A 115,343-nucleotide genomic window follows, 5' to 3' on the forward strand; every position below is an offset into this window, starting at 1 on the left:
TCCCTCCAAGTTGCGCCTTTTGGGGCTTGTATGCGAATACCATTAAATGGAGGAATCAGAATTTCTTTTCCGACGGGTACTGTTTTTTGTTTCAGAATCGGATTAAGTCGTAATAAGGTTTCAGGTAAAAGATTGTATTGTTGCGCGATACTTTGTACTGTTTCACCCGCTATAATTTTGTGTCGTTTGAGACGAGAAAGAACAGGAGATGGACAAAGAGGTCTATTTGGTTTTATTTGAGGCTGAGGAAAGCCCGACTGTGCTAAACCTGATTGAGCTATACTCATTAAGAACAGCCCGACTAGACATCCGCGTCGCAATACTTTTAAACCCTTCATCATGCGTTCTTAAAGCACTCTCAAAATACTGGGAATACTATGAATCGCCTCTAAACTTTTAATTTCCATGAGGGCTTGACGGAAATTGCCTTCTTTAACATTATGGGTCACCACGACAATTTCAGCTAAATTATCTTGAAAACCAACTTGTACAACCGATTCTAGACTAACATGATGTTTCCCGAAACTCGTGCCTAAATGTCCAATTACCCCAGGAACATCTTGACACAAGAAACGAGCATAAAAACGGGTCTGAAGTGCTTCAATAGGGGTCAATTTACAATAATGTTGATGGGTACAGGTCAAAAGCGGATCTAAAATTTTACCATTGCCACCACTTTCGAGGATTGCCGCAATATTCATAATATCAGAAACCACAGCACTTGCCGTCGGGCCTTCACCTGCCCCACGACCAAAAAACATGACTTGTCCAAGGGGTTCGCCTTCTACTAAAATCGCATTATACACCCCGTTAATACTGGCTAATGGGTGTGTTTTTGGCACGAATGTCGGATGTACTCTCAATTCTAGGGTATCTGATGCGTCACCTTGAGAACCTCTGGCAATAGCAAGTAACTTAATATTAAAGCCTAAGCGATCGGCATAGTTAATATCAACTGCACTTACTGAAGAGATGCCTTCACAGTAAACATCTTCGCGCTTAACACGTCCACCAAATCCCAATGACGCGAGAATAGCAATTTTATCTGCTGCATCGAGTCCATCTACATCCGCAGTCGGATCAGCTTCAGCATAACCTAATTGTTGCGCTTCGGCTAAAACCTCGTCAAAATTCGCCGAATTTTGAGTCATTTGGGTCAGAATATAGTTAGTTGTTCCGTTGACGATGCCGATAATACTATTAATGCGGTTTGCGCCAAGGGACTGTTTTAGGGGTTTAATCACGGGAATACCGCCACCCACTGCTCCTTCCAATAACACATAAACACCCGCTTCATTGGCTGCCGTATAAATTTCTTCACCATAACGTGCTATAACGGCTTTATTGGCGGTAACGATGTGTTTTCCGTTCTGAATGGCTTTTAAAATTAGGGTTCGTGATGGTTCCAATCCACCGAGTAATTCTACAACAATATCAATCTCTGGATCGGTGACAATTTCTTCTAGAGTAGTGGTGAATAAGTCAGATGATAAAGGAACGTCACGGGTTTTAGCAAGCGATTTAACTCCTACCCGATGAATGTTAATCTCTTTAACAAGTGGATTTCGGCCCACTGGATCGAGTAAAATCTTAGCGACTCCAGTTCCGACGGTTCCTAAACCCAGTAATCCAATCTTAAACGCCACAATTGTTAACCTTTATTGATTCCCTTATCTAGATTAGCAGGTCAGTTCTTGTTTAAGGAATTCTTTGAATGACCTTAACATTATCCGCTTTATTTTTGGGATAACCGCAGCGTGTCGGGTTCCATTGCGTATCAGTAATGACAAAACCCTCTGGAGTCGGCGCATCGGCACACACTTCTATCGTCTTGCCTGGAGAAACATCCACATACTTAACCAAACTCCAAACATTGTAACTGAGTGTCGTCGGATTTCCGCAACGATTCGGACTCTATTCATCATTCATTTTCAGATAACCTTCTGGTACGGGCGTACCTGCACAAATGGAAATCATCGCAGGTGTGGCGGAAGCAGAATTAGTTGATACTGTTTCTTGTCTTTTGTTACAATCATAAGCCCTAGCACTCGCTGATCCTGTTCTACCGTAACCCCCTCCGTCTATACATCCCAGACAATATGAGTAGCACCTAATTTCGCCGCATCCCCTCTAGCATCTTTTTTAGCAGAATTCCGACCATGTTCAGCAAATAAACCGCCTCCCCAAAAAGAACCCCCCTCGACACTGCCTAAAAAAGCGCAACCCGCTACTATTGTAGGATCAGCATCTTGTACTTGTTCTTCGTTAGCTAGTACAGGGGTCATCACATCTAACGCCAAACAGATGAAAATGCTTGGCAAAAGCCATAAATGTCTAACTACTTTTTCCTTCATCGTTTTTTTTAGTAAAGTGTATTGTGGTGTTAAAGTTAGGGAAATTATTTGAGACATTCTCAAAAGTTTTTATAATTGTATACTTTAGTTGATGATGTTGTCACAAAATTTAAGGAGAAAAGTTTGCTACGTTTTGAATTTGATAAATCTAACTTTAGCAGAAAACAGATTTTAATCTTAGTCGGTATTTGGATGATTATTGGCTTCATCATTCGATTTACGCAACTAACCGCAAAACCTCCTTGGACAGACGAATTTGCTACGATGGTTTTCAGTTTAGGCAATGATTTTAAATCGGTTCCTATCAATCAACTCTTTTCAGTTGAAACTCTTTTACAACCTCTGAAAATCAATTCAAACGCTACGATTAATGATGTTATTTCTTTGATTGTTAAAGAAGATAATCATCCGCCTTTATATTTTATCTTATGTCATTGGTGGGTAAAATTGTTTCCGACAGATGGGGAATATGTTTCTTTATTTGCTATGCGGTCGCTTCCTGCTTTGTTTGGAGTTTTAGCTATTCCTTTGAGTTATTTATTGGGTAAAATTGCCTTTCGTTCAGCACTAGCAGGTCAATTTTCAGCAGCAATGATGACTGTATCACCTTATGGAATTTATCTAGCACAAGAAGCCCGACATTATACACTAGGTGTTTTATTTGTTATTGCTACTCTTTGTTGTTTAATCAGTGCAATATGGCATTTATACGAGCGAAGATTAATAGCTATTGGTTTAGTAATGGGCTGGATTATTATTAATAGTTTAGGTTTAGCTACACATTACTTTTTTAGTATTACATTAGGTGCTATCTTATTAACCCTATTTGGTTTTTTAGTTTATCAAATTAAAAGCAAAAATTTTTATTTCAATAATTGGCTACGAGTTGGAATTGTTGGCTTAGGTACACTCTCGACGGCCGCGGTTTGGTTTTTGACAGTTGTTCCTAGAGATTATGGTAAAGGTATGATTTATTGGTTAGTTCATTATGTAACTGATTTTTTAAGTTTTATTAGTCCAATTGTTCAATTAATTGTCGGTTGGATTGTTATGATTTCACTTTTGCCAATTGAAGCGAATTCTTTAGTAATTGTTATTCTATCTGCTTTGGGAATGCTCATATTTTTTATTTGGGCAATTCCGCTTTTTATTCAAATTTTTAAAAAAGCATGGCAGACTGATTATAGATTGGGTTTAGTGGGTTTGGGTGGATTTTTTATTAGTGCTAATTTTCTATTTTTATTTATTACCTATGTTCTCACTCTTGATATTACTAAAGCCGCCCGCTATAATTTTACTTATTTTCCTGCGGTCATAGCTTTAATGGGTGTTATTTTAGCCATCTTATGGAAAAAAAATATAATTAAAAAGAATTTTTTACAGATTAAAACAGGAAGACAGGCGGTTATTATTATTTTAATAATGGGTTTTTTAAGCTCATTAACAGTTAGTTACAATTTAGGATACCGTAAATATTATCTACCTAATCAATTTGTTGAAGTTATGCAGCAAAATTCTTCAGAACCGATTTTAATTGCAACTCCTTATAGAAGTTTAGTACAAGTTGGTGAAATGATGGGTATTGCTAGAGAATTAGAAAAAGCTTCGATGACTGAAAAAATTTCTTTTTATTTAATGCCTGATGATTCTTTAAATAAAGTACAATCTAATCTACAAAATTTATTGAGTAAAATTAATTTTTCTGTGGACGTTTGGGCGATTAACTGTACTGATAAATTTAGAGATAACTTTGAAGGAAAATTACAGTTACAAGGCTGTGAAGAAAACTTAGAGAACAAAAAGTATATCAACGGTTATGGTTATCAACATTTTCAATGTTATAAACCCCTACCGATTAAATCATAAACGTTAATGAGTTCTAAACAATTACTTTATTTACTTCAGTTAACTAGCCCTACTTTACCAGTTGGAGCATATAGTTATTCAGAAGGACTAGAAACGCTAGTCACTCAACAAATCATTATTCATAAAGAAACCTTACAAAACTGGCTTATTCAGTCATTAAAATATGGGTCAATCAGAGTAGAATCAGCCGTAATGCTACGCGCATATGACTATTTTATAAACAATGAGCTAGAGAGTTTAATAAAATGGAATCAATGGCTATCAGCGACTAGAGAAACTCAAGAATTAAGAAATCAAAGTTGGCAGATGGGTCAATCTTTACTCAAATTATTTAATGAATTGCAACCCGAAATTAAACCCATTTCAATAAAACTTTATCCTAACTGTAATTATGCTGTTGTTTTTGGAATTGCGGGAGCAATCTGGAACATTTCGCGTCAAGAATTATTATTAGGGTACTTACAAAGTTGGTCAAGTAATTTAGTAAATGCAGGACTCCGTTTAATTCCTTTAGGACAGACTGATGGACAGAAAATCTTAATATATATACAAGACACTTTAATTCAAGTTTCACAAGAGATTTTAGAATTAAAAGACGAAGATTTAAGAGGTTGGGGATGGGGATTATCTTTAGCCAGTATGCAACACGAAACACTTTATACAAGATTATTTAGAAGCTAGAATTCTATGAAACTGACGACATTAAATGAACTTCCAGAACAATCAGTCTCACATAACCCTGAAATTAAAAAAAGGGTAATGTTAACCCCACATGAATTACCAAATATAACTAATTTTTCACAAGCAGTTTTTACACCAGGTCAAGTTGCTCTCGCTCATGCTCATGAAACGATGTATGAAGTATTTTATATTGAATCTGGAGATGGAACAATTCGGATTAACGGTGAAGATTATCCTTTAACGCAAGGAACTTGTGTCGTCGTTGAGCCGAAAGAAATACACGAAGTGATTAATGATGGTCAGAATAATTTAGTGATGACTGTTTTAGGAGTTATTAATCCTTAAGCGATCGGGTGAGCAATGCGACTGCTCACCTAAAAATTTTATGCAAGCGGTTTATAGTAATCCGTAGTGGTAACAGCCCCGATCGCTTTTTCATCTTGATTAATACATTGAGAATTATCAACAAATTTACAAACTCTGGCCCAAAGTTTAGCGCGAGTTCCAGCTGGCCCGTGTGCAAAAACAACGCGATCGCTACCTATCATTTTTTGAATCTTGACACCACATACTGGACAAATCTGTGTACTTGAATCTGACATAAGTCTCCAGCTTTTATTTCAAAATAATGGTTAAAGCATAACGTAACTATCTTTCTTATAAAGTCAATTTTGTTACTGCTTACCTAAATAATAACGCTTAAAAAGTGGGTAAAATCCTCTAGCTTTGGGCAGATTTTCTCAATAAAAAGCGAGAGTATATCTCTCGCTCAAGACGTATTTATTAGCTTAAATTAGCCTTCTTTACGTGTGGTTACGTCACCTAATTTTTGGAATAAACCAAACTCAATTTGTTCGCCAAGTTCGGGATCGATACCAGCAAATACGTCACGGTACAGAGTACGTGAACCATGCCAAATATGACCAAAGAAGAACAACAGAGCAAAACAAGCATGACCAAACGTAAACCAACCGCGAGGACTGGTACGGAATACCCCATCAGATTTGAGGGTTTCACGGTCAAAATCAAACGCTTCGCCCAACTGAGCGCGACGAGCAATTTGTTTAACTGCACCAGGTTCAGTAAAGGTTTGGCCATCTAACTGACCACCGTAGAAGGTTGCAGATAAACCAGTTTGCTCAAAGCTGAGTTTAGATTCAGCACGACGGAAGGGAACATCCGCACGGACAACACCTTCAGCATCAGTGAGAACAACGGGGAAAGTTTCAAAGAAGTTCGGCATCCGACGTACGGATAATTCACGCCCTTCTTTATCCTTAAAGATGGGGTGTCCTAACCAAGATTTAGCGATTCCGTCACCGCTATCCATCATGCCAACGCGGAATAAACCACCTTTAGCGGGGCTATTACCAACATAATCAAAGAAAGCAAGCTTTTCTGGAATTTTTTCCCAAGCTTGGGCGACGCTATTGCCAGCAGCAACATTGGCATCAACACGACGTTGAATCTCTTGTTGGAAGTAACCACTATCCCACTGATAACGGGTCGGGCCAAAGAGTTCGATAGGAGTCGTTGCGTTGCCATACCACATGGTGCCAGCAACAACAAAAGCCGCAAAGAACACAGCCGCAATACTACTCGATAAAACGGTTTCAATATTACCCATTCTTAAAGCTTTATAAAGCCGTTCGGGAGGTCTAACCGTTAAATGGAATAAACCCGCGATAATTCCAACAATTCCCGCCGCGATGTGGTGTGCGACCACCCCACCTGGATTAAAGGGATCAAAGCCTTCTGGCCCCCATGATGGTGCCACTGCTTCAACATGGCCCGTTAAACCATAGGGATCAGAAACCCACATCCCAGGCCCCCAAAGTCCGGTTAAGTGGAAAGCACCGAAACCGAAGCAAAGTAGACCAGATAAGAACAGGTGAATCCCAAACATTTTGGGTAAATCTAAAGCAGGTTCGCCAGTACGGGGATCGGTAAAAAGTTCCAAATCCCAATAAACCCAGTGCCAAACGGCCGCTAGGAATAATAAACCAGATAAAACAATGTGAGCAGCAGCAACGCCCTCAAAAGACCAAAAACCGGGGTCAACGTTATTTTCACCTGTGACACTCCAGCCACCCCAAGAACCCGTCACTCCGAGACGAGCCATAAAGGGCAGCACGAACATTCCTTGCCGCCACATGGGGTTTAATACTGGATCACTCGGATCAAAAATAGCAGCTCATAAAGAGCCATCGAACCAGCCCAACCTGCTACTAAAGCGGTGTGCATTAGGTGAACAGAGATGAGCCGTCCTGGGTCATTCAGAACAACTGTGTGAACTCGATACCAAGGTAGTCCCATTGACTACGCTCCTCCTAAGTGACAATCAAGATCTAATTTAGACGCTTTTGAACGCAGAAGTGATAAGTAATTAAGATTAACTCATCCCACCATGAGAGAAAAGACTTAATCACTTTACATTATCTCTTGAAAAGGAAATTTATTTAAAGAAGTGTAACTATATATTAGAGCGGATTTCAAGGTGTGCCACCTGAGATAATTGGGTCAGTATCATTTTTCATCACTTGATCGGCATCTCTTAAGCGTTCAATCACTTGATCAGCACTCATCAGCCTTCTTAGAACAACTTGGCCGATGGTGGGAACTGAATCGGCTACTTGATTCCCTGGTTTGACTTCTAACATGAGTACTGCTTCCTCAACTTCGTATAGCCAGAGAATTTCCTCACGTTCTACAATGCCTAATTTTAAACGCTGAATTTTTGGTTGACGTCGCCATGCGTTGGTATCCCATAGTCCGCCAAACTCCCAAACACGTCCAACAATCCAGCCTTCTGACAAGAAAAAATATTTCACCGTTACTTCATTTTTTATACGCAGCCACCATTAAATATACACCGAGAAAGGAAAGTTGCATGATGTTCGCGATCAACGTTTATCGGATTAATTTAATTCTTACTCACCCAAGCGATTAAAAATATGCTTAATTCAAGGTAAGCTTAGAAAGGTGAATTATCCTATTTTCCTCTCTATGAGCATTACTGTACTTCTTCTACTTTTAGCGGGTCTGGTTTTACTGGTAGTGGGGGCAGAGCTTTTAGTTCGTGGCGCGTCAGATGTAGCGACTCGTATGGGAATTGCGCCTTTAATTGTCGGACTAACGATCGTTGCTTATGGCACCAGTTCCCCAGAAATGGCTGTGAGTATTCAATCGGGTTTAGAGGGTAATGCGGATATTGCATTAGGAAATGTAGTCGGCAGTAATATTTTTAATGTTTTAGCAATTTTAGGGATAACGGCTTTGATTGCCCCGATGATGGTCGCTAATCAGTTAATTCGGCTTGATGTGCCGATTATGGTTGGGGTATCAGTTTTGGCTTTGGTGTTTGGTGCCGATGGTAAAATTAGCCGCGTTGATGGAATTATTTTATTTATTTTAGCGGTGCTTTATACGGCTTTCCAGATTTATGAAGGACGCAGACAAGCTGTCGCAAGTGCTTTGAGAGATGTAGAAAATGGAAATGCTAGACAACGACTCACACCCAAACAACTAATGATTAATGTGGGTTTGATTTTAGTCGGTTTAGTTTTATTGGTTTTAGGTTCCGACTTTCTTATTGATAGTTCGATCCAAATTGCTCAAGTTTTAGGGGTTAGTGATTTGGTGATTGGTTTAACGATTGTTGCTGCGGGAACGTCTTTACCTGAGTTAGCGAGTTCAGTGGTGGCAAGTAGGAAAGGGGAACAGGATATTGCTGTCGGTAATGTGGTTGGTAGTAATATTTTTAATATTTTGGCGGTTTTGGGTTTGTCGGCTGCGGTTTCAGCGAATGGAGTTAATGTATCGGAGGCGGCTTTAAGGTTTGATATCCCTGTAATGATTGCTGTGGCGATCGCTTGTTTACCCATTTTCTCATCGGGTCAGTCTATTTCTCGTTGGGAAGGAATTTTATTTTTATTTTACTATTGCGTTTATACTGCCTACTTAATTTTGCAATCGACTAATCACGAGCAACTTCCTATGTTTAGTCAAGTCATGACCTTTTTTGTTATTCCTATTACTGTTGTGACCATTGCTGTTAGTTATTATCGCAGTCACAAAAGAAGTAGAATTTAACTATAATTTGAGCCAACTAAATAAGTCATTAATTGTTATTTCTAAGTCAGGAATTAAATCTAAAACGGGTAAAACTTGTTCAGGACTGTCTAAAAATTGCGGTTGTTGTTGAGCAGGAAAAGTAATTACTGATTTTTGTTCAGGATCGATTAACCATCCCAAACGAGTTCCATATTCCAGACAATGTAATATATTACGTATGACTTTAGTGATACTTTGATCAGGAGAAAGGATTTCAATTGTCCAATATGGATAAGTTCTAAAAGTATTCTCAATATTGCCTTCTTCATCAACAGGAATTCTATCCCAAACAAATACCGTGACATCTGGCACAATTGAACGCCCTCCAAAAGTACACCGCAATTCAGGAAAGGCATAGGCTATTTTAGGAATTTCGGTTTTTGCATTAATGTTTGTCACTAATTTTCCTTGTAATCTACTGTGTTTTCCTTGTGGCATCGGTTTTTGAATGATTTCTCCGTTAATGTATTCGCTTGCGGGTTTAGTCTCTGGGAATTTCAGAAATTCTTCTAAACTTAAATTTTGGCTGATTAGCATATGTTTAATAAATTAGATAGAAAAATAATTATTTCTACCAGAAATTATAGCTTTAATTTTGTAGCAGAAATTGATTAAGATCATTTAATAAAATTTGAACTTAAGCTATTAAATTGATGAAATTCAAAATATTTAGGCTAAGTTTACTGACATTCCGTACTATCTTTTCCTTTATCTATCGCACCTAATAAGGTTTTAATTCTAATACATCTATAGGGTGTATTAGGGATTCCAGTTAAGGTAAAAGACAGATTTTCATTAGGTTGTAATTGGCTAGTAGGCGCAATACTCCCAGTATCAGTAAAAGTAATGCGATTGCCATAAGAAGTAGATAAAGTGATCCGATTAGCTTCTGCAAGATTTAAGCAATTATCTCGTGTACTTCTTTGATTACCAATACTATTCAAATAAGTCCAACAGTCTGTAGCACTACCATTATTACGATACATACTTGCCTGTGGAATGTTATTACTCATGCGGAACTCGACGTTAAAAGCTTGTGCTTCTTGTTTAGCACGATTTTGTGCAGTTCTAAGTAACGTTTCAGTAGCTTCATTCGCTTGATTTAATCTTTGTTCATTGACATAATTAAACCAATTTGGTAATGCGAGGGCTGCCATAATCCCAATGATCATCACAGCAACTAATATTTCGATCAAGCTAGTTCCTTGCTCAAATTGATGTACAAACTTATTTTTTTTCATTTTTTTCCTTTAATCTGCAACGGTTTTTCTGACGACACCCCGACTAATAGCTTGAACTTGAAGCATTCCTAACATTTCATCTTTTTCGACACTGGGTTTACCTTTAGTGTTACCTCTTAAATAAAGAAATACATCTTGGTTAAATCCTTGAGCCGAATTGACACTAGCATCACGTACACAAGCAAAAAAGCTTTTAGCATTAGTGGGTTTATAGTTTGTACTTCCTCCAGTAGGGGTGACTCCGTAAGGTGATGGTTTGTAAAGAAATTGACCGTTTTCTTGAGTGGTGGGGCAGTTATGATCATCGAGAGTGGTTGTCGATGAATTGGCAAAAGTTGGGGAGGCGGCGAAATCGGTTAAGGGAATTAGATTACTATTGGTAGTAGTGGGTAATGATGCTTGTGCGGAAACAAGGTTAAGATTATAGGGCCATTGCTGAAAAGTACTGTTAATCATTGGATCAACATAACCTGTTTCTTGAGTTAAATTCGTCGGATTGCTGTATTTACGCAATTGATAGCGAAAAATCCTAGAATCTCCTTTCCAATTGTTATTAGTATTATTGGTTGATTGGATATAGACCACAAGGGTATAAGCACGTTGCTCGATTCGCACAGCCGAACATTCATCAACTTTTGAGCCTGTAAAAGAAGTACAACTATTGGGTAGGGTTGCACTCGTATCAGAGTAGGGAACAGATTCTACTTTCCAAAAAGCAACTATCGGACGAGTATTGGCTCCAAAATTGGGTAAAAAGTTTTTAACGGGCTGTATAGTTGTATTTTGTATGACGCGAGACTGCTCTAACTCTTCACCTGTGTAAACGTAAGTGGCTTCGCGTAACTCCTGAGCCATATAGTTTAAAGATTGTTTCATCTCTTCATTAGTTGCGTTACGAGCTTGATCGTTTTGACTATTGCTCATTAAATCAACCATGATGTACATCAATGTAGCCATTAACATTGATGAGATGGCAAGTCCAATTAAAATTTCAGTCAGGCTAAAACCAGATATGTTTTTAGTCCGTTTTTTAAACCGTTTGTTGAAAAGCATGGGTCTTTACCTTATGGTTGTTGATTAAGATAATCTTTGTATGCAGAAAGTGAGAGTTGTAAATCGCTACGACTAACTTCTGTATATAGAACAGCTAAGGGTCTAATTTTTTGTTGACCTAATCCTTGGCTTAAGTTAATTGAAGCGGCTTGAGTTTCTAAAGAACCTACATTATCCTTAGCGGCTCCCGCATATACCCTAATCCCAACTTGGAAAACGGCTAGTTGATCTTGAGCAACTCCTTGAGCAAACCGCATTCCTTGATCTCGGAACATTTGCACGATAAATTCTGGGTTTTGGTCATTGTCGTAATCAATGGCTAAGGCTTTTGTTGGCGAATCCAAATTAACTGGATTTGTTACCAAAGTGGTTGGAGGGCCAATTTGAGCAACCTTGACTCCTGTTGGTGCTGGGGGGGGGATTTTGCCAAGTTCTTGGCTTTGGGGAACTCCTTGAGTCATCAACGTTTGAATGCGGTTAATTTGGCTTTGGGCTAGTTGCATGGCTTGTTCGGCTCGATAATTTTGTACACGTGTACTAACTGTCATGAGTAAAAAAGGAGCCAACGCAGCGAGTAAAGCACTGGCGATCGTAAAACCAACCATTGCTTCAATGAGAGAAAAACCTTGCTCGGACGTTTTTAATAATGGTGGATACCGATGTAGACGTTGCATAATCCGTTACTCTTATACTCTTAATAAAAAAATTGATGCAGGAAATCCCCCAACCAAAGTGGGGGAATTTTTCTGTTTTAAGGACAATCTGTGGCTCTTGGGTCGATTTTTTTGCCGTTAACCGTCAGACAGCGTAACTGCTTGGTATAGGGATCATCGGCGGCTAGTTGCTGATAGAATTCGTTGCGAGGACTGCCGACACTAATAAAACGGGCAGCTACAGGGCCGGGAGCGTTATACTGCAAGGCTACGTCATAACCCCATTTGCGATTTGGCGGTGCATAAAAGGGTATGGTTTCACCTGTTGAGGGATTTTCTCCTGGTTCCCAGGCTTCCTGATCCCAAGGAGCCGTCGCATATGTACTAAATTTTAATTGCACAAAGGCACCCGTAATATTTAGATCATCGCCATCCCAGTCTTCGATAAAGCGCGGGAAGTTATGCAAGCCCCCGTAAGATTGAAAACGACGCGCTGGGACTAAACCATTAATAAAAATTGCATTCATGCTAGTATTAATGGCAGGATTTCTCGTTTTACCATTGCCAAGAGTTCGGTAATTAGTAAATACACTTCCATTACTCAGGCGAATGTCAGCATTGCGAGTCACTGCAATCGGAGAAGTTAGGTCGTTGGGATTTTCTCTCGTCCAAGTATTCGTATTGGCATTGGCTAAAGTACTGTTTAGATAGGAGGAGGTAGACCCCGAAAAACAAGTATTACTCGTGTTCGTAAAGCCATCTTCAATCGTACCATCGCAAAAGTTATTAGAAAGAACCGTTAACGCATCACCCAAGATTTCAACAGGTCGCCAGCGATCAGATGCAGGTCTGGCAAAATTCGTATCCAGAGTATTTCGAGTATAAAAATTTGACCAACTACCATCTAGTTTTTGAGTAAATTCTTCGAGCAGTTGTCCTGAACTATTTTGGTGAAGATTAAGATTCCCTTGAATATAAATTGGATTATCACTAATAAAGGAAAAACCCATATTCGTTCCACTGCGACTGATATCTGAGCCATTGATCAGACGGAAACTGTGGGGACGACGGTCTGGATCTGGATAGTAATCAACAGGTTTGAGGCTTACTCCAGTCAACCCGTTATTGGGTGGGTCTTGCGGTATAGCATCACTTACATTCATCCGACAATTAGTGTTAAAGACTTCTGCTTCGGTATCACAATTAGTAAAAGTTGTACCCGCCGGTCTAGCAATGTCGTCTTCTCGAATGGCATCTTCGCGGAAAGCATAAATAATTCCACTCTTGGTTAGCCAAGTGTCTGTCCCAAGTGAATTATCTTTCAACATTTTCAGGTCAACATCAAGAGCGCGAACCACCATCTGCTGCCGAGCATCATAAAAAGCCTTATCTAAGAAGGGTATACGAGCATAGTTAACATTGTTTGTAGTGAAAACAATGTTATTGACTCGATCACCCGTGTTTCCTGTCGGTGTGGGATCGCTGGAACTGATTATTCTGGGTAGTTTCCAGTCAGATAAAGAGTCATCTAAAGTTTTGGGTTGCAGTGCAATAGAAGCTAGACTGCTTTCATCATCTTTATACTTATCTGAGACTATTGGTGCAGGGTTGATCAAAACAGGTTTAAGTACTTTAAAAACATCGCTGATGTCACGATCTAATGCTAGATAAGTATCCGCGATATACTCTTCACTGACAGGCTGATTATCTCCAGGGCCATAACCATTCTCTGAGCCAGGCATTAGTCCGAGATAATTATGATTATATTTGGGGAAAATAAAGTACAAAGAGGGATATTTCGGCGGCATATTAACTAAACACAGTGCCATCGCCATACCCATTTTTTTAGTCTCTTTTCCATTACTCGTACCGACCATATCGCTAAAAATTTCAGGATCACAAGGTGGTTTAAACGTACCTTCATTACTTCCATTTCCAACGGTGAGCAGAGTATTTGGAGTCCATGTTGAGCCTGGAGCAGGGCCGGTCAAAACAGGAGAATCACCTTGTTGAAATCCAAATAGGCGATCGCGTTCGACTTGAGCATACGTGATCAACATTGTGGCTTTATTGATTAGCTCTTCTTTGTTGGCTTGCGAACCTAAACCATTAGCTTGTAGCAAAGCATTAATATATTGTTCGGGCGTAAATTGACTATAAAATTCGAGTTCATCTTTAATCCCATTGCCATTACCATCACCACCACGAATGTAACCTGTTGGGAAAGGAACGGGAGGATTGACTAAATCATTAATTTCCCCATTAGATGAATTACCATCGAGCAACTGCCAAAACTGCTCCCCTAATGCTGTCATACCAGAATTGTTGATAAACGCTTCATTCATTCTTCTCAAACTATCTAGGTTATAAGCCAGAAGTCCGATAGTTGATGCGGCCGTTTGAACAGTGGTGCGATCAGCGATACTCAAATCACTATAATTTAATGTAGTTTTCGGACTCCCATTCGCATTTAGCAAAATTTGTCTGAGTTGAGAGAAGTTGCCCCACATCATATAGTCTGGATGGGGATGAATAATTTTCTTGACCATTTCTTTTTTAGGAGGAAACCCGCCATCAGAGTCACCTGCAAAAAGAGCCAGATTGTTTAGGGCGATTCTCAGAGGATTAGTATTATCTTCAATCAGTGCCGCGAAATCTGCTTGATTGGTTACGTTACCTGGTGGATTAAATTCCCAGCCATTCGTCCCGACTCCTGTCAAAAAGTTGGTATAGACATGATCTTTCTCGACTGGATCTGGAATGGCTAGATTTACGTTTTGAAACTTATAGGGTAAGAGATTAAAATTGGTATTCTGAGCGAGGCTTTGTGTTGTTCCAGGATGAACTGTTGTCGCTAATGTTGCAACTGGAAAATCTGTATTGTTGTTATAGTGATAAATTAGGGTCGATTGAACTGCTGCTAAATTATCGCGCAAGGTACGTCGTTGCCGAGCCAGATTTTTTAAAGATGTGTTATTGGGTGGATAAAGCGGATCATTATTACCTTTCCATCCGAAGGTATTACCTAAATCTAAACGCGGCCCAACAATCAGCCGTAAACCTTCAACTCTGGCCCGTCTTTCCCAGTAACCATCTAAACCCACATCATCGGGAAAAGCGGCGGGGGGGTTTTCTCTAGTCAATTCATTAAGATAGGCTCCTGTAATTTTTTCTCCATATTTAGTAGGCCCAACTTTAATCGTATGAGTATAACTGGGTTTAGGCCCCCAGCGATCATCAGCGCGATAAGTATCATCCAGATAGGGTCTTCTGATCAATTTGTTAAGCATTCTATGATCAAGATTAGACGAATTACCTATCCAGTTTGGGGAGCGAACAGAGGCGTTTGTTGGATCGCTAGTGTAACGAGAAATAGAACGATCTTCAGTAAAAACAGTAATTGGATTAAGACTAAACTGATAGGGTGAACCCGTTTGAAGACTATCTTTGACAGAATCAGTGTCTTGTTTCATGTGTACTGCTTTATTACTGCCAGTGGGGGCAATTCCTGCTCCTGGAAACAGATCAACTTCGGAAATTCCATTATAATTATCTGGTGTAGGGTTGGCGTTGAGCATCTGACCTTGGAAAGTAATCTGTCCATTTGTGTTTTCATACTGGGCGAGAGTAATTTCGGAGGCATCTTCGGTGTAAAGGCAAGAGAAAGGAGAACTGATTAAATAAGCACTAATTCCTGTCCCGCCTCCCGTATCACCCCAAAGCAGATTTCCTTCAGTGTGCATAGCTCCATTCCAGTTAAAAGCTGGGCCTGGATAGGCTTCAAGGTCATAGCGAAACCAAACCCCCCATTTATTGCCCATATCCATTTGACGGTCTTGCTGAAACTCTACACTCGAAACGGTGCGGACAGCATCATTTTTTTTGACAACAACTGCATTAACTTGAAAGTTTTTTCGGACTGTCGCTGTATTAATCGAGTACCATCCTTCTACTTTTTCTCCCTGCGCCCCTGGAATACTACAGTTTGCTAGACTCATGCCATTTAACAGCGTTAAAGGCCCTGTTCTTGTAATGAGTTGGGAGGCTTTTTCGCTATCAGTCGGCGGTGTAGTAGTCGAATAAACTTTATTTTTGGAATTGGCTGGGCTATATGAATATTTACCATCAATACCGATATAACTGTTAGTCCCGATCGGCCGACTATTTCTCATTAATATAGAGTAGACGACTGTTTCATCAACTCCATCACCATCAATGTCTGTGTCATAAAGCCAAGCATTATCTAGCTGATTATCACCATTCGTATCAATACGTGTTTCTTTGGGTAAAGTATAAATATCTAAATATGCGCCATTCTCTTCATATCCTGCTAGGGCTGGATCATTGCTTTTGTTGATCATCATGCGCTCTAACATTTCTTCGGTTGGTATCCCGTTCGGAAAGCGATAATCTCGTTTGAAGAGAAATTCGATTTTTGATTTGGCTCGTTCAACGGCTGGTGTGGCTAGGTTATAGGAAACTTGGGATTGACGACTTCCGATCGTTGCTTGTGTATTTTGTGAGGTTCTGACCAAAATCGAGCCAGCCACTAAGCTAAAAACTAGCATAATCATGGTAATCGTCGGTAAAATAAAGCCTTTTGACAATAAACGCTTTCTACGGCTGTATTTTTGTCTTAAAAACAGATTTATATTAATTCTTGGTAAAGTATTTTTTCGTTTGCTGGTTTTGAACCGCTTTACGTCTTGTGGTTGATTTCGACGAAAATACAGCAATGACCGACAAAGTGTATTAAGTCTACTCCCTGTCCGTTTGATCCATTTATTAATATTGTTGGTCAGTTTTGACATATTCTCACCCAAGTTTCAGCTATACCGCTTCTATTATTCCCATTGATCTAGCAAAACTTTCTATTTTTTGTATGTGATTTCGATCACAAGTCAAAAATAATGTCAATTGAGCAAGATTTGTCAAATAAATTACTGTGTTTTTCGGCTAAACTGGTCACAAAATTTAACACTAATCACTTTAGCAATCTCAATTTTGCTGATGATTATGGGCAAACTGAAGACAACCTAAAATTTACTGAGTGTTTGCTGTCGAATGTCCTTAGTATCCCTGCTAATGTAATGAACAAAATTAATCTAAATTCTCTCAAGCCATCTTTTGATATAAACAATAGTTTATCGCAATCTTTAGAACGACAATGGAGTAATGCGGGTCGCTATACGGGAAAGCGCATCATGAAAAAAACGGCTAAATACCGACTTTGGTCAATGATGCTGGCTACTATAATTGTCTATTTTTGGCTACTCCAATTTACGATTGAAAGCATTTATAATTTTATTAATCTTATTTTAGGTAAAATCCAAAGCCTTTTTAATCTAGAATCACTTTATTTAGCCAGCCCGCCAAGTACAAATTTAATTCCAATTTTGGGAATTTACTTAATTTTATCCCCTTGGATACTGGATGTTTTTATCAAACAGTATTATCACTTAGATAAATTCCCTCAAGACCGTTTAGAAAGTCGATATCCAGAAACTTGTGAAACGATTAATCAATATTGTCAAAAATATTATCGATCGCGCCCACAACTTAAAATAATTCAAACACAAACCCCATTACTCTTGACTTATGGAATACCTTTTCAATCAAGAATCGTGATCAGTAATGGTTTACTCCAATGTCTCACCGATGAAGAATTAGCTACCCTATACGCAACTCAGTTAGGTTATTTCCTCAATGGTGATGTATCTTTGATGTCGTTGTTGATGACCTTACTACAAATTCCTTATCTCATTTATTGGCAACTCGCGAGTTTAGGAGAACAAATCAAGTTTCCTGTACTCAGAAGACCTCTAGCTTGGCTGGCTGCCTTGTTTTATGGTCTATACTGGTTTTGGAAATGGCCGACGCTGTGGTTATCGCGTCAAAGGGTGTATGATAGCGATCGCTTTGCCATAGAACTAACCAAAAATCCAAACGCTTTAAGTCGTGCTTTACTAAAAATAGCGATCGGCATGAGCGAACAAATTGTAAAAAGTGGCTATACACCCAGAATCTTAGAAAGTTTCGATCTACTGCTTCCTGTTGATGTGCAACAAGTTTTGAGTCTAGGTAGTATATCGCCTAAAATTCCTTTCCCTGATGTGATTCAATGGGATTATACCAACCCTAAACGTCACTGGTTAGCCTTGTTCTCGTCTCATCCTTTGATCGGCGATCGTTTATACTTATTAGGAAAATGCGCCCAATTTTGGCAGATCGATCCAGAATTAAAATTAGTTGATGCTCCTATCTCTATACAAAACGGCTTGTGGAGCAAAATTAAAAAGTGTTATCCAACCTTACCCTTAATTCCTCAAGCTTTAGTGTTTGCCGTAGCATTTGGCATCATTTTAAGAAGTTTGTTCTGGGGAATTGGTAAACTTAGCGAACAATTGAACTACCAACCCTTGGTTTGGATGTATAAATCTTATCCTCTGCTTAATGCTTGGGTTGGTTGGCTATTAATTTTACTAATCGTATTTTCCATGATTAGCTTTAGTAAACGCTTTCCCCTAATTTTCCCTAGCGTTATTTTACTAAACGTAGCTTTGAATTTTCTGTATCAATCGACCAATGGACGCTTAAACTGGCTAAAAAGTCAAGACCCAATTTTAGAAGCATGGGTTTTAATTGCTTTTAGTGTAACCCTCATTCTCTGGACTAATCGTTATTTTCCATCACCGCAATCATCTTTAAATTCTAATGAAGCTGATTTAGCCCATTTATTGAGTAAATCAGATTTACCCTATCAAGGACAGTATATAACGCTTAGTGGCAGACTTTTGGGACATTCTGGTCTTTCTAACTGGCTAGGACAAGATTTAATCCTACAAACGGATAGCGGATTAATTAAACTTCATTTTTTAGCTTCGGGTGGATGGATAGGCGAACTTTTATCGTTATTGCCTCGACCTTTAGTGTATGTCAATCAACTTGTCACCGTTCGCGGCTGGTTTCGACGTGGTGGTTCTCCTTACCTCGATGTCGAACTGATGACGACTAAACGGGGTGAAAAAACCCAAGGAGGTCATCAAATGTTTGTTACCCTTTTTGCTTTAGCTTGTGGTGCATGGGGAGCTTATAAAATTTTAAAATTCTAAAATGTAAACAAATGTTAAACCACATTGAGAAATATGTAAAATTTGTTGCGACCTTCTATTGTGTGGATAGACAACATGATACTTTGGATAGATGTTGAGCATTCTTTACTGTAATCAACAAGGGGGACACTTTGAATCGGTTTAATCAAAAAGCTGAAGCACAAACTTCTCGGGAAAATATTTGTGAGTACGTCGCTGAATTACAACTCCACATGGCGTTACAAGCCCGTAATTTAGTGCCGAGTCTGGCTCAAATGACTGATAGCCGAGGACAGTTGTTACAAGAAACTCAAGCAATGATCGAAAAGTTAGTCTCGCGTCAGGGATTCTAAGAAGTCTTGTAGCCACTTGCTCACTTTGTCATCTGCCTTAAGTATGAAAAAAGTAATTAATTGTCAACAATAAGATTAATTAACCTAGTAAGCTGTTCATTTTTTGCCAAATTTTGCCTATTTTAAGCGTTATCAATAACCTACTCATCATGATGGTTCTGTTGTTAACCAACAGGGCTGAAAAAGCATTTTTGTGATAAATTTGGACAAAATATGGCCGAACAGTTTTTAAGAGGCAGTGGTTTAGATGAGTTTGCTACTCTCAATTCCTTTTCAGTTGATCGCGGTGGCGGCCGAAGTTGAAGCGGCCGATAGTTCCCTAGTCCTAGCTAGTATTTTATTAAGCTTAGTTGTAATTTACTTAGCGAGTAAATTGGGCGGTGAAATTTGTACCCGTCTCAATTTACCACCAGTGTTAGGCGAATTAGTAGGTGGCGTAGTTGTAGGAACTTCGGTTCTAAATCTTTTAGTTTTTTCTAGTAGCGGAGCAACAGCCGAAGATTCTTTGCTGATGAAATTTTTGGATTTAACATCGAGCCTAACTCCAGAAACGGCAGGAGCAGTATTTTCATCTCAAAGTGAAGTGATTTCTTCTCTTTCAGAGTTGGGTGTTGTTATTTTATTATTTGAAATTGGTTTAGAATCGGATTTAAAAGAACTGATTCGAGTCGGGCCGAAAGCGGCGATCGTTGCAGTCGTTGGGGTCGTTACTCCGTTTGCTTTTGGGACTTTGGGTTTAGTTTATCTGTTTCATGTTCCAGTCATTCCGTCCGTATTTGCAGGGGCGGCATTAACTGCGACGAGTATCGGTATTACAGCTAAGGTTCTCGCGGAAATTGGGCGTTTAAGTTCCTCTGAAGGTCAAATTATTATCGGTGCGGCGGTACTAGATGACGTTTTAGGAATTATTGTTTTAGCCGTTGTTTCTAGCTTAGTCAAAACGGGCGAAATACAAATCACTAACGTCATTTTTTTAGTGATTAGTGCCGCAGTCTTTCTCATTGGTGCGATCGTGTTAGGTCGTTTCTTAGGGCCTTTCTTAGTCAAACTAATGGACAATATGCAAACACGAGGCAAAGTCTTACTCGTTTCCTTAGTTTTTGCCTTCATCTTGTCCTATATTGCCCAAGTCATCCAGCTAGAAGCGATTTTAGGTTCATTTGCGGCAGGCTTAGTTTTAGCAGAAACCACAAAACAATCTGAACTCGAAGAACAAATTCTGCCAGTTGCTGATTTATTTGTCCCGCTATTCTTTGTTTGTGTTGGCGCACAAACCGATTTAGGTGTTCTCAATCCAGCCATTCCAGAAAATCGGGCTGGTTTAGCGATCGCTGCTTTCTTGATTGTGGTCGCCATCTTCGGTAAGGTAGTTACAGGTTTTGCTATCTTTGGCAAAGAGCAACTCAATCGATTAGCCATAGGAGTTGGCATGATTCCACGTGGCGAAGTAGGATTAGTGTTTGCAGGGGTGGGTGCTGCGAGTGGTGCTTTAGATGCTTCTACTCAAACCGCGATCATCATGATGGTGATTATTACCACGTTTCTCGCTCCTCCTTTGCTGAGGGTCGTATTTGAAAAAGATCAGCCCAGTGTGACACTAGCCGAAAATCCCCAGGAACCATCTTCTTAGGATTTTCTGAAACTTGGAGCTTAGTCTCTACGTCCCTTGTAGTTGATTCTTTTATGTTCGTTGTCTCACTTCTCAATAGGAGCAAGCATTGTGAGATTTCACTGGCTACTACTGAGTGCTTTTAGTTCTTTTCTATTAGCGTTACCAGCCCAAGCAGGTAAATTAGTTTTTTGGCGATTTGAACCCAATCAAAATCGTCTCGTCTTTACCACAGACGACAGGGTGCAACCAACGGCTCAGTTAATTCCAAATCCAACACGCGTTGTTATCGATCTTCCAGGAATCGTACTCGGTCAACCTAGTATCACCGAAAATTTCAGTGGTACGGTGAAAAGCGTCCGCATTGGTCAATTTGATGCACAAACAACCCGTTTAGTGATTGAAATTGCCACTGGATACACGGTTGATCCCCAACAGGTTAAAATCCGAGGAATTTCGCCGACTCAGTGGACGGTAGAGCTTCCTGAGCCACAACGGATTAACTCTACTTCTTCCAATACGCCGCCCCCTGTACCCGATAACCCACGAAGCGAACCGACGACTAATAATACTTCATCTGATTTCCAAGTCACTCGTAACGGTCTATTCGTTCGACTTGATCGCAATGGAGATGACCGTAAAATTAGCAGTAACCGCAGCCGCGATCGCAAGAAAATTGAATTTGAGTTACCCGGTGCGTCTCTAGCCGATAATTTGCTAGGGCGGACTTTTCCAGTTAATAACTACGGTGTCAGTCAAATTCAATTCGATCAATCATCTGACTCAAAAGCGCGGATTACCTTATCGGTCTCTTCTGATAGCCCTGATTGGCAAGCTTTATACAGTCGATTTGGGGGGCTAGTACTTTTGCCACAAGGGGGGTTATCGAGTTTTAATAACAGAAACACCACGCCAAGCGATCCCACACCGATTTCGATTGATATTCCTCGAAATCAACCGCAACAGCAACTAGCGACGATTCAATCGGTCGATCTTGATAGTGCGAATACTCAACTCAATATTCGTTCGGATCGTCCGATTCGAGGGAGCGGAAATTGGAATCTCAATCAGGGCGTTTATGAAATTAGGATCGATAACGCTCTGCTTTCGGATAACTTTCGCGGCCCCCGTTTAGTCCAAAAAAGTGGGGTCTATCAGTTACGAGTCCGTCAAGAGGATGCCGATACGGTTCTGATTATGGTGCAACCTGCTCTAGGATATCAACTAGGGCAGTTACTCCAAGCTTCGGAGCAGCTTTTGGCTCTAGAACTACGATCGCTGACCACTTCAGACCTAGACCCAGATCCAGTGACTCGTCCGCCGATTATTAGTACTTCTCCACCCATTCGACCTAACCCTACGCCACCCTCCAGGATTAATCCACCAAAAGGTAGAACTTTAGTAATTCTCGATCCGGGTCACGGTGGCAAAGACCCAGGGGCGATCGGGATCGGGGGATTGCAAGAAAAAAATGTGATTTTACCGATTTCTCAAATGGTCGCCCAGATCCTTGAACAACAAGGCATTAATGTGATGATGACTCGCTCATCTGATTATTTTGTCAGTCTCCAAGGTAGAACCGATTTGGCTAACAAAGCGGGAGCATCGCTGTTTGTCAGTATTCACGCGAATTCAATGGGGGCAGGTCGTCCCGATGTTAGTGGGTTGGAGGTGTATTATTTTGGTGATCGTCGTCTCTCGGATACGATTTATCGTAGTATTGTGCGAGGTGTGAATGTTAAAGAAAGAGGAGTCCGTCGCGCTCGCTTTTACGTGTTGAGAAATTCTAAAATGCCATCTACACTAATAGAGGTAGGGTTTGTTACAGGAGTGGAAGATGCACCAAAGTTGAGAAATGCTAATTATCAGCGTCAAATGGCTGAAGCGATCGCTAGAGGAGTGATCGAATACATTCGACAAAATCGACTCTAAATAACTTTTTATAAGATAAATTTTATTTACTTGACAAGTTATTCATGTTTCAATATCAACAACTTATTCATTTATTCATAACGCATTGATTATTTCTTTCCATGAGAGAATCCCAACGTAGTCCAATTGGTGTTTTTGATAGTGGTGTGGGTGGACTCACCGTTTTAAGGGAGCTATATCGTAAACTTCCTGATGAATCGATTCTCTATTTTGCAGATACAGCGCGACTTCCCTATGGTACTCGTAGCCAAGGCGAAATTGTGCAGTTTGTAAGAGAGATTGTCACTTGGATGATCCAACAAAAAGTGAAAATGGTCATTATGGCTTGTAATACAAGTTCTGCTTTGGCCTTAGAAACGATTCGGGATGAATTTAGCCCTCTACCCATTTTAGGAATTATTTTACCCGGTGCAAGAGCCGCCGTACAACGTGGAAAACGAATTGGTGTCATCGCAACACCCGCAACCGCGCAAAGTAATGCCTATGCTCAAGCGATCCAAGAAATCGATCCCACAGCCCAAGTTTGGCAAGTGGGTTGCCCTGAATTTGTTCCTCTAATTGAACAAAATCGCATTCTTGACCCTTATACCCTAAAAGTAGCTCAAGAATATATTAAACCCCTATTACACAAGAAAATTGATACGCTGATTTATGGTTGTACTCATTATCAGCATCTGGAACCTGTGTTTAAAAGCTTTTTGCCAAACTCAGTTCAATTAATAGACCCCGCTAAATATTTTGTTTTAGCTATTGAAAAAGAACTGGAGTTAATGGGCTTAAAAAATACTTATGCTCCAAGGGCGACTCGTTTTGGGGTGAGTGGTCATCCTCAACAATTTGCTCAAGTCTCTCAAAGATGGCTTGGTTTTGTGCCTCATGTTGAGAAGATTTATTTACCTATTTCTCTTACGCCTAAATCGGTTTCTGTTCCTTTAAAAGTGGAAACTGAATAAAATCTTGAAGGAGATTGAGTAAGGTTAATCTTCTAATCTCCTTTTGTATTGTTTAACTTCAAGGGTCTTTGATTAGGATTATGAAAATTGTCTACGGGGTCTAAAAAAGTTAAGATTTATTACTGTTTGAAGGGTTGTTGAATCGGTTGTGTCCGATTAGGCTTTTCAGTTAATCCTAACTTATTAATCAGCTTGACTACTCCAAATGCTAATCCTGCACCTAAAACCAGTCCAATGATTAGAAGAATAGCAAACCATTTCCGAGCTTGTCTTTTAGCTGCTTTTACTCTAGCTGGAGAAAGTTCTAAATCTAGCTCGTTTTGAGAAGGATTTGACGGCGGCAAGTCGTTATCAAAATCATTAGGTAAGGGAGCCATAATTATTTAAACTAAGAGCAATAGGCTCACCTTAACACGAAGAATTCTAATTGTGTAAATAAAATTGTTAGACAGTTGTAGATCTCAATAGTGATAAGTAATCTCAGTTTTAATCCAAAATTTCAAAAGATCTCAGATTGAAATGCAAGTTAATTCACGAATCCTCAAACACATTTTTGGGTTAGTCGTGGCTGAGCTACAACTGTGTTAATGGGATACTTAGGTTTTCAAAAAACCCCTAATAAAACCAAGAGTGTAAACATACCGAGCAACATAATCATCCCTGCATAGATGGCTAACCAGGGTTCATGATTCATGCTGTCTAAGTACACATTCACTTTTTTGTCGTTGGGTTCGGGATGCCAAATCATGGGTTTCATATCTCTTACCTCCCTAAATTTTTGAGTGATTGATCCGCTCATCGTTAGCTCATTGTTTCAAAAAATAATATTATTTTTTGTTAACTAAACTTAACTATCGATTTGCTTTGATCTAGGTTTTTAAGTCATCGAGATCTTTTTAAATGTGATGAGACCATTTTAAACAAGTAGTGTAAATGGTTAATTGCTTTTTATTAACCCTCTCTTTTGAAGTGAGAGGTTACGACTCAATTAAAATAGTCTGATTCGTTAATAATATTGTATAAAATCTACTTGACAAAATCAAGCATATATATATTAATCATTGTTGCGTTACTTGAAGAAAGCGAGTAAAACTCATGAAAAATTTTGTTGTTCTTAACAATTGCTCATCGAATGATTGAGTAGCTGTCATTAGTTAAAAAAAGTTAGTTAAACAAAATTTACAAGGCTTGCTAATCAGTATTTTTGTGCTTTTATCGTCGCATCTCAAAACCGCTTAATCCTTGCGAAGCTTGCATTTTAACAGCGACATCGGCGACAACTGCATTAGGAGAACCTCGATAACACCATTGAATCATTTTTTCAACAATTGGGCGTTTTCCCTCAAAAACAGCTTCAACTCGTCCATCGGGGAGATTTTTGACCCAACCATTAAGCTTGAGAGTTTGAGCTTGTCGGGTCGTATAATAGCGATAGCCTACGCCTTGTACTTTACCTGAAATCAAAACATGGGCTTGTACGAGTGTATTTTGTTCCATTTCTAGAAACCTAGCTTTTCTAAAACAGATTTAGTAGAAACTAGATGACGATCTAATCCTAATTCTTGTGGAGAAATTCCTAACGCTAAGGCGACTAACTGGGGTAAATGTAAAATAGGTAAACCCAGTTTTTGTCCTGTTACTTTTTCGATTTCCTTTTGACGAGAGTCTAAGTTCAGATGACACAGAGGGCAAGGTGTTACCATACAGTCAGCACCAGCATCGATCGCTTCTTGAATGTGATTAGCTGCCATTCTAAAAGATTTTTCTTCAGCATAACTTGAAAGGGGCCACCCACAACATTGTGTTCTACCGCGATAATAAATCGGATTAGCCCCAACAGCACGAAAGACATTTTCCATTGATTCGGGTTGAAAGGGATTATCGTAGGGAATCGTGTCTTGCGCTCTGAGGATATAACAACCATAAAATGCCGCACAATTGAGATTTGATAAAGTGCGCTTTACTTTTTCTTGGAGTTTTTCTAATCCATAATCTCCCACTAAAACCCACAGAAGATGTTTGACTTGTGTTGTTCCTTGATAGGGTGAACAATTTTCTTTTGTCAGATAGCTGTTGACTTGCTCTAAATAATTTGGATCATTCTTTTGAGCTTTTTTGAGCCGTTCATCGACATGACCGATCACGCCTTGACAGGTGCTACAGTGAGTGAGTAGAGGTAAATTTAAAGATTCGGCCAGGGCAATATTACGCGCATTAACGGTATCTTCTAAAAGTTGGGAATCTTCTTTATAAGTCCCTGAACCACAACAGGCTGCTTTTTTGAGTTCAATCAGTTTAATGTCAAGAGCTTGTGTTAAAACGGCGGTTGATTGATAGAGTTCGCGACACGCTCCTTGTGCAACACAACCTGGAAAATAGGCGTACTGTAGAGTTGAGGACATGAAATTTAATGATAGGGTCTATTTCTATGATGAGCGATACAAGTAACAGATGGTGGAAAGATCTGAGAATTTTTTAGATTTTTCCAAAACGTCGATCGCGTTGTTGATAAGCTAGTAAGGCTTGATGAAAATGCTGACGGTCAAAATCTGGCCATAGCGTACGGGTTACATAGATTTCAGCATAAGCCATTTGCCAGAGTAAAAAATTACTAATCCGCATTTCGCCACTGGTACGAATCAGTAAATCGGGGTGAGGAATGCCCGTTGTATACAAATGATGTTCAAACAAAGATTCATTAATCTCTTCGGGATTAATTTTACCTTGCTGAACTAAGGTTGCTATTTCTCGACACGCTTGAATAATTTCTTGTCGTCCGCCGTAGTTGGTCGCTACACTAAATTGAGTCCCTGTATTGTTTTTGGTTTCATCCATCGATCTTTCGATTTCTTCTTGTAACGAATCAGGGAGAGCCGATAAATTCCCCACAAAACGAATTTTGACATTTTCTGCCATCATTTCTTTTAATTCACGTCGCAATACCCGTTCAAACAAGGTCATCAAAAATTCTACTTCTTCTAAAGGTCTACCCCAATTTTCCGTAGAAAAGGCATAGGCTGTTAAAGCTGGAACGCCCCAATCTCGACAACAACGCAGTAAATTTTTGAGTGTGTCAACCCCACGCTGATGCCCCATAATGCGGGGTAAACTTCGATGTTTGGCCCAACGGCCATTACCATCCATGATAACCGCTACGTGCTTTGGTAAGCGTTTTTCATCGAGATCACTAGGTAATTCTTGTAACACTTTAAGCTGAACAGTCATTTTTTCTTTTTAGGGGTCGATGCCGATGATCTAAGAAAGAATAGTTTGTATAGATTATGGCCTTGTATGCCAATTGTACGACCTAAGCGGCCTAAACTGGGTGTTACAGTTTCCCGTTCTACGGCGGGTGAAAACCGTTCATCTAATAATTCTTTTAATTTACTGCTGGTTAAAGGACGATTGAGCAAACCTTGTTCAGCGAGTGATATTGAACCCGTTTCCTCAGAAACAATGATACACAAACAATTATCTAATCGTTCGGTAATTCCCATTGCAGCCCGATGACGGGTACCAAGTTGACGGGAGGCAGTGCGATCAGAAAGTGGTAAGATCACGCCTGCTGAAATAATCCTTGCGCCTCGAATAAAAACGGCTCCATCGTGTAACAGGGTTTTCGGTTGAAAGATCGTTTGTATTAGTTCTTTGGACACTTCGCCATTAACACTAACCCCAGGATTGACAAAATCTCTTTGATCAATACTACTGGCTGTTTCGAGTACCATCAAAGCACCAGTTCTATTTTGCGATAGTTCTTTAACTGCGTCTACAATTTCATCAATCACATTATCAGGTTTCGGTATGGGTGAGCCTCGTTTAAAGAGTTGTAGAATTTGTCCTTGCCCTAATTGTTCTAAAAAACGGCGGAACTCTGCTTGATAAACAAAGGCCATGGCAACGGATGAACCGATAACTAATTTTTCTATAACAAAGCTAAGTAATACCATACCTAATCTTTGGCTGATCACCGAAGCCAACATTAGGATAATTAATCCTCTAACCATCCACAGGGTACGACGTTCTCCAACAATAAAGAGCATCGTATAAACCAGAGAGAGGACTAATCCAATATCCATCAGCGCGGTACTATTGGAGATCAGCCAAGAAATTAGCAAACGGTGGTCAGGAAAAAAACCCGACATGAGAAAGAAAATCAAAATGATGAATTAAACAAGAATGCTCACAGTTTTGGTCATTGAAATAAACTTAGGTTTAAAGGATCGTTTTTCTCAACCCTAAAGTAACCGCGAAGGTAGTCTATCTTGTCGCAGTAGATCCTCATTGGTTTCTCGATGCAAAATCAGATTAGCTTCTCCATCATTGACCATCACCGCCGCAGGACGAGGTAAACGGTTGTAGTTGGAGGCCATACTATAGTTATAAGCTCCTGTCGCCATAACAACCAAAATGTCACCCGCTTCTGTTTTCGGGATTTGAGCGTCTTTTATTAAAATATCTCCTGATTCACAGTGTTTTCCCGCAATTGTTACGGTTTCCTGACAAGGTGTGGTCATTCGATTTGCGATGACAGTGCGATAGACAGATTGGTAAGTTATCGGACGTGGGTTATCTGACATCCCACCATCAACAGAGATATAGGTTCGTAGATGAGGAATTTCTTTACGACCTCCTACGGTATAAGCGGTTACACAAGCGGTAGCAATCAGCGATCGTCCTGGTTCTGCAATCAGTTTCGGTAGGGGTAGGTTATGGGTTTGACAAGCATTTGTGATCGATTCTGAGACCGTTTTCACCCATTCTTCAATACTTGGGGGATCATCACTTTCAGTGTAGCGAATCCCTAAACCACCACCAACATCAATTTCGGAAATCGCTAAATTATATTGATGAATGGCTTTTTGCATCCACTCGATTAAAACACCCCCTAAATCTTGATGGGGTTGACGCTCAAAAATTTGTGAACCGATGTGAGCATGGAGTCCTAAACAGTTTAGAATCGGGTTTTGTGAGACATAAGTTAGTACAGCATCCATTTGATTCGGATCGAAACCAAATTTACTATCTAAATGTCCAGTACGAATATATTCATGAGTATGGCATTCAATCCCTGGGGTGAGTCTAAGCAAAATGGGAATTGAATCGATTCCTAATTCTGCACCGAGTTTAACGAGTGTTTCTAATTCTAACCAATTATCAACAATAATCTTACAGCCGATTAATAGCGCGTATTTTAATTCTGTTACGGATTTATTATTACCATGAAAATAAATTTTATTTTTACTTTGCTCAGTGATGCCCATTTGTTCGAGGGCTGTTAAAGTGGTATAGAGTTCTCCACTTGAAACCACATCAAACCCTAAACCCTCACTGGCAATAACTGCACAAACGGCTAAACAACTCCAAGCTTTAGACGCATAAATAACTTGAGATTCACCTAAATAATATTTTTTAAAGCTATCTCGATATTGACGGCAAGCAGTTCGCAACGTCATTTCATCTAGAATATATAACGGTGAGCCATACTGAGCGACTAGAGTCGTGACATCACATCCACCAATTTCTAGATGATTTTGACGATTGATTTTTGCACTAAGAGGTAAAAGATTTTGATTAGGGGAATTTTGCGCCTCTAGATACTGTTTCCCTGATTGGGCTAATGGTTCGGCTGATAACATATTCACTATAATCGTCAGTTGGTCTAGTAAAGAAAGCTATTTTCTAAAGCCTTCTTTATTAAGTGTACGATGAAAACTAGACCGTCTAAAACATAATCTCAGAAGATCACAATAACTTTTTAGCTGATTCTTCGATTAACTTAGCATAAGTTTCAGAAGGCCGATCGCCTAAATGATCTTCTACAAGTCGTTGTGTTCCATGAGCATAATCGAGCGTTAATAACCCAAAACGCGGTGTATACGATCCCCATTCATAATTATCCGTCAGTGACCAATAAATATAACCGATCATCGGTACGCCTTCATCGCGCAGACGGTTAATTTGTTGAACGTGTGCTTCTAAAAATTCACTTCGTCGCAATTCATCGGGACGTGGCGCGGCAATGCTATTATCGGGTTTACGACGTAGAGCCATCCCATTTTCGGCAACTAAAATGGGACAATTGTCAAATATTTGTGAATAATATTTACAAAAAAAGTGTAAGCCTTCGGGGAGCGATCGCCAATCCCACCATTTACTCGTAATTCCACTCATCACCCAAGCGCGAAAATCTTTAGCCTCAAATTCAAAATCTGAAAACGACGGCAAACGGAAGGTATGGGCGAAAAAGGGATCATAATAATCGATGGCAATGTAATCGAAAAATTTAGAACGTGGAATTGATTCTAAAGTCTGGAAAAAGGGTTCAAATGCTTTAAAATTAAAACTTTTGCGACCGAACCATCGGGCTATTTTTCGAGCAATTAATCCGACGCGATAGGGAAGATCTCGACTAAAGGGAAGATCGGCGATGATTAAAGCATTTTCTAATTCTTGCGATCGCGTTTTAAAATAATTAGGGAGTTGATCGCGCTGCATAGACGTTTGTTTGAGCGATAATAAATCCCAAATGACCTTTTCTGACCAATATAAATCGCTACAGTAGGTATTAATCGAAACTTGAGGCGTTATCCAATTATTCGACTCATAAATGCTATGGATGCAATCATAACAGCGTACATGAGCGACCAATAAGTTATTATAAGCCTTTAAAGCTGCTTGAGTTCCCCACGCACCACCAGAGGGAAACATCGTACTTAAATAAGTATTCGGTACTAAAATATTCGGCTCATTAATGGTAATGTACCAGCAAATCGGCGGTAATTGATACTCATAAATCAAAGAACGGTTAATATGAGTCACCGTCATGCGAACATATTCAATAAAATAGTCGATCGTTTTTGGTTCTAACCAAGCATCCAAACCCAACCAAGCGGGATGGGTAAAATGAGACAGGGTAACTACGGGTTCAAGTCCATGATGACGACAAGAGGCAATAAGCTTCGCATAAGCATCGAGGGCATTTTTATCAAAAGGTGGCGGATCAATGGGTTCTAGGGTCGTACAAGGTTGAATCCGCGACCATTCCAGACTCAAACGAAAGCTATTAATACCCAAATTTTGGCAGATTTGAAAGTCTTCCTCGTAATGCGACCATAAATCGGCAGCTTTACCCGTAGACATGACTAACCCGTGCCTTTCGCTTTCTGACCAGTTATTTTGCGGTTGCCCAATTCCATTATAACCGCCTTCGCTTTGATATCCTGATGAAGCAACACCCCAGAGAAAAGATTCAGAACTATTTAACAAAGCTTTCTTCTCCTTTTGAATGGACATCGTTGAGAATAAAAGAAGCAATATTATGAGCCGCGTTAGGTTTGCCAGTGGCTAAAGCAGCTTGACGCATTTGTGCTAAACGCTCAGGATAATTGAGAAGATACATCACAGTTTGTGCGACCATTTCAGGAAGACGTATCTGTATACCCGCCCCCGATGCAGAAATTACATCGGCGTTTTGTTCCTCTTGCCCAGGGATGGGATCGATAATCACCATCGGAACCCCCCGTGCTAGGATCTCACTGGTAATCAGTCCACCTGCTTTGGTGATAATTAAGTCACTAGCCACAATCATGTCATCAACATAGTTGATCGAACCTAGTTTAACGAATTTCACCTGTTCAGTGTCGGTGAGATCTTCGATCGCGTCGAGTAATGTATCGCTTCTTCCTGCAATAATAGCAAGGGTTAAGGGGGTAGAAACCGTCAGAAAATCAGTCAGAATAATTTTGATGCGCTGCGGGTTTAAACCTCCACCAAATACCGTAATGACAGGTTGATCTAAAGGAATGTTATAACGCGATCGCATCTCCTTTTTATTTTTTGGTTCTAGGACTTCTGATTTGATGGGAATTCCAGTAACGTGTAATCGTTCGGGGTTAGCCCCACGTTGAATAAGCATATTTACCCCTATTTCACTGGGCAAAAAATAGGCATCTATTTCATAGTTTAACCAACTACTATGGGCGATCGCATCAGTTACAACAACATAATGAGGAGTTGATAGATTGTTTTTTTGTTTCAATAACTGAATTAAACGACTGGGAATTTGTTGAACCGAAATAATAATATTGGGATTCGTTTCAGTCACTAAATCTTCTAATTTTCTAAAAAATGGAAACTCTAATCGTGCAACCGAGAGATTACCATCTAGAGATTCTTCAACATCATCACCGTCAGTGCCTTCATAAATTGCCTTATATAAAGTGGGAATTCTTTCACTCAATTGTTTATAGATTTGAGTAATACTACTACGATAGATGGCACTCGCATACTCTAGCGCATCTTGCGTGAGAACCTCTACATCAGGATAATTCAGAAATGCTTCAGTTAAAGCTTTAGCAGCATTCAGATGTCCTGCACCAAGGGAAGCGTATAAAATGAGAATAGTCGTCATACAAAAGGTAGCGGTGTCATTGGTTCATACTATGTCAATATAGTCGATTCATCAAAAAACTACATCGCTCTCACTGCATTGATGCTTAAAAGCGTAGTTTAGAAGAAATTAAGCTAGATTGGAGGTTACAATGATTTTTAAAGCGGCTTTAAGCGATCCAGAAAAGATTAAGCAGACTCTTGCAAAAGCATATCGAAATTGTCAAGAAATGGAGTTAGCTCCGAATCCAGCTAGAAGAAATTATCATTAAACTTCAACAAGAAAAGTTAAATCAGCGTAAACAACAATTAGGTAATTTTCTAAAAAAAAGCTAAAGCAATAGTTAAGAACATTTTTTCAATTGACCTAATAATAAAATAATTTCATCGATGCCTTGACGAAGGTTTGAATTAGCCTGATCTGAAGAATTTACCATAATACTAAATACTAAAGTTTCACCATTGGGAAGATCAACATAGCCTGATAGTGTTGATACCCCCGATAAACTTCCTGTTTTTGCTTGTATTTTTCCTTGCATGGTAGTACTTTTAAATCGATTGGCTAATGTTCCATTAACTCCACCAACTGCAAGAGAATTTCGATACACTTTTCCTTGTGGAGTTTGCGACATTTTTTGTAAAAGTAAAACAAAAGTTTCGGGTGTTGCTAAATTATGCCGAGATAAACCAGAACCATCAACTACTTTATAATTATTTGAATCAATCCCTAATTGTGTGAGTTGTTTTTGTAGAATAGAAGTCCGAAAATCATTTGATTGAACTTCTAAAAGCTTAAAAAGTGTTTCAGCATAAAGGTTATGGCTGTCTTGATTAACGGTTTGAATTAAATTCTCTAAAGTTGGAGAAGTTAAAAAAGCAATTTCTCGTTCAGAATCATTGATATAATGTTCTAAACTAATTTGTTTTTGTTTAACAGTAATGCCTTCAGCTTCTAAAAATTGTGCCAGGGTGTCGATAAAATATTGAGTCGGATTAATAATGGCGATCATTTTTTCTCCAGTAACTTTATTTCCTAGTTGTCCACGAATCATTAAACGAGATTGGGCAAAATAACCTTGAATTGCAATAGTATTATCGGTTGTAGAATCAGTAGTTGTCGTTAAGTTTTCAATTTGCCATTGTTTAGCAGCTATTGGATCAGACCAAGATAATTTTACTGGTTGACCGACTTGTGTAGGTGTTAAAATTAAAGTAAAAGCATTTTCATTTAAGACTAAACTATTAGCAGGAACACCATAGGAAAAAAATAGATCATCCCATTCCCACATCGGAGGTATTCCCGAATTATTAAAATAACCATCTTGAATGATTAGTTTTTCGATCTGTTGAATGCCTTGTTGCTTGAGTTGTTGTGTTAAGGTTTTTAGCGTATCTGTGGTTATGGTTGGATCACCTTGACCCACTAATCTTAAAGTCTGTAAATTAGATGTATTTCCTTGACCATAAATAGAAGTGCGGATCACAAATTGTGAACCGAATTCTAATAACGCGGCGGCTGTCGTTAAGAGTTTAATATTAGAAGCAGGGGTAAAAAATTTCTTAGAATTTAAGGCATAAAGGTTAAAATCAGAGTAGAGGGGTTGAATTAAAATTCCCCAATGCGCTCGCACAAACTCTGGACGTTGAATAATCTTTTCGATATCAGTTGCCAACTCCCAAGGACAGATCGGCCGAGAATTAAAATTCTGTGCGAGTATAATGTTTGGGTTAGTTCCTTCTTTGATTGGAGGAAAAGGTACACTAACCCATAGCAGCAACATTAATAACGGTTGTCCCCACAAGAGCGATCGTATTAGCATTTTTTTCGATTTGGATTTCAGTTTAAAAACAGGATAAACGACGTATGAGTTACGATTTTGATTTTTTTGTCATTGGTGGTGGTTCTGGTGGAATAGCCACCGCTAGACGTGCCGCAGAATACGGTGTAAAAGTAGGATTAGCAGAAGTGAGTCGTTTGGGAGGAACCTGTGTCAACCGAGGCTGTATTCCTAAAAAATTAATGGTATATGCGTCTCGTTTCCCTGATCATTTTGAAGAAGCAACGGGATACGGCTGGAGTCCAGTTCATAGTAACCTAGATTGGTCAAAAATGAATCATGTCGTTGAACAAGAAGTAACCCGTCTTAATGGCATCTATCAACGGATGTTAGATAATTCTAAGGTGACTGTTTTTCCTAAATATGCTAGATTTATCGATCCCCATACCGTAGAAGTGGGAGATGAAAAAATTACGGCTGATAAGATTTTAATTGCTGTTGGGGGACATCCGTTTCGTCCCGATATTCCTGGGATCGAACATACTTTGATTTCCGATGATATGTTCAAGTTACCCCATCAACCAAAACGAATTGTGATTCTGGGATCTGGTTATATTGGGGTAGAATTTGCCTGTATTATGAATGGACTCGGTACAGAAGTTACCCAAATTGTTCGGGGTGATAACATTCTTAAAGGGTTTGATGAGGATGTGCGAACAGGTATTCATGAAGGCATGGAAAAACATGGTATTCGCATCTTAACCAATAGTATGCCATCCTTGATCGAAAGAACAAAAGACGGATTTAAAATTTATATTGAAGGTGATCCAAACTCAGAGGTATTAGTTGCTGATGCGGTTGCCTTAGCTGCTACAGGAAGACAACCGATGATCGAACATTTGGGGTTAGAAAATGCGGGTGTAGAAATAGTAGATGGTTCAGTTGCAGTGAATGAATATAGTGTCACTTCGGTAGAACACATTTACGCAGTGGGAGATTGTTCTAATAAAGTTAATCTAACACCTGTAGCGATTAATGAGGGTCGCGCTTTAGCAGATACGGTGTTTGGGGGAAAACCTCGTGTAATGAGTTATGAAAATATTCCCTCTGCTGTTTTTAGTACCCCTGAAGCTGCATCAGTCGGTTTAACCGAAGCAGAAGCAAAAGATAAATATGGTAAGGATGGCATCAAAGTTTATCGTTCCAAGTTTCGTCCGATGTATCACACGCTGACAGGAAAAGACGAAAAAACGATGATGAAATTAATTGTAGAAAACGCTACCGAAAAAGTGGTAGGAGCGCATATGGTAGGAGAATACTCTGCGGAAATTATTCAAGGAGTGGCGATCGCAATTAAAACAGGTGCCAAAAAATCCGATTTTGATGCAACCGTTGGCATTCATCCTAGCGCAGCCGAAGAATTTGTGACCATGCGAAATCCTGTGTAGGTACGATAAAGTCACTAACACTTCTCACTCCAAAAACTCTATTCTTAAGGGACTTTTTCAGTACTTATATTGATTCTCAAATGTATAGTTTTTGACATTGATCTGTAATTTTCCCGTTTTCCATCCTAGAGATACAGGTGAACCATCAGAACTAAGACTTTTATAAAGATCATTGGGTGGCTGATAGTTTTTTCCATCTCGTTTTAGCAAAGGTAAAAGATTAGATTGATTATAGTTTAGGTATAATTGTTGTCCTAAAATACTTTCTAAGTTAACTTTACCTTTGGCTAATTCTGTTAAATCTAATCCTTGTTTTTGCAGAATATTTTGTTTAAACGTTTCATAACTGCCGTGAGTTTCATTTTCTCCAACTTCTAAAGCGAAACCACTATAAGTACTTCTTTGCGGTATCGCTTTTAACGTTTGCTCTTCTGAATAAACTCTTAGGTATTTTGGATCTTCAATGGTGATGAAACTGGGTTGATTTAGACTAATCGAATAAATCGCTAACCATGTTTTTTCGAGTTGAACAAACCAAATATTATCTTGCATTTCTAGTTTTGCCGTTTTGGGTAACTGAAAGAAAAAAGGTTGATCAGCAGGACGTAACCAAATTAAAATGTTTCGATATTGTGCAATTTGATCGCCGTTGTTTTTTCCAGACCTAACACGATCGCCTCCTGTATTTGCTACAAAAAAATCAACCCCTCTAGAGGAATTGTAAGCTAATAACTTAAAAGGTGCGACATCACCATCGGCAAAGGTTCCCGCAAGACTTCCCATTTGATAGGTTTGACCGAAAAACTGTGTTTCATAGTATCCTGGTTTTTGATCATTTCCTTTTTTCCAGTTTTCGTAGAGTGGTTTACTACTCAGAACTTCTACTGGTTTATTAAAATTTTTGTGTGCAAGTTCGACAACCGCTTGAGGTGGACGATAGGTACTGGTGATTAGATAAAGTGTATCTAGCGTGGGACGAGGGTTATTGATAGGGGTATCACCGAAATATAGCCAAAAGGTTCGCGCTGCATCTGAACTTAAAACGACATTTCCACCACTATAATCTCGTTTAACGGGCCCCCCCCATCCTTCTCGATAATACTTGATTGCAGCAGCAGTAGACAACCAATCTAGCGCAGATTTAGCAAGTTGCTTCACTTCGGGATCTTTGGCAAAATCGTAGAGATTGAGATAAGGCGCAAAGGTATGCCCATGATAAACTTCTGAATCCCATTCTCCCATACCGATGTTATATAATGCCCACACATAACGCTGTAGTTTCTGTTTATACAATTGGCGCGTCGCTTCGTTTCCCGTCTCTTCTGCCATCAGATAAACAGATGTTTCTCGCATTGCTCTTAAATTATCGGTATTGCGACCATCTACCCAGCGTCCTCGTCGTTGAATACTCCAGTCTTTTCCCGTTCCATCCCCATAACTATAAATGGGATGTGGACGCATTAGCGGATCTTCTTGTGTCCATTTTTTGGCGCCATCGTACATTTTTTGGCGGTATGCGGGATCTAAATAGGAACCCAAGAGAAAGTATTTACGGATTTGTCCTTTGAGGGTGAAGCTAAAATAATAGTCAATGCCATTAGTATGAGCCTGATTTTTTTGATCTGAATCCTCTTGTTGCAAAAATGCGATCGCTCGTTTTCGATTTCCTGCTAAAAAGTCAAACATCGCGTTAGGATAGGATCGTTTTTCGTTTTCTTGAAAAGTATTGCCGTACTGTTTTGGGTTAGCGAAAGATTGAATAATGGCTTTAGAACGTTGTTGAAATTGGGTTTCGAGTTCACTTGTCCACAAATTACGGAATTTTGGATCTACTTCAACAAGTTGAACCCCTCCTACGCTAGAAGGGGTTTGGGAAATTTGAGGATAAACAACAGCAGTACAAGAAGCGAAAAAAAGAGGAAGACAAATTAAAATGAGTCTTTTTTTGAGTCTAGATCCATTCTTCATCATCTTCTGAAAATTCCTCTACATCATTGATTTTTTCTTCTGGGTTTGTGCTGACTGCTTCGGGAAGGGGAATAGCGGGAGTCGTAAGGATGGTTTCAGGTAAAATTGCTGCGGGTTTTTCCCCATCTACTTCGACAACTATCACATCACTCATATTTAACCAAACGATTCTACCAAAAGAATCACAGGCGGCTATTAAGATCGATTTTTCGGGAACGTCTTTCGCAAAAAATTCGCCCAACATCCGAGAGGAAATTGAGGTTTTTTGTCCTTCTAACCCAATGCCTAAGAAAATATATTCATTGCCATCGTTAATATGTTGTAGGATGATAGCCATATTTATTCACTGACGACTTGTGCGCCATGACTACGAGGATCAGAACTTGATGTTGTCTTCGGGTTAAAATCGGAGGTCTGACCAGTCGTATAGGCATAGGGTAAGGTACTATCTGCAATTAAAGCATCTAGGTTTGCTTCTAGTATCGACTGAGGTTGTTCGCCGATCGTTTGTGCGATCGCTTTGCCTTCTCTGTTAAGATAGACGAAATGGGGAATACCATCAACGCGATAACGCAGAATTTCGGGTAACCATTTATTATTGTCCACATTCAACATGACAAAATTAACTGAATTGTCATATTTTGTTTTGATTTGTGCCATTTCACCCGCCATTGCCTGACAGCTAGTACACCAGTTCGCATAAAATTCAGTTAGCGTCGGTTTGCCATTCGATAGTGCGACTTCGATGGGGGTAGAGTTTTCAGCTTGCGCTTCTAAGGAAGTTGCGTTAGTTTGAGTTTGAAGACCAAAAAGAAGAGCAGCACTCAAAATAACAGCAGCCAGAGCAATAATAATATTTCTGAGACGATTATCGGTTGTTACTTGAGTCATTGAAAGAAAGCCATTTTTTTATACATTATTTACTCTACTTTAATACGATTTTATGAAAAAACGAGTAACCCTAACGTTTCCCCAAAAAACGGTACATATGCCAGTCACTTATTTACTCGCCAAAGATTTTAACGTTGCTGCAAATATTATCCGCGCTCAAGTGGCACCCAATCAAGTCGGAAAATTGGTTTTAGAGTTATCGGGTGATATTGATGAGTTAGAAGCGGCCTTAGAATGGCTCAAAGCACAAGGAATCATCGTATCATTAGCAAGTCGAGAAATCTTAATTGATGAGGAAAAGTGTGTAGACTGTGGTTTATGTACGGGAGTTTGTCCGACCGAAGCATTAACCCTTGATCCTAATAGCTTTCGTTTAAAGTTTTTGCGTTCTCGTTGCGTAGTTTGCGAACAGTGTATACCTGCTTGTCCTTTACAAGCAATTTCGACTAATTTTTAGAGAATTACAGTTAACAAACTATCTTTAGGTAGGCTTGAGAACTAGACGATTCATAAAAATTTCTTTTCAGTTGCCAAAAATAAATTATCAGAGTAAACTACAGAAAAAAATCTAACTAGCCATCTAGAGATGACAATATCTGTTATTATTCCTGTTTATAAAGGAGGTGAAGCTTTTCGACGCTGTTTAAACAGTTTGAAACAGTTTGCCTCACCTAATGTAGAGATTATTGTTGTCGCTGATGGCGATGATGAATCTGGAGATGTTGCCGAATCTTGGGGAGCTAAAGTTGTTCGAAATTTTCCCACATCAGGCCCAGCTAAAGCGAGAAATTTAGGGGCTAAAATAGCAACAGGAGATATTCTTTTTTTTATTGATGCCGATGTTACAGTAAATGAAAATACGCTTCCTCAAGTCGAGCTACTTTTTTCACAAGAACCTGATCTAGCGGCGGCTATTGGATCATATGATGATGAACCAGGGGCAGCTAATTTTTTATCTCAGTATAAAAATTTATTTCATCACTATACTCATCAAACAGGTAGTGAAGAAGCATCTACCTTTTGGGGTGCTTGTGGTGCTATTCGACGCAATATCTTTCTAGAAATGGGGGGGTTTGATGAAAGCTATCGTCTACCCTGTGTTGAAGATATTGAGTTAGGGTATCGTCTCAAAACTGCAGGTTATCAGATTAGACTTTGCAAAACTTTACAAGTCAAACATCTTAAACGTTGGGAAATAGTCTCACTTTTAAAAGCAGATGTTTTTTATCGAGCTATTCCTTGGACGACTCTAATTCTACGCTATAGTCAGCTAAAAAATGACCTAAATCTCCAGTGGTCTAGTCGAATTAGCGTTATGCTTGTTTACAGTCTTTTAGCGTCGTTAATCGCTACTTTCTGGTGGACAGCTATGTGGGCTTTTGTCTTAGGAATATGTATTGCTCTTTTAACAATTAATTTCTCTGTTTACCGTTTTTTTTACCACCGAAAAGGTACAATTTTTACGCTGCGGATGATCCTTGGCATTGGTTATACTACTTTTATAGTGGTTTAGCATTAGTCGTAGGGATGATTCGTTATTATATCTTTTCTCCCATAATGAAAGAAAAATTCTTAGCTTAATGAACTGTTAATCTACATATTGATAAATGAATAATTATCCAGTTGTTATTATTGGTGCAGGGCCGGCAGGACTGACAACAGCCTACGAATTAGTGAAACAGGGTATTAAACCATTGGTTCTCGAATCATCGGACAAAGTTGGCGGAATTGCCAGAACGGAAATCTACAAAGATTATCGCTTTGATATTGGTGGACATCGCTTTTTTACTAAGGTTGGCGAAGTTAATCAAATTTGGCAAGAGATTCTAAAAGATGATTTTATTAAAGTCCCGCGTTTGTCTCGTATTTATTACCAAGATAAATTTTTTGATTATCCTCTTTCCTTTAAAAATACTTTATCAAATTTAGGACTTATTTCAAGTGGATTAATTCTTTGGAGTTATCTTAAAGCCAAGTTAATCGCTGCGATTAATCGTCCTGATCCACAAACATTTGAAGAATGGGTAACTCATTGTTTTGGCGAACGCCTTTACCTAACTTTTTTTAAAACATATACCGAAAAAGTTTGGGGTATACCTTGTAATAAAATCCAAGCAGAATGGGCAAAACAACGAATTAAAGGAATGTCTTTAAAAGCGGCTGTTTTTAACCTTTTGTTTGGTAAAAGCAAGGCTAAAAGTTTAATTAAAGAATTTGATTATCCGATTTTAGGCCCTGGAATGATGTGGGAACGTTGCCAAGAAATTGTAGACGATAAAGGAGGAGAAGTTCGTCTTCATTCTAAAGTAATTAAACTAGAACGCGAGGGCAATCGAATTACAAAAATCATTGCTATGTGTGATGGGCAATTAACCGAAATTACAGGTGAGCATTATGTTTCAAGTATGCCCATTACTTTACTCCTAGAACGTCTAGATCCGGCTCCACCTGAAACAGTTTTACAAGCGTCGCGCTCACTCTCATATCGAGATTTCCTTATTGTTTCACTGATTGTTGATGCTGCTGATCTTTTCCCTGATAATTGGATCTATATTCATAGCCCTGATGTCAAAGTTGGACGCATCCAAAATTTTAAAAATTGGAGTCCGAAAATGGTTCCTGATGCGAGTAAAACTTGTTTAGGGATGGAATATTTTTGTAGTGAAGGAGATGAGATTTGGAATTTATCCGATACAGAGTTACTAGATTTAGCGAGTCGAGAACTTGTACAATTAGGTTTAGTTCCAGCTAAAGTGATTGAAGATGGTACCATTATTCGCCAGAAAAAAGCATATCCTGTATACGATCGAGATTACGCTAAACATTTAAAAGTGATTCAAGAATACCTTGAAGGTTTCGATAATTTACAAACCGTTGGACGTAACGGAATGCACCGTTATAATAATCAAGATCACTCCATGCTAACGGCAATTTTAGCCGCTAAAAATATTATGGGAGAAAAACACGATTTATGGGATGTTAATACCGAACGTTCTTATCATGAGGAATTTACAACTGAAGAATGGCAAAAACGTAAAGAAACAGAATCATTAGGAGTTTAAATAATTCATTTTTTAAATAATTGTTGATTATAGGAGATTCAATTCTAATGGATAATATTCAAGTAACAATTGTCGTTTCTCCTCGTGAGCGTTTTAGTTATACTAGCGAGTCTTTGGAGAGCATTTATCAATATAGCGATATTCCTTTCAAGCTAATTTATGTTGATGGTAATTCGCCGTCTCATATTAAAAAATATTTAGAAAATCAAGCTCAAGAAAAAGGTTTTAAAATTATACGAACTGAGCATTATTTAACGCCAACACGAGCCAGAAATATTGGCTTAGAGGCAGTTGACACTAAATATGTTGTTTTTGCTGATAACGATATTGTCGTTTCTTTAGGTTGGTTAAGTGCTTTGGTAGACTGTGCCGAAGAAACTGGGGCGACTGTTGTGGGGCCTTTAATGTGTCAAGAACTTCCCATCCATGACAAAGTACATTTTGCTGGTGGAGAAGCACACATCTTTACTGATATCAAAGGACGCACTCGTTTACGAGAAAAAATGTACAAACAAGGACATCAAGTTCATAAAATCAAATCCAAGTTAAGCAGAACAATAACGGAATTATGTGAATTCCACTGTATGTTAGTTCGGACAGAAATCTTTAAACAAACGGGTTTCTTTGATGAAGGATTCATGAATACAAAAGAGCATCTTGACTTCTGTATGAGGGTTAGACAGTTAGGAGGAACCGTCTATTTTGAAGCAGATAGTCTAGTCACTTATGTTTCTGGCCCGCCTTTGGATTGGACAGACTGGCATTATTATATGCTTAGATGGAGCGATGAGTGGGAACTCAAAAGCCTCAATCATCTACGACAAAAATGGAATTTAGAAGAAGATATATATTTCAAACACAAGTACAAAGCACTGGGATGGCGACGTAGAAAAACCATTTTACAGCCCATGGTTGACACAGTGACATTGGGGATCAAAAACCGTTTATTAAACAAAATCGTCATGTACGGATTGCTTGCCCCAATAGAAAAATTAGTCAATCGCTACTTAACGACACAATATGCCCAACGCTGGCTATCTTCGTCAAATAATTCTGCTACTATCTTATCGGAGCAAGTTCTAGAGACGACATCGGTTCGTTAAGCAGAATATGAAGATCCTTTTACTCAATGACTTTGGGACACCAACTGGAGGAGCAGAATTACAAATTTTGTCTTTACGTCAGGGATTACGTGAGCGAGGACATGAAGTTCGACTACTGTCTAGCGGAATTTCTCCTGTGAAGAATGTTGACATTTTGGCTGACTACCAATGTTTTGGTACAAATACTAAATTTCAAGTGATTTCACAAACGGTTAATCCTTCAGCGTATCTGTGTTTACGTCAGATTCTCCATGAGTTTAAACCCGATGTTGTTCACGTCAGGATCTTTATGGGACAACTTTCACCCCTCATTCTTCCGCTCTTGAAGAATGTACCCTGTCTGTACCAAGCTGCCATGTATAGAGCGATTTGTCCAACTGGAAAAAAAATTCTACCTGATGGCTCTCCGTGTCAAAGTAAGCCTGGGTTAGTGTGTTTGCGCCAAGAGTGTTTAACACCTCAATCATGGTCAGTTTTGATGTTACAAAGGCAACTTTGGCTACATTGGCAACAGGTTTTTGATATGGTTGTCGCCCTCAGTCATGGCATGAAAGATAAACTAGAAGCGGAAGGCATCAAACCCGTACACGTGGTTTATAACGGTGTTCCAGAACGACCACCGCGACCCCCCTTGAGTAATACTCCGACGGTGGCTTATGCTGGCCGTTTATCGTTTGAAAAAGGCATTCATGTGTTATTACAAGCTTTCGCCAAAAGTCTGATTTTGATTCCCGAAGCACGTTTAATGATTGCTGGACAAGGTAGCGAAAAAACAAATCTACTTACTTTAGCCGATGAATTAGGAATATCTCAACAAATTGTCTGGCTCGATCATGTTTCACGAACTGAGCTAGAAAATCATTTTGATTTAGCTTGGGTTCAAGTCGTTCCGTCACTGTGGGATGAACCGTTTGGCAATGTCACAACTGAAGCGATGATGCGTGGAACGGCGGTTATTGCCAGTGCAGTTGGGGCGCAACCTGAAATCGTTGAAGACGGGGTGACAGGTTTTTTAGTTCCTGCTGATGATGTCGAAAAGCTGGCTAGTGCCTTAGTTCAATTATTGAGTAAGCCGACTTTAGCGGAACAAATGGGACAAGCAGGCCGTCAACGCGCCTTAAGTCACTTTAGCGAAAATCGGCGTACTGAACATTTTTTAGAGCTTTATCAAAAACTATATGCTACTTATCACATTTAAGAACAATTGGAGTGAAAAAGTCATAAAATGTTACCAAATTTAATTATTATCGGAGCAATGAAATGCGGAACTACTAGCTTACATTCATATTTGAACCAGCATCCCGAAATTCAAATGTCTCGACAAAAAGAGCTTGATTTTTTTGTAGATAGATACAATTGGGATCTCGGACTTGATTGGTATCAATCTCAATTTAAAGGCAATGCGACAATCTACGGGGAGTCGTCACCAAACTATAGCAATTATCCAAGTATGCCGAATGTCGCTAGGCGTATGTATGATTTGGTTCCCCAAACAAAGATAATTTATCTGGTACGAGATCCGATCGCTCGGATGATTTCTCACTATATTCATAAATATAGTGCCAGAATCGAAAATCTGCCGCTTCAAAAAGCTCTCATCGAGCATCAAGCTTATTTGTCCCGCAGTTTGTATTATTTTCAATTAGAACAATTTCTGGCCTACTATCCACCTTCTCAAATTTTGGTGATTGCTGCCGAGGATTTATATGAGCAAACCGCTTTAACCCTACGTCGAGTTTATGAGTTTTTAGAGGTTGATCCCAACTTTTATACTTGGCAATCAGAAATTGCACTGCATCGTAGCATTCGTAAACGACGCCAAACGGAGCTAGGCCATTGGTTAATCAATACCTCCCCCCTGAGAGTGATTGATCGACTTCCACCGAATTTACGCTGGCCGATCAAAGGATTGATTAATTATTTTTTTGCTAAACCGATCATCAAACCTAAACTTAGTGACATTTTACGTGATGAATTAACAGAGCGTCTGCGTAATGATGTCAACAAACTACGAGAATTTACAGGGTACGATTTTCAACAATGGAGTATTTAAAATATTCGCTCTTAGTAGGATTTCTATGTATCGCTATGCACAGACCAATTTACAACTCTATCATCAACTTCGTCTCGAAGCGTATACAGATGACGATCTAAAACTCATTGCTCAAGCTTATCAGCTTATTCTAGATTTATTTACAGGTCAGTTTCGTTCTTCTGGAAAAACATTTATTGCTCATCTCGTTGGAACAGCTAGTATTCTTGCTAGTTTTCAAGTTTCAATCAAAGTTATAGCCGCAGGACTTTTACACGCTGTATATTCTCAAGGAGATTTTGGCGGACTTAGTAAACAAGGTATGAATAACGCAAAACGAGAACGGGTTAGAAAAGCTGTCGGCCAAGATGTTGAAGAATATATTGCTTATTACACGGCGTTCACTTGGAATGCAAATCAAATTCCTAAGATTTATAGTCGTCTTGAAGAATTAGATACGATCGCAAAAGATGTTTTATTAATTCGTTTAGCTAATGAACTCGAAGAATATTTAGATTGTGGGTTGCTGTATTGTGGAGCAGCAAAACATCAACTTTACCAAGAGCATGATACGCATTTATTGAGCAAAATGGCTGAATACCTGGGCTATCCTGCTTTGGGTGTCGAAATTGCTCAGGTTTTACAAGAAAACGTTTCTACTATCCTACCTCAAGAGTTATGTAATCCAACAGGTCAAACTTTTTCTAGTTTGGTTCTGCCCAATTCTTGTCAAAGAAAACTACCCGCTTGGTTTTACTATCATTTTAATCAAAGATTCGCTAACCTGAAATTGTTTGCTCGTTCTGTCTTAAATGGGATGACAAACTAGATATGAGCATCAAACAAAAAGTAGTTAATAGTGTATTTTGGTCGGCGGCTCAGGGATTTGGAAATCAAATTTTATCCCTCATTATCTTTTCAGTGTTGGCTCGTTTATTAACACCGCAAGATTTTGGGTTAGTAGCGATCGCTAATGTTTTTTTGGCGATTTTACAAATTTTTCTTGAACAAGGATTTGCCCAAGCTTTAATTCAAAAAGACGAACTAACACAAAAACATTTAGATACGGCTTTCTGGACTACTGTCGGAATGGGAGTATTGATCACCTTTTTGGGAATAACGACAGCCCCTTTATTTGCTGAGTTTTTTCGCCAACCTCAACTAACACCCGTTATTCAATGGCTCTCGCTGCTGTGTTTGATTTTGTCGTTGTCCCAAGTCCAACAAGCTCTTTTAGAACGAAAATTTGCTTTTAAAGCGATCGCTACTCGTTTCCTTTTTGGTACGATCATTGGTGGTTTTGTCGGCGTTGTCATGGCTTTAAAAGGCTATGGTGTTTGGAGTTTAGTCACTCAACAAATTATTCAAGCTACTGTAGCAACAATTTTTTTATGGAAAGTAAGTGATTGGCGACCTAAATGGTATTTTTCTAAACAATGTTTTCAAGATTTATTTAATTTTGGGATTCATATTTTAGGTTTTAAAATAGTTAGTTTTTTTAATGATAAAGCCAATGATTTTTTAATTGGTTATTTTCTAGGGGCGGTTGCTTTGGGTTATTATAGCCTCGCCTCACGAATCTTTTCTATTATTACTCAAATTGTTGTCAAAACTAGCCAAGATATCGCTCTACCCACCTTTTCTCGATTACAACATGAGCCTGAAAAAATGCGCCAAGCTTTTTATCAAGCTACTCAATTTACGAGTTTAGTTGCTTTTCCTACTTTTTTAGGAATTGCTCTATTGGCTCCAGAATTAATTTTCGTTTCCTTTGGACAACAATGGTTAGCTGCTATTCCACTGATTCAAATATTATCTTTGATGGGTATTTTGCGCTCAGTTACCTATTTTACTTCTTCAGTTTTTGTGGCAATGGGTAAACCTTCTTGGTGGTTTCGATTAGGTCTTTTAAAAATGGTGCTTAATTTATCAGGTTTTTTAATCGCTTATCCATTTGGTATTATAGCTGTAACTTGGGCTTATGTCATTCGTCTGTATATTGCTTTTCCCGTTGGACAATGGGCAATCAGCAAGCTACTTAACATTTCATGGAGTCAATATTTACGACAATTTATTCCCGCTTTTGTGGGATCAATTATTATGATTACAGTAATTTTTGCTTTTAAAAGTTTATTATTAGTTTGGTCATTGTCTCCTCTATTAATTCTTATCTTGTGTTCTCTTGTTGCTTTTATTAGCTATGCTGTAGCAATTTATCTGATTGCTCCAAAAATGATTAAACAAATCATTGCACTTTTTCGTTTAGCTACCTCTCGTCCTAAAGAAACTTAATTATGAATCAAAATCTTTTATTTTCTATTATCATTCCCACCTATAATCGTCCTGAACGATTAAAAACTTGTCTTGAGTCTTTAGTTAATCTGAATTTTCCCCTTGAACAGCTTGAAGTTGTTATTGTTGATGATGGAAGTAATCAACCATTAGATGAATTAATTGATAATTTTAATAAACAATTATCGATTCAACTTATTAGACAAAATAATGCAGGCCCAGCAACGGCTCGAAATACAGGAGCTAATCAAGCTAAAGGAAAATATTTAGTTTTTACTGATGATGATTGTCAAGTTGATAGTAATTGGTTACAAGCATTTGATAAAGGTTTTAAACAAAATCCTGATGCTTTATTAGGAGGTTATACGATCAATGCTTTATCAGATAATCTCTACTCAGAAGCCAGTCAACTTTTAGTAGATTATCTTTATCATTATTATAATAATAACTCAGAGCAAGCTAGTTTTTTTACATCGAATAATTTTGCTTTATCTAAAGAACTGTTTGAACAAATAGGTGGCTTTAATACATCGTTTCCCTTAGCAGCAGGAGAAGATCGAGAATTATGCGATCGCTGGTTATCCTATGACTATCCTATGCACTATTTACCTACAGCAATCATTTATCATTCTCACCAATTATCTCTTAAAAAATTCTGGAAACAGCATTTTAATTATGGTTGTGGTGCTTTTTATTTTCATCAAGTTCGTTCTCAACGTAAACAAGAATCAATTAAAGTTGAGCCTTTAAGTTTTTATTTTAAACTATTAACTTATCCTTTCTCATCATCTTCCAATCAGTCTAAACTATTTTTATCCTTACTCTTTTTTGTTTCACAATTAGCTAATGTTTATGGTTTTTTTAGAACTCGTTTTTTATACAAATCATCTTTTAATGACAACTTAAATTATCTTCAGGTTAATGATAAAAAACAAGCAACTTAATTGTAGGAGTTTTACATTGTGTCATTTCCATTAGTTGTTTTAGAAGTATTATGTTTTTGTTTGGGAGGAGTTTTATTTATTTCTGCTCCCTCTCGCCGAGTTTCAGAGAGCCTTTCTTTAGGTATCTGCTTAGGTTTAATGTTATTATCAGTTATTTTTCAAATTTCTTTTTTATTAAAATTACCTCAGTTTTCTTTTATTTTAGAAGGTTTGTTTTTAATCTTTATTTTTTACCATGCGCGAAAAAAGTATAGCGAAATTAAAAAAATATTAATAGCTATTAAGCATTTTTTCTTGAAATACAAGTTAATTACATCAATTATACTGATTTGCTGGATTCATTTCTTTCTACTAGCTACAATTATTCCACCAGCAAACTGGGATAGTATGACATATAATTTAGCTAGAGTGTTTCTTTTTCAGCAAGAGAAAACTTTTTTCCTAACAAATGTTACTACTCCTCGTCAGGCTATCTTTGTAGTAGGTTCTGATGTTCTTCCTCATGCTTTTTTAAGATTCTACTCTGATTATGGTGTTGGCTTATTTAGTTTTTTAGCTTATTTGAGTATTGGACTAGGAACTTACGCTCTATCTCGAAATTTCGTTTCGGTTAAGATTAGTTTATTAGCAACTGTCATTATTATTGGAATGCCAGAATTATGTTTTCAAGCAACTTCTACTAAAAATGACATTTTTACAGCTAGTGCAGCTATTTTTTGTTTTATTTCTGTATATCGTTTATTAAATTATTTAAATAAACAGGATTTATCCTTAATTATTTTGGGTTTAACTTTTGGTCTTTCTGTCAAAACTACATTTTTAGCTTTTTTTGTGCCATTTAGTGTGATTTTTGGCTACTTAATCTTAAGAAAATATAGTGTTTTTGAAATAGTTAAACTGATTAAACAAAATAAATTATATTTTATTATTATATTGTTTCCTGCTTTGATAATGTCGCAAATCTGGTTATTTCTTTATCATTTTTTACAAGTTTCTGATATTAATATAGTGGAAGATAAAAACATAAAAATGGTAATTGGTAATAACAATCGATTGTTCAAAGGGATAGCCAATTTTATTAGATACATCTTTCAATCTATTCATTTATTTCCTTTTGATAATTTACTACTAGGTAGATTAAAAATTGATTTTGATCAATTTCTAAACAATATATATAACTTGATTTTTTTTCCTTTATTTGGAAATGCAGGTTTAGGTTACTCTCTCAATGCACCTCGACCTTTTTTAATTAATTCTGAGCCTCACGAAGATTTGTCTTGGTATGGTATTGCAGGTTTTTTTGTTATTTTACCTTCTTTAGTTTGGACGCTTTATAAAGGTAATTCTTTCTTAAAAGCTTTAAGTTTGACGTTGATTGGATTCTTTTTAATCGTTTGTTTTGGTATTTATTGGACTCCTTGGAATAATCGATATTTAACTTTGTTTTTCTCAGCTTCAGGACTTTGTATTGCTTTTTTTCTTCAATCGATTTATCCAAAAATTAAAAATAGAGGAATTCAATTTTTACAAATTGTTTTTATTATTATCTTAATTTCTTCTTGCCTATTAAATAGCTCTAAACCTTTTGCTGGATTATCAATAAAGCAGTTTTTAAAACCTAATATCTGGTTAAAAACTAATTTTGGTACAAATCGTTTTTACTATGCTAATAGGCATTTTGAAGATGAACGATTAGCAAAATTCGCTGAATTAATTCCAGTTAATTCTCAAGTTGCTTTATTAGCAGGTGATAATAGCTGGATTTATCCATTCTATTTAATTAACCCTCAAATTATAATTCAACCTGTTGCTTTAAAAGAATTACAGCAAAAAAATCATAATTTTGATTATACTTTATGCCTTGATGTTGGTTGTACATTGATCAGTGATCAACCTAGTTATAAAGTTCTTTGGGCATCTAATGAAGAGAGTAAAAAATTAGGAAAAATTATCAAAATAAATCCTGAGTAAGTATCGACTTTCTCTAGAGACTGGTTAACAACAATAAAATTTAGCTGACTAAGGAATAGAATTAGATAACACTCGAATATTTAATTGATAATTAGATGTGCTATCCGATTTAGAAACAACAGTTATTTCATATAAACCACTTTCGGTTAAAGTTCCTTTCCAAGAGGTTTCTGTAGAATCATCTAGTAGATTATTACTACCAGATGGCGAATAAATAGAGATTTGTGTTTCACCAGACGCGCTGATCTCAAATTCGATTTCTTGCGAACTTTCTAACTGTATTACATAAGCTTTTCCTTGTCCTGGTGCTAAGGTTCCTTGACGGCTAATCTCATTTTCTGTGGGTATTTCTGAAATTTTCTCATAGGTTTCTCCAGATTGTAATTTTTTTAAATTATATAATAACATTGCGCTTAAAACTTGTCCTGTTGGTTGTTCCATATTATCTTTGTTTTCGTTGGGAAACAACAGAGTAAATTCAGCGTTGGCTAAATCATAAAGTGCGCGACTACTTAAGTTTAAATCATTAGCCTCTTTAAAGATTTCTTGACGACGCGATCGATCATAATTGCCTAATTCTGCTCTTGCTTCTACACTTAGAGTATTTAATTGATCAATTAATTCTGAAGCAATTTGATCTCGTTGCTGTTGCCATTCTTTCTTTTGTGCGGGATCTGATTCAGTTGTCTTTAAAGCAAATTCTGGATAGCGATTCAAAAAGATTTGATCTACTAACATTTGAAAAAACTGATGATTGATCCCCAATTCCTGACGACGTTTGCGTAACTCTGCTTTGCGTTCCCATTCTGCACTTTGTTCAGTAGAAACAGGAAACAGCGCAGGATCACTCTTATTAGAAGGCTCTGTTTTTTCAAACGTCAGCTTAGGGGATGTTGGGGGTTTAAGCCATGTTTTACCCACAAACCATCCTAACGCGCCAGAGCCAAGACCTACCGCTAAAATTAATCCTAGTTGACCTAAACAACCTACAAATAAACTCTGCTTTTTACGGGAGAGTGTGACCATAGTTTCCTTCTCAGGGGGAGTAGATACAGTGAGAATAGGAGGAGGAGAAGGAGCGAGATTAATCGTCGGTTGGGTAAAAATCGGATCGTCTTGATCCGTACAAATTATCACATCTTGAGCCGTTGTAAAGCGATCGCTTTCGACATCGGTCACCATTTTGCTAAAAACTTGCTTCAGCTTGGGACTTAAAATGATGTCTTCACTAAGGATACGAGTTTCTCCCTCAAAGAATTGATTCGATTCTTTTCCAGTCAACAAACTCAGTAAGGTAATCGCTAGTTGTGAGAGATCTTGTTGAGGGGATGGGAGAGAACTATGTTCTAGCGTTTGAACTTGGCTAAAATCAATCAAAAACGGTAATTGATCCCATTTACGACAAATCAAGTTATCTAGCGCGATATCCTGATGATAGACACCTTGAGAGTGAAGATAATCTACAACGCTTAACAGTTGCTTCAGTAAATTAATGATCTCAGTTTCACTAAAGTATTGTTGTTGACTTAGATTGAGGTTTAACAGTTCCCGATAAGTAAAGCCTGGAATATAATCTAAAACATAATATAATCCCGTCTGTTCGGGACTTTCTAAACGAAACAATTCCCGAAAGCGTGGAATCTGGGGATGTTTTAATTGATACAGTATCTGCGCTTCCTGTTTAAACTGGGTTTGACGATCATCTGATAATTCTGTTAGATCAATTAATTCTTTGATGACGCACAATTCATTAAAACGATAATGATCCTTAGCCAAATAGGTTCGACGATGCTGACTCTTGGCTAAAGGCTTTATAATCTGATAGCGATTGTTTAAAATCACAGAAGGTTCAATCACCACAGGCGTTCATATTGATTTGGGTAATGGGAATAAACTCAAGACAGCTTACTTAAGTTTCTATATAAAATATGAGAACTAGGGTAGCAGATTTGGTAAAGACTACACCTAGATGCTGCTAAAATTTCTTCGCTCTTTCAATCATTATTTATGATGCAATACCGACGCTTTGGCCGTACAGAACTGCAAATGCCCGTTTTTTCCTGTGGTGGGATGCGCTATCAATACAATTGGCAAGATATTCTGTATCAGCAGATCCCCTCAGATAATCAATTAAATCTCGAAAATACGATTCGTCGTGCGCTCGATGTTGGTATTAATCATATTGAAACGGCTAGAGGTTATGGCTCATCTGAATTACAACTTGGGCAAATTCTACCAAAATTCCCACGAGAAAAACTAATCATACAAACAAAAATATCACCAAAAAGTGATGTAAAAGAATTTCGCCGACAATTTAATCAATCTTTTCAGTTTCTTAATTTAGATTATATTGATTTACTGGGAATTCATGGAATTAATACTCTTGAACTACTCGAAGAAACAATTCGTCCAGGGGGCTGTTTAGATGAAGCCAAAAAATTACAAAAACAAGGAAAAGTTAGATTTATTGGTTTTTCAACTCATGGCGCAACAGAAACTATTATTAAAACCATAGAAACCAATCAATTCGATTATGTTAATTTGCATTGGTATTACATTTTTCAGAACAATTGGCTAGCAATAGAAGCCGCGCATCAGTATGATATGGGAGTCTTTATTATTAGTCCATCCGATAAAGGTGGACATTTATACAACCCACCGCAGAAATTAGTGAATCTTTGTTCTCCACTGAGTCCAATGGTGTTTAATGATTTGTTTTGTTTGAGTCATCCTCAAGTACATACCCTTAGTATTGGTGCGGCTAATCCATCCGATTTTGATGAACATTTAAAAACAGTTAAATTATTAGAGAAAGCTGAGCAAATTTTACCTCCCATCCTAGAAAAGTTAGAAACAGAAGCGATTAAATTTCTGGGTGAAGAATGGTATAAAACATGGAATTTAGGTTTACCGACTTATCAACAAACACCCAATAAAATCAATATTCCTATTATTTTATGGTTAAGAAATTTAGTTTTAGCTTATGACATGGTTGAATTTGCTCAGGCTAGGTATAATTTACTAGGTAATGGTGGTCATTGGTTCCCAGGAGAACAAGCGAAAAATATTAATAAATTTGCTTTAAAAAACTGTTTAGCTAACAGTCCTTATGCTGAAATCATTCCAGACTTATTAGCCGATACCCATCGTTTATTACAAGCAAAATCCGTCCAACGTTTATCAAGTAGTTAATGTAAGACAATCGTGAAAACAGATACCATTTTTTATCGTCTTTTTCAATCTTCTCCGTTCATTTTGTTTGAATTGCTGAATTTAGATGCAAGTTTGGCGCAAGCTTATCAATTTTCATCTGTAGAAGTCAAACAACTTGCATTTAGAATTGATGGAGTATTTATAGCCCAAAGGACGGATTTACCCATTTATTTTGTTGAAGTCCAATTTCAAGATGATTCTAATTTTTATGGGCGTTTTTTTGCTGAAATCTTTTTGTATCTAAGCAAAACACCTCTATCTAATAACTGGCGTGGTGTAGTTCTTTATCCCAATCGTAGTGTAGAACCCACTGAAACTGAGAGATATTCAGAATTACTCAAATCCGAACGAGTAACCCGTATCTATTTAGATGAATTAGAAAGTCTTTCAGAAACATCTATCGGATTAACAACGGTTCAGTTAATTACAGTCAGTGAAAATAAAGCAATTGAACAAGGACGAATCTTAATTAATCGTATTAGAGAACAAATGACCGATGACAGTCAAAGACAAGAACTTTTACAATTAATAGAGACAATTTTAGTTTACAAACTACCTCGGATTAGTCATAAGGAGATAGAAGCTATGTTTAGCCTAAGTGATTTGAAACAAACCAGAGTTTATCAAGAAGCATTAGAAGAAGGGCGTGAAGAAGGGCGTGAAGAAGGGCGTGAAGAAGGGCGCGAAGAAGGGCGTGAAGAAGGAGAATTAAGGGCAAAAATAGCCGCTATTCCCCGTTTATTGTCTTTAGGATTGAGTGTAGAACAAATTGCCCAAGCTTTGGACTTATCTGTAGACCAAGTGCGTCAAATTGGGCGAGAAACTTTATAAAAGGGCTTTTTAACCACCGTAGCAGGATACGTTTTACCGCGAATTTCGACTTCTAGGGTTTGTCCAATAGTAGCTAATTCTGACGGAACGTAAGCCAGCGCGATCGCTTTTCCCAAAGTTGGTGATAATGTGCCACTGGTGACTTTACCCACTACTTGACCATTAGACCACACGGGGTAATCATGTCGAGCGATGTGTCTTCCTTCCATCTGTAATCCAACCAAACGACGAGGTAAACCGTTTGTTTTCTGATTTTCTAAAACCAAACGACCGACAAATTCACCTTTTTCTTTAAGATGTACCAACCAGCCTAAACCCGCTTCTAAAGGTGAGGTCAGATCATCGATATCTTGACCGTAGAGGGCTAATGCTGCCTCTAAACGTAGAGTATCCCTTGCTCCCAATCCACAAGGCGTTACACCCGCTTGTAGTAAGGAATTCCAGAGTTTTTGACCCGCATCTGCTGATAGCATAATCTCAAAGCCATCTTCTCCTGTATATCCTGTTCTCGCAATAAAAGCGGGTTGGTCAAAAATAGTGGTTTCTAGATGTTCAAACAATTTTAATGGACTGAGATCATCTGAAACTAAAGATTGTAGTATTCTTTGAGCGTGTATTCCTTGGAGTGCAATTAAGACTTTTTCTTGGGAGACATCTTCTAGTGTGACGGAATATTTTTCGAGATGAGGAAGTAACCAAGCTTTGTCTTTTTCGGTGGTTGCAGCATTAACGATGAGTATTCCAGTTCCTGTTGCTTGGTAATAAAAGATGACATCATCAATAATTCCACCATCCGCGTTTAACAACACTGTGTACTGTGCTTGTCCGAATTGTAACCGTTCTAAATTCGAGGGAACAAGAGACTGTAGCGCGGGAACTAAATCTTTTCCAGTCAGAATAAATTTTCCCATGTGGGAGATGTCGAACATTCCGACACTGGTTCTAACTGCTTCATGTTCTTGTTTCAAACCGCTAAACTGAATGGGCATAACCCAACCCGCAAACTGGGTCATTTTAGCCTGTTGTGCGACAATGAGACGATATAACGGAGTTTGTAAAGCTTGGGATGCTGTTTCAGATACTACCACGATCGCAAAACCTTTATTAAAATTTGATCTGTAGTTAGGGTAGTACAGAATTCATAGATCGACAAGCCTTGTTCGGTGTTCTGATGTGATCCCAAAATAAGCTAAAGTAATTCAAGGTATATTTTTCTATGACTTCTGACGGTTAAAAAAATAAAAGGAGAAACGTTCAATGATTACCCTTAAGATTGTTGTCTATTTGGTTGTATTTTTCTTTATTGGCTTGTTTGTCTTCGGTTTCCTTTCTAGCGATCCAACTCGTAACCCCGGACGCAAAGATTTTGAATAAAGACGGTTTGCGATCGTTTTAGTCAAGCATGATTGTAGTGGGGGTTTGTGTAGCAATTGTACAAAAAGTTGCACCCCCACTATCCTAATTTTTATTGAATTTGACTCCGAACCCATTGACGAAACTCTTTAATCAGTTCTAAATAGTCCATTTCTTCGATTTTTTCGAGAAAAGACGCTATTTCTGACAGTAATAAATTTGGAAAAGCTACACTTTGTTCACTTACAATATAATTGTTTTCTTGTAATAAATAAATTTTAAAACTTTTGCCATTATATAACCAAATTTCTTTTACACCTAAATCTGCATAAACTTGAAAACGCTGTGTTGAAAAACTGGTGATATCAACTTCTATGACTAAATCGGGTGCTGGATCTTGTTTTAAATCTAGTCTTTTTTTACCTTTAACTAAATTGATATTCGTGATATAAAAACACTTATCAGGTTCAACACCACTAGATCTAGGTTTTTTATAAGTAGTTGAACCCAAGGGATAAATATTTATTTCTAATTCTTCTGCTATAGTTTCCGCAAATCGTCCTAAGACTTCTTTATATATTTCATGTTCGGGTGATGGGGCCATAATTTCAAGAAGACCTTGATAATAAGTAAGTCTTAAACGGCGGTGGCTGAGTTCTTTTAGTAAGGTTTCGTATGTCTCCCAACTAATTTCAGATAAAACAATTCTTTCGGCTGGTGGTGTTAATGTAGAAGTTTCCATAATTAAAAATGGTGGGTAATTTCCCACCCAAAAGATTAATCTAAAGGAATAACATTGACCCAATCTTGATAGTTTGGATCTTCATTTCGTGTAATTGCTGTTAATTTTTCTCTCAGTTTTGTAGCAATCGGTCGTTCTTCGGGTAGTGTATAATTTTCAATTCTTTTTACGGGAGCAATTTTAGCAGCCGTTCCACACAAAAACACTTCATCTGCAATAAATAATTCTGTTTTATCTACTGCTCTTTCTACTACTGGAATTCCTAAATCTTTAGCTAAAGTTATAACACTATCTCTGGTTATTCCTTCTAGGATATCTTGTTCAAATCCGGGGGTAATAATTTGACCATTCCTCACAATAAAGATATTCATTCCCGTTGCTTCACAGACTTTGCCTTGGGAATTCATTAAAATTGCTTCATCAAAACCTGATTCTACTGCTTCTGTTTTGGCTAAAGCTGAAGTAATATAAGCACCTGTAATTTTACCTCTTAAAGGAAAGCTACGATCTTCTTGACGATACCAAGAACTAATCCGACAATTAATCCCAGAAGCGGATAAATATTCATCCATTTCTAAACCATAGACCAAAAAGTTTTTCTCAAGATTATGTAATCTCGGTGCAATTCCCAACCCAGAACTATAGACTAAAGGACGAATATAAAAAGATTGATTGGGTCGATTTTTTTTAACGAAATCAATAATAATTTGATAAATTTTATCAGCAGGGATCTCGTAATGTAAAAACTTAGCACTCTGACTTAAACGTTGACAATGACGATCTAATCTAAATAATAAAACTTGTTCGGGGTTTTGTGGATCGGGAATGCCTCTTAAACCCCCAAATGCTGCGGTACCATAATGTAAAGCATGAGTCGCAACTGATAATTTAGCATCTTCAAACGGGACAAATTGATGCTCAAAGTAAGCGTATTTAAGAAAGGTATCCATTTTTCTAGTGTAATTAATCGATAAGTTTAAGGATTTATTGCTTGTCGCACCCACTCGGAAAAATTTTGCTTTTGACTATCGGATGAGTTCTGTATCCGCACAAGTTCATAGCGAGAAGGTTGCGGGGCTGCGAGTTTGACGCTAAGGGTTCTTAGTTCATCTTGATGAAAGACAGTAACTTGAATGATATCATTCTCTTGGTAGTCTTTGAGACGATCGCTGATCTGATCGCCACTGACTCTAAAACCATCGAGTGCTAATAATTCATCTTCTGTATTAATCCCTGCAATTTGCCCAGGCGATCCAATTTCAACAAATTTTATTATTTCTTTACCATTTTCTGAATTAACCTTGATTCCCAGATAAGGGACTCTTTCTTCTTCATAAACTTTTTTGAGTTCTAGTCCAAAAGGTTCTAAATATTCCTCAAAAGGCAACTCTTCTACACCATCGATAAAACGAGTAAAGAAATCACTTAAATCAATTTTTGCAACAGATTCTATAACTTTTTTTAATTCCGCATCTGTATAGCCTATTTCCGCTTTACCATACTTTTCCCACATGATTCTCATTACATCATCAAAAGAACGTTGATTATCGTGACGCTGACGAATTAATAAATCGAGCAACATCGCTATCAGTTGACCTTTGAGGTAATATGAAATCTGAGAGTTATCACTATTTGCATCTCTGCGATACAACTTAATCCAAGCATCAAAACTCGATTCACTAACGGGTTGTACTTTTCGCCCTGGTATTGATAAATAACGATTAATTTCTTTACCCAACAAATCTACAAACGTTTTACTATCATAAATTCCTGAGCGCATTGGAAACACGATATCATAATAACTTGTTACTCCTTCACAAAACCAAAGGGCATTTGTATAGTTTTCCTGTTCATAGTCAAAAATTTCTAACGCTTTGGGGCGAATTCTTTTGACATTCCACAGATGGAAGAATTCATGGGCGACTAATTGGATAAAATTATTGTACTTATCTTTGGCACGAAAGCCAAAACGAGAATAAATTAGAGTACAAGATTTTTTATGTTCTAAACCACCATAACTATTTTTAGAAAGATGAAGCAGGAAAACGTAGCGATCATAAGGTAATCCTCCAAACATTTTAGCTTCAGTTGCAATAATTTTCTGTGTATCACTGATTAGACGTTCTACATTGACATTTCCCTGTCCCCAGATGGCTAATTGATGGGGTATTCCTAAAACTTCAAAATCATATTTCTGATGTATTCCCACTTCAAAAGGACTATCGACTAATGTATCAAAATCTTTAGCAATAAAAGTATTCTCTTTTCCTTCGACTAGCGGTAAAGATGTGGTGACTTGCCAATTTTCATCAGGGGGAATAATCGTTACTGTATAAGATTGTTTCAGAAATTGGGGAACATATAAAAATAAAGCCGCGCCATTAAAATAACCATGAGTTGCATCAAGATGATTAGTTCTTACCGTTAGTTCATTCGCAAAGACTCGATAAGTAACCGTAATTTCGGAATGATTTGGGGTTTCAACTTGCCAATGATTTTTAGCACATTTACAATAAACTAATTTTTGCTGATTTGCTTTAGCAGAAAAATCTTGAACATGACGCGAATATTCTCGAACTAAATACGATCCAGGTGTCCAAACCGCCATCTTTAAATCTAATCTATCACTATTCCAACCCCTAATCTGTAGCGTCACTTCAAATAGATGGGAGGTGGGTTCAGACATCGCCACCTGATAAGATATGACTGGGCGAGTTTGAGTCAGTTCAGTAGATCGAGTTAGTGTAGCTGTTGTCATATCCCAATAATTAAGCGAGTACCATTTTTACTAGCTTAACGCTCCAGAATAGCTTTGGTTTAATCTTTTTTCGGTTAATTCCACACAAAGATCAATTGCAGCTTTCATACTTGCATTTCTCGCTATTCCCTTTCCTGCAATATCAAAAGCGGTTCCATGATCTGGAGAAGTACGAATAAATGGTAATCCGATTGTAGTATTAACGGCTTCATCAAAGGCCATCAATTTAACTGGAATTAATCCTTGATCATGATACAACGCGAGATAAGCATCGGCAGGCTTACTATTGACAAAATCGCGGTACCATGCTATTGCAGGTGTTACCCACATCGTGTCTGGAGGAATTAACCCTTTTAAGTTTACCTGTGGATAGTTTTTCTGTTGTTCATCTAACCAAGCATTCATCCAGTCTATTTCTTCGGTTCCGAGTTGTCCTTGTTCTCCGCTATGGGGGTTCAAACCTGCGATCGCAATTTTGGGATTTTGAATACCAAAATCAGTTTGTAAACTCTTAATCAATAAATCGAGTTTTTGTGACATCAATTCGGGTGTGAGTACCTGAGACACTTGATTTAATGGTATATGAGTCGTAGCAAGTAAGGTTCGTAGTATCCAACCTGTATAGGGCGATTTTCCCACAAAAATCATGCCATATTGTTTAGTTTGGGATTTATCGGCTAAAACTTCGGTTTGTCCAGGGTAATTATATCCTGCTGCTTTCCATGCTGATTTAGCAATAGGGGCCGTAACAATTCCTTGAAAGGTTCCATCGAGGGTTAAATTAATTGCCGTTTCTAAATACTGATAACTTGCTTCTCCACTTGCAGAGTTACCTTCTCCAGTAACAATTTGCGTCTTTCTAGTCGGTAGATTGAAGATGGGGAAACTGTCGGGGTCTGCTAGATCTGTTCTCGTTTGACGTAAGTGAATATATGTCGTTTCTAGAATAGTACGGTTACCAATGACAGTAAAATCACCCTTTTCTTTGATTTTAGGGTCAGCGAGGGCCGAGAGAACGACTTCAGGGCCAATGCCTGCGGGATCTCCTATTGCGATCGCTATTTTAGGGCGTTTTTTTAATTCCATCTTAAGAATTGGGCTGGCTTGGTTTACAATACCAATAATGCGTAAAATGACTTATCTTTAGCATAAAACAATTAGGAGGAATAATAATGACGGCTGAAAGTATGTTATTTAATGGTGCTATTTTATCGGCTATTTTAGTATTAGTTGGATTAGCTTGGGGCTTTTTGCTTCTCAAAATTCAAGGTAAAGCAGCAGAATAATTTTTATTCAAGATGGGTTTGGAAACCCTACCCCTATAATAATTATGTTAGAGCATCAATGTGTGGGGGTAAGGTTTCTAAGCCCAAAATTCTAACAGAAGATAGATCGATTTCTCTCACTTTTTTAAGATTAAGTTTGGTAACCAAACTCCTACAATAATTAAATTATGACGACTCCTTCAATTGAATTTTTTGTTGGATTGGCTGAAAACTTAGATAATGTCAGTTTAAGACGACAAAAAGATACTGGTGTAAGAACGGTTCTGATGACCTTTAAAACCCTAAAGGCAATTGAAAAATTCAAAAGCTTTACTCAAAGAACTTATGGTGATTTACGGTTCATTGATGATGAAGGAGTGATTAGCGTTGAACCTTCTTCGATGAAGTTTTTTTTTGCAGGGGATGAGGGAGACGAGATTAGACGAGTTGAATGTCGTTTTGAACTGATTAAAGATGAACACTGGGAACGGTTTATGCGCTTTATGAATCGTTACGCCAAAGCAAACGGCATGGGTTATCAAGATAAGTAAATATTAGTGAAATTTATGAAAATTGCGATTACGGGTGGTACAGGATTTGTCGGAACGCGCTTAATTGAAAAGCTAAAAAATGAGGGGCATTCGATTGTTCTTTTTACTAGAAATGCCGAAAAAGCTCGAAGAAGTTTTTCTAATATAGAGATTATTCCTTACAAAATTACTGAATCTGGAGACTGGCAAAAAGCAATATCAGGCTGTGATGCAGTGATTAATTTAGCAGGAGAACCAATAGCCGAAAGATGGACACCAGAGTATAAAAAAGCAATTTTAGAAAGTCGGCAACTAGGAACACAAAAAGTAGTAGAAGCGATCGCGCAAGCTAATCCTAAACCATTGGTGTTGATTAGTGCTTCAGCGATTGGTTATTATGGTGCCAGTGAAACCAAAACTTTTGAGGAAAGTAGTGTTTCAGGAAATGATTTTTTATCGGAAGTTTGTCAAAAATGGGAACAAGAAGCGGAAAAAGTTAAGCAATATGGAGTCCGTTTAGTCATTCCTAGAATTGGCATTGTTTTAGGAAATGGTGGTGCATTAGGGAAGATGTTACCTGTTTTTAAATTATTTGCTGGTGGGCCAATTGGCACGGGTCGTCAATGGTTTTCGTGGATACATCGAGAAGATTTAGTTAATTTCATCATTGAAGCAATAAAGCGGCCAGAAATAGCAGGAACGTTTAATTTAACGGCTCCTAATCCTGTTAAAATGAACGAGTTTTCTAAAATTTTAGGAGAAGTGTTAAATCGTCCCTCATGGTTACCTGTGCCTGGAATTGCTTTAGAAGTTTTGTTAGGTGAAGGCTCAAAAGTGGTTTTAGAAGGACAACAAGTTTTACCGAAAGCAACTCAAAATATCGGTTTTAAATATCAGTATCCTAATCTTAAATCAGCGTTACAAGAGATTATTAAATAAATATCTATCTTTAGGAAGATTTCATTATATTACCTTTCTGAATTTATGAGGTAAGATTAACTTGTTATTTGTGAGTTTAAAAATGTATGACTTTTAACACTCAACACCCAGAAATCTCTCCTCAGTTGCTTTTAAGGATTCAAAACAAGCTCATTATTTGGTTTTGCTATTTTTATGCGAGATGGAATAATGAACGTTTTGTAAGTCAGAAGATACTTTTTTTTCCAGCACTACGCTCGCATCAATCTCTAAATTATCGTAAGTTATTGGTTGAAGATCATCAAAAATTATTAAATACTCCAGCATCATTAGTTTTAGAGCCAAAATGTGGTCTATCTTTTTCTTTTTATAGTTATGAAATTTCAACTATAGAGTATGCTTATAATACAATCAAATTATTTAATGGTTCGCCGTTAGCTGAAACTAAAACTTTTCAAGATGTCTGGTATCTACCTCAATACCGTTGTTTTTATCAGCAAGATGGCTCAAGAATTGATTATTCTTGTCAACCCGAATATAAAATAGCACCAGAAAAAATTTCAATTCCAAACAATTTTAGAACAGTTAATCAAAAATTTATTTATGGTGGGCATCTTTTTCGGCATTACGGACATTTTATAACTGAGTGTATTTGTCGATTATGGTATGCAGCAAAAGAGCCAAACTATCCAATTATCTATTCTGAAAGTCCAAGATTTTCAATAAAAAGAGATTATATAGATATTTTTATGAATACCATTGGCTTTGATAAAGAGCGATTTGTTGCTTTTAATAAGCCGATTTTCTTGAAAGAGGTTATCATACCATATCCATCATTTATGATGAACTATCATGCCTATACCGTTCATCGATTATTACCTGAAGCTGTAGCACAAGCTATTTTAAAAGAGCAGCCTAAGAAAATAGCACAACCGCTTTATCTATCGCGAAAAAAACTGAATAAGCAGAATTCTTTTCGTAGTATTTTAAATGAAGATAAACTAGAAGATAAACTTCGTGAAAAAAACTTTAAAATTGTTTATCCAGAACAATTAACCCTGGCTGAACAAATTCAATTAATCAATCAGCATGAGACGATTGTAGGTGTGAGCGGCTCGGCATTGCATACGATTCTGTTTGATTTATTAGATAATCACTTAGTCTGTTTAAGTGATACAGATTATATTCATCCTAATCTTCTCTTAGTTGATGCCGTAAAATCAAAGAATTCATCTTATATTGCTGCTGTTGAGGTTGAACAAGATTTTTCTAAAGAAAGAATTAAAAGAGCTAGAATTTTAGATATAGAAAAAACGATTTATAGTCTTAAAACAATAGGATTACTCTAAAAAATTTTAATTACTTTTGCCAGACGACTAAAATGACACCACAAACAATAAAACCCATTCCGAATAAACGATAAATTGGAATTGATTCTTTAAAGATAAAATAGCCCATTAAAACGGAAAAAATATAAATCAAAGAAGCCGAAGGGCCAGCAACACTGAGTTTAACACGAGTTAGAAGCAGAATATAAGCGATCGCACCCAAACCGTAGCAAGCTAAACCCGCCAATAATTCAGGAACCATAATAATATTAAAAATATGACTAACTAAATTGCTTCCAGTTACTTTCCCTAATTTTAAAGCACCGATTTTCAGAAAAAATTGTCCAGTAGCACTTACCAAAACCGAAAAAAGTAGTAAACAAAACTCTTGTAGATTCACAATAGAAACCCTTGCGCCACCTGATCCTAAAACCCCATTTAGAGTAACGTTATTCTAAGACCACTGTCAATCAGCACCGATAATGATAAAATGACCCCACAAATCAATCTTCACACATCACATGAGTAAACAACGCGTTTTATCTGGAGTACAACCAACAGGAAATTTACATTTAGGCAACTATCTCGGCGCAATTCGTAATTGGGTTGAAATTCAGCAAGATTATGATAGTTTTTTCTGTGTTGTTGACTTACACGCGATTACAGTTCCTCATAATCCTAAAACCTTAGCAGAAGATACCTACAAAATTGCAGCCCTCTATCTCGCTTGTGGGATCGATTTACAGTATTCGACGATTTTTGTACAATCTCATGTTACCGCCCATAGTGAACTGACGTGGCTTTTGAACTGTATTACGCCGTTAAATTGGTTAGAACGGATGATCCAGTTTAAAGAAAAAGCCGTTAAGCAAGGAGAAAATGTTAGTGTCGGTTTACTCGATTATCCAGTGCTGATGGCGGCTGATATTTTGCTCTACAATGCAGATAAAGTTCCAGTGGGTGAAGACCAAAAACAACATTTAGAATTAACGAGAGACATTGCAGTACGAGTAAACGATAAATTTGGCACGAAAAAAACCCCCGTTCTTAAAATGCCTGATCCGATGATTGCCAAGGAAGGGGCGCGGGTAATGAGTTTAACTGATGGTACCAGCAAAATGTCTAAATCCGATCCTTCAGAGATGAGTCGGATTAATTTATTAGATACACCCGACTCGATTAGCAAAAAAATTAAACGCTGTAAAACCGATCTTGTCAAAGGATTAACATTCGATGACTCAGAACGCCCAGAATGTAACAATCTTTTAACACTCTATTTGTTACTGTCCAATAAAACCAAAGAAGAAGTGACAGCCGAATGTCAAGATATGGGATGGGGACAATTTAAACCCCTCTTGACTGAGACAACGATTACAGCCCTTAAACCGATTCAAGACAAGTATTATGAAATCATGGACGATCGCGGTTATCTTCAGTCTGTATTACGAGAAGGACGACGTAAAGCAGAAACCGTAGCGAATGAAACCCTTTCTAGAGTCAAAAATGCGTTGGGTTACTTACCGCTTTTTTAGAAACAAATCAGATAATTTGTTTATAACTGGAATTTTCCTTTAAAATCTAAGATTAAAAATTCAAGTTTATGTATACTCGTTTCCGTCAAGCTATAAAAAATCAAGAATTTTTGGTCACTGCTGAGATTTGCCCCCCAAAAGGCGGTAATCCTCAACATATGGTAGAAATGGGTACATTACTCAAAAATCGCGTTCACGCTGTTAATATTACCGATGGGAGTCGTGCGGTGATGCGGATGTCATCCATGGCTGCTTCTGTCATTTTATTACAGCAGGGGATCGAACCGATTTGTCAAATGGCTTGTCGCGATCGCAATATCATCGCCTTGCAAGCCGACCTCATGGGAGCCTATGCTTTAGGAATTCGTAACGTCTTAGCTTTAACTGGAGATCCCGTCAAAGCAGGAGATCACCGCGAGGCAAAAAGCGTTTTTGAATTAGAGTCGGTTCGCTTACTTAAATTAATCCAACAATTGAATCATGGGTTAGACTTTAACGAGAAAACCTTACCTGATGAACCTTTAGACTTATTAGCGGGTGCTGCTGTTGATCCTCAATGCAAAAGTTGGTCAGGGTTACAAAGTCGTTTTGAGAAAAAAATCACCGCAGGGGCGCAATTTTTTCAAAGTCAAATGATTACTGATTTTGAGCAACTTGATAAATTTATGAATCAAATTGCCGTCGGAGTCGATAAACCTATATTAGCAGGAATTTTTCTGCTTAAATCTGCAAAAAATGCTGAATTCATCCGCAAAAATGTTCCTGGTGTTCTGATTCCCGATGAACTGATTAAACGACTTGCAGAGGCACCAGACCCTCTACAAGAAGGAGTTAAAATAGCAGCCGAACAAGTCAAATTAGCTCAACAACTTTGTCAGGGAGTGCATCTGATGGCAGTGCGAAGAGAAGATTTAATCCCCGAAGTTTTAGATTTAGCAGGCATTCCACCCGTCAATTCAATAACTTAATTAACCTGAGTTTTGTTAAAGAATGAACCAAAAAAAGTAAGTTTAATTATAAACCAGAGAGTTTGAAAGTAAGTTTTTATACTGATGAGTATCGGCAATCAAATTGAGTAGAATATATTTTTTGGTGTGCTGGATGCTTCAATTGAGTATTGACAGTTGTACGCTCTGTTTTCGGTGCAAAAGCTAATCATAAAGTCTGGGCAGTCGAGATTTCATGTTACCTTGACAGGTGATGAACAACTTAATGTCTTTAAAACAAAAGCTTTTAAAATAAAAACTGAGAATGAGCGATGCGACGGCTGTCACTTAACCTCTGCTCAAAGATAAGCGTACTATAAAATTCAGGTTTTCGACAAAAATGCTGTATGTATTTGGTAGGCTATTGAGCGACAAATTAGACAAAAAGTTGCAGTTTATCTAGGCTCTATAATTAAAAAGAGTACTAATCAATTTTGTTACTCCTTATCAAACAATAAATGTTTAATAAATTAACTTTTTTACTACATATTTTATGCGATTCAAAAATTTTGTTAATCTTAAGAACAAGGCTAAAACGATTAATTAGACAAACGATCTGTTTTTCTCAAGCTATTCAAATGCACAATCTGATAATTAGTTTATTCAATAATATTTATAAGTTTGGATTAGCTCTTAAACAAAAATCAATTTATCTACAACACTCTCATCAAATTTTAAAAATATGTTCATTTATCATAATGGAGCAGAAAAAAATTTAGATATGACCAATTATTCATTAATAAATCTATTTAACTGGTTTTATAATATACAAAATATTATTGCTATAAATGTTTTAATAATAATTTTTGTATTAATAGCAATTCTTTTTTTGATCTACACTTTAAAAAAAGAAATAAAACTACGGCAAGAAATTGATAGACGACGCAAAATTGCTGAAGATGCTTTACAAGAAAGCGAGAATCGTTATCGTAAAATTGTCGAAAACCAAACAGATTTTTTACTTCATTCATTACCAGATACTACTATTACCTATGCCAATCGCTCATTGTGCGAAGCTTTAGGTGTAACATTAAATCAGATTGTTGGTAAAAAATGGCTCGACTTTGCCAATCGTGAGGACTTAGAAAAAGATGTTTTTCAAGAAATATTAAAATTAACGCCAGATCTACCAAATTTTGTAGCAGAAAATCGAGATCAACGAAGTAATGGTGAAATTGGCTGGACACATTGGTTAAATCAAGGCATTTTTAATGAACATGGAGAATTAGTAGAAATTCAATCTGTTGGACGAGATATTACTCATCTCAAATTAGTAGAAATTGCACTGCGTCATAATGAAGAACGTTTACGACTGGTAACGGAAAATATGAGAGATTTAGTGTGTTTACATGAAATCAATGGAAAATATCTTTATGTAACACCTTCAAGTCAATTTCTTTTAGGCTATCATCCTGAGGAGTTGATGGGACAAAATCTAGAGAGTTTTTTGCATGAAAATGATTACCTCCATGTCCTTCAAAAACTGAGTTTGCTATCAAATTTAGAAGCTTCATTAATGCCTCTTGTTTATAGGATGCGAAAAAAAACGGGAGATTACGTCTGGTTAGAAACTTTAATTCAACCAATTTTGAACAAAGAAGGAGAAATTAGTCATTTACAAAGTACCTCTCGTGATGTTAGTGAACGCATTTTAATGGAACAAAAACTCAAACATGATGCTTTATATGATTCTTTAACAGGCTTAGGAAATCGCACTCTCTTAATTAATCGTCTTGAGCAAACACTAAAGCAAATCAAACGCTCTTCTATGCTTGCTATGGCTGTTCTTTTTTTAGATCTCGATAATTTTAAATTTATTAATGATAGTCTTGGTCATTTAATCGGGGATAAACTTCTTAAAGTAATTGCCACTAAACTTATTAAATGTGTCAGAGAAGTTGATTTAGTGGCACGTTTAGGAGGAGATGAATTTGTAATTTTATTAGAGAAAATTAATAGAGTTGATGAAGCTATCTGTATTGCTTCCCGAATTTTAAATACACTTGCTACTTCTATCGTAATCGATGATAGAGAAATTTTTGTTACTACCAGTATTGGGATCGTTTTAGGAAATCATTATTATGATCATGCAGAAGAATTAATTAGAGATGCCGACCTTGCCATGTATCAAGCAAAATCTCAAGGAAAAGGTTGCTATGCTATTTTATGAGTCTGAAATGCACCAATCGGTTATTCAACGCCTAAATCTCGAAAATGATCTTCGTAAAGCAATTTTTAATCAAGAGTTTGTTCTCTATTATCAACCGATTATTGCTTTAAATACTCTAAATTTATTGGGATTTGAAGCCCTGATCCGTTGGAATCACCCAACCAAAGGATTAATCCCCCCAGATCAATTTATTCCCATAGCAGAGGAAAGTGGATTAATTATTTCTTTAGGACACTGGGTTTTAGAAGAAGCTTGTCAACAATTAGCGCGATGGCAGCAAAAATATCTTTTGGCTAAGAAGATTAAGATGAGTATCAATCTTTCCGTTCAACAACTTCAAGACCCTCAACTGTTTGAAAAACTCCAACAAGTTATCAAAAAAGCCAGCATAGAGGGAAAATCGCTGGTATTAGAAATTACGGAAAGTATGTTAGTTGAAAATATTAAAAAAACTTGCGATTTACTTACTCAGATACAGTCTCAAGGAATATCAATTAGTATTGATGATTTTGGCACAGGATATTCATCGTTAAGTTATCTTCATCGCTTGCCTGTCAATGCTTTAAAAATAGATCGCTCTTTTGTTAGTCAAATTCAACGAGAAGGCGAAACTTATACAATTGTTGAAACAATTATTACTTTAAGTAATTTACTAAAATTAGATGTAGTTGCTGAGGGAATTGAAACTTTACAACAACTTACCTGGTTACGCAATCATCAGTGTAATTTTGGTCAAGGTTTTTTCTTCTCAAAGCCTGTTACATCCGATAATGCAGAATATTTCATCACTCAAAATGGTATTGTTAACCTAAATTAAAAATGTTCGCTTATTAAAAATTTACTAATTTTTGATTTAGAAACCGAGCTATTATTACTTTCTCAGTGTTTAATTTAAAAAACTTTTCTTCTAAAGACATTGAATTGTTCATCACAGAAGCAACTCTGACAAACTGTCTTTTGACAAACAGTCATCGTTAGTTATAGCATAGCTCACACGTTAATTCCCAGAAAGCTCGTCTTATAAATGAACTTCAATCCTAAAGACTCTACTTGCAAGACTCCACAACGAAAACTCATTTCGATTGGAGTAACTCCGACGGGTTATATTTCGATTGGTATTGTCCCGATGGGAATTATCTCGATTGGAGTGGTTCCGATGGGGGTGATTTCTATTGGGATAGTGGCGATGGGAACGATCGCCACTGGATTGGTTTCAATGGGAATTCTGGCGATTGGAGGCGAAACAATGGGATTGGTTCAGTTAGGGTCATGGCAGATCGGGCCAGTTAAAATAGAAGCTGAACCCCACAATCATCAATCTAACCCTGCACCAACTGAACCTCACCATCATTAATTAATTCCTTGAAGCAACTTAAGATGCTACTGGATCGGATGATCCTGAGTCAGTAGAAGCTACCGTAGAAGGAAGATTTAATGCAAGCATGGTTCGTGAAATTCCTGTAAAGAGAACACTAACACCGACTAGCGTTCCGAGTAACCAAGGAGCATTATACGGCCAACCGAACCAAACCATTGCACCTAGAACAAGAGTTACCAGTCCGTTAACAAGTACCCAAGTCCAATTAGCACGGCCTCGGATTTTAAAGGCTAAAATCAATTCAAATACGCCTTCAGTTAAGAAGAAACTACCCAGTAATAAAGTGAGTGAGAGAATACCCGTTAAAGGATAAACTAAGAGCATTATACCTGTAGCTAGATAGAGAATACCTAGTACTAGCTTCCAGATAAATCCGTCTTGTTGACGAGTAGCAAAAGCATTACTTATTTTAGCCCCAGCAGCAAAGATTAATAGCAAAGATGCCCAAGTTTCAACTACACCCGTTGCGATATTCGGTAGCACTAGACCAGCAATTCCTAAACCCACTAAAAGAAGACCAGACCAAAACGCCATTCCTCTGCTTAATTTGATATTTTGTTGAGGTGAAATATCAGTTGTCATATTATTTTTTCTCCCTTTTATTAGAACACTATAAAATTCAAGTTAGACAATTTTTTGAAATATAAGATCATTCCTCAGACAGACACAGTTAATGTGTTGAATCAACCAATAATAGATTAATTATCGATCATTAAGATTTTCTAACTGAGTTCTAACAATATTGAGATATCCTTCATCGTTCATCGCATCTGAGGAAAGACGGCCTTTATTAATTGCACTTCTGACTAATGTTTCTGCATCAACATCACCGTTTGCGATCGCACTCTTAAAAGCTGCATGACTGGGAATTCCTTGATCTTCAAAATAACCTTGATAGGCTAATTGAACCAATGTGACAGGCTCAAGATTATCTTCAGTCGGTGTAGATTGACTGCCAAAACTTTCATTTTGGTCGGTTGTCTCAGTTGTTGGAGTAGATTGTCGATTATTATTGACTTGTCCTGCAAGTGTCGGAACCGCAACAGACGATAAAGTAAAAACAGACAAAAGAACAAAAGCAAAGCGTTTCATAATTTTTACCCAATTCAAGAAAATGGCTTAGACATTAGTTTTATTCTGGCAACGGGTTTAATTTTTTACTTCCTTAAATAGATAGATTCCCAAGGTCATCCCAATAATAGATTTTTAACAATGTATCCAATTAAGCTTTTTCCGTTAAACGATTCCAATGATCGCTAAAATAGGCAAATAACTAAAAAATAAACAGAGCCTAAATTAAGTCATGACCGTAGCTAACACTGAGTCCACAGAACAAGATAAAATGCTTGAGGCGATGAAAAACTTTGCGGAACAATACGCCAAGCGAACTAATACCTATTTTTGCAGTGAACCGTCTGTAACCGCAGTTGTTATCGAAGGATTAGCCAAACACAAAGAGGAACTTGGCGCACCTCTGTGTCCCTGTCGTCACTATGAAGACAAAGAAGCAGAAGTCAAAAATACCTTTTGGAATTGTCCCTGTGTTCCAATGCGCGAACGAAAAGAATGTCACTGTATGTTGTTTATTACTCCCGATAATGAATTTGCAGGAGATCAGCAAGAAATTTCTTTAGACTATATTAAAGAAGTTAGAGCCAGTATGGCTTAAGCGCAATGCAAGAATCATTTGATTCGGTTCCTCAAGCATTTTGGCAAGGCGTAGATGAATTTAATCAACATGAATTTTATGCCTGCCATGATACCCTTGAGGCTTTATGGATGGAAGCCCCAGAACCGAATAAACGTTTTTACCAAGGTGTACTCCAAATCGCGGTAGGCTGTTATCATTTGGGAAATCATAACGGGCGAGGAGCCATGATTTTATTAGGGGAAGGGATAAAACGGCTTAAAGATTACCTTCCCATTTATGAAGAGATAGATGTAACTCAGTTGCTAGAAGAAAGTAGCGAATTATTAAGCCTTGTCCAACAAACCGACCCTAACGAACTCACGTTCTTAGTACAACAGTTAGATGAAAATGTTTTTTCTTGGCCCAGAATCATCTCTATCGAACAAAACGTCTAACATATGTCTTTAGAACAAATTATAAAAAAAGTTATTTTGATGAGCCAATGATGATCAATCCACGTACCTGGACGCTCGGTTTAATGACTGGACTACTTACCCTGCCTGGAATGGCGATCAATGTAGCCGTTGCTCAAACTCCCCAAGTTACAGGAGGGGCTTTAACAGTCCGTTCTGATATTCAAGAAGCTAACTCACAAACGGGAGTTGTTACGGCTAGGGGAAATGTACAGGTTTTTTATCCCGCCCGCAAAATTCAAGCAACATCCGCCCAAGCTCAATATTTTAGTAAAGAACGCCGTTTAGTTCTCAGTGGTAATGTTTATGTACTACAAGAAGGGAATAGTATGCGAGCAGAAACCATGACTTATTTAGTTGATGAAGGGCGTTTTATTGCCACACCACAATCTAATCAACAAGTAGAGTCAATTTATATTGTCACCGAATCACAGCAATCCTCAGCCGCCCCTAATACGTCTCCAACGAATAGAAGACCTTAAATGATAATATCTAATGTTTAAGGCGGGTATACGTGATCACTTTATAATCTAAAACTGATATCGTGACTTTATTTCTTGATAACATTCATAAATCTTATGGTAAGCGAACCGTCGTCAACCGAGTTAGTATTACAGTTGCTCCAGGAGAGATTGTTGGACTATTAGGCCCGAATGGTGCAGGGAAAACGACAACTTTTTATATTGCCACTGGTTTAATTAAACCCAATCAAGGTAGAGTGTTGTTTGATCAGCGCGAGATTACGAGTTTATCTTTAAACCAACGCGCTCGTCTAGGAATTGGCTATCTGACTCAGCAGGCAAGCATTTTTCGTTATTTGTCTGTCGGCGAAAATATTGAACTAGCTCTCGAACAGTCTCACGTTCCCTATCCGATTAGAACAAGCAAACTACAAAATTTATTAAAAGAATTTCGCTTAGAGAAAATTTCGCGTACCAAAGGGGCTTATGTCTCTGGGGGAGAACGCCGACGCACTGAACTTGCCAGAGCTTTAGCAGTTGGGGTTAATGGGCCTAAATTTTTACTGCTTGATGAACCGTTTGCGGGAGTCGATCCCATTGCTGTTGCTGAAATTCAAGCCATAATTGCGAATTTGCGCGATCGCAAAATAGGGATCTTAATTACTGACCATAACGTCAGAGAAACACTAGCAATTACTAATCGAGCTTATATCATGCGAGAAGGACAAATCTTAGCATCGGGTAGTCCAGACGAATTGTATTCTAATCCCTTGGTTCGTCAATACTACTTAGGGGATAAATTTTATGTTTAGATTGCTTGAGCAAGTGCTTTCTACAATCTAAAAACTGTTTTTTATTGTTCTTTCTTAATGAGGATCATTAAAAACAAACTTAATTACACTTTAGATCTACTTACTTTAGAAATTTATGATTTAATTTTAAAATTATTTGGCTCTATTATCAGATCACTATCATCGCTATTCTACAATGAAAATAGGACGTTTTTACTCTTTTTTAAGGACTATTCCAGGTTTTTCTCTGCTAGATCGCTATATATTCTTGGAATTATTGTTACCGCTTTTGTTTGGCATGGGGTTATTTACGTCCCTTGGTATTGCGATCGGGACTTTATTCGATCTAGTGCGTCGTATTACTGAAATGGGGCTTCCCATCACGATTGCTTTACAAATTCTTTTCCTGAGAATGCCAGAGTTTATCGTTTTGGCTTTTCCGATGTCCATGCTCTTATCGACTTTGATGGCGTTAGTCGTTTATCGAGTGATAGTGAATTAATAGCCCTACGAAGTATTGGAATTAATGTTTATCGTTTAATTGTTCCTGCGGTTATTCTCAGTATTATAGTAACGGGTTTAACCTTCACCTTTCATAATTATATTGCCCCCGCCTCGACTTATCAGGCGACGGTTACTTTAGCCAAAGCCCTCAAAAGAGAAAAACTCCCTTTTGATAACGATAATATTATTTATCCTGAATATACTCAGATTAAAACAGATGATGGAGGAACTAGAACAGTTTTACTACGTTTGTTTTATGCCGAAGAATTTGATGGGCGACAGATGAAACGATTAACCATTTTAGATCGTTCTCAACCTGACATTAATCAAATTATTACCTCACAATCGGCGGTCTGGAATCTCGATAACAATAAATGGGATTTTTATAACGGTACGATTTATTTAATTTCACCTGATGGGGATTATCGTAATATTGTCCGTTTCGACCATCAAGAATTATCCTTGCCTCGCGCTCCTTTAGATATTGCCAACCGAGGGCGAGATGCAACGGAAATGAATATACAACAAGCTAGAGAGTATTTAAAAATCGTACAGTTAAGCGGAAATGAAGTAAAAGCGCGAAAATTAGAAGTACGAATTCAAGAAAAAATTGCCCTTCCCTTTGTTTGTATTGTTTTTGCTCTGATTGGCGCATCGATGGGAGTACGTCCACAAAATACCAATAGAGCGACCAGTTTTGGCATCTGTGTTGTCTTAATTTTTTCTTATTATTTGCTGTCATTTATTAGTAGTTCTTTTGGCGTTTGGGGGGTACTAACACCTCTGATGGCTGCTTGGTTGCCCAATACATTAGGATTAATAGCAGGGATTTTACTACTGGTGCGATCGGCTTAAAATAGTTGATGATTTCTAGTTTAGGATTTAGGATAAGCTTAAAGTCATAAACGGGTTGGTATATATGAATAATTCTGAAAATAATTCCTCAATGCGTTACTTACTAGCTCGTCTTAAACCTTTTGGGCGATTAGCTTTTTGGGGCCCGTTGGGTTTGCTTTCCCTTGGTTTAATTTTCTATTGGCAATATCAACAACATCCTGAATGGTTAATTCAGATTACTGACCAACCCGAAACACTTGATAGTTATTTTCGTTCGCCATCGGTTCCTGTAGCTCAACCTAACGTAGCTCAACCCGATGCTCAAACCCCTCAAACTGGTACAAATAATCCTAATGATGGAAATTGGGCGACTGAATGGAAAAAAGGACTGACTCAAGAGCAAGTGATGCCTTATTCTCTAAACAATTCAAAAAACTTAAATAAAATTAATAATCCTTCACAGATACAGAACAATCAGTCTTCTTCGAGTCTATTTAGACCCTTACTTCCCCCAGTCAGGTCAAATAATCAACCAGCTACCTCAATTAGACCCTATCAGGTACCGACTGCTCCGACTGCATCAGAGAATTATTTAAAAACAGCAGTTGATCAGATTCCGAGGAGTAATTCATCTAGCTATTACAATACCAATGTTGCACCCGTTAATTCAGGTCAACCTCCTTATAATCCATATCCATCTTATTCAGGGGTCAATCAGCCAGTTAATCCAACAGTCAATGGTGATCAACCTCCTACGGGCTATGCTGCACCTCCAACTGCGGCTCCAAGTTATCAACCTCCCAGTTATGGCTCAACCTACGCTAGACCCATTCCTCCACAACCGTATGTTCCTCCAACTGCTTCTCAGCAACCGTATAATCCCTCTGGTGTGGCAATTCAACGAAATATAACCCAAAATGGTTATCAAGTTCAACCGTCGATTAGTAATTCGGGGAGATTTTAAAGCGACTTAAATCATCATTTTTGTTTGGGGGTTTGGTTTAGCCACGCCCCCTTCCTTTATGAAAATTTATTAAAATAAAGATATGAATCGTAAAAGTTTAGCTTTAGAAAGTAGTCTCATTCGAGATCCTGAACGCTTAGAGAGCCGATTAAAAGAAATCCCTACAGAATCGGGCGTTTATCTAATGCGCGACCAAAGCGGCGATATTCTTTATATTGGCAAATCCAAAAAATTACGATCGCGGGTTCGTTCCTATTTCCGTCCCGCTCAACCTCTTAGCCCTCGTATTGCCATGATGGTACAGCAAGTGGTTGAGATAGAATTTATTGTCACCGATACGGAGGCTGAAGCCCTCGCCCTTGAAGCGAATCTGATCAAACAACATCAGCCCTATTTTAATGTCCTCCTTAAAGACGACAAAAAATATCCATACATTTGTATTACTTGGTCAGAACTTTATCCGCGAATCTTTATAACTCGTAAACGACGCACTGATAATGCTAGAGATCGCTATTATGGCCCCTACGTTGATACACGGCTACTGCGTCAAACCTTACAAATCATTAAGCGAATTTTTCCCCTCAAACAACGCCCAAAACCTCTTTTTAAAGACCGTCCTTGTTTAAATTATGATATTGGTCGCTGTCCTGGTGTTTGTCAATTATTAATTTCTTCGGAAGACTACCGCAAAACCGTTCAACAAGTGGCCATGATTTTCCAAGGTCGCAGCAGTGAATTAGAAGACAAACTGCAAACTCAAATGGACACGGCCGCCGAAAACCTTAATTTTGAACAAGCGGCAGCCCTACGAGATCAGATTAAAGCCTTAAAATCGCTCAACGCTGATCAAAAAGTGTCCTTAAGTGATGATACCGTTTCTAGAGATGCGATCGCTCTGGCTGCCGATGAGCAACATTGCTGTATTCAACTGTTTCAAGTCCGTGCAGGTCGGTTAGTCGGTCGCTTAGGGTTTTTCGCGGAAACTCAGTCGGGAACACCTGGAGCTATCTTAGAACGGGTACTGGAAGAACATTATATGATGGCAGAAGGGGTAGAAATTCCGACCGAGATTTTAGTACAGCACGAATTACCCGAAGGAGATATCTTAGCGACTTGGTTGAGTGAACGCAAAGGGCGTAAAGTACAGATTACTGCCCCTCAGCGACAAACCAAGGCAGAATTGTTAGAAATGGTGCAACGGAATGCTCAATATGAGTTAGAACGTACCCAACGTTTTGCCGAGCGTAACTTACAATCATTACAAGATTTAGCCGAAGTTCTGGATTTAAGTGATTTACCGCGACGGATTGAAGGATATGATATTTCCCATATCCAAGGTTCTAATGCGGTTGCTTCACAAGTCGTTTTTGTTGATGGTGTACCTGCGAAACAGCACTATCGTCATTACAAGATCAAAAATCCGCAAGTTAAAATCGGTCATTCTGATGACTTTGCGAGTATGGCTGAGGTGATTCGTCGTCGTTTTCGTCGCTATGCTGAAGATCCAACAATTCTAGATGATTTAGAAGAAAATGATGATTTTCCAGATTTAGTGATGATTGATGGAGGAAAAGGTCAATTGTCTTCTGTGGTCGAAGTTCTCCAAGACCTGAACTTGCTAGAACACGTTAAAGTCATTAGTTTGGCTAAACAAAAAGAAGAAATTTTCCTCCCTGGGGAATCTGAATCGTTAGCCACTGATGCCGAACAACCAGGGATACAATTATTACGACGTGTGAGAGATGAAGCGCACCGTTTTGCGATTACCTTCCATCGTCAACAGCGTCTGAAAAGTAGTAGACGTTCTCGTTTAGATGAAATCTCTGGATTAGGGTTCCAGCGTCAAAAACAACTCTTAGCGCATTTTCATTCGGTTGATTATATTCGTGAAGCTTCAGTGGAACAGTTACAAGAGGTTTCAGGAATTGGTGAACAGTTAGCCCAAGAAATTTACGATTATTTTCATCCTGCGTAGAGACGCGTCATAGCGCGTCTCTACGATTAATCTTGAATTGCATTGAGTAAGACTTCTGTTAGGGTCATATCTTCCATCTCATCAATCGTGATTGTGTCTACAATATCGAATTTAGCTCCTGCGGTTTCTAGTTGATCATCTAATGCGCGTAGAAACTCTGTTGCTTTACGATCTTTACCCACTTGAATCAGAGAAATTGCTAATTCATCATCTCGCTCCATTTGACGGGATGCTTCGATAATTTGGCGCATGACTGATTTACGATCGTCTGGTTCCCCATCTGTGATTACTAAGATTGTTTCTCCATTGGGTTTAGCGAGTCCTGCAACTTTGCGCTGAAAATAATTATCTAAAGCATCTTGTAAAACACTCGCTAGATCAGTACGTCCCATCGGTTCATTTTCTTGATACACTTGGGACACTTTATCTGAGGTGACATTATCATAACGTCTAAACCGACCTGAAAAAAGATAAACCGTAATGCCATCAGGATCGATTTCTTCGCACTTTCTGGCTAAAGCAAGGGTCGATTCTTGGGCGATCTCCCAACGGGTTTTTCCTCCGGGTTGATCGGATGTGGACATACTGCCACTTTTGTCAATGATTAAAGTATAATCCCGATCTTGTGCAATAGAACTTTCCGGCATGGATAATCGTTAAACCTCTGTTGTTGTTGGTAGTACCTCTATATTTCTAGGCTAATACGGACAACAGGAAACTAGGGCAAAAATTCCGAATTTTCTTAGAATTGTTTGAGTACAGAAGTACGGGATAAAATAAAATTAAGACAATTAAGAGGATGGTTTTCTATTTATACTCCACCGTTAGCCCGTTTAATCGAACAACTTCAAAAATTACCCGGTGTTGGGCCAAAAACCGCACAACGTTTAGCTCTACATATTCTAAAGCGATCGGATGCAGATGCTCAAGCTTTAGCTAAGGCGATTATTGACGCAAAAAAACAAGTTGGCTTTTGTAAGGTTTGCTATCACCTATCTGCTGAACCCGTGTGCGAAATTTGTCGTAATCAAAATCGTGAAAATCAAGTGATCTGTGTGGTTGCAGACTCTAGAGATGTTATTGCATTAGAGAAAACCCGCGAGTATCGAGGAAAATATCACGTTTTAGGGGGTGTTATTTCCCCAATGGATGGCATCGGGCCAGAACAATTAAATGTACAGGTTTTAGTTCAGCGCGTCAACCACGAAAAAACCAAAGAAGTCATTTTAGCCATTAGTCCGAGTGTGGAAGGAGAAACTACTACGCTTTATGTTGGAGGACTCCTAAAACCTTTTACAAAAGTGACTCGTATTGCTTTTGGTTTACCGATGGGTGGCGATTTAGAATATGCTGATGAAGTAACTCTTGCACGAGCTTTAGAAGGAAGACGAGAATTAGATTAGTAGAGGAGAAATGGTTATGACTACAGAAGAAATCCTTTTAGAAAAATGGCGTACTTTACCCAGTGAAAAACAACAAGAAGTTTTAGAGTTTGTCGATACTTTAGCTAAAAAAGAAGCAGATTTACACATTAAAGAAGCAGCATCACATGAAACAGTAAATTTTCAACCCAAAACGGAATTAGGAAAAAAATTATGGGAACTACGCCAAAAAGCCATAGCAGCAGGAAAAGTTAAATTCCTTGACTGGGATGGAATTGAACAAGAAATTGCTCAACGACGAGGCGAAATTGAGTGACAAGAATTATTAAAACTTATATTAATTCTGGTGTACTCATCGCAGTTTATCAAGGAAATAATAAAGTATCAATTAAAGCTGTTAATATTCTCGATGAAGAAAATCGACAATTAATTTCTAGTGATTTTGTTAAATTAGAAGTGTTATCCAAAGCACTTTATCACAGACAACAAGAAGAAATTCAATTTTATCAAGGTTTCTTTGCGTCATGCTCTGTGTGTGGGCAGATTATTTAACTTTGATTGTTAAATTAGCACAAAATATCGCTAGTCAATACGGATTAGGTGCCTTAGATGCGCTTCATGTCGCTAGTGCTATTTCTGTTTCTGCGGATGAACTGATTACAACTGAAAAGTTATCTAAACCAATTCATCAAGTTAGAGAAGTTCAAGTTATCTCTATTGCTGAATAGCTTTTTTAGAAAAAGGAAAATTAAGTTAATGCCATCTAAAGAAACGTTATTTGCTATTTCTTTGTTTCCCTATCTGGGTTTTTTGTGGTTTATCACTCGTTCGGGTAAAGCACCTCGTTTAGCTTTAATTGGATTTTATGTTTTATTAATTTTTGTTGCGGTGACGATTCCTGCGGGGATTTATGCAAAAATTCACTACGGCAAAGATTTAGCTAATGTCGATTGGTTACATGGTAGTGCAGAGTTCTTTCTAACCCTCTCTAATATTCTGGTTGTTTTAGGATTTCGAGAAGGGATTTTAGCTAAACAAAAAGGCGGTTAGGACTAAAAATCTGATTCGGGTCAAATTTCTGTTTAAGTTTTTGCATTATTTCTAAGGCATTACCGTTATATCCCCAAGGATCGATTTTTTCTTTAATGAGTTTAGCGGCTTCTAAAACACTGAGAAATCCTTGATGAGATTGACAAAGCGATCGCAATTCTTTAATTCCTTGTTTTTTAATAACTATTTTTCCTAAACCACTACTTAAATTAACCATTCCAGTACCGAATTCATTTACTTTAGTCAAAAACCGTATACTCTCACTTGGTGAAATTCCAATTTTACAAATCAAATCAGAATTATTCTTACCAACTTGAAGTTTTTCCCAAAGTTGTATTTCATCTAAATCCGAATAGATTTGACTTTGACAATTCTTAGGTTGCGCTAATTCCTTAACTTGTCTAATTTGTTCGCTAATACTTTCGCTAATACTCTGAAACCGAAGCAATATCCCCATTTCTTGCCCATTTCCTAAACTTTTTACTAATGAAGTGGATAAAATTTCGGCGGCGGTTGGGGTAACTCCAGACTGACGTAAGCTTTTTGCAACAACAGCAATTGAATCAGATTTTCCTGTGAGTAATAGAGTTTGAGACGCTTCTGGAATCGGATAGAGTCTAAAGGTCATTTCCGTAATAATGCCCAATGTTCCATATGACCCCGTAAATAATCGCATCATATCGTAGCCTGCGACGTTTTTAACCACTCTTCCGCCCCCTTTAGCGATTTTGCCATCATATCGCACAAAAGAAAGCCCTAAGACCATATCTCTGACCCCTCCGTAGCGTTGTCGCCAACTTCCTGTATCTGCTGTCGCCATAATTCCGCCAAGAGTTGCCTTATCGGGGTAAGCGGGGTCTATGGGTAAAAACTGCGAGTGAGGTTGTAAAATACTTTGCAATTGTTGGAGGGTAACGCCTGCTTCGACGGTAACCGTTAAATCACCCACCGCATGAGCAATAATATGATTGAGACGTTGGGTACTAATGACTAATTGCGGATTTTTGACCAGCCCTCCCCAAGTTAGTTTACTAGCATTGCCACAGGGTAAAATCGCTAACTGATTTTCGTTGGCGTATCGTACCACTTCGGCTAAAGCGTCTTGTGTGTGTGGAAAAATTAAATAACTCGGAGGAGTATCTGGTAGAGTGGCTTGTTCAACGGTTTCTCTCCAACTAGAATCGACTTTTTGCCAGGGAATAATTTCTGCATCAGTTTGAGGAAGCGAAGAAAGTTGAATCGTCATGGCTTTAAGTCTTTATAGGTTCACCCCATTTCAGCTTACTATAAATCCTGTTGCTCCCCCCATTCTTCTAAAATAATTCCGCTTCTTTAAATTCCTCCATCTTTCTCGCATTAGCCGCTTCTCCACAAGTACGCGGAGTAGGAAACATTTTACCCGGGTTGGCTAACCCTTTCGGATTGAAACAACTACGGATATACTGCATCGTTTCTAAATCAACCTCGTTAAACATTTCTGGCATATAACAATTCTTATCAACGCCGATACCATGTTCACCCGATAAACTACCACCCGCTTTCACACAAAGTTTGAGAATTTCGCCGCCTAATTCTTCGACTTCTTCCCATGCTCCTGCAATTTTATTATCGTAGAGAATTAGAGGATGTAAGTTACCGTCTCCTGCATGGAAAACATTGGCGACACGATAGCCATATTGTTCACTCAAACGATTGATTTGTTGTAGAACCTGTACGAGTTGAGTTCGCGGAATCACCCCATCTTGTACAAAATAATTCGCGCTGACTTTTCCTGCTGCTGCAAACGCTGCTTTACGTCCTTTCCATAATTTGTAACGTGTTTCGGCATCACTGGCAGAAGTAAGACTTCTTGCGCCATTTTTTGTGCAAATCTCAGCGACTCTTTTTTTATTCGCTTCTACTTCTACTGCTAACCCATCGAGTTCCACTAATAAAATTGAATCCGCATCTCTGGGATAACAACCCGTCGCTACGACATCTTCAACTGCATTGATGCTGAGATTATCCATGATTTCCATACCAGCAGGAATAATCCCCGCACTAATGATATCGGCGACGGACTGCCCTGCGGCTTCTATACTGGTAAAGTCAGCTAAGAGTACACAAATTGACTCTGGAACTTTAAGGATGCGGAGGGTGATTTCTGTAGCGATACCTAATGTACCTTCACTTCCCACAAATAATCCTGTTAAATCATATCCTGGCATTTCTTGAACAGGGCCACCAACATCAATAGTTGATCCATCGGGAATGACTAATTTAAGCCCTAAAACATGATTGGTTGTGACACCATATTTAAGACAGTGAACCCCGCCTGAATTTTCGGCAACATTTCCACCAATAGAACAAATGATCTGACTAGAAGGGTCTGGCGCATAATAAAATCCTGCACCACTTACCGCTTGCGTAACCCAATTATTGATGACTCCGGGCTGAACGATAACTCTTTGATTTTCTAAATCGACTTCCAAAATTTGTTTCATGCGGGCTGTTACAATCAAAACCCCATTTTCTAAGGGTAATGCGCCACCCGATAAACCTGTACCTGCACCTCTGGCGACCCAAGGAATTTCATTTTCATGACAGATTTTCACAATTGCGGCGACTTGTTCGGTTGTCCGAGGTAGAACAACTAAAGCAGGACGTTGACGATATCCTGTAATTCCGTCGCATTCATAGGTCAACAGTTCATCTTTGCGACGTACCACCCCATCTTTACCAACTACCGATTCTAATCGCCCAATAATCGAACGCCATTGAGCTTGGGGTGAGTTAAGAAGATTTCTCAGTAGCATGGTTTATCCTCTGAATTTTCTCAAATGATGAGCATTATTACCGATTAAAAGACAGTAAACCCTTAATAATACCATTGAATAAACCCAAGGGCCACCTTCAGGCTGACCAAAAAAGTCAGTTTTCTGAAATATGACCCTCACGGTTTGTAGATATATATAGATAAGAGTTAGAATTGGGGAAAATTGATTTTACTTGATTCGGTTAGACAAAGAGTACCAGTCTTTGAATAGCCGAGCTTTTTTATGCGGCTTCGTCGTCTACTTCCCCAGAGCCTTCAACCTGCTTGAGATGAATGTGCTTGTAACCTAACTTAATCTCAAACTCATCGCCTGGTTTTAAACCCATCTGTTCAGTGTAGGTAGAACCAATGACAATTTGTCCATTTTTATGAACACTAACGCGGAATGTAGGTTCACGACCGCGACCATCTTTGACTCCATCAGGATCAAGTGGAACACCTTTTGCTCCTAAAACAGCGTCATAGAAATCAGTTAAATTAACACGAGTTTGACCATCTTTTGTGACTGAGTAGTAACCACAGCGTTTTGCTGTTTCACGGCGAGGTAAGTGTGCAAGCTCTTTTACTTTTTGAAGTAAAGCTTTTCCTGTTAATGGACTCGTTGCGATGTCATTCATGACGTTTCAATTGTTCCTTGTATTTCACTAACTGTCAATTAGTTTTATTTTACCAATTGATCATATCAAAAATATAACCTGAATTTTAGCAACTGTCACAAAAAAATTTTATAATTTGATCACCTATAAAAAAAAATGGTAAATTTAACCTTCATGAGATTATCTTGAGTCTGTTGCATCTAAGCGATTAATTTAAGGGTATGTCTAGAGATGACCTTTACTGTAAACTAGAATTAAAATAAAGATCCGAAAGTCATGAACTGTTGTTCTTAAAGCTATGTCTATCAAAGGTTATACTTAATTTACTTATGGCTAGACTAGGTATTTATCTGATGCTGTGTTTTTGGGTTTTTCCCTTTGTTCTATAACCAGTGTGTACTCAATTGCGTTCTATCTACTTTCATCATCCTTGTTGTTACTCAGGTTTTCTATCCTTGCTATTTTCTGGTTTTGAGAAGTGCAGAAACATTCTTAGAGTCTAAGTTGTCGGTGTATTGGGTCAAGATGAGAGCCAGCTTTAGACATTGAGCAACCATCAGATAGTTTGATAACTTATTGCATTTTATTGTCCGTTTCCCACCATCTTCGCGCTAGATGTTTTAATCCTTCAAGACCAACTTTTTTCCCAATTGCTCCATTTGGTATATTTTTAGCAAAAATAGCTCATCCGTTCAACTGTCTTTTTAATGAACATTAATAACTCTTAACATTTTTTGATGTTTTTTCGTTATATTTGAAATAAAGCAAACGAGAGGGAGGTTACTGTGGCTTTGTACGCAGAATTACACCGTCATTTAGGTGGGTCAGTGGTGCCTCGGATTCTCTGGGGTTATTTTCAACGTTATCAATTAAATTTAGCGAAAGTGTATCCAGAATATTCGGCATTTGAAGAATATTATACACGCGAACGGAGTAGTTTAGATGAGTATTTAGAACTGCATACACTTGTCGAAAGCGTCCAAACTCCACAAGCTTTACCCTATTTTATCTGTCGTTTAATTCGAGGAGCCTATATTTTTGAAAATTTGGCTTACTTAGAATTACGTTATACGCCATATTATCGAACTTCTGAAACGTTAAGTCAATCAGAACGAATCGAACAAATGCCGATGATTGTTGAAATTGTTGGACAAGCATCGAAAGTTAAAGAATATCCAATTGTAACGAGTCAAATTTTGTGTATTCACTCTCGTTTACCCTATGAAGTGAATAAAGCGATCATCGATCTAGCCGCGCAAATGCGAGAATATGTGTGTGCGATCGATATTGCGGGGGGTGATGCCCATATTGCCGAACGTTTAGACGAATTTGTTGGATTATATCGTTATGCGCGATCGCTTGGACTCAAAACAACAGGTCATCTTTATGAAACCACCAATGGTTGTTACCCCGAACTCTTACCCTATCTAATGCGTATTGGACATGGGATTCAAATTCCCCTAAAATATCCTGAACTCTTAAAAGAAGTCGCGCAACTTAATCAATGTTTAGAAGTATGTCCGACAACTTATCTTAAAACAGGAACCTTAGAGAACATTTCTGATCTTAAAACGGTTTTTGATCGTTGTTTTGACGCGGGTGTAGATATCGCCATCTGTACCGACAATGCGGGACTCCATAACGTTCGTCTTCCCTTTGAGTACGAAAACCTTTTAACTCATAACGTAATTGACTTTCAACAACTTGAAGCGTGTCAAGATGCAGCATTTCATCATGCCTTTGCTTGGCCCTATGGTAAACGTCCTGCGTCGATGTTGTCTGGTTTATTGCAAAAACCCCAAGAAAAAGAATTATTATCTTTCTCATAAACTCTTAAACCACTCTTAGTCGACATTTAAGTCAAAACTGATCAACGATTGACTTAGAACAGCTTGTCCTGATGACAGACTGTTCATGTTAAATTTTATGGAAGATTAGAAAAATGACTAAATTATTAGTCGCAACCCGCTAAAAGAAAGCAGTTATCTAAAAATTAGGACGATTGAGTGATGACCGTAGCACAAGAACCCGTAACTTTTCCAATAGACTTAAGTGCGTATAAACAGATTAAATTAGATCCGAACAGTTCTACTTTAACTGACGCTCAAAAAGTTGATCTCAAGGCAAATATCCAACTTTGTCGGGATGCGATCGTATTTTTTACCGCCACAGGTGCGGCTAGAGGCGTAGGCGGTCATACTGGCGGGCCTTATGATACTGTACCTGAAGTGGTAATTCTCGATGCACTGTTTAGAGGTAGTCCCGACCAATTTGTGCAGACTTTCTTTGATGAAGCAGGACACCGCGTAGCTACACAATACTTAATGTCCGTCCTTAAAGGTCATCTAAATGCCGAACAACTGATGCACTATCGGGAAGCCAATTCTACCCTACCAGGACATCCAGAACTCGGTTTAACCAAAGGCGTTCAATTTAGTTCAGGTCGTTTGGGTCATATGTGGCCCTATGTTAATGGTGTTGCTTTTGCTAACCCCACTAAAACCGTTTTCTGTCTCGGTTCTGACGGTTCTCAACAAGAAGGAAACGATGCAGAAGCGGCCCGTATGGCCGTTGCTCACGGACTAAATGTTAAATTACTGATCGATGATAATGATGTTACAATTGCGGGTCATCCCTCTGGCTATCTGCCAGGTTACGACCTGAAAAAAACCCTTGGTGGTCATGGACTAACCGTTCTAGAAGGCGATGGCGAAGACCTAGACGACCTCTACAGCCGTATTATTCAAGCCATTAATACCCCCGGCCCTGTTGCTGTCATTAACAAGCGTAAAATGTGTGTCGGGATCGAAGGATTAGAAGGCTCGACCCATGGACATGATGTCATTTCTGTCAAGCTTGCTCTACCCTATCTTGAATCTCGCGGTTTAACGGCGGCGGTGGATGTTCTGCGATCGATTTCTACCCCTAAAAATAATTATACATTTATGGGTTCGGGCGATAACTGGGGATCTAACCGTAACGTCTTCGGTGATGCAGTAGTTGCTATTCTAGGTCGCATGAGTCCTGAAGATCGTAAGAAGAACGTTTTAGTGATTGATAGTGACTTAGAAGGTTCTTGCGGTTTAAATAAGATTCACGCGGCAAACCCCGAAATCTTCGTTAGTGGCGGAATTATGGAACGAGGAAACCTATCTGCTGCTGCGGGTTTTGGTATGGAAGAAGGCAAACAGGGAATTTTTGCCACCTTTAGCGCGTTTTTAGAGATGTGTATTTCCGAAATTACGATGGCGCGGTTAAACTTCTCTAACCTGTTGTGTCATTTCTCCCATGCAGGTATCGATGATATGGCTGATAATACCTGTCACTTCGGTATCAATAATATGTTTGCCGATAACGGGTTAGATGATGGTTATCCAACTCGTTTGTATTTTCCGGCTGATGCTGCACAAATGACAGCTGTTGTTGAAGCTGTTTTCACCAACCCCGGTTTACGGTTTATCTTCTCGACTCGTTCCAAAACTCCCAACATTTTGAAGGAAGATGGTACACCTTTTTATGGTGAAGGTTATACTTTTGTTCCTGGAAAAGATGAAGTCATCCGCAAAGGAAGCGCAGGCTATATCGTTAGTTTTGGTGATTCTTTATACCGTTCCTTGGATGCGGTTGAACGGTTAAAACAAGAAGGTATTGATGTCGGTTTAATCAATAAACCCACGCTAAATATGATTGATGAAGAAACGATGGCCAAAATTGGTAAATCGCCTTTCGTTATTGTAACTGAAGCCTTCAACCGTCGGACGGGTCTAGGTTCGCGTATGGGGTCTTGGTTACTCGAACGGGGTTACACACCAAAATATGCTTATCTAGGTACCCATCAGGAAGGTTGCGGCGGTCTTTGGGAACAATATCCCCATCAAGGAATTGACCCAGAAGGCATCATGAAGAAAGTTAAAGAGTTAATGGGATAGAATATTACTAAGGCCTCGAAAGATTTTTCGGGGTCTTTTTAAAACGGAGTGGACATCATTTGATTAGTTAGTTTTACTGTTGTAAACAATTTTCTTATTTCAGTTCTTTAGCGATACTAGAACCTTTCCAAAATCTTTTTTGCACATAAGTTTTAAAATAAAAATAGTGTTGAATGAACAACATTTTTCGCTTTTAAAAAAATTTTTAACCAATTTTCGTAATAATCGAAAAAAATTTATCTATTGATTAGTTAAATGATCAAAACTAATTTTTTTACACTCTTCTATGGTTTTATCAAGAAGTTTAACCAATTTTTCATCAGGAACATAAAATTTGGTAATAACAAAAATTATATTTTATTATAAACCATAATTATTTAAAAATTAGCAAATAAAAAAATAATTATATTTTATTGTTTGAAAAAATAAATTTATAAAAGGTTAACAATACTCAAAAACATAAATAAAAACTATACATCAAAAATTTTGTTTGTATAATCAAAAATAATTATTGACAAAATAAAAATTATAAGTACACTGAAACAAAAATGAGTGATTCTAAAAGATGGCTAACTTAACTCGTACTGTAAAATAATATTATTTTTATGATATTGGTGAATAAAAGCATGAAATTTATGTTATCTAAAACTGTAAAACTTAAAAAGTTGTTTTTTAAAAAAAAGTAGAGTAATATAGATTTCATCAACAGATAAGAAGCATCAAAAAATAGGTAACAAATGCTATTCATTAATCTAGATTGAAGTCGTTTAAATAAATACTTTGTTGAAAAAAATTGAAAGGAAATAAAAAAAATGAATAACTTATCTAATTTAGCTGAATTAAAAAAGATTCAATTAGCTTTACATGAAAATTTAGAAAGTCTTACATCATTCAAAGACTGTGCAATAATAGATTGGCCCAAACATTATAATCTTGGCGATCATCTAATTTGGTTAGGCAATATTTTTTATTTAGCTAATACTGCACATTTCCGAATAAGTTATGCCACAAGCCTCGATAATTTCTCTGAAGCTGAACTTGAAAAAAAAGCTCCTCAAGCTCCTATTTTATTACACGGTGGCGGCAATTTTGGTGATTTTTGGCCCAGAAGTCAGAAATTTCGAGAAAAAATTATCTCAAAATATCATGATAGACCAATTGTGATCTTACCTCAATCTCTTTATTTTAAAGAACAGGAAAATCTTGAAAAAACGACCGCTATATTTAATCAGCATCCTAACTTAACTCTATTTCTTCGGGATGATTACAGTTATGAAATAGCCAAGCAATTTTTTACAAATTGTCGAGTTGCTAAAGCTCCTGATTTAGCTTTTGAATTAGTCGATATTCCTAATCGATCGCTTCCAATTAAACGTAATAACTCTATTCTCTATCTTTATCGAAAAGACCGAGAAAACAATACTGATTTTTCTCCCACTGCTTTAAATATTTCCAATTTAGTAGTAGAAGATTGGCGCTCTTATGACTGGATGACTGTATTACCTAAAGAATGGGTTTACATTCCTGGTTTAGTAAGATTAATTCGAGATGGTTGGCAAAGAGGTTTAAGTATTCCTCAAGAATGGTTATCTAGACAAAAATGGGAATTATTTCACCCATCTACTAAGTTATTTAGCAGTTTGGATAATTCCTCTATTCATCGTATGTCTTGGAGTATGATGCATACAGGAATTTACCAACTTAGTCAGTATAGCTTAGTCATTACTAATCGCCTTCATGTTCACATTTTATGTTCGCTTCTAGATATTCCACATATTTTTCTACCAGGTGCTTATTATAAAAATGAAGTGTTTTACAAGACTTGGACTTATCAATTGCCTCTTGTTCGGTTTGTCAAAAATCCCGCAGAAATTAAACCAGCTATAGATGAACTTAGAGATTATGTCGCAAATGGATAAAATAGCGAAGTATCGAATTTGGATGAAAATGATCTTTCTTATTTAAAGGGAATGAAAATGAATGAAATTAATTTTGAGACGATGAGTAGAGATGAGTTAGCACACTATATAGTAGCTCATCGAGATACTTCTGGCGCAAAAGAAGCACAAAGAGTTTTTATTCGTCGCATGGCAGAAAAAGCCCAAAAGCATGGAATTGATTTTTATTTGCCAAACAATCAGCTAAAAAAGTCATCTAATGGATGAATCCTTATTTTTTTTCTAATTGACCATTGAGCTTTATTATGATTTAAAAGTAGAATTTTCAGATAAGACAATGACTCAACAGAAAGTACAAATCGGATTTTTGATTTATCCAGATGTCGTTCAACTTGATGTGATGGCAGCGTATCAGGTACTTTCCTTTCCACCTGCTACACAAACTCATTTAATATGGAAAACGCCAGATCCTATTATCAGTAATGAAGGTTTAATCATCACGCCCACTACTACTTTAGAATATTGTCCGACACTTGATGTTATTTGTGTTCCTGGTGGTGGGATAGGACAGGTTAATGTGATCAAAGATGCAGAAATTTTAGTTTTTTTAGCGAAACAAGGCGAAACAGCACAGTATATCACCAGTGTTTGTACGGGTTCTCTGATTCTAGCGGCTGCGGGCTTACTTACAGGATATCAAGCAACCTGTCACTGGGCATTTAGAGAACAACTCGCTATGTTAGGGGTTGATGTCGCTAATCAAAGGGTTGTTGTCGATCGTAACCGAATTACAGGTGCAGGTGTCACATCAGGAATTGATTTCGGTTTGACTTTAATTAATCTCCTATTTGGGGAAGAAATGGCTAAATTAACTCAATTGATGTTGGAATATCATCCCAAACCCCCATTCAATGCAGGAACTCCCGAAACGGCAGGAGACGCAACTACACAACAGTTATTACAGTTCGGGAAACCTTTAGTAGATGCGTTTTTAGCACAAACTCAAGAAATAGCAAGCAAAAAATTTTGACAAAATCAAATAAATATGCTACGTGCTACAGGACTTTATGAGTGTGGGAATGCTGTTTAACATTATCTTCAGAGCGAACAACATTTACTGCATTAAGGACTCGTTTTCTATCTAGAGAAAAATTCAAATCATTTTTGCTCGTTCCTTTGGGGATATGTTGAGTTGCTTCATGACGACGTTTATAGGTGCGTACTGCTGCGATCGTTCTTTCAATAAAATCTTCACCAAATTGAGCATCACTAGGAAATTCACTGGGAATGTGTAGGTTATCATTGCTTAAAACATCACCCACCGATAAAGCACAAACTAACTGGTAAGATGTGGGAATTCCTTTTAAAACGGCTTCTAGTGCCGCCGATGGAAGCGGTTCAATAACTTGTATTTGCTGAAATTCTCCATCATTTTTTAAAAAACAAGTGGCTAAACCGAATACACAATAATCATCAGCAGTAATATCGGTTGTATTCAAAATTAAAGTTGCAGTCGTCATAAGATCACAAGTGTTAGTCAGTTAGTCCAAGATCAGTTATATCGCTCTTTGAAAACCCGATCGCGTTGTTTGTTACAAATGTTCGTTAGAATTTGGATAACGTTGGGCTGTGGTCTCTAAATATGTTAGAAACTCAAGAGCAAATATCCATTGAACTCCCAAAAACTATCAAACTTTATGTCAATGATGAACAGTTTGCCGAATTAGCCAGAGTTAATAGAGACTTAAGATTAGAAAAAACTGCATCAGGAGAACTAATCGTGAATCCACCCACAGGAGGAGAATCACCGAAGACGCAATTTTAGTTTAACAGGACAGTTATCTCGTTGGCATGATCAACACGAAAATTTAGGAGAGGCTTTTGATTCGTCTACTGGATTTATTTTACCTAATGGTGCGATCCGTTCTCCTGATGCTGCTTGGGTAAGTCGAGAACGATGGGAAACTCTGACACCAAAACAGAAAACGGGTTTTGTTCCGCTTTGTCCTGATTTTCTTGTAGAATTGCGCTCTCCATCAGATAGCATGACTGACTTAAGAGCTAAGATGCAAGAATACTTAGAGAATGGCATGAAATTAGGTTGGTTAATTGACCTCACCCCGCCTTCGGCACCCCTCTCCTGTAGGAGAGGGGGCGGGGGAGAGTTTGTAGAAATCTATCGAATAGGAAAAGAAGTAGAAATCTTAAAATCACCCACTGAATTGTCAGGTGAGGATATTTTACCCGATTTTATTCTAAATTTAAGCAGAATTTGGGGCTAAATTAAGAATTTTCTACCAGACTACCTGGGCTTTTTGATGTAATACAAGTCCATAAACCGCTTCTGTTTGTTGAGCAAGTTTTGACCAATTAAACCGTTTATCTAGATCTTCATAAGCATTATGCACTAACCATTGAGCATAATCTGGATTTTTCAAGACATCCAAAATACCTAAAGCGAGAGAGTCAGGGTGATTCGCTTTCGTTACAATACCCGTTTGTCCGTGTCGTACTACTTCAGGAAAACCACCCGTATCTGAAACCACAACAGGTACTTTAGCAGCAAAACTTTCTAGGGCAACAATGCCAAACGGTTCGTATAAACTAGGAAATACAGCACAGTCAGCTACTGTCTGAAACTTATCTAAATCTTCATCAGACATAAAACCTGTGAAATAACATTTATGATAGATTCCTAAATGTATGGCTTGAAGTTGAAGTCGCTCAATATTTCCCCCACCAATAATCACAAATTTAGCAGATCCACCCATCTCCCAAAGTATTTTAGGTGCTGCATTGAGTAAGACAGAAACCCCTTTTTCAAAAGTCATTCGACCGACATAATAAACGATTTTTTCGTGATCACAGGCAAAAAGACGGCGAAAGCTTTGATAATCGAAGTTCGGATCACGTTGTTTTTTTTCAGCGCGAATCCCATTGTAAACTACGTCTATTTTATCCCAGGGTGAACTCAAAGCCCGATGGATTTCATGACGCATATAACCACTACAGACAATAATACGCCAAGCATTGTAGGCTAAAATTCCTTCTTTGCTGGCAATATAAAGATGGGTATCGGTATGAAGACCATTGTATCGCCCGTATTCTGTGGCGTGAATTGTAGCGACTAACGGGATTTTAAAATGGTGTTTTAGTGCGATCGCTGCATCTCCCACTAACCAATCATGAGCATGAATCAGGTCAAAAGTCAATTTTTCTTCGACAATTAATTTACCGCCGTATTGACCCATGCTATTGTTCATATTGATCACCCAGTGAAAAAAATCATTCCCTTGGGCCACGGGAACACGATGGACATGAACCCCTTCTACTACTTCATAACCGGGGGCTTGACCAAATTCGATGGTGATTAAATGGATTTCGTGGCCGAGTTTAACCAGTTCTGGATACAATTCTGCTACATGACGAGCGAGTCCACCGACTAATCTTGGCGGAAATTCCCACGCTAGTACTAGAATCCTCATCCTTTGTGGCTCCTCTTGCTGAAACTGTTGTCCGATCAAAACAATGTTTCAGTTTAACTGTTTTGGTCGTCTTGCTTCTATCTACAGTTTATAACTTAGTCTTTCACTACAGCAATTCTCCCAATTGTCATCTATCTTAAGATGAAACATCTTAAATTAACTAGGGAAACCTTGGGACTATAATAAGTAACATGAAATTGTATGCTAAGAAAGCTGACATGGATCGAAATTTTCTGATTTAATAGCCCATATCTAACGTTTTATTTACGGATCAAGAGTGATTACGCTGACTTTACTTCATCCCAGTAAAACTATTCCCCTACAACATTGGTCGTTCGATAACGACGCGGTGATTCGCATTGGACGATCGCTAGATAATAATGTTGTACTCTACAGTGCGGTGGTCTCTCGTCATCATGTCGAAATTCGTCCAAGTGGCCCGAATTGGGAATTAGAAAGTTTTGGAGCTAATGGAACTTATCTTAATGGAAAACCGATCACTAAAGCATCTGTCAGCGATGGCATGGTTTTTCGTTTAGCCACTTCAGGCCCGCAAATTCAAATTAGGATTGTACCCGATAGTCCTCAGTTAGATCATTTAGCTTCACAAACCTTAAACACTTCAAGCACTAATGAGGAACGTCATAAAAAAGAAACCATTACGACTTATGAGGTGACTTGACACTTAATTCTATGGGCGATTGATATCGAGTTCAGAAAAAGACTAAAATTGTTGAAGAATTGGATACTCGTCACATGAGAATTCTGCTGATCGAGGATGATGTTGTTTTAGCAGATATTTTAGTGCAATCTCTAAAGCGTTTGCGTTATCTAGTGGATGCGGTTGAAGATGGTGAACTGGGATGGGAATATACCCAAAGTGCCTCATATGACCTGATTTTGATGGATGTTGGACTACCGAAACTTGATGGGATTAGTTTATGTGAACGGTTACGTCGTCAAGGATATTCTACACCTATTTTATTGATGACGGCTAAAGATGAACAACGCGATCGCATTCGAGGTTTAGATGCAGGGGCCGATGATTATCTGATTAAACCTGTTAACATCGAAGAATTACAGGCTAGATTACGGGCTTTACTCAGGCGAGGTGAAGTCAGTCCTAGCACAATTATTGAATTTAGTCAACTGCGACTTGACCCAAAAAGTTGTGAAGTGACTTTTAATCAAAAACTTCTTTCACTGACACCAAAAGAATACAGTCTTTTAGAACTCTTCATGCGAAATCCTTCACGGGTTTTTAGTCGCGGGCAATTAATAGAACAACTTTGGAGTTTTGAGGATACACCCCAAGAAGATAGCGTTAAAGCACATATCAAAGGACTCAGACAAAAACTTAAAACAGCAGGTGCGAGAGACTGGATAGAAAATGTATATGGTTTGGGATATCGTTTTAATCCAAAAGTTGAACAACAAACCTCTATTGAACAAGAATTCCGAGAAAATCAAGAAAAACTCTGGAAGCAATATCTCGGTTTGACGCAACAACGTTTAGACATTCTGCATCATACTGCTTCAAGTCTAGTTAAGGGACAACTTACCTTAGATGAACAAACCGCAGCAAGACAAGCAGCACATAAATTAGCAGGTGTGTTAGGAATGTTTGAAAGAGAATATGGCAGTGTTTTGGCTAAACAAATCGAAAAAAATTTAGAATCGTCTGATATTAGCTTACAAACTCAGAAAGTATGCGAATTAATTCAAGAATTAAGTGATTATCTTAATTTAGCGACCGAACCTTCCTTAGAACCTGAACTAGAAACCGTATCTAATTATTTTCTGTTAGTCGATACAGATGGTTCTGTGGGAAATGCTGGAGAGTCTTTTTCTCATGTGGTGGGGGGAAGATGGAAAGTCACGACACAACGAGACGCGCAAACATGGTTACAAAACAATACTTGTGATGGTGTAATTCTAAATTTAGAGCAAAATCAGACGGATTTAAAATTATTATCGGAATTAGCACAACGCACCCCACCGATACCCGTACTCGTTTTAATTTCCCATCAAAGCATTATAGATCGAGTGACCATTGCTCAAGCAGGAGGACGAGCTATTTTAACCAAACCTGTGACACTAGAAAAAATAGGTCAGGTTTTTTCTCAACTGGTACAGCGTTATCGTTCTCAAAATACTCGCGTTTTAGTTGTCGATGATGATCCTATTTTACTGGCTAGTTTACGCCCATTACTCGAACCTTGGGGCATTCAGATGACAGGTTTATCTAACCCGTTAAAGTGTTGGGAAATCTTAGAAACCGTCAAACCAGACCTTTTGATTTTAGATGTAGAAATGCCGCAACTCAACGGGATAGAATTATGTCAAGTGATTCGGACTGACTCTAATTGGCAAGATTTACCGATTTTATTTCTCACCGCACACCAAGAAATCGATACAATACAAGATATATTTAGAGTCGGTGGTGATGATTATATTTTAAAACCTGTGGTTGCTCAGGAATTTCTCACACGGATTACGCAACGTTTAGAAAGAAATCGACTCCTGAAAACTTTATCCTATCGAGATGCAGTTACAGGTTTAATGAATCAACTAAGATCGCATCAAGAATTTAAACTTATGTTAGAACAAGCCAAGGAACATCAGCAACCCTTGACCTTTGTTTTATTAAAACTCAGTCAATTACCTCAAATCAATCGAGAATATGGACATGAGGTGGGACATCAGATTTTACTAACATGGAGCAATTTGATCCAGATGACTTTTTCTCGTCTAGAAGATGTGGGATACTGGAATGATGGAGAATTTGCGATCACAATTCCCAATTTCAGCAAAACTGAAGCACAACAAACGATTGAAGACCTGTTAACCCGTATCCGAAAACAAATTTTTAGTCTATCTAACCAACAAAAATTACAACCGCTTTGTGATTGGGCAATTGTTGAATATCCAACAGAGGGAACAACGATACAATCACTATATCAAGCTGCTATGGTTATCATTGATCAGAAGAATCGATGAACTAGGTTAGTGTATGGAGGATTTCAACCATCGCGTCAAACTATTAGAAATCGCCTTAGATGCGATTCCTGATGCTGTAGTATGTTTAAACCATCATCATCAGATACAGTGGTGTAATCAAGCTTTTTTGCGGTTAATTGAGCATTCGGGTGATTGTTCTGGCGTTATTTTAAGTGAATTACTGCCTTTATCTCAAAATGGACAACAGATAGAAGCAGAAAGTTACTTAGTTGAAGGTTCAGAATATGAATTTCGCAATTTAATCCTACAGTTAACGGCTAAACAGATTAATCTTTTTGATGAGATAGATTGTATTGTTCTGATTTTGCGCGATATCACCCTAACTAGGCAAACCGAAGCGAACCTGAGAGAAAATGAAGAACGTCTAAGAACACTAATTAATGCAACACCCGATGTTATTTGTTTTAAAGATGGTGAGGGACGTTGGCAAGATTCTAATCAAGCAAATGTAAAGTTTATTGAACTTGAAGGGGTAGACTATCAAGGAAAAACCGATGAAGAATTATCGGAGTTTACCGAATTTTATCAAGACTCTTTACGAATGTGTCTAGAAACTGATGAACAAGCATGGGAAGCAGGTACTACCCATCGTGTCGAAGAAGTCGTTCATCGTCCTGACGGAACAACAAGAATTCTAGACATGATTAAAGTTCCCTTATTTGATGATGAGGGACAACGTAAAGCATTAGTGGTCTTAGGACGAGATATCACCGAACGTATTCAAGCAGAAGAAGTCATTCGAGCCCGTGAGGCACAATATCGTGATTTAGTCCAGACGGCAAACTGTATCATTTTACGGTGGGATACTCAGGGAAATGTTTTATTTTTAAATGAATATGGTCAACGCTTATTCGGTTATACGGTTTCAGAAATCATCGGAGAAAATGTAGTTGGAACGATTGTTCCAGAAACAGAAACCTCTGGACGAGATTTGGCAGCACTAATGATTGATATCTGTCAGTTTCCAGAAAAATATATTTTGAATGAGAACGAAAATATTTGTAGAGATGGGAGACGAGTTTGGATAGTTTGGGCTAATAAACCGATTATAGATAGTCAAGGCAATTTAGTCGAAATTCTATCCGTGGGAACCGATGCAACCGAACGCAAACGAGTTCAAATTGATTTAGAAAAATCTTTATCCTTACAACAAGCGACCTTTGAATCGATACAAGAAGGTATCCTTGCTGTTAATTGTAATGGAACGATCGTCAGCTATAACCAACGTTTTTTAAAAATGTGGTCAATTTCACAGTATGTTTTAAATGAACCAGACCAACACGTCCGTATTCAGTATCTCGCACAACAGTTAAAAGAACCCGAATCATTCTTCCAACGAGTTAGAGAACTATACACAACACCCGAAGCCGAAAGCTATGATCTACTAGAATTAAAAGATGGTCGAGTCTTTGAGCGTTATTCGTGTCCGCAGCGCATCGGTAAAGAGATTATTGGACGGGTTTGGACATTTCGAGATATTACAGCCCGTATTGAAGCAGAAGCCGCCCTAAAAGCCTCAGAAGCCCGTCTGACAATGATTTTAAGTAGTGCGGTTGTCTCAATTAATCGCTATCGAATTTATCCAAATCGGACTTGGAAAATTGAGTACTATTCCCCTGGGTGTCATTGGATATGGGGTTATTCGGCCGAAGAATTAATGGAAAATCCTTTTTTGCTACAAGCACGAATCATCCCCGAAGATTGGGACGTTTTGATGCAAAATCTTTTTGAACCTGTTTTTGCCCAACAAAATTATAAACATGAATATCGCTATCGTCACCCCGATGGAAATTTACGTTGGATTTCAGTAGACTTTAGTTCCCAAAAAGAGGAAAACTTAAATTATTGGATTGTAACAGCCATTGCTACAGACATCACCGAACGCAAAAAAGCAGAAAACGCCTTACGACTTTCTGAAGCAAAATTCCGCGCTTTGTACGAATCTTTAAGTATTGCCATCATTATCGGCAACGAAACGGCGATTTTTGATTGTAACCGCGCCGCAGAACAGTTATTTGGTTGTTCGCGTCAGGAGATTATCGGCAAACATCCCTCTTTCTTTTCGCCATCCCTTCAACCGAATGGACTGGATTCATTTAGTTTAGCAAACCAACAAATTATGACAGCCTTTGAACAAGGTCATCATAGTTTTGAATGGATACACCGTCGCGCTAATGGTCAAATTTTTCCCGCCAGAATTACCCTCACCGCCGTTAAAGTAGGGGAAAATCAGCTAGTACAGGGCTTAGTCGAAGATTTGACGGAACGTAAGCAAGTTGAAGCCGAGCTAGGTCAGAGGGCAAAATTAGCCGCTTGTCGAGCAGAAATAGGAAGGACTTTAACCCAAAGTGATGACCTCAGCGCAATTTTAGATAAATGTGCGAAAGCGATGGTTAAACATCTGGAGGTGACTTGCGTTCGTTTGTGGACATATAATCCAGAAACCCATCTGTTACAGTTACAAGGTAGTGCGGGTTTAGCTTCAGTCGTGGATTTAATTTATCAAGATATTCCTATTGAAAATATTACCAAAACAGGTTTCTATCCGTCTGATGACCCCGAAGCGTTACTGAGAACTTTAGCTAGTATTTATCAAGATTGGGCAACCGAAGAAGCGATGACGGCGTTTACAGGCTATTCTCTGTTTCTAGAAGAACAATTAGTTGGTATTTTAGGATTGTTTGCTCGTGAACCTTTAAATCAATCTACTTTGAACGCGCTTAATTTTATTGCCGATGATATGGCGTTAGGAATCCAACGCAAAAAGACGGAAGCTGCCTTGAGAGTGGCCAAAGAAATGGCAGAAGCCGCGAATAAAGCCAAAAGTACGTTTTTAGCGAATATGAGTCATGAATTGAGAACACCGCTTAATACAATTTTAGGCTTTGCTCAACTTTTAAATCGAGATACGGATACTACATCCAGGCAACGAGAAGCGTTAAGAATTATTAACAGCAGTGGGGAACATTTGCTCAGTTTAATCAATGATGTTCTAGAAATGTCGAAAATTGAAGCAGGTCGTATGGTTCTCAATGCACATCCGTTTGACATACTTCAAGTTTTGCACACGCTACGGGAAATGTTTGGAGTTCGTGCCAAAGCAAAAGATTTAGCCTTATTTTTTGAATTAGAGCCTAATTTACCTCAATATGTGATTACAGATGAAGGAAAGTTTCGTCAGGTGTTGCTGAATTTGTTAGGAAACGCGCTTAAATTTACTCAAACGGGGCGAATTACTCTAAAAGCGATACTAAGGGAAAAAATATCCCACGATCGCATTTTACTCAGTTTTATAGTAGAAGATACAGGTATTGGAATTGCCCCCGACGAGATACAACGCTTATTTGAACCCTTTGTCCAAACCTCTAGCGGCACACAAGTCAAAGAAGGAACAGGTTTAGGACTCGCTATCAGTCGGCAATATGTCGAGTTGATGGGGGGTGAAATTCAAGCATCTAGCATCATCGGACAAGGTTCGGCTTTTTCTTTTACGATCGAGGTCAAATTAGCCGATTCTTCTTTAGTGATTCCCCAAAGAATTGATCAACAAGTTCGACAAATTGCACCCCATCAGCCGAATTATCGTATTTTGATTGTAGACGATCGCTCCGAAAATCGAGATTTATTAGTACAGCTTTTTAGTCATGTGGGGTTTGAAACCGCAACCGCAACTAATGGAGAAGAAGCAATAACAATTTGGCAAACATGGCAACCTGATTTAATCTGGATGGATATTAGGATGCCGATTATGGACGGATATCAAGCGATTCGGCTGATTCGGCAACAAGAAGCACAATTACAGCCTAAAAAGCCAACTTATATTATTGCCCTAACCGCAAGTGCTTTTGATGAACAACAAGCAGAAATTTTCAAAGCAGGTGCCGATGATTTTGTTAGTAAACCGTTTCAAGAAGCATTATTATTTGAAAAAATGAGTCAATATTTAAAAGTACGTTATCTGTATACCGAAGAAAACAGCACAGAACCGAAATCAACCAATTGCATACAAGCTGCCGATTTAAGCGTTATGCCGTCAGAATGGAAACAGCAATTACATCAAGCGGCTATGAGAGTTAATGGGAAAATAATTCAACAACTTATCGCAGAAATTCCCGAAAAACAAAGCAATTTAGCTCAATCCTTAACAGAATTAGTTAATCAATTTCGCTTTGATGTCATTGTCGAATTAACCCAACAAGTTTAAACGGGGTTACGTCTGGCCAGATCTCACAAATGCCTCAAGAATTGTTATATTTAAAATCTGTAAGCAGATTGTATAGGCGTGAGGCTGCTCCAAAAACTTATGAACTTAAAAAAAGTTTTATCTAAAGGTTTAATCGCTACCCTAGTTCTAGCAGGTTCTCTCATGGCTGGATTTCAGGCTATCACTTGGGCGAATGGTAACTCCGGTTTAACCATCTTTAGTGGTGTTGACCGCAAAGATATTCTAGATTATTATTTACAGTTTGGCGGTCGTCCTAATCAATGGGAGCGTTATAAATTGTATATCCCTGCCAAAAAAATGACCCAAGGTGCATCGACCTTTTTTATTTCCTATCCAGATTATTTTAATGGCCGCTTTGATACTGATAAAGTAGAAGTTAGAGTGGGTCGTGAATCACTTCCTCTCAAAGAGGTTATTTGGGATCAAGAAAGCAGAGTTTTAGAGATTAGTTTGGCTAAACCCATTGAAGCAAGCACTAGAGTAGAATTAGTTCTCTCTAATGTGAGAAATCCTGATTTTGGAACTTATTATCTTGTGGGAGATGTTTTAGCGGCGGGTGATATTCCAGTACGTTTGTACTTAGGTACTTGGATTGTCAGTATCGATCCTGGAAGCTAAAAAAACGACAAATCAGCACCAATTATAATTAGATTCAAGCGGCGTTAAATATCTTAAATTGCTACTTTTCTAGTTGCTACCGTAATAACACTCATATGCTCTATTGTGAACGAAATGGTAGTCTAAGAAAAGAATTAAATCGAACTTTTGCCGTGTCCCTTCTTTATGCCCTTATTAATCTTAATTGCTGATGATGATGCTGGAATTCGCTTGGCGGTAAAAGATTATCTTGAACTGGCTGGCTACTCTGTAATTACGGCGGGAAACGGGCTAGAAGCCTTAAACTTGCTTGAAAGTTATCACCCTCACCTTTTAATCTCTGATATCAAAATGCCGAAAAAAGACGGCTACGAACTCGTTTTCCAAGTTCGCCAACGTCCTGAATTTAGACTTTTGCCTGTAATTTTTCTTACTGAACGAAGCAATACCCAAGAACGTATTAAAGGCTATCAAGTAGGCTGTGATATCTATTTACCGAAGCCCTTTGAAATGGAAGAATTAAAGGCGGTGATTCGGAATTTATTAGAAAGATTACAAATGATGCAAGCGGAATGGCGATATCAAGAAAAAGAGTTCACACCGCATTCTGAATCATCAAACTCTACAGTAGCAACACTGCTTAAAGTACTGGATTTAACCCAACGCGAACAACAAGTTTTAATCTTCATTACTGAAGGTCTTTCTAATGTAGATATCGGACACCAGCTTCATTTAAGCCCCCGAACCGTTGAGAAATATGTTAGTAGTTTATTAAGAAAAACGGCTACAAGTAATCGTGCTGAATTAGTCCGTTTTTCCCTAGAACATCATTTAGTAGAGTGAATCACTGGTCAGATTTTTTTTCGGTTCATTAGCTAATTTTTTGGACTTGCGAAAATAATAAATTAGGTAGACTAAAATAAGAACATTAATGATAAAAATAGCAAATTTGATGAGAGTAAATCCTTTGCTTAACTCATAAATTTCAAGAGGGATGCTGATACTGACTAAACCAATCACTAACAACTCAGCCCAAGCTTTTTCATACCATAACCCAATCGCTTCAACGGCAGTAACAACAGCATAAAGACTCGTTACAATACCCGTTAATTCTAAGGTTCTAGGTTGAGTACTAATCGCTTTCTTTAAAAGCCATTCGAGAAAAATTAATTTGTCTTCCAACATATAAGTCTCAGATAAATTGATGAGTAACTGTTGTTGGAAAGAAAGAAACAATAAACTAATTGCTGTCACGGTCAAAAGGACGGCCGCTAAACCTTTATAAATGACAATTGCAATAATTCCAGGCGAACGTTTAATTTGCACTCAATCCTCAAATGAATAGAAGTTTTTAAGAATAGCCTACTGTTGAAATTTTATCATTATGATTGAAGGATCTAACTTCTATTTTGCCAAGATTAACCTAAAAATGGGTCTTTAAAAATCTCATTTAACATTAACGACCCGAAAACGAGATAATGAATAGTAATCATCTTCTTTTCGGTTTTATGAAAACGATCGTCAATACCTACTACTGGAATAACTATCGCTGTTCCTATACCTATAATACTAACGATATCAGAACAGATGAGCGTTTAACCCTCGTTTTACTGCATCCTATCGGTGTTGGTTTATCGGGAGTGTTTTGGCATCGTTTCATTCAAGCATGGTTTAAGAAGGGTTTAGCTTATCCTATTTATAACCCTGATTTACTTGGTTGTGGTAGTAGTGATATGCCGCCACTTGCCTATTATCCCGAAGATTGGGGCGAACAGTTAAAGGATTTTATCGAAAATAACGTCAAAAAACCAGTAATATTAGTCGTACAAGGAGCATTATTTCCCGTAGCGATAAAATTACTGCAAAAATCACCTAATTTAATTAAAGGTGTCGTCTTGTCTGGCCCTCCTGCTTGGCGTACCATAACAGAAGCGAGTAACCCTCTACAACAAAAATTAGTCTGGAATTTATTTTTTAATTCTCTTGCTGGAAAAGCTTTTTATCAGTATGCGCGTCGTCGTGAATTCTTAAAATCTTTCTCAAAACGTCAATTATTCGCAAATGCAGCAGATATTGATGATGAATGGTTAGATTTTTTGCAAAAAGGTGCAACAAATTTGAATAGTCGTTATGCAGTCTTCTCCTTTTTAGCAGGATTTTGGCGCGAAAACTATGGTGGGGCAATTTCTGCTATTTCTCAACCAACTTTAGTCGTATTTGGTGAACAAGCGTCAAGTATTGGAAAAGAGGGAAAAGTAGAAAGTCCCGATGAACGGTTAGAAAACTATTTAGAACATCTTCCTCATGGACAGGGTGTTAAAATTACAGGGCGTAATGTTTTACCTTATGAGTCTACAGAAGAATTTGTTACGGTTGTCGAAGAGTTTGTCAAAAGTTTAAGTGAATCTTAAAGCTTTTTAAGTAGTTCTTGATGCAAGGGTTGTAAAGCAAGGTCTAATTCAGGAAAATATTTAGGGTTGGGGAATACTTCACTAAACCATGTAGCTAAGGCGAGGTTTTCGACTATTGGATAATAATCATAGGGTTGTATTCCATCAATATGACGACTATTGACCCCAAATCCAGCCCTTTGATTACGATATTGTAGAATAGGTGGATTTTCTTTCAACCATTGGATGAAGTTTTTAGAACTTGCCATGCTTGCGAGGAGTTGGGGTTCTAAACTGGTGGGAAGATCTTCTTTATTTTCGATGATCCAAGCTTGTCTCAGTAGTGTCATTCTAGAATTAGGTTGATTAAATGCTTGCACAATCAGATGATTAGATAATGCAGGTTTTCCTTCTGATAAAGCTAAAAGTTCTTGACTCAGTGATGTTCCGTTTTTATCCCAGTCTTGACGCGCTTTAGCATAGTCTCCTATCCACCAAGATAACGCACCACAACTTTGTAGGAGATTGCTTTTTAATAAATCTGATGAGGGATTTTGGAGTAATTTATCATAAATGCTGTACATTCTCTCGACGACAGGACGATATAACGGTTGCATTCCTTTAGAACGCCAGATTGGAGATGTTATAAATAAAGGATGACGAATAGCTTCAAATGCGATCGCATCTATTCCTAATTCTATTTTATTCTGTCTGAGTAAGCTTAAACCCAATCCATAAAAATTACCTTGTTTTGCGGGAATAAGTTGGATAGATTGAGTAAACGCTTTGGTTGCTTCAGTCGGAGATGAAGAGAGTAATAACCATCCTAAATTACTTTTTCCAAATTCTTGATAGGGAGATGCAGTATTACCCTTTTCAAACCAAGTCACACTTTCACTTAGTAATTTTTGCCTTTCTTGCGGGTTTTGAGTTGTATATGCTAAATTTCCGATATTCCATCCCAGTTGGTAGGGGTAATAGGGTTCCCAAGGGGCAATTTTTTGTGCTTGCGCGAGAGAGGCTCTAAAAGCATCTACTCTATCTTGGTTCAATGCAAAAAATCCTTGATTAGAAAGTTGCCAAGCGCGATGGATGGGGATTAACCAAATGATAACAGCAATGGTTAACCCTAAACCTGTATAAAAAACAGGCATCGGATGAGAAAATTGTTTTTTAGAGGAAAATAACGAGGCTATAACAGCAAAATAAATAATCAGTGTTCCACTAACAGGGATATTATCTAGCTGATAGTCTGTCAAACTCATCAACACATAGGCAAATAAACCACTAACCAGACTCCAAAGTAAAATATCATCAGTTGTATTGGTGGAACGATAACGGATGAGATTGTGGATTAACCAAACGATCGCACCTATCATAGTTAGTATTCCCCAAACTCCCATTTCTGCAAAAAGTTGGACGGGGGTACTATGTAACTGATAGATTAACTCTGATTCTTGACCTGCCCAAATCGGACGATATTTCTGATAGGCTAAAGGAACATTACCCACACCGATACCAGTAAAGGGGTGAGAACTTCCCATCATCCATCCTACATTTGTATTAATCCAACGATAGGCTAATTCGTTACTACCCTCTCCCGAAGTCAAGTTAGCAAAGGTTTGTCTTAGACGGTTATTAGAAAAAATAAACATCAATAAAACCGTCAGACTGCTGACACCCGCTATTCCTAACCAACGACGCGGAAGACGACTTTTAAAAATCAAAATCATTAAACCGCTTCCTAATAAACCCAGTAACCCTAACCATCCTCCCTTAGAACTGGTAGTGTATAAATTAATGATTCCTAAAACAACACCGATACACCAGAGCGATCGTCGATTCGGTTGTAGAATAGCTAAAGCGACTAAAAGGGGTAATGCTAATAATAAATATCCTGCCACATAGTTTTGATGTCCTAGTGGGGCCCAGTTGCGTAACTCCAAAACGGTAAAATCAAAAGGTATATTCACCCCTGATGCTTGCAACGCATTTAAACGAGAGATTTCTGGGAATACCGTTTGTGTCAACCATAAGAAAAAACTAATGACAATAAACGCAAGATTGAGATAGCCTTGCTTAACGAGTAACTGATAACGTTGCTGAGAGTTCCCTATCCATTGGAACAACGCATATAACGCCCCAAAACCGCCCAAAACCGCCCAAACATTCCAAAAAGCTTGTGGTTTAAATTCCGTCCCTAAAATCGAAAAAATTAGCCCAATGGTGGCAATTCCAACCACCCAATCTAACCCTCCCAAAAGTTTTAAACGACGGTGGTGCCAAATTAGGGATAATAGCCAGATAATCGGACATAATAGCCCAATTTGCCAAAAAGCTACCCAAGGCCACTGTACCATCAGACTATGACTATCAGGTACGAGGGTAAACATAATATAAAAACCAGTCGTTAGCATTAACCATAGCTTGCCAGCGTTACTGATTTCAATGGAAAAGGTGTTAGTATCGGATGCAGAATAGGACGGCATAACAATTAATCTGATTCATTCATTGTTATTGTTCCCATTAATCCATCAGAATTATCACTGATTTATCGTTCTAGTATGACTAAAATTAACCGTCGTCAGTTATTACAAGGTATTGGGGGATTTACGGTAGGAACGGTTATTACTAACAAACATCTGATTTTAAACGCAGCAACACCGAGAATAGAAATACAAGTTTGGGATAGTCAAGGAAACCTATTAGACAGTAAAAAATTAGATAATCTGTATTTTTTAGATCTCCGTGATAACCCTATTCCTGAACTTCCTAGACAAGTCACAGCAGGTAAATTATTTTCTGACTCTCCGCAATTTCTTTTTGCTATTGCCTTAAAAATATTGGTTGATGGATTTGGTGAAGTGACACTGTATGCAGATAATAAAAGTCAGGGTTATTCACCTCAAGATTTTCCACTTAATCTTAATTTAGCGTTTGCCGAGTCTCGTTTATATCGCGTCAGTCAAACGGTTAGTCTATGGAAAAAAGAAGGGATTCAGTTTCCTAGTACATTAGAATCACGTTTAGAAAAAGCACAATCTGATTTAGAAAAAGCAATTAATACAAATGAGATAGCAACTAAACTAAAATGGTGTAATTCTAGTCTAGTCGAAAGTCTGTGGGTTGGGGAAGAAGCCGTATTTATTCAAGCTAAACAAAAAATACAAGAACGAAAAAACTTTCTTGTGGGGTGTAACTTTTTTGGATATTCCCAGAAAGGAGAGGAATACAATAAAAGATTTCAAGAATTATTCAACTTTGCAACGATTCCTTTTTATTGGAAATATTTTGAGCCTAAACTAGGTCAAAAAGATTGGAATAGTAATAATTTAAAAGTAAATTGGCTACAACAACATCAAATTATCCCCAAAGGACATCCGCTAGTGTGGTTTCATGAGGTGGGTATTCCAGATGAAGTGAGAACAAAACCTTATTCAGAAATCAAAAATATAATTGCTCAACGAATCGAGGAAATTACGCGCTACTATCAAGGTAAAATCAACTATTTTGATATTATTAATGAACCACACGGCATTATCTGGGCGAATGAATTAGGATTTTTCTAGAACAGTTTATCGAATTAACACAAATTGCATCAGAAGCTTCTTATAAAGGTAATCCAAATCTTGTCCGAATTATTAATAATTGTTGTCTGTGGGCGGAAAATGTATCTTATGGCAAACCACCCCAACATAGCCCATATGAATATTTAAAAGCTTGTTTAGAGGCTAATATCGCTTTTGAAGTGATTGGATTACAATTATATTATCCTGATCAAGATTTATTTGAAATTAACCGATTATTAGAACGATTTAGTCAATTAGGAAAACCGATTCATATTACTGAATTAGGGGTATCTTCTTCTACTCAAAAAGATGAAAGTTCTTATTTTCTAGAACCAACGGGGTTATGGCGCTCTCCTTGGAGTGAAACCATACAAGCCGACTGGATTGAGCAATTTTATACGATTTGTTATAGTAAGAATTATATTGAGGCAATTAGTTGGTGGGATTTAGCAGACGGAGGCTCATTTATGCCCTATGGAGGATTATTAAATAGAGATCTGACCCCGAAATTAGGATATGATCGGTTAAAAGAGTTATTAAAACAGTGGAATCATTAGAAATAGACTTAGAAGCTGAGGTGGTAATAATGATTCTCAGAAAATTAAAAAAATTGAAAAATCTATTTATTCTTTATCTCAAGAAGAACAACAAACTTTATTAAAAAGGATTACAAAAAAAATTAGTTTAAAAAAAAAATTAATTGAACGTTTTTCAAATAAACAAAGATTAGAAAAAGAAATTATAGAAATGGCAAATGATCCAGAAATACAGGCAGAGATTACCGCTATTAATCAAGAGTTTTTAATAACCGATATGGATGGTTTGAATAAATTATGACGATTTGGCGAGGAGAAATATATTTTGTTAATCTTAATCCAGTTCAAGGAAAAGAACAAGCAGGAACACGTCCTGTATTAATTTTATCAATTGATCTAATAAATCAATCTCCTTTGGTAGTTACCGTGTTTGTAGGCACAAAAGGGGAAAACGTTAAAAAAGATTTTCCCACAAATGTACGAGTTTTACCTAAAGAAAGCAGTCTTTTAATAGAAACTGTTTTTCTTGGATTTCAAATTCGTTCTATAGATACAACACGTTTTACAACTCAAGCATCAGGACAAGTATCAGACGAGAAATTGCTAGAAGTTGAAGCAGCCATTCGTTATTGTTTAGGATTATAATTCATTAATATAGGAAACAATATGAGATTTATCGCTAATTTAATTACATCACTGATTATTGCGGGTTGGATAGCTACAATGTCTGTGTTTTCTATCCAAAATATTACCCCATATGCCTTAAAATTCTTGCAATTTGAGTCGATTAAAATCCCTATAGGTGTTCTTTTATCTATCAGCGTTGGTAGTGGATTTATCTTAGGTTCATTTGTTCCTTTATTTTTTAGTAGTCCGAAAAAATCATCGCGTAGACGTTTAGAAGAAATGAATGTTGATGAATTTGAAGAATTTAACTTTGAGCGTCGATAAATAAAAATAATTGAGCTTTAAACTGTAGTAATGTCTAATATTGTACAAATTGCTTGCTCTATTTGTGTTAAATAACTTTGCTCTAAATGACCTAAAATCCTAATAATTCTAGATTTGTCAATAACTCGTATCTGTTCGCATAAAACAACAGAATCTTGAATGATTCTACTTAGATGGTACAAAAACATGAGATGGTAAAAGAGTTTGTATAGTTTTAGAAGTTAATGGAACAATAATATTATGAGAACTAGCTGCATTTGCTCGATCAATTTGTACAATAATTACAGGTCGTTGTCCTGATTGTTCTGTACCTCTGACTGGATTAAGATCCCATAAAACTACATCACCTCTTCTAAAATTTACCAATGAATTTCTTCGTTAGCTAAACGAGTTTCATAATCTTCTAAATTAGATAAATAGTCAGATAAATCTAGTTCAGCAAGTTCTAGAGATTCTGTAAATTGTTGCTAAAGTTCTAGTTTATGAGTATTTCGTTTAATTAGCAGACAATCAATATAATCGCTAATTTCTACAACAACTACAGACTCTGGCAGTTGTTGAATTTTTGCAATTGTTTCTTCATGAATTGTCATTATTATTTTTAGTAAGTATAGTCGAGATATAAGCGATCGCATCTCTATAACCATTCTAGATGATAGACTAATAAACTTTACTAACAAGCCATGTTATGTAAATTTAATTTAACCCTGGTGGTAAAGGTTCGTAACAAATTTGATGTATTTCTTTAATTCTTTGAAATAGCCAAGGATAGGTCTGATAATAATGAGGAATTAGGGCTAATGGACTTAATAAAGCGGCGGATGCGATATCGGCTACACTAAAATTATCACCGACTAAATAGGGTTGAGTTTGCCAAGGTGAGAGAACCTGCATGGCATTTTCTAAACGACTTTCGGCTAATTTAACAGAAGCGGGATTAATATTATATTGCCACCGCACAATATTAATGACCAACTGAGAAGAAAAAGAAGGATTGATCGCTTTTCCTTCTCCTAAGCGATAATGGTAATAAACAAAACGAGTCGCTGTACCGATACTTTCGTCTAACCAATCTTCTAATAACCAAGCTTGTGTTTTTTCTTGATGATTAGCAGGAATATAAGAAGGTTCGCTTCGATAGGTTTCTAAATATTTTAGAATCGGTGTAGAATCGGCAATAATTTCAGGTTGTCCGTTTTCTTGGGGGAGTAAAACAGGAACTGTCGATAAACCTGTTTTCGGTTTGAGTTTGAGAATATGCAAACCGGGTGTAAGATTTTCGACTTGATAGGAAAGTTTTTTATACCCCAATGCTAAACGCGCTTTACGGCAATATTGGGATGTACTGAATTGTAATAAAAGCATAATCATAAAATAGGCATGACACTACTATCCTAATGACTCCATTAGGCTAAGAGCAAGTGTACTGTTGATTTAAACTTTGCTACGATCAGTTAAAATTTCGTATCCTGTTTCTGTCACTAAAACGGTATGCTCGAATTGTGCAGAAAGATTTTTATCAACTGTAATGACTGTCCAACGATCGCGTAATGTTTTAGTATGCTTAGAACCTGCATTGACTATCGGTTCTATGGCAAGTGTCATCCCTGCTTTTAGTTTAACGTTGGGGAGTTGGTTAGTACGAAAATTAAAAACAGATGGTTCCTCGTGTAGATTTCTTCCGACACCATGTCCTGTAAACTCTTCTACAACCGTAAAACCATTACTTTTTACATAATCTTCAATCGCACCTGCAATATCAAGTAGATAATTACCCGCTTTAACCTGTTCAATTCCTTTATATAACGCGCCTTCTGCTACTTTAATTAATTTCTCCGCTTTTGGGGAAACCTTGCCAACTGCGATCGTAATACAAGAATCACCGTGATAACCTTGATAAAATGCACCAGTATCGACTTTTAGCACATCTCCAGTTCTAATCTTTTTTTTCGAGTTGGGGATACCGTGTACAACTTCATCATTGATGCTAGAACAAATAGAACCAGGAAAACCATAATAACCTTTAAAGCTTGGTGTTGCTCCCATTTCTCGGATACGTTTTTCGGCAATTGTATCTAAGTCAGCAGTTGTCATCCCTGGTTGTACGATTTCGGAGATTTCTTTGAGTACAGTCGCTACAATACGTGCAGACTGTCGCATAATTTCAATTTCTTGAGGTGATTTGATTTCTACCCTTTTACGGCTTTTTTGGGTGCGCGGTAACCCAGTTTGTTCTTTAGGTTGAGGTTTGGGGGTAAGTTCTTTTTTTCCAGTCGAAAAGATATCGCTTAAAATGCTCATTAACGGTGGCTTGAATCTTGAATGCTTATACTCTAAGACTATTATAAAAGGTTAATCTATAATTAATCTGCTTTCTTCACACGCATGAGAATCAGGATAGGGTGCAAAAGATTTAATGGAAGTTGATTTAGAAGTAATTTCAGTTGCAGGGTTAACCGACTATATTCAGTCATTATTAGAAGACGATCGCATTCTACAACGAGTTTGGGTCACGGGTGAAGTATCGAGTCTACAAGAACATCCCAAAGGTTTATTTTTTACCCTCTCAGACTCCGATGCAGCGATAAAATGTGTTGTCTGGGGTTCCCAAAAATTGAAATTGATGGAAAAACCGAAACGCGGTGAACAAATTATTGTCTTAGGAAGTCTGCGCGTGTTTGGGAAACGAGGAGAATATCAGTTAACGGTTGTACAATGTTTAGCAACAGGTGAAGGGTTACAAGCATTAAGATATCAACAACTTCGTAACCGTCTCCAAGCTGAAGGTTTATTTGATTTAGAAAGAAAACGCGCCATACCGACTCATCCTAATATAGTAGCGGTCGTGACTTCCTCTACTGCTGCTGCTTGGGGAGATATTCAACGTACACTCAGTCAACGTTATCCTGGGTTAAGGGTATTATTCTCTCCTGCCATTGTACAGGGTGAAGAGGCTCCCAATTCTATTGTACAAGCCATCGAAAGAGTTAATCGAGATGGTCGCGCTGATGTAATTATTTTGGCTAGGGGAGGGGGTGCAGTCGAGGATCTATCGTGCTTTAATGATGAAAGAGTGGTAAGAGCGATCGTCGAAAGTACCATCCCGATTATTACAGGAATTGGACATCAACGCGATGAATCGTTAGCGGATTTAGTAGCAGACTACCGCGCACATACCCCCACCGCAGCAGCAGAAATAGCAGTACCTTCCTATTCCCAATTAGTTTTAGAACATCAGCAACGAGTACAGCATTTAATTAATAGTCTAAAAAATCGTTTGTCTGAAGAATTTGAACATTTAGAATATCTCAAAACTCGTTTGAAACGTTTTCCCCAAACCTCACGTCAACTCATCCAAGCGACGGCTAAATGTCATTTACTGCAACAGAAATTAATTGCATTAGACCCCAAAGCCGTATTACAAAGAGGTTATGCTGTCGTTAGGCAAGAAAATAATCAGATAATCCGTTCTACAGAACAAGTTAAACCAGAACAAGCGTTAAGTATCTCATTAAATCAGGGGACATTAAAGGTTAAAGTTGTTGAAATCATCGAAAAATCATGATTATCAGGTGTGGGCAAATTCGTATTTAATATTATAGAAATCTTAATAAAAGAGACGTAGGATAACAATCACAATCATCTGACTCACATGGAGTATTCCCGATGGAGTGGTTTTGGACATTTCTAGCGGCTCAACCCCTATTAACATTGTTTTTAGTCATTAGTATTGGCTATGCGGTTGGAGAAATTACAATTGCTGGTTTTAGTCTTGGTGTGGGTGCGGTGTTATTCGTCGGGTTGTTGGTTGGTGCCTTTGCTCCAAAAGCGTCTCCTGCTGCAATATTAAGTACAGTGGGGCTAATTTTATTTTTTTATGGCATCGGTATCCAATACGGCAAATCTTTTATCGAAGGGTTAATGAGTCCATTGGGTAGAAAACAGAATTTAATTGCTTTGGTTAGTGTGGTAGTAGGTGGACTGGTTGCGCTGCTTGCTGTAAATCAATTCAAAATATCAACCCAATTAGTCGCGGGAATCTTTTCAGGAGCTTTGGTTAATACAGCAGCACTACAATCAGTGACAGATAAAGTAGGGGGAGAATTGCCGACGGTAGGTTATAGTGTCGCGTATCCCTTTGGTGTGCTAGGTCCCATCCTCTGTATGTATTTTGCTCTAAAATTATTTCGCCCGACAATCCCTACCCCAAAAACAAAAAGAGTTCAAGAAGTCGAAGTAGTGGTGAGCCGTCCAGAAGTAGCGGGAAAAGCTTTATCGAATATCACTGCAAAAATGCCACCAGAGGTACAAATTATCGCTGTAAGGCAAGATGGACACAATCGGATGCCAAAAAAGAGTTTAAAAATTAAGGCTGGTGATACGCTGTTATTAGTGGGGCAGGGTGAAGCTTTAGAAAAAGTCAAAAACTGGCTCGGTGAAGAAACCGACGCACAGATTATTCTAGATCATACCGATTTAGATGATTTTGATGTCTATGTCTCTAAAACGACTGTAATTGGACGCAGGTTAGGTGAACTGAATTTAGCCGAAAACCCTCAATGTACCGTTATTTCAATTCAAAGAGGTGACGCGGTTTTGTATCCTCATTCGGGGTTAGTCTTAGAAGCAGGGGATCGCATTTGGACAGTAGCTAGACGCACACACTTTGAAAAGGTGCGTAACTTTTTTGGCAATTCGGCACGCAGTACCTCAGAAGTCAGTTATCTTGCTCTGGGTATTGGCATGGTATTAGGGGTATTATTTGGCTTAATTCCTTTCCCTTTACCTGTACTGGGAACTTTTACCTTTGGTGCGGGGGGTGGTGCGATGATTGTTTCTCTGATTTTAGGATGGCTAGGACGTACAGGCTATCTGACTTGGACAATTCCCCCATCAGCTAATCTAACGCTGCGGAATTTTGGTTTAACCCTGTTTCTGGCAGTCGCAGGGATGAGATCTGGGCCACAATTTGTTAAGACGGTTCAAGAAACGGGTTTTCAATTATTAGGGGTTGGTATTGCCATTACTTTAGCCGTTGTTTTCGTAGCTTTTATTCTCGGTTCAGGGTTCATGCGGCTTTCTTTTGACGAAGTTTTAGGGGTTGTTGCTGGAGTTACAGGAAATCCAGCAATTCTTGCTTATGCAGCTAAGTCGGTTCCAACGAATAAACCAGAACTAGGTTATGCGATCGTTTTTCCTACCAGTACCATTATTAAAATTGTGGTTGTTCAAGTCTTGTTGGTACTTTTTAAGCAGTAATTTTATAACGCTTTCATCACTTTAAGTAGTTCAGGAGAGAGATCAACGTTATAGAGTGATTGCTTTTTAAACAAAACGCCTGCTAGGAAATACACATTTTCCGAATAAAACGCTTTACCTTGTTTCTTTAACTCTTCGATACGCTGTCTGACTTTAGGTTCGGAACTATAATAACCAAATTGCAAGGGTGTAATCATAAAATCAACCACTTGATAACCTTGATTCAGCGCGTGTTCAATGGTTTCAATTGGATTAGAATAAGCAGAGATCATCAATAGGACATTTTCACACCCCATTGAGAGTAATTGCATCGTTATTCCTGCACCATCAATTCCACCATGTAAGGCAGGCATACATATATCATTATCCAGTGCGGGTAGATAAGGAGGATTTGCAATTAAATAAGTTGCTTGAGACTTCCTAAAACCCTCAAAAAAGCACTGATTATGAATCTGATACCTATTATTGAGGTTATACTGGCTAATTCTTTCTTGAGCGAGTTTACTAGAAACTGGATTTAATTCATAACCATGAATCGTACCACTAAACTGAGATTTTAATAGACTACTAATAACAGGACTGCCTTCACCTGCACCAAATTCGATCACTTCTTCTTGTTCAAAGCATTGATTGAGTACCATTTTCTCAATACACTGAGCATAGAATTGTGATTCTTCAGGACAGAAAAAAACTACATTAGGAGAATAGGAGACTGTATTTTTAGCGACGGCGATTTCTGATTTAAGTAACATAGGATTAGAGTAAGAAAAAAACTAAAAGAAATAAGCGGAAAGATTAGTACAAAATATCTGTGCGTGTTTCAGCATCTTTAACGAGTCGCATCACTGCAACACCAGCGCGATCGCCCATTAATTTTTCTTGGTCATAACCGAGAACCAGTTCCCAAGCTTGTTCGGGATAATGTTCAGCGAGGGGTAGCGCGACATTATGCAGCATCCATTGTCCGTGACGTTCATCTTCTCTGATGTGCAGTTCCCAATATCCCATTGCTTGATCCGATAGGTTCAATCTTTGGGCTGCTGCCATATAATCTTTATAGATAGAAGGGCCGTAAATCTCAAAATAGGTAAATCCACCGTTATAGCGCAGAAAATGACGCTTTCTTTGGGTGAGTAAAAAGTTATGGTTAATTGAGGCTAAAACTTCCCAGGGAACGAGATCGAAGTAAGTTTCGGGTTCTGGGTTGAGTCCCAATTCCTGCATCATTTGAGCGAAAAATGTGGAGTGTTTCCGACTTAAACGACCACTACCATATTCTTCTAACAAAACGCGGATCAATGTCGCTTGAACCTCGTTACTTGCACCACCTAAAATATGACACAGACGACTCGACTCAACTAAACCATCCAGTGAGGCGATCGCAATTAAATGACGATAACCCGCTAAGGACATTTCTTCACGAATATATCGTTTACTTTCCGATAGCGGTGGTTCTAAGTCAGCGTCTCCCCGTTCGATTAATGCTTGTTTAACATCTAGCTTTTGGAGTTGTTCGATATCAAGTTGATCGTTCTCCCACGCTTGCCAAACGGTTTCAATTCGATCTCTAACCCATTGCAAATAGGTAGACCGTTCATTGGTATATTGTTTAAGATCGGTATACCAAAAAAAGTTAAGACGATTAATTCGATAGAGAACACGTTGTAAAAACAGATTTGCTGCTTCGGCATCTGGAGACTGTTCAGAATATGCTACCGAAAGAGCGTCACCAAGGGCCGCCTCAAAACGTTGATTTAAACTAGATTTTAATAATAACTGTTGATCTAAATTTTCAGTTGTTAAGAGCTTAACGAACTGCTGTTCGGCTTCTGTATATTTTAATAAATGACTTGATATATCTTCACCCAAGGGAACAGTAGAGCGAGTTTCCACCATAATTGATTTGCCTAAACATTTCCTTATATATATGTTAAGGACTGGGAACTAATTAAACCTCTTGCTAAAGTCGTAAATTATAATCTTCACGAATATAGATCAATTTAATAAATTTTGGGTGTAAAGTTCCGTCAGAATCTTAAACGAGGTTCAATTTTTGAGTTCTTTTGCTACTCCCTAGCTGTTTTTAAAAATAATAACTATTTTTTAAAACATCATAAATTTGATTTTAAATACTCATTTTAGAAAATCTCGCTTAATGAAAAATTTATTAGTTAATCATCAAAACTCAACATCTCGCCGACAAAGTTTGCAAGTACTTGATTACTTAAATCTTTTTTTGGCTGATGTATGAGATGGAGTTGGCCCTTATTTGGGGATTTATTTATTAGCTACCCAACATTGGGAACCGGCTAGCATCGGTGCAGTGATGTCAATTTCAGGAATAGCAGGTGTACTCGCTCAAACTCCAGCCGGTTTACTGGTCGATGCTGTGCGTCAAAAACGTCTATTGATTATCATCGCAGCAGGATTAATTGCGATCGCTTGTCCGATGATGGTACTAATTCCTAAATTTTCTACAGTCGTCACAGGACAAGTTTTAATCGGAATTGCAGCGACGGTTTTTCCACCTGCTATTGCAGCAATTACATTAGGAATGGTCGGTTATCGGAACTTAGATCGGCGTATGGGACGTAATGAATCGTTCAATCATACAGGAAATGTTTTAGCGGCAGCATTGGCAGGATTATTCGGACATTTCATCGGTCGTGAATGGATTTTTTACCTAGTAGCAGCGATGGCGGTAGGGAGTGCAATAGCTAGTTTAAGAATTCGAGAACAAGACATTGACCACGAACTGGCCCGAGGTGCAGTGGTAGCAGAAAAATCTGAAGCATTTAAGACAACTCCTCATCAATCGGGATTTTTGATGCTTTGGCGAGATCGTCGTTTATTGATTTTCTCAATTTCAGTTATTTTATTCCATTTTGCTAATGCTGCGATGTTACCATTGGTCGGACAATATCTTGCTGTTGGCAAAGCAACAGGTGCATCTCTCTATATGTCTGCTTGTATTATCGTGGCACAGTTAGTGATGATTCCCGTTGCAAGTTTATCAGGACGGTTAGCGGGTAGTTGGGGACACAAGACGATTTTCTTAATTGCTTTTTTCGTCTTACCGATTCGAGGCGTGTTATATACTTTGAGCAACAATCCCTATTTTCTGGTTTCAATTCAAATTTTAGATGGCATTGGCGCAGGGATTTTCGGTGTAGTCAGTGTAATAATCGTCGCTGAGTTGACAAAAGGTACAGGACGCTTTAA

At 38.0% G+C, this 115,343-nt stretch carries 110 protein-coding genes and 3 pseudogenes (2 of these 113 running past the window's edge); 64 read left to right on the forward strand and 49 right to left on the reverse strand.

The genetic code is table 11. From position 1 onward, the window contains the following. The 4 genes from CFPU101_RS01140 to CFPU101_RS01155 form a co-directional block, all read right to left on the reverse strand. On the reverse strand, positions 1-341 hold the beginning of the coding sequence (locus CFPU101_RS01140; RefSeq protein ID WP_242577705.1) for a M23 family metallopeptidase. It extends 550 nt beyond the left edge of the window; 341 of the gene's 891 nt are visible here — the first part of the coding sequence; its start codon is at positions 339-341; its stop codon lies off the left edge, out of view. 6 nt (positions 342-347) lie between these two features. Next, positions 348-1,646 (reverse strand): homoserine dehydrogenase, encoded by a 1,299-nt coding sequence (locus CFPU101_RS01145; RefSeq protein WP_206813501.1) that lies wholly within the window; start codon positions 1,644-1,646, stop codon positions 348-350. A gap of 52 nt (positions 1,647-1,698) precedes the next feature. Beyond that, the gene (locus CFPU101_RS01150; protein WP_206813502.1) at positions 1,699-1,851 is read right to left on the reverse strand and encodes a hypothetical protein; all 153 of its coding nucleotides are present in this window, start codon (positions 1,849-1,851) and stop codon (positions 1,699-1,701) included. 230 nt (positions 1,852-2,081) lie between these two features. Continuing rightward, on the reverse strand, positions 2,082-2,411 hold the full coding sequence (locus CFPU101_RS01155; RefSeq protein ID WP_206813503.1) for a hypothetical protein: 330 nt from the start codon (positions 2,409-2,411) through the stop codon (positions 2,082-2,084). 66 nt (positions 2,412-2,477) lie between these two features. Here CFPU101_RS01155 and CFPU101_RS01160 point away from each other — a divergent pair, with 66 nt between their 5' ends. From CFPU101_RS01160 to CFPU101_RS01170, 3 genes are read left to right on the forward strand one after another with little or no spacing between them, the layout of a single operon-like run. Further along, positions 2,478-4,220, forward strand: coding sequence for a glycosyltransferase family 39 protein (locus tag CFPU101_RS01160; protein WP_242577706.1), 1,743 nt, complete (start codon positions 2,478-2,480; stop codon positions 4,218-4,220). A 6-nt stretch (positions 4,221-4,226) separates the two neighbouring features. Beyond that, positions 4,227-4,901, forward strand: coding sequence for an urease accessory protein UreF (locus tag CFPU101_RS01165; protein ID WP_206813504.1), 675 nt, complete (start codon positions 4,227-4,229; stop codon positions 4,899-4,901). A gap of 6 nt (positions 4,902-4,907) precedes the next feature. Next, positions 4,908-5,246 (forward strand): cupin domain-containing protein, encoded by a 339-nt coding sequence (locus CFPU101_RS01170; protein WP_206813505.1) that lies wholly within the window; start codon positions 4,908-4,910, stop codon positions 5,244-5,246. A gap of 38 nt (positions 5,247-5,284) precedes the next feature. Here the strand turns inward: CFPU101_RS01170 and CFPU101_RS01175 are convergent, their stop codons facing one another. The 3 genes and pseudogenes from CFPU101_RS01175 to CFPU101_RS01185 form a co-directional block, all read right to left on the reverse strand. Continuing rightward, positions 5,285-5,503, reverse strand: coding sequence for a hypothetical protein (locus tag CFPU101_RS01175; RefSeq protein ID WP_206813506.1), 219 nt, complete (start codon positions 5,501-5,503; stop codon positions 5,285-5,287). Positions 5,504-5,694: 191 nt separating this feature from the next. Then, positions 5,695-7,217 (reverse strand): annotated as a pseudogene (gene psbB, locus CFPU101_RS01180) (photosystem II chlorophyll-binding protein CP47). A gap of 176 nt (positions 7,218-7,393) precedes the next feature. Next, positions 7,394-7,732: a hypothetical protein gene (locus tag CFPU101_RS01185; RefSeq protein WP_206813507.1), complete on the reverse strand. Its 339-nt coding sequence runs from the start codon at positions 7,730-7,732 to the stop codon at positions 7,394-7,396. A gap of 175 nt (positions 7,733-7,907) precedes the next feature. Between CFPU101_RS01185 and CFPU101_RS01190 the strand changes: the two genes are divergently transcribed. Further along, positions 7,908-8,993 (forward strand): calcium/sodium antiporter, encoded by a 1,086-nt coding sequence (locus CFPU101_RS01190; protein WP_206813508.1) that lies wholly within the window; start codon positions 7,908-7,910, stop codon positions 8,991-8,993. On the opposite strand, the gene CFPU101_RS01195 is transcribed toward CFPU101_RS01190, so the two are convergent. The 5 genes from CFPU101_RS01195 to hpsA all read right to left on the reverse strand — a co-directional run bounded on the left by CFPU101_RS01195 (position 8,994) and on the right by hpsA (position 16,772). Beyond that, positions 8,994-9,551, reverse strand: a complete 558-nt coding sequence (locus CFPU101_RS01195) for a Uma2 family endonuclease (protein WP_206813509.1) — start codon at positions 9,549-9,551, stop codon at positions 8,994-8,996. Positions 9,552-9,694: 143 nt separating this feature from the next. Continuing rightward, positions 9,695-10,255: a prepilin-type N-terminal cleavage/methylation domain-containing protein gene (locus tag CFPU101_RS01200; protein ID WP_206813510.1), complete on the reverse strand. Its 561-nt coding sequence runs from the start codon at positions 10,253-10,255 to the stop codon at positions 9,695-9,697. Between the two features lie 9 nt (positions 10,256-10,264). Next, positions 10,265-11,308, reverse strand: coding sequence for a type II secretion system protein J (locus tag CFPU101_RS01205; protein WP_206813511.1), 1,044 nt, complete (start codon positions 11,306-11,308; stop codon positions 10,265-10,267). A gap of 11 nt (positions 11,309-11,319) precedes the next feature. Continuing rightward, positions 11,320-11,982 (reverse strand): prepilin-type N-terminal cleavage/methylation domain-containing protein, encoded by a 663-nt coding sequence (locus CFPU101_RS01210; RefSeq protein ID WP_206813512.1) that lies wholly within the window; start codon positions 11,980-11,982, stop codon positions 11,320-11,322. A gap of 77 nt (positions 11,983-12,059) precedes the next feature. Next, the gene (gene hpsA / locus CFPU101_RS01215) at positions 12,060-16,772 is read right to left on the reverse strand and encodes a hormogonium polysaccharide biosynthesis protein HpsA (protein ID WP_206813513.1); all 4,713 of its coding nucleotides are present in this window, start codon (positions 16,770-16,772) and stop codon (positions 12,060-12,062) included. Between the two features lie 99 nt (positions 16,773-16,871). Between hpsA and CFPU101_RS01220 the strand changes: the two genes are divergently transcribed. The 5 genes from CFPU101_RS01220 (at position 16,872) to murI (ending at position 23,899) form a co-directional block, all read left to right on the forward strand. Next, on the forward strand, positions 16,872-19,073 hold the full coding sequence (locus CFPU101_RS01220; RefSeq protein WP_206813514.1) for a M48 family metallopeptidase: 2,202 nt from the start codon (positions 16,872-16,874) through the stop codon (positions 19,071-19,073). A 131-nt stretch (positions 19,074-19,204) separates the two neighbouring features. Continuing rightward, positions 19,205-19,405 (forward strand): hypothetical protein, encoded by a 201-nt coding sequence (locus CFPU101_RS01225; protein ID WP_206813515.1) that lies wholly within the window; start codon positions 19,205-19,207, stop codon positions 19,403-19,405. 247 nt (positions 19,406-19,652) lie between these two features. Beyond that, positions 19,653-21,035, forward strand: a complete 1,383-nt coding sequence (locus tag CFPU101_RS01230) for a cation:proton antiporter (RefSeq protein WP_206813516.1) — start codon at positions 19,653-19,655, stop codon at positions 21,033-21,035. Positions 21,036-21,125: 90 nt separating this feature from the next. Then, entirely contained in the window at positions 21,126-22,946 is a 1,821-nt protein-coding gene (locus CFPU101_RS01235; RefSeq protein ID WP_206813517.1) for an N-acetylmuramoyl-L-alanine amidase, read from the forward strand. Between the two features lie 101 nt (positions 22,947-23,047). Beyond that, positions 23,048-23,899 carry a glutamate racemase gene (gene murI, locus CFPU101_RS01240; RefSeq protein WP_206813518.1) on the forward strand — a complete coding sequence of 284 codons (852 nt, stop codon included), beginning with the start codon at positions 23,048-23,050 and terminating at the stop codon, positions 23,897-23,899. A 119-nt stretch (positions 23,900-24,018) separates the two neighbouring features. Here murI and CFPU101_RS01245 read toward each other — a convergent pair whose 3' ends face one another. The 10 genes from CFPU101_RS01245 to dacB form a co-directional block, all read right to left on the reverse strand. Continuing rightward, positions 24,019-24,276, reverse strand: coding sequence for a hypothetical protein (locus CFPU101_RS01245; RefSeq protein WP_206813519.1), 258 nt, complete (start codon positions 24,274-24,276; stop codon positions 24,019-24,021). A 227-nt stretch (positions 24,277-24,503) separates the two neighbouring features. After that, positions 24,504-24,656, reverse strand: coding sequence for a hypothetical protein (locus CFPU101_RS01250; protein ID WP_206813520.1), 153 nt, complete (start codon positions 24,654-24,656; stop codon positions 24,504-24,506). A 455-nt stretch (positions 24,657-25,111) separates the two neighbouring features. Then, positions 25,112-25,396 (reverse strand): acylphosphatase, encoded by a 285-nt coding sequence (locus tag CFPU101_RS01255; RefSeq protein WP_206813521.1) that lies wholly within the window; start codon positions 25,394-25,396, stop codon positions 25,112-25,114. Between the two features lie 2 nt (positions 25,397-25,398). Continuing rightward, the gene (locus CFPU101_RS01260) at positions 25,399-26,301 is read right to left on the reverse strand and encodes a CoB--CoM heterodisulfide reductase iron-sulfur subunit B family protein (RefSeq protein WP_206813522.1); all 903 of its coding nucleotides are present in this window, start codon (positions 26,299-26,301) and stop codon (positions 25,399-25,401) included. Between the two features lie 73 nt (positions 26,302-26,374). Next, positions 26,375-27,124, reverse strand: coding sequence for a polyprenyl diphosphate synthase (gene uppS / locus CFPU101_RS01265; protein WP_206813523.1), 750 nt, complete (start codon positions 27,122-27,124; stop codon positions 26,375-26,377). Then, on the reverse strand, positions 27,121-28,044 hold the full coding sequence (gene cdaA, locus CFPU101_RS01270) for a diadenylate cyclase CdaA (RefSeq protein ID WP_206813524.1): 924 nt from the start codon (positions 28,042-28,044) through the stop codon (positions 27,121-27,123). Before cdaA ends, uppS begins: the two co-directional genes overlap by 4 nt. Before the next feature lie 93 nt (positions 28,045-28,137). Then, the gene (gene lysA / locus CFPU101_RS01275; RefSeq protein ID WP_206813525.1) at positions 28,138-29,538 is read right to left on the reverse strand and encodes a diaminopimelate decarboxylase; all 1,401 of its coding nucleotides are present in this window, start codon (positions 29,536-29,538) and stop codon (positions 28,138-28,140) included. Between the two features lie 106 nt (positions 29,539-29,644). Further along, complete coding sequence (locus CFPU101_RS01280) at positions 29,645-31,168, reverse strand: glycoside hydrolase family 1 protein (RefSeq protein WP_206813526.1); 1,524 nt, start codon at positions 31,166-31,168, stop codon at positions 29,645-29,647. Beyond that, positions 31,158-32,312 carry a glycosyltransferase gene (locus CFPU101_RS01285; RefSeq protein ID WP_206813527.1) on the reverse strand — a complete coding sequence of 385 codons (1,155 nt, stop codon included), beginning with the start codon at positions 32,310-32,312 and terminating at the stop codon, positions 31,158-31,160. The genes CFPU101_RS01280 and CFPU101_RS01285 overlap by 11 nt, the downstream gene beginning before the upstream one ends. Before the next feature lie 322 nt (positions 32,313-32,634). Continuing rightward, on the reverse strand, positions 32,635-34,110 hold the full coding sequence (dacB, locus tag CFPU101_RS01295) for a D-alanyl-D-alanine carboxypeptidase/D-alanyl-D-alanine-endopeptidase (protein WP_206813528.1): 1,476 nt from the start codon (positions 34,108-34,110) through the stop codon (positions 32,635-32,637). A gap of 44 nt (positions 34,111-34,154) precedes the next feature. On the opposite strand from dacB, the gene gorA reads away from it, so the two are divergent. Continuing rightward, complete coding sequence (gene gorA, locus CFPU101_RS01300) at positions 34,155-35,516, forward strand: glutathione-disulfide reductase (protein WP_206813529.1); 1,362 nt, start codon at positions 34,155-34,157, stop codon at positions 35,514-35,516. Positions 35,517-35,573: 57 nt separating this feature from the next. On the opposite strand, the gene CFPU101_RS01305 is transcribed toward gorA, so the two are convergent. Genes CFPU101_RS01305 through CFPU101_RS01315 form a run of 3 tightly spaced genes read right to left on the reverse strand, consistent with a single transcriptional unit; the run spans position 35,574 to position 38,375 of the window. Then, on the reverse strand, positions 35,574-37,484 hold the full coding sequence (locus CFPU101_RS01305) for a hypothetical protein (protein ID WP_206813745.1): 1,911 nt from the start codon (positions 37,482-37,484) through the stop codon (positions 35,574-35,576). After that, positions 37,468-37,821 (reverse strand): hypothetical protein, encoded by a 354-nt coding sequence (locus CFPU101_RS01310; protein ID WP_206813530.1) that lies wholly within the window; start codon positions 37,819-37,821, stop codon positions 37,468-37,470. Before CFPU101_RS01310 ends, CFPU101_RS01305 begins: the two co-directional genes overlap by 17 nt. A 2-nt stretch (positions 37,822-37,823) precedes the next feature. After that, a complete protein-coding gene (locus CFPU101_RS01315; protein WP_206813531.1) occupies positions 37,824-38,375 on the reverse strand; it encodes a thioredoxin family protein in 552 nt (183 codons plus the stop codon). Positions 38,376-38,427: 52 nt separating this feature from the next. Between CFPU101_RS01315 and CFPU101_RS01320 the strand changes: the two genes are divergently transcribed. The 10 genes from CFPU101_RS01320 to CFPU101_RS01365 all read left to right on the forward strand — a co-directional run bounded on the left by CFPU101_RS01320 (position 38,428) and on the right by CFPU101_RS01365 (position 49,779). Beyond that, positions 38,428-38,832 (forward strand): NIL domain-containing protein, encoded by a 405-nt coding sequence (locus CFPU101_RS01320; protein WP_206813532.1) that lies wholly within the window; start codon positions 38,428-38,430, stop codon positions 38,830-38,832. Between the two features lie 129 nt (positions 38,833-38,961). Beyond that, positions 38,962-39,888, forward strand: coding sequence for a glycosyltransferase family 2 protein (locus CFPU101_RS01325; protein ID WP_242577707.1), 927 nt, complete (start codon positions 38,962-38,964; stop codon positions 39,886-39,888). Between the two features lie 94 nt (positions 39,889-39,982). Further along, on the forward strand, positions 39,983-41,437 hold the full coding sequence (locus CFPU101_RS01330) for an NAD(P)/FAD-dependent oxidoreductase (RefSeq protein ID WP_206813533.1): 1,455 nt from the start codon (positions 39,983-39,985) through the stop codon (positions 41,435-41,437). A gap of 47 nt (positions 41,438-41,484) precedes the next feature. Further along, positions 41,485-42,540: a glycosyltransferase family 2 protein gene (locus tag CFPU101_RS01335; RefSeq protein WP_206813534.1), complete on the forward strand. Its 1,056-nt coding sequence runs from the start codon at positions 41,485-41,487 to the stop codon at positions 42,538-42,540. Positions 42,541-42,547: 7 nt separating this feature from the next. Next, a complete protein-coding gene (locus CFPU101_RS01340) occupies positions 42,548-43,738 on the forward strand; it encodes a glycosyltransferase family 4 protein (protein WP_206813535.1) in 1,191 nt (396 codons plus the stop codon). 27 nt (positions 43,739-43,765) lie between these two features. Next, on the forward strand, positions 43,766-44,593 hold the full coding sequence (locus tag CFPU101_RS01345; RefSeq protein WP_206813536.1) for a sulfotransferase: 828 nt from the start codon (positions 43,766-43,768) through the stop codon (positions 44,591-44,593). Between the two features lie 25 nt (positions 44,594-44,618). Continuing rightward, positions 44,619-45,401 carry a DUF6817 domain-containing protein gene (locus tag CFPU101_RS01350; protein WP_206813537.1) on the forward strand — a complete coding sequence of 261 codons (783 nt, stop codon included), beginning with the start codon at positions 44,619-44,621 and terminating at the stop codon, positions 45,399-45,401. 2 nt (positions 45,402-45,403) lie between these two features. Next, the gene (locus tag CFPU101_RS01355; protein WP_206813538.1) at positions 45,404-46,864 is read left to right on the forward strand and encodes a lipopolysaccharide biosynthesis protein; all 1,461 of its coding nucleotides are present in this window, start codon (positions 45,404-45,406) and stop codon (positions 46,862-46,864) included. Between the two features lie 2 nt (positions 46,865-46,866). Beyond that, a complete protein-coding gene (locus CFPU101_RS01360; RefSeq protein ID WP_206813539.1) occupies positions 46,867-47,808 on the forward strand; it encodes a glycosyltransferase family 2 protein in 942 nt (313 codons plus the stop codon). Between the two features lie 18 nt (positions 47,809-47,826). Then, positions 47,827-49,779, forward strand: a complete 1,953-nt coding sequence (locus CFPU101_RS01365) for a glycosyltransferase family 39 protein (RefSeq protein WP_206813540.1) — start codon at positions 47,827-47,829, stop codon at positions 49,777-49,779. Between the two features lie 48 nt (positions 49,780-49,827). Here the strand turns inward: CFPU101_RS01365 and CFPU101_RS01370 are convergent, their stop codons facing one another. Beyond that, positions 49,828-51,639, reverse strand: coding sequence for a protein kinase (locus CFPU101_RS01370; protein WP_206813541.1), 1,812 nt, complete (start codon positions 51,637-51,639; stop codon positions 49,828-49,830). Between the two features lie 150 nt (positions 51,640-51,789). Here CFPU101_RS01370 and CFPU101_RS01375 point away from each other — a divergent pair, with 150 nt between their 5' ends. Together CFPU101_RS01375 and CFPU101_RS01380 are read left to right on the forward strand one after the other, a co-directional pair. Beyond that, entirely contained in the window at positions 51,790-52,971 is a 1,182-nt protein-coding gene (locus CFPU101_RS01375; RefSeq protein WP_206813746.1) for an aldo/keto reductase, read from the forward strand. Positions 52,972-52,983: 12 nt separating this feature from the next. Further along, on the forward strand, positions 52,984-53,823 hold the full coding sequence (locus CFPU101_RS01380; protein ID WP_206813542.1) for an Rpn family recombination-promoting nuclease/putative transposase: 840 nt from the start codon (positions 52,984-52,986) through the stop codon (positions 53,821-53,823). Here CFPU101_RS01380 and gcvT read toward each other — a convergent pair. After that, positions 53,799-54,911: a glycine cleavage system aminomethyltransferase GcvT gene (gene gcvT, locus CFPU101_RS01385; protein WP_206813543.1), complete on the reverse strand. Its 1,113-nt coding sequence runs from the start codon at positions 54,909-54,911 to the stop codon at positions 53,799-53,801. The two genes, CFPU101_RS01380 and gcvT, sit on opposite strands and share 25 nt — an antisense overlap. Positions 54,912-55,080: 169 nt before the next feature. On the opposite strand from gcvT, the gene CFPU101_RS01390 reads away from it, so the two are divergent. Then, positions 55,081-55,197: a photosystem II reaction center protein I gene (locus tag CFPU101_RS01390; RefSeq protein ID WP_106456135.1), complete on the forward strand. Its 117-nt coding sequence runs from the start codon at positions 55,081-55,083 to the stop codon at positions 55,195-55,197. A gap of 91 nt (positions 55,198-55,288) precedes the next feature. Here the strand turns inward: CFPU101_RS01390 and CFPU101_RS01395 are convergent, their stop codons facing one another. From CFPU101_RS01395 to pdxA, 4 genes are read right to left on the reverse strand one after another with little or no spacing between them, the layout of a single operon-like run. Further along, positions 55,289-55,918, reverse strand: coding sequence for a Uma2 family endonuclease (locus tag CFPU101_RS01395; protein ID WP_206813544.1), 630 nt, complete (start codon positions 55,916-55,918; stop codon positions 55,289-55,291). A gap of 35 nt (positions 55,919-55,953) precedes the next feature. Then, complete coding sequence (locus tag CFPU101_RS01400) at positions 55,954-56,868, reverse strand: branched-chain amino acid transaminase (RefSeq protein WP_242577708.1); 915 nt, start codon at positions 56,866-56,868, stop codon at positions 55,954-55,956. A 26-nt stretch (positions 56,869-56,894) separates the two neighbouring features. After that, entirely contained in the window at positions 56,895-58,676 is a 1,782-nt protein-coding gene (locus CFPU101_RS01405) for a M61 family metallopeptidase (RefSeq protein WP_206813545.1), read from the reverse strand. Between the two features lie 30 nt (positions 58,677-58,706). After that, the gene (pdxA, locus tag CFPU101_RS01410) at positions 58,707-59,762 is read right to left on the reverse strand and encodes a 4-hydroxythreonine-4-phosphate dehydrogenase PdxA (protein ID WP_206813546.1); all 1,056 of its coding nucleotides are present in this window, start codon (positions 59,760-59,762) and stop codon (positions 58,707-58,709) included. An 86-nt stretch (positions 59,763-59,848) separates the two neighbouring features. On the opposite strand from pdxA, the gene CFPU101_RS01415 reads away from it, so the two are divergent. From CFPU101_RS01415 to CFPU101_RS01430, 4 genes are all read left to right on the forward strand, one after another. Continuing rightward, positions 59,849-59,962, forward strand: coding sequence for a PetM family cytochrome b6-f complex subunit 7 (locus CFPU101_RS01415; protein ID WP_206813547.1), 114 nt, complete (start codon positions 59,849-59,851; stop codon positions 59,960-59,962). Between the two features lie 167 nt (positions 59,963-60,129). Then, on the forward strand, positions 60,130-60,492 hold the full coding sequence (gene psb28, locus CFPU101_RS01420) for a photosystem II reaction center protein Psb28 (RefSeq protein ID WP_206813548.1): 363 nt from the start codon (positions 60,130-60,132) through the stop codon (positions 60,490-60,492). A 15-nt stretch (positions 60,493-60,507) separates the two neighbouring features. Next, a complete protein-coding gene (locus tag CFPU101_RS01425) occupies positions 60,508-61,410 on the forward strand; it encodes a TIGR01777 family oxidoreductase (RefSeq protein ID WP_206813549.1) in 903 nt (300 codons plus the stop codon). 86 nt (positions 61,411-61,496) lie between these two features. Next, complete coding sequence (locus tag CFPU101_RS01430) at positions 61,497-62,738, forward strand: DUF563 domain-containing protein (protein ID WP_206813550.1); 1,242 nt, start codon at positions 61,497-61,499, stop codon at positions 62,736-62,738. Positions 62,739-62,748: 10 nt separating this feature from the next. On the opposite strand, the gene CFPU101_RS01435 is transcribed toward CFPU101_RS01430, so the two are convergent. Next, complete coding sequence (locus CFPU101_RS01435; protein WP_206813551.1) at positions 62,749-63,117, reverse strand: EamA family transporter; 369 nt, start codon at positions 63,115-63,117, stop codon at positions 62,749-62,751. A 121-nt stretch (positions 63,118-63,238) separates the two neighbouring features. Between CFPU101_RS01435 and trpS the strand changes: the two genes are divergently transcribed. The 6 genes from trpS (at position 63,239) to CFPU101_RS01465 (ending at position 68,759) form a co-directional block, all read left to right on the forward strand. Continuing rightward, a complete protein-coding gene (trpS, locus tag CFPU101_RS01440; RefSeq protein WP_206813552.1) occupies positions 63,239-64,249 on the forward strand; it encodes a tryptophan--tRNA ligase in 1,011 nt (336 codons plus the stop codon). 68 nt (positions 64,250-64,317) lie between these two features. After that, positions 64,318-65,217 (forward strand): methylenetetrahydrofolate reductase, encoded by a 900-nt coding sequence (locus tag CFPU101_RS01445; RefSeq protein ID WP_206813553.1) that lies wholly within the window; start codon positions 64,318-64,320, stop codon positions 65,215-65,217. Between the two features lie 476 nt (positions 65,218-65,693). Then, complete coding sequence (locus tag CFPU101_RS26210; protein WP_206813554.1) at positions 65,694-65,954, forward strand: IS1 family transposase; 261 nt, start codon at positions 65,694-65,696, stop codon at positions 65,952-65,954. A gap of 110 nt (positions 65,955-66,064) precedes the next feature. Next, complete coding sequence (locus CFPU101_RS01455) at positions 66,065-67,405, forward strand: bifunctional diguanylate cyclase/phosphodiesterase (protein ID WP_206813555.1); 1,341 nt, start codon at positions 66,065-66,067, stop codon at positions 67,403-67,405. Then, positions 67,392-68,222, forward strand: a complete 831-nt coding sequence (locus CFPU101_RS01460) for a bifunctional diguanylate cyclase/phosphodiesterase (RefSeq protein WP_206813556.1) — start codon at positions 67,392-67,394, stop codon at positions 68,220-68,222. The genes CFPU101_RS01455 and CFPU101_RS01460 overlap by 14 nt, the downstream gene beginning before the upstream one ends. A 207-nt stretch (positions 68,223-68,429) precedes the next feature. Next, positions 68,430-68,759, forward strand: coding sequence for a hypothetical protein (locus CFPU101_RS01465; RefSeq protein ID WP_206813557.1), 330 nt, complete (start codon positions 68,430-68,432; stop codon positions 68,757-68,759). Between the two features lie 18 nt (positions 68,760-68,777). Here CFPU101_RS01465 and CFPU101_RS01470 read toward each other — a convergent pair whose 3' ends face one another. Both CFPU101_RS01470 and CFPU101_RS01475 read right to left on the reverse strand, forming a co-directional pair. Beyond that, entirely contained in the window at positions 68,778-69,365 is a 588-nt protein-coding gene (locus CFPU101_RS01470) for an HdeD family acid-resistance protein (protein ID WP_206813558.1), read from the reverse strand. A gap of 120 nt (positions 69,366-69,485) precedes the next feature. Next, on the reverse strand, positions 69,486-69,875 hold the full coding sequence (locus tag CFPU101_RS01475) for a hypothetical protein (RefSeq protein ID WP_206813559.1): 390 nt from the start codon (positions 69,873-69,875) through the stop codon (positions 69,486-69,488). Between the two features lie 211 nt (positions 69,876-70,086). On the opposite strand from CFPU101_RS01475, the gene CFPU101_RS01480 reads away from it, so the two are divergent. From CFPU101_RS01480 to uvrC, 7 genes and pseudogenes are all read left to right on the forward strand, one after another. Then, positions 70,087-70,452: a ferredoxin-thioredoxin reductase catalytic domain-containing protein gene (locus tag CFPU101_RS01480; RefSeq protein ID WP_206813560.1), complete on the forward strand. Its 366-nt coding sequence runs from the start codon at positions 70,087-70,089 to the stop codon at positions 70,450-70,452. 5 nt (positions 70,453-70,457) lie between these two features. Further along, positions 70,458-70,868: a DUF309 domain-containing protein gene (locus CFPU101_RS01485; protein ID WP_206813561.1), complete on the forward strand. Its 411-nt coding sequence runs from the start codon at positions 70,458-70,460 to the stop codon at positions 70,866-70,868. 47 nt (positions 70,869-70,915) lie between these two features. Further along, positions 70,916-71,368, forward strand: a complete 453-nt coding sequence (locus tag CFPU101_RS01490) for an LptA/OstA family protein (protein WP_206813562.1) — start codon at positions 70,916-70,918, stop codon at positions 71,366-71,368. Positions 71,369-71,430: 62 nt separating this feature from the next. Continuing rightward, a complete protein-coding gene (gene lptB, locus CFPU101_RS01495) occupies positions 71,431-72,159 on the forward strand; it encodes an LPS export ABC transporter ATP-binding protein (RefSeq protein ID WP_206813563.1) in 729 nt (242 codons plus the stop codon). A 175-nt stretch (positions 72,160-72,334) separates the two neighbouring features. Next, a pseudogene (locus tag CFPU101_RS01500) lies at positions 72,335-73,497 on the forward strand (LptF/LptG family permease). 64 nt (positions 73,498-73,561) lie between these two features. Further along, the gene (locus tag CFPU101_RS01505) at positions 73,562-74,443 is read left to right on the forward strand and encodes a hypothetical protein (protein ID WP_206813564.1); all 882 of its coding nucleotides are present in this window, start codon (positions 73,562-73,564) and stop codon (positions 74,441-74,443) included. An 82-nt stretch (positions 74,444-74,525) separates the two neighbouring features. After that, positions 74,526-76,418 (forward strand): excinuclease ABC subunit UvrC, encoded by a 1,893-nt coding sequence (gene uvrC, locus CFPU101_RS01510; RefSeq protein WP_206813565.1) that lies wholly within the window; start codon positions 74,526-74,528, stop codon positions 76,416-76,418. 26 nt (positions 76,419-76,444) lie between these two features. Here uvrC and CFPU101_RS01515 read toward each other — a convergent pair whose 3' ends face one another. Next, a complete protein-coding gene (locus CFPU101_RS01515; protein ID WP_206813748.1) occupies positions 76,445-77,050 on the reverse strand; it encodes a VWA domain-containing protein in 606 nt (201 codons plus the stop codon). A gap of 177 nt (positions 77,051-77,227) precedes the next feature. On the opposite strand from CFPU101_RS01515, the gene recR reads away from it, so the two are divergent. The 5 genes from recR to CFPU101_RS01535 are packed head-to-tail and all read left to right on the forward strand — an operon-like array spanning position 77,228 to position 78,850. Then, a complete protein-coding gene (gene recR / locus CFPU101_RS01520) occupies positions 77,228-77,821 on the forward strand; it encodes a recombination mediator RecR (protein ID WP_206813749.1) in 594 nt (197 codons plus the stop codon). Positions 77,822-77,837: 16 nt separating this feature from the next. Beyond that, positions 77,838-78,116: a hypothetical protein gene (locus tag CFPU101_RS01525; RefSeq protein WP_206813566.1), complete on the forward strand. Its 279-nt coding sequence runs from the start codon at positions 77,838-77,840 to the stop codon at positions 78,114-78,116. Next, positions 78,113-78,352, forward strand: coding sequence for a hypothetical protein (locus CFPU101_RS25325; protein ID WP_242577710.1), 240 nt, complete (start codon positions 78,113-78,115; stop codon positions 78,350-78,352). Before CFPU101_RS01525 ends, CFPU101_RS25325 begins: the two co-directional genes overlap by 4 nt. A gap of 2 nt (positions 78,353-78,354) precedes the next feature. Beyond that, positions 78,355-78,528: a hypothetical protein gene (locus tag CFPU101_RS25330; RefSeq protein ID WP_242577711.1), complete on the forward strand. Its 174-nt coding sequence runs from the start codon at positions 78,355-78,357 to the stop codon at positions 78,526-78,528. 28 nt (positions 78,529-78,556) lie between these two features. After that, positions 78,557-78,850, forward strand: a complete 294-nt coding sequence (locus CFPU101_RS01535) for a DUF3593 domain-containing protein (RefSeq protein ID WP_206813567.1) — start codon at positions 78,557-78,559, stop codon at positions 78,848-78,850. On the opposite strand, the gene CFPU101_RS01540 is transcribed toward CFPU101_RS01535, so the two are convergent. The 3 genes from CFPU101_RS01540 to CFPU101_RS01550 form a co-directional block, all read right to left on the reverse strand. Continuing rightward, entirely contained in the window at positions 78,831-80,096 is a 1,266-nt protein-coding gene (locus CFPU101_RS01540) for an FAD-binding oxidoreductase (RefSeq protein WP_206813568.1), read from the reverse strand. The two genes, CFPU101_RS01535 and CFPU101_RS01540, sit on opposite strands and share 20 nt — an antisense overlap. 67 nt (positions 80,097-80,163) lie before the next feature. Next, entirely contained in the window at positions 80,164-81,645 is a 1,482-nt protein-coding gene (gene glcD, locus CFPU101_RS01545) for a glycolate oxidase subunit GlcD (RefSeq protein WP_206813569.1), read from the reverse strand. Positions 81,646-81,886: 241 nt separating this feature from the next. After that, positions 81,887-82,282, reverse strand: a complete 396-nt coding sequence (locus tag CFPU101_RS01550; protein WP_206813570.1) for an AbrB family transcriptional regulator — start codon at positions 82,280-82,282, stop codon at positions 81,887-81,889. Between the two features lie 764 nt (positions 82,283-83,046). On the opposite strand from CFPU101_RS01550, the gene CFPU101_RS01555 reads away from it, so the two are divergent. The 5 genes from CFPU101_RS01555 to CFPU101_RS01575 all read left to right on the forward strand — a co-directional run bounded on the left by CFPU101_RS01555 (position 83,047) and on the right by CFPU101_RS01575 (position 89,118). After that, positions 83,047-84,090 (forward strand): adenosine deaminase, encoded by a 1,044-nt coding sequence (locus CFPU101_RS01555; RefSeq protein ID WP_206813571.1) that lies wholly within the window; start codon positions 83,047-83,049, stop codon positions 84,088-84,090. A 180-nt stretch (positions 84,091-84,270) separates the two neighbouring features. Further along, positions 84,271-86,190, forward strand: a complete 1,920-nt coding sequence (locus CFPU101_RS01560) for a transketolase C-terminal domain-containing protein (protein WP_206813572.1) — start codon at positions 84,271-84,273, stop codon at positions 86,188-86,190. 812 nt (positions 86,191-87,002) lie between these two features. After that, positions 87,003-88,109 (forward strand): polysaccharide pyruvyl transferase family protein, encoded by a 1,107-nt coding sequence (locus CFPU101_RS01565; protein ID WP_206813573.1) that lies wholly within the window; start codon positions 87,003-87,005, stop codon positions 88,107-88,109. A gap of 57 nt (positions 88,110-88,166) precedes the next feature. Next, positions 88,167-88,355, forward strand: coding sequence for a hypothetical protein (locus CFPU101_RS01570; RefSeq protein ID WP_206813574.1), 189 nt, complete (start codon positions 88,167-88,169; stop codon positions 88,353-88,355). A 70-nt stretch (positions 88,356-88,425) separates the two neighbouring features. Next, entirely contained in the window at positions 88,426-89,118 is a 693-nt protein-coding gene (locus CFPU101_RS01575) for a DJ-1/PfpI family protein (protein WP_206813575.1), read from the forward strand. A 25-nt stretch (positions 89,119-89,143) separates the two neighbouring features. Here the strand turns inward: CFPU101_RS01575 and CFPU101_RS01580 are convergent, their stop codons facing one another. Next, entirely contained in the window at positions 89,144-89,608 is a 465-nt protein-coding gene (locus CFPU101_RS01580) for a hypothetical protein (RefSeq protein ID WP_206813576.1), read from the reverse strand. A 122-nt stretch (positions 89,609-89,730) separates the two neighbouring features. On the opposite strand from CFPU101_RS01580, the pseudogene CFPU101_RS01585 reads away from it, so the two are divergent. Further along, positions 89,731-90,370: pseudogene (locus CFPU101_RS01585) on the forward strand (Uma2 family endonuclease). 12 nt (positions 90,371-90,382) lie between these two features. On the opposite strand, the gene CFPU101_RS01590 reads toward CFPU101_RS01585, so the two are convergent. After that, positions 90,383-91,573 (reverse strand): glycosyltransferase family 4 protein, encoded by a 1,191-nt coding sequence (locus CFPU101_RS01590; RefSeq protein WP_206813577.1) that lies wholly within the window; start codon positions 91,571-91,573, stop codon positions 90,383-90,385. A gap of 277 nt (positions 91,574-91,850) precedes the next feature. Between CFPU101_RS01590 and CFPU101_RS01595 the strand changes: the two genes are divergently transcribed. From CFPU101_RS01595 to CFPU101_RS01615, 5 genes are all read left to right on the forward strand, one after another. Next, positions 91,851-92,255 carry an FHA domain-containing protein gene (locus tag CFPU101_RS01595; protein WP_206813578.1) on the forward strand — a complete coding sequence of 135 codons (405 nt, stop codon included), beginning with the start codon at positions 91,851-91,853 and terminating at the stop codon, positions 92,253-92,255. Between the two features lie 74 nt (positions 92,256-92,329). Next, on the forward strand, positions 92,330-94,573 hold the full coding sequence (locus CFPU101_RS01600; RefSeq protein ID WP_206813579.1) for a response regulator: 2,244 nt from the start codon (positions 92,330-92,332) through the stop codon (positions 94,571-94,573). Positions 94,574-94,586: 13 nt separating this feature from the next. After that, on the forward strand, positions 94,587-98,798 hold the full coding sequence (locus CFPU101_RS01605) for a PAS domain S-box protein (protein WP_206813580.1): 4,212 nt from the start codon (positions 94,587-94,589) through the stop codon (positions 98,796-98,798). Positions 98,799-98,897: 99 nt separating this feature from the next. Then, complete coding sequence (locus CFPU101_RS01610; protein ID WP_206813581.1) at positions 98,898-99,437, forward strand: DUF2808 domain-containing protein; 540 nt, start codon at positions 98,898-98,900, stop codon at positions 99,435-99,437. Between the two features lie 165 nt (positions 99,438-99,602). Further along, entirely contained in the window at positions 99,603-100,259 is a 657-nt protein-coding gene (locus tag CFPU101_RS01615; RefSeq protein ID WP_206813582.1) for a response regulator transcription factor, read from the forward strand. On the opposite strand, the gene CFPU101_RS01620 is transcribed toward CFPU101_RS01615, so the two are convergent. Further along, entirely contained in the window at positions 100,248-100,742 is a 495-nt protein-coding gene (locus tag CFPU101_RS01620) for a DUF2127 domain-containing protein (protein WP_206813583.1), read from the reverse strand. The genes CFPU101_RS01615 and CFPU101_RS01620 overlap by 12 nt on opposite strands. A 152-nt stretch (positions 100,743-100,894) precedes the next feature. Between CFPU101_RS01620 and CFPU101_RS01625 the strand changes: the two genes are divergently transcribed. After that, positions 100,895-101,827 (forward strand): alpha/beta fold hydrolase, encoded by a 933-nt coding sequence (locus CFPU101_RS01625; protein WP_242577712.1) that lies wholly within the window; start codon positions 100,895-100,897, stop codon positions 101,825-101,827. Here CFPU101_RS01625 and CFPU101_RS01630 read toward each other — a convergent pair. Beyond that, complete coding sequence (locus CFPU101_RS01630; protein ID WP_206813584.1) at positions 101,824-104,295, reverse strand: O-antigen ligase family protein; 2,472 nt, start codon at positions 104,293-104,295, stop codon at positions 101,824-101,826. The two genes, CFPU101_RS01625 and CFPU101_RS01630, sit on opposite strands and share 4 nt — an antisense overlap. Before the next feature lie 75 nt (positions 104,296-104,370). Here CFPU101_RS01630 and CFPU101_RS01635 point away from each other — a divergent pair, with 75 nt between their 5' ends. The 4 genes from CFPU101_RS01635 to CFPU101_RS01650 all read left to right on the forward strand — a co-directional run bounded on the left by CFPU101_RS01635 (position 104,371) and on the right by CFPU101_RS01650 (position 106,862). Continuing rightward, a complete protein-coding gene (locus CFPU101_RS01635; protein WP_206813585.1) occupies positions 104,371-105,375 on the forward strand; it encodes an endo-1,4-beta-xylanase in 1,005 nt (334 codons plus the stop codon). Positions 105,376-105,554: 179 nt separating this feature from the next. Then, the gene (locus CFPU101_RS01640) at positions 105,555-105,932 is read left to right on the forward strand and encodes an endo-1,4-beta-xylanase (protein ID WP_242577713.1); all 378 of its coding nucleotides are present in this window, start codon (positions 105,555-105,557) and stop codon (positions 105,930-105,932) included. A 276-nt stretch (positions 105,933-106,208) separates the two neighbouring features. After that, positions 106,209-106,556, forward strand: a complete 348-nt coding sequence (locus CFPU101_RS01645) for a type II toxin-antitoxin system PemK/MazF family toxin (protein ID WP_206813586.1) — start codon at positions 106,209-106,211, stop codon at positions 106,554-106,556. A gap of 21 nt (positions 106,557-106,577) precedes the next feature. Beyond that, the gene (locus CFPU101_RS01650; protein ID WP_206813587.1) at positions 106,578-106,862 is read left to right on the forward strand and encodes a DUF1049 domain-containing protein; all 285 of its coding nucleotides are present in this window, start codon (positions 106,578-106,580) and stop codon (positions 106,860-106,862) included. 17 nt (positions 106,863-106,879) lie between these two features. On the opposite strand, the gene CFPU101_RS25920 is transcribed toward CFPU101_RS01650, so the two are convergent. From CFPU101_RS25920 to map, 5 genes are all read right to left on the reverse strand, one after another. Beyond that, positions 106,880-107,050 (reverse strand): type II toxin-antitoxin system PemK/MazF family toxin, encoded by a 171-nt coding sequence (locus CFPU101_RS25920; RefSeq protein WP_277988719.1) that lies wholly within the window; start codon positions 107,048-107,050, stop codon positions 106,880-106,882. Further along, complete coding sequence (locus tag CFPU101_RS25925) at positions 107,028-107,228, reverse strand: type II toxin-antitoxin system PemK/MazF family toxin (protein ID WP_277988720.1); 201 nt, start codon at positions 107,226-107,228, stop codon at positions 107,028-107,030. The genes CFPU101_RS25920 and CFPU101_RS25925 overlap by 23 nt, the downstream gene beginning before the upstream one ends. Before the next feature lie 101 nt (positions 107,229-107,329). Further along, on the reverse strand, positions 107,330-107,455 hold the full coding sequence (locus tag CFPU101_RS25930) for a hypothetical protein (protein ID WP_277988721.1): 126 nt from the start codon (positions 107,453-107,455) through the stop codon (positions 107,330-107,332). Positions 107,456-107,558: 103 nt separating this feature from the next. Then, positions 107,559-108,227, reverse strand: coding sequence for a glutathione S-transferase family protein (locus tag CFPU101_RS01665; RefSeq protein WP_206813588.1), 669 nt, complete (start codon positions 108,225-108,227; stop codon positions 107,559-107,561). Between the two features lie 69 nt (positions 108,228-108,296). Further along, entirely contained in the window at positions 108,297-109,163 is an 867-nt protein-coding gene (gene map, locus CFPU101_RS01670; RefSeq protein WP_206813589.1) for a type I methionyl aminopeptidase, read from the reverse strand. 115 nt (positions 109,164-109,278) lie between these two features. Here map and xseA point away from each other — a divergent pair, with 115 nt between their 5' ends. Next, positions 109,279-110,427 (forward strand): exodeoxyribonuclease VII large subunit, encoded by a 1,149-nt coding sequence (xseA, locus tag CFPU101_RS01675; protein WP_206813590.1) that lies wholly within the window; start codon positions 109,279-109,281, stop codon positions 110,425-110,427. Positions 110,428-110,528: 101 nt separating this feature from the next. Continuing rightward, positions 110,529-112,121: an aspartate:alanine exchanger family transporter gene (locus CFPU101_RS01680; protein WP_206813591.1), complete on the forward strand. Its 1,593-nt coding sequence runs from the start codon at positions 110,529-110,531 to the stop codon at positions 112,119-112,121. A 2-nt stretch (positions 112,122-112,123) separates the two neighbouring features. On the opposite strand, the gene CFPU101_RS01685 is transcribed toward CFPU101_RS01680, so the two are convergent. Next, positions 112,124-112,873: a methyltransferase gene (locus CFPU101_RS01685; protein WP_206813592.1), complete on the reverse strand. Its 750-nt coding sequence runs from the start codon at positions 112,871-112,873 to the stop codon at positions 112,124-112,126. A gap of 43 nt (positions 112,874-112,916) precedes the next feature. Then, on the reverse strand, positions 112,917-114,017 hold the full coding sequence (locus CFPU101_RS01690) for an iron-containing redox enzyme family protein (protein WP_206813593.1): 1,101 nt from the start codon (positions 114,015-114,017) through the stop codon (positions 112,917-112,919). A 373-nt stretch (positions 114,018-114,390) separates the two neighbouring features. Here CFPU101_RS01690 and CFPU101_RS01695 point away from each other — a divergent pair, with 373 nt between their 5' ends. Beyond that, on the forward strand, positions 114,391-115,343 hold the 5' portion of the coding sequence (locus CFPU101_RS01695; protein WP_206813594.1) for an MFS transporter. The gene runs 190 nt beyond the window's last position; the window shows 953 of its 1,143 coding nt (coding positions 1-953); its start codon is at positions 114,391-114,393; its stop codon lies off the right edge, out of view.

Origin of the sequence: Chroococcus sp. FPU101 (genome assembly GCF_017312365.1) — a bacterium.
Taxonomy (GTDB): Bacteria; Cyanobacteriota; Cyanobacteriia; order Cyanobacteriales; family Microcystaceae; genus Chroococcus.

Coding starts and splice junctions, on each gene's coding strand:
- CFPU101_RS01155 (WP_206813503.1), bottom strand. CDS start 2,411: ATGTCTCAAATAATTTCCCTAACTTTAACACCACAATACACTTTACTA.
- CFPU101_RS01165 (WP_206813504.1), top strand. CDS start 4,227: ATGAGTTCTAAACAATTACTTTATTTACTTCAGTTAACTAGCCCTACT.
- CFPU101_RS01170 (WP_206813505.1), top strand. CDS start 4,908: ATGAAACTGACGACATTAAATGAACTTCCAGAACAATCAGTCTCACAT.
- CFPU101_RS01175 (WP_206813506.1), bottom strand. CDS start 5,503: ATGTCAGATTCAAGTACACAGATTTGTCCAGTATGTGGTGTCAAGATT.
- CFPU101_RS01190 (WP_206813508.1), top strand. CDS start 7,908: ATGAGCATTACTGTACTTCTTCTACTTTTAGCGGGTCTGGTTTTACTG.
- CFPU101_RS01195 (WP_206813509.1), bottom strand. CDS start 9,551: ATGCTAATCAGCCAAAATTTAAGTTTAGAAGAATTTCTGAAATTCCCA.
- CFPU101_RS01200 (WP_206813510.1), bottom strand. CDS start 10,255: ATGAAAAAAAATAAGTTTGTACATCAATTTGAGCAAGGAACTAGCTTG.
- CFPU101_RS01205 (WP_206813511.1), bottom strand. CDS start 11,308: ATGCTTTTCAACAAACGGTTTAAAAAACGGACTAAAAACATATCTGGT.
- CFPU101_RS01210 (WP_206813512.1), bottom strand. CDS start 11,982: ATGCAACGTCTACATCGGTATCCACCATTATTAAAAACGTCCGAGCAA.
- hpsA (WP_206813513.1), bottom strand. CDS start 16,772: ATGTCAAAACTGACCAACAATATTAATAAATGGATCAAACGGACAGGG.
- CFPU101_RS01220 (WP_206813514.1), top strand. CDS start 16,872: ATGTCAATTGAGCAAGATTTGTCAAATAAATTACTGTGTTTTTCGGCT.
- CFPU101_RS01230 (WP_206813516.1), top strand. CDS start 19,653: ATGAGTTTGCTACTCTCAATTCCTTTTCAGTTGATCGCGGTGGCGGCC.
- murI (WP_206813518.1), top strand. CDS start 23,048: ATGAGAGAATCCCAACGTAGTCCAATTGGTGTTTTTGATAGTGGTGTG.
- CFPU101_RS01245 (WP_206813519.1), bottom strand. CDS start 24,276: ATGGCTCCCTTACCTAATGATTTTGATAACGACTTGCCGCCGTCAAAT.
- CFPU101_RS01250 (WP_206813520.1), bottom strand. CDS start 24,656: ATGAAACCCATGATTTGGCATCCCGAACCCAACGACAAAAAAGTGAAT.
- CFPU101_RS01255 (WP_206813521.1), bottom strand. CDS start 25,396: ATGGAACAAAATACACTCGTACAAGCCCATGTTTTGATTTCAGGTAAA.
- CFPU101_RS01260 (WP_206813522.1), bottom strand. CDS start 26,301: ATGTCCTCAACTCTACAGTACGCCTATTTTCCAGGTTGTGTTGCACAA.
- uppS (WP_206813523.1), bottom strand. CDS start 27,124: ATGACTGTTCAGCTTAAAGTGTTACAAGAATTACCTAGTGATCTCGAT.
- cdaA (WP_206813524.1), bottom strand. CDS start 28,044: ATGTCGGGTTTTTTTCCTGACCACCGTTTGCTAATTTCTTGGCTGATC.
- lysA (WP_206813525.1), bottom strand. CDS start 29,538: ATGTTATCAGCCGAACCATTAGCCCAATCAGGGAAACAGTATCTAGAG.
- CFPU101_RS01285 (WP_206813527.1), bottom strand. CDS start 32,312: ATGACGACTATTCTCATTTTATACGCTTCCCTTGGTGCAGGACATCTG.
- dacB (WP_206813528.1), bottom strand. CDS start 34,110: ATGCTAATACGATCGCTCTTGTGGGGACAACCGTTATTAATGTTGCTG.
- gorA (WP_206813529.1), top strand. CDS start 34,155: ATGAGTTACGATTTTGATTTTTTTGTCATTGGTGGTGGTTCTGGTGGA.
- CFPU101_RS01305 (WP_206813745.1), bottom strand. CDS start 37,484: ATGAAGAATGGATCTAGACTCAAAAAAAGACTCATTTTAATTTGTCTT.
- CFPU101_RS01310 (WP_206813530.1), bottom strand. CDS start 37,821: ATGGCTATCATCCTACAACATATTAACGATGGCAATGAATATATTTTC.
- CFPU101_RS01315 (WP_206813531.1), bottom strand. CDS start 38,375: ATGACTCAAGTAACAACCGATAATCGTCTCAGAAATATTATTATTGCT.
- CFPU101_RS01320 (WP_206813532.1), top strand. CDS start 38,428: ATGAAAAAACGAGTAACCCTAACGTTTCCCCAAAAAACGGTACATATG.
- CFPU101_RS01325 (WP_242577707.1), top strand. CDS start 38,962: ATGACAATATCTGTTATTATTCCTGTTTATAAAGGAGGTGAAGCTTTT.
- CFPU101_RS01330 (WP_206813533.1), top strand. CDS start 39,983: ATGAATAATTATCCAGTTGTTATTATTGGTGCAGGGCCGGCAGGACTG.
- CFPU101_RS01335 (WP_206813534.1), top strand. CDS start 41,485: ATGGATAATATTCAAGTAACAATTGTCGTTTCTCCTCGTGAGCGTTTT.
- CFPU101_RS01340 (WP_206813535.1), top strand. CDS start 42,548: ATGAAGATCCTTTTACTCAATGACTTTGGGACACCAACTGGAGGAGCA.
- CFPU101_RS01345 (WP_206813536.1), top strand. CDS start 43,766: ATGTTACCAAATTTAATTATTATCGGAGCAATGAAATGCGGAACTACT.
- CFPU101_RS01350 (WP_206813537.1), top strand. CDS start 44,619: ATGTATCGCTATGCACAGACCAATTTACAACTCTATCATCAACTTCGT.
- CFPU101_RS01355 (WP_206813538.1), top strand. CDS start 45,404: ATGAGCATCAAACAAAAAGTAGTTAATAGTGTATTTTGGTCGGCGGCT.
- CFPU101_RS01360 (WP_206813539.1), top strand. CDS start 46,867: ATGAATCAAAATCTTTTATTTTCTATTATCATTCCCACCTATAATCGT.
- CFPU101_RS01375 (WP_206813746.1), top strand. CDS start 51,790: ATGCAATACCGACGCTTTGGCCGTACAGAACTGCAAATGCCCGTTTTT.
- CFPU101_RS01390 (WP_106456135.1), top strand. CDS start 55,081: ATGATTACCCTTAAGATTGTTGTCTATTTGGTTGTATTTTTCTTTATT.
- CFPU101_RS01395 (WP_206813544.1), bottom strand. CDS start 55,918: ATGGAAACTTCTACATTAACACCACCAGCCGAAAGAATTGTTTTATCT.
- CFPU101_RS01400 (WP_242577708.1), bottom strand. CDS start 56,868: ATGGATACCTTTCTTAAATACGCTTACTTTGAGCATCAATTTGTCCCG.
- CFPU101_RS01405 (WP_206813545.1), bottom strand. CDS start 58,676: ATGACAACAGCTACACTAACTCGATCTACTGAACTGACTCAAACTCGC.
- pdxA (WP_206813546.1), bottom strand. CDS start 59,762: ATGGAATTAAAAAAACGCCCTAAAATAGCGATCGCAATAGGAGATCCC.
- CFPU101_RS01415 (WP_206813547.1), top strand. CDS start 59,849: ATGACGGCTGAAAGTATGTTATTTAATGGTGCTATTTTATCGGCTATT.
- psb28 (WP_206813548.1), top strand. CDS start 60,130: ATGACGACTCCTTCAATTGAATTTTTTGTTGGATTGGCTGAAAACTTA.
- CFPU101_RS01425 (WP_206813549.1), top strand. CDS start 60,508: ATGAAAATTGCGATTACGGGTGGTACAGGATTTGTCGGAACGCGCTTA.
- CFPU101_RS01430 (WP_206813550.1), top strand. CDS start 61,497: ATGACTTTTAACACTCAACACCCAGAAATCTCTCCTCAGTTGCTTTTA.
- trpS (WP_206813552.1), top strand. CDS start 63,239: ATGAGTAAACAACGCGTTTTATCTGGAGTACAACCAACAGGAAATTTA.
- CFPU101_RS01445 (WP_206813553.1), top strand. CDS start 64,318: ATGTATACTCGTTTCCGTCAAGCTATAAAAAATCAAGAATTTTTGGTC.
- CFPU101_RS26210 (WP_206813554.1), top strand. CDS start 65,694: ATGTTTAATAAATTAACTTTTTTACTACATATTTTATGCGATTCAAAA.
- CFPU101_RS01460 (WP_206813556.1), top strand. CDS start 67,392: ATGCTATTTTATGAGTCTGAAATGCACCAATCGGTTATTCAACGCCTA.
- CFPU101_RS01465 (WP_206813557.1), top strand. CDS start 68,430: ATGAACTTCAATCCTAAAGACTCTACTTGCAAGACTCCACAACGAAAA.
- CFPU101_RS01470 (WP_206813558.1), bottom strand. CDS start 69,365: ATGACAACTGATATTTCACCTCAACAAAATATCAAATTAAGCAGAGGA.
- CFPU101_RS01475 (WP_206813559.1), bottom strand. CDS start 69,875: ATGAAACGCTTTGCTTTTGTTCTTTTGTCTGTTTTTACTTTATCGTCT.
- CFPU101_RS01480 (WP_206813560.1), top strand. CDS start 70,087: ATGACCGTAGCTAACACTGAGTCCACAGAACAAGATAAAATGCTTGAG.
- CFPU101_RS01485 (WP_206813561.1), top strand. CDS start 70,458: ATGCAAGAATCATTTGATTCGGTTCCTCAAGCATTTTGGCAAGGCGTA.
- CFPU101_RS01490 (WP_206813562.1), top strand. CDS start 70,916: ATGATGATCAATCCACGTACCTGGACGCTCGGTTTAATGACTGGACTA.
- CFPU101_RS01505 (WP_206813564.1), top strand. CDS start 73,562: ATGAATAATTCTGAAAATAATTCCTCAATGCGTTACTTACTAGCTCGT.
- uvrC (WP_206813565.1), top strand. CDS start 74,526: ATGAATCGTAAAAGTTTAGCTTTAGAAAGTAGTCTCATTCGAGATCCT.
- CFPU101_RS01525 (WP_206813566.1), top strand. CDS start 77,838: ATGACTACAGAAGAAATCCTTTTAGAAAAATGGCGTACTTTACCCAGT.
- CFPU101_RS01535 (WP_206813567.1), top strand. CDS start 78,557: ATGCCATCTAAAGAAACGTTATTTGCTATTTCTTTGTTTCCCTATCTG.
- CFPU101_RS01540 (WP_206813568.1), bottom strand. CDS start 80,096: ATGACGATTCAACTTTCTTCGCTTCCTCAAACTGATGCAGAAATTATT.
- glcD (WP_206813569.1), bottom strand. CDS start 81,645: ATGCTACTGAGAAATCTTCTTAACTCACCCCAAGCTCAATGGCGTTCG.
- CFPU101_RS01550 (WP_206813570.1), bottom strand. CDS start 82,282: ATGAATGACATCGCAACGAGTCCATTAACAGGAAAAGCTTTACTTCAA.
- CFPU101_RS01560 (WP_206813572.1), top strand. CDS start 84,271: ATGACCGTAGCACAAGAACCCGTAACTTTTCCAATAGACTTAAGTGCG.
- CFPU101_RS01565 (WP_206813573.1), top strand. CDS start 87,003: ATGAATAACTTATCTAATTTAGCTGAATTAAAAAAGATTCAATTAGCT.
- CFPU101_RS01570 (WP_206813574.1), top strand. CDS start 88,167: ATGAATGAAATTAATTTTGAGACGATGAGTAGAGATGAGTTAGCACAC.
- CFPU101_RS01575 (WP_206813575.1), top strand. CDS start 88,426: ATGACTCAACAGAAAGTACAAATCGGATTTTTGATTTATCCAGATGTC.
- CFPU101_RS01580 (WP_206813576.1), bottom strand. CDS start 89,608: ATGACGACTGCAACTTTAATTTTGAATACAACCGATATTACTGCTGAT.
- CFPU101_RS01590 (WP_206813577.1), bottom strand. CDS start 91,573: ATGAGGATTCTAGTACTAGCGTGGGAATTTCCGCCAAGATTAGTCGGT.
- CFPU101_RS01600 (WP_206813579.1), top strand. CDS start 92,330: ATGAGAATTCTGCTGATCGAGGATGATGTTGTTTTAGCAGATATTTTA.
- CFPU101_RS01605 (WP_206813580.1), top strand. CDS start 94,587: ATGGAGGATTTCAACCATCGCGTCAAACTATTAGAAATCGCCTTAGAT.
- CFPU101_RS01610 (WP_206813581.1), top strand. CDS start 98,898: ATGAACTTAAAAAAAGTTTTATCTAAAGGTTTAATCGCTACCCTAGTT.
- CFPU101_RS01615 (WP_206813582.1), top strand. CDS start 99,603: ATGCCCTTATTAATCTTAATTGCTGATGATGATGCTGGAATTCGCTTG.
- CFPU101_RS01625 (WP_242577712.1), top strand. CDS start 100,895: ATGAATAGTAATCATCTTCTTTTCGGTTTTATGAAAACGATCGTCAAT.
- CFPU101_RS01630 (WP_206813584.1), bottom strand. CDS start 104,295: ATGCCGTCCTATTCTGCATCCGATACTAACACCTTTTCCATTGAAATC.
- CFPU101_RS01635 (WP_206813585.1), top strand. CDS start 104,371: ATGACTAAAATTAACCGTCGTCAGTTATTACAAGGTATTGGGGGATTT.
- CFPU101_RS01645 (WP_206813586.1), top strand. CDS start 106,209: ATGACGATTTGGCGAGGAGAAATATATTTTGTTAATCTTAATCCAGTT.
- CFPU101_RS01650 (WP_206813587.1), top strand. CDS start 106,578: ATGAGATTTATCGCTAATTTAATTACATCACTGATTATTGCGGGTTGG.
- CFPU101_RS25920 (WP_277988719.1), bottom strand. CDS start 107,050: ATGTTTTTGTACCATCTAAGTAGAATCATTCAAGATTCTGTTGTTTTA.
- CFPU101_RS25930 (WP_277988721.1), bottom strand. CDS start 107,455: ATGACAATTCATGAAGAAACAATTGCAAAAATTCAACAACTGCCAGAG.
- CFPU101_RS01665 (WP_206813588.1), bottom strand. CDS start 108,227: ATGCTTTTATTACAATTCAGTACATCCCAATATTGCCGTAAAGCGCGT.
- map (WP_206813589.1), bottom strand. CDS start 109,163: ATGAGCATTTTAAGCGATATCTTTTCGACTGGAAAAAAAGAACTTACC.
- xseA (WP_206813590.1), top strand. CDS start 109,279: ATGGAAGTTGATTTAGAAGTAATTTCAGTTGCAGGGTTAACCGACTAT.
- CFPU101_RS01680 (WP_206813591.1), top strand. CDS start 110,529: ATGGAGTGGTTTTGGACATTTCTAGCGGCTCAACCCCTATTAACATTG.
- CFPU101_RS01685 (WP_206813592.1), bottom strand. CDS start 112,873: ATGTTACTTAAATCAGAAATCGCCGTCGCTAAAAATACAGTCTCCTAT.
- CFPU101_RS01690 (WP_206813593.1), bottom strand. CDS start 114,017: ATGGTGGAAACTCGCTCTACTGTTCCCTTGGGTGAAGATATATCAAGT.